At 71.3% G+C, this 110,446-nt stretch carries 111 protein-coding genes and 3 pseudogenes (2 of these 114 only partly in view); 47 read left to right on the forward strand and 67 right to left on the reverse strand.

Annotation, left to right across the window (positions count from 1 at the left end; translation table 11 throughout):
• Both ACGFJ7_RS12915 and ACGFJ7_RS12920 read right to left on the reverse strand, forming a co-directional pair.
• Positions 1-380, reverse strand: partial view of an RDD family protein gene (locus tag ACGFJ7_RS12915; RefSeq protein ID WP_360248517.1) — the 5' portion only. Its footprint begins 70 nt before the window's first position; 380 of the gene's 450 nt are visible here — the first part of the coding sequence; the start codon lies at positions 378-380; the stop codon falls past the left edge of the window.
• Positions 377-901, reverse strand: coding sequence for a hypothetical protein (locus tag ACGFJ7_RS12920; RefSeq protein ID WP_360248515.1), 525 nt, complete (start codon positions 899-901; stop codon positions 377-379). Before ACGFJ7_RS12920 ends, ACGFJ7_RS12915 begins: the two co-directional genes overlap by 4 nt.
• Before the next feature lie 122 nt (positions 902-1,023).
• Here ACGFJ7_RS12920 and ACGFJ7_RS12925 point away from each other — a divergent pair, with 122 nt between their 5' ends.
• Positions 1,024-1,518, forward strand: a complete 495-nt coding sequence (locus ACGFJ7_RS12925; RefSeq protein WP_392642269.1) for a GNAT family N-acetyltransferase — start codon at positions 1,024-1,026, stop codon at positions 1,516-1,518.
• 107 nt (positions 1,519-1,625) lie between these two features.
• Entirely contained in the window at positions 1,626-2,366 is a 741-nt protein-coding gene (locus ACGFJ7_RS12930; protein WP_392642270.1) for a peptidoglycan DD-metalloendopeptidase family protein, read from the forward strand.
• A 28-nt stretch (positions 2,367-2,394) separates the two neighbouring features.
• On the opposite strand, the gene ACGFJ7_RS12935 is transcribed toward ACGFJ7_RS12930, so the two are convergent.
• The 6 genes from ACGFJ7_RS12935 to ACGFJ7_RS12960 form a co-directional block, all read right to left on the reverse strand.
• The gene (locus ACGFJ7_RS12935; protein WP_392642271.1) at positions 2,395-4,986 is read right to left on the reverse strand and encodes a tetratricopeptide repeat protein; all 2,592 of its coding nucleotides are present in this window, start codon (positions 4,984-4,986) and stop codon (positions 2,395-2,397) included.
• A gap of 90 nt (positions 4,987-5,076) precedes the next feature.
• Positions 5,077-6,018 carry a prolyl aminopeptidase gene (gene pip / locus ACGFJ7_RS12940; RefSeq protein WP_392642272.1) on the reverse strand — a complete coding sequence of 314 codons (942 nt, stop codon included), beginning with the start codon at positions 6,016-6,018 and terminating at the stop codon, positions 5,077-5,079.
• Positions 6,019-6,027: 9 nt separating this feature from the next.
• Positions 6,028-6,303 (reverse strand): hypothetical protein, encoded by a 276-nt coding sequence (locus tag ACGFJ7_RS12945; RefSeq protein ID WP_360248505.1) that lies wholly within the window; start codon positions 6,301-6,303, stop codon positions 6,028-6,030.
• 942 nt (positions 6,304-7,245) lie between these two features.
• Positions 7,246-8,187: a phosphoglycerate dehydrogenase gene (locus ACGFJ7_RS12950; RefSeq protein WP_392642273.1), complete on the reverse strand. Its 942-nt coding sequence runs from the start codon at positions 8,185-8,187 to the stop codon at positions 7,246-7,248.
• Positions 8,188-8,250: 63 nt separating this feature from the next.
• Positions 8,251-9,159: an HAD family hydrolase gene (locus ACGFJ7_RS12955; RefSeq protein ID WP_360248501.1), complete on the reverse strand. Its 909-nt coding sequence runs from the start codon at positions 9,157-9,159 to the stop codon at positions 8,251-8,253.
• Between the two features lie 53 nt (positions 9,160-9,212).
• Complete coding sequence (locus ACGFJ7_RS12960; protein ID WP_392642274.1) at positions 9,213-11,711, reverse strand: LuxR C-terminal-related transcriptional regulator; 2,499 nt, start codon at positions 11,709-11,711, stop codon at positions 9,213-9,215.
• Positions 11,712-12,124: 413 nt separating this feature from the next.
• Here ACGFJ7_RS12960 and ACGFJ7_RS12965 point away from each other — a divergent pair, with 413 nt between their 5' ends.
• From ACGFJ7_RS12965 to ACGFJ7_RS12975, 3 genes are read left to right on the forward strand one after another with little or no spacing between them, the layout of a single operon-like run.
• Positions 12,125-12,550 carry a hypothetical protein gene (locus ACGFJ7_RS12965; RefSeq protein WP_360248497.1) on the forward strand — a complete coding sequence of 142 codons (426 nt, stop codon included), beginning with the start codon at positions 12,125-12,127 and terminating at the stop codon, positions 12,548-12,550.
• Positions 12,551-12,592: 42 nt separating this feature from the next.
• Positions 12,593-12,784, forward strand: coding sequence for a hypothetical protein (locus ACGFJ7_RS12970; RefSeq protein ID WP_360248495.1), 192 nt, complete (start codon positions 12,593-12,595; stop codon positions 12,782-12,784).
• Between the two features lie 2 nt (positions 12,785-12,786).
• A complete protein-coding gene (locus ACGFJ7_RS12975; RefSeq protein ID WP_392642275.1) occupies positions 12,787-13,656 on the forward strand; it encodes a YhjD/YihY/BrkB family envelope integrity protein in 870 nt (289 codons plus the stop codon).
• Between the two features lie 24 nt (positions 13,657-13,680).
• Here ACGFJ7_RS12975 and ACGFJ7_RS12980 read toward each other — a convergent pair whose 3' ends face one another.
• A complete protein-coding gene (locus ACGFJ7_RS12980; RefSeq protein ID WP_392642276.1) occupies positions 13,681-13,902 on the reverse strand; it encodes a hypothetical protein in 222 nt (73 codons plus the stop codon).
• Positions 13,903-13,997: 95 nt separating this feature from the next.
• On the opposite strand from ACGFJ7_RS12980, the gene lpdA reads away from it, so the two are divergent.
• On the forward strand, positions 13,998-15,380 hold the full coding sequence (gene lpdA / locus ACGFJ7_RS12985) for a dihydrolipoyl dehydrogenase (protein WP_392642277.1): 1,383 nt from the start codon (positions 13,998-14,000) through the stop codon (positions 15,378-15,380).
• A 40-nt stretch (positions 15,381-15,420) separates the two neighbouring features.
• On the opposite strand, the gene ACGFJ7_RS12990 is transcribed toward lpdA, so the two are convergent.
• The 4 genes from ACGFJ7_RS12990 to ACGFJ7_RS13005 are packed head-to-tail and all read right to left on the reverse strand — an operon-like array spanning position 15,421 to position 19,824.
• Positions 15,421-16,752, reverse strand: a complete 1,332-nt coding sequence (locus tag ACGFJ7_RS12990) for a dipeptidase (protein WP_360249983.1) — start codon at positions 16,750-16,752, stop codon at positions 15,421-15,423.
• Positions 16,752-17,189, reverse strand: a complete 438-nt coding sequence (locus tag ACGFJ7_RS12995) for a hypothetical protein (RefSeq protein WP_360248487.1) — start codon at positions 17,187-17,189, stop codon at positions 16,752-16,754. Before ACGFJ7_RS12995 ends, ACGFJ7_RS12990 begins: the two co-directional genes overlap by 1 nt.
• Complete coding sequence (locus tag ACGFJ7_RS13000; RefSeq protein WP_360248485.1) at positions 17,186-18,628, reverse strand: APC family permease; 1,443 nt, start codon at positions 18,626-18,628, stop codon at positions 17,186-17,188. Before ACGFJ7_RS13000 ends, ACGFJ7_RS12995 begins: the two co-directional genes overlap by 4 nt.
• Before the next feature lie 35 nt (positions 18,629-18,663).
• On the reverse strand, positions 18,664-19,824 hold the full coding sequence (locus ACGFJ7_RS13005; protein ID WP_360248483.1) for a threonine/serine exporter family protein: 1,161 nt from the start codon (positions 19,822-19,824) through the stop codon (positions 18,664-18,666).
• A gap of 87 nt (positions 19,825-19,911) precedes the next feature.
• On the opposite strand from ACGFJ7_RS13005, the gene ACGFJ7_RS13010 reads away from it, so the two are divergent.
• Genes ACGFJ7_RS13010 through ACGFJ7_RS13020 form a run of 3 tightly spaced genes read left to right on the forward strand, consistent with a single transcriptional unit; the run spans position 19,912 to position 23,707 of the window.
• Positions 19,912-21,399 (forward strand): MFS transporter, encoded by a 1,488-nt coding sequence (locus tag ACGFJ7_RS13010; protein WP_392642278.1) that lies wholly within the window; start codon positions 19,912-19,914, stop codon positions 21,397-21,399.
• The gene (locus tag ACGFJ7_RS13015) at positions 21,396-22,499 is read left to right on the forward strand and encodes an aminopeptidase P family protein (protein WP_360248479.1); all 1,104 of its coding nucleotides are present in this window, start codon (positions 21,396-21,398) and stop codon (positions 22,497-22,499) included. The genes ACGFJ7_RS13010 and ACGFJ7_RS13015 overlap by 4 nt, the downstream gene beginning before the upstream one ends.
• The gene (locus ACGFJ7_RS13020; protein WP_360248477.1) at positions 22,499-23,707 is read left to right on the forward strand and encodes a hypothetical protein; all 1,209 of its coding nucleotides are present in this window, start codon (positions 22,499-22,501) and stop codon (positions 23,705-23,707) included. The genes ACGFJ7_RS13015 and ACGFJ7_RS13020 overlap by 1 nt, the downstream gene beginning before the upstream one ends.
• A 96-nt stretch (positions 23,708-23,803) precedes the next feature.
• Here the strand turns inward: ACGFJ7_RS13020 and ACGFJ7_RS13025 are convergent, their stop codons facing one another.
• The 14 genes from ACGFJ7_RS13025 to ACGFJ7_RS13090 all read right to left on the reverse strand — a co-directional run bounded on the left by ACGFJ7_RS13025 (position 23,804) and on the right by ACGFJ7_RS13090 (position 33,743).
• A complete protein-coding gene (locus ACGFJ7_RS13025) occupies positions 23,804-24,262 on the reverse strand; it encodes a DUF1877 family protein (protein ID WP_360248475.1) in 459 nt (152 codons plus the stop codon).
• Positions 24,259-24,387, reverse strand: coding sequence for a hypothetical protein (locus ACGFJ7_RS13030; RefSeq protein ID WP_360248473.1), 129 nt, complete (start codon positions 24,385-24,387; stop codon positions 24,259-24,261). Before ACGFJ7_RS13030 ends, ACGFJ7_RS13025 begins: the two co-directional genes overlap by 4 nt.
• A gap of 151 nt (positions 24,388-24,538) precedes the next feature.
• Entirely contained in the window at positions 24,539-25,594 is a 1,056-nt protein-coding gene (locus tag ACGFJ7_RS13035) for a hypothetical protein (protein WP_360248471.1), read from the reverse strand.
• Positions 25,560-26,042 (reverse strand): DUF6896 domain-containing protein, encoded by a 483-nt coding sequence (locus ACGFJ7_RS13040; RefSeq protein WP_360248469.1) that lies wholly within the window; start codon positions 26,040-26,042, stop codon positions 25,560-25,562. Before ACGFJ7_RS13040 ends, ACGFJ7_RS13035 begins: the two co-directional genes overlap by 35 nt.
• Before the next feature lie 34 nt (positions 26,043-26,076).
• The gene (locus tag ACGFJ7_RS13045) at positions 26,077-27,135 is read right to left on the reverse strand and encodes a sulfite oxidase (RefSeq protein WP_360248467.1); all 1,059 of its coding nucleotides are present in this window, start codon (positions 27,133-27,135) and stop codon (positions 26,077-26,079) included.
• 19 nt (positions 27,136-27,154) lie between these two features.
• The gene (locus ACGFJ7_RS13050; RefSeq protein ID WP_360248465.1) at positions 27,155-28,009 is read right to left on the reverse strand and encodes an enoyl-CoA hydratase-related protein; all 855 of its coding nucleotides are present in this window, start codon (positions 28,007-28,009) and stop codon (positions 27,155-27,157) included.
• The gene (locus ACGFJ7_RS13055) at positions 28,006-29,304 is read right to left on the reverse strand and encodes a Dyp-type peroxidase (protein WP_392642279.1); all 1,299 of its coding nucleotides are present in this window, start codon (positions 29,302-29,304) and stop codon (positions 28,006-28,008) included. The genes ACGFJ7_RS13050 and ACGFJ7_RS13055 overlap by 4 nt, the downstream gene beginning before the upstream one ends.
• 7 nt (positions 29,305-29,311) lie before the next feature.
• Entirely contained in the window at positions 29,312-30,322 is a 1,011-nt protein-coding gene (locus tag ACGFJ7_RS13060) for a DUF4331 family protein (protein ID WP_392642280.1), read from the reverse strand.
• 17 nt (positions 30,323-30,339) lie between these two features.
• Positions 30,340-30,867, reverse strand: coding sequence for a hypothetical protein (locus tag ACGFJ7_RS13065; protein ID WP_392642281.1), 528 nt, complete (start codon positions 30,865-30,867; stop codon positions 30,340-30,342).
• On the reverse strand, positions 30,864-31,403 hold the full coding sequence (locus ACGFJ7_RS13070) for an HdeD family acid-resistance protein (protein ID WP_392642282.1): 540 nt from the start codon (positions 31,401-31,403) through the stop codon (positions 30,864-30,866). Before ACGFJ7_RS13070 ends, ACGFJ7_RS13065 begins: the two co-directional genes overlap by 4 nt.
• Before the next feature lie 8 nt (positions 31,404-31,411).
• Positions 31,412-31,864: a hypothetical protein gene (locus ACGFJ7_RS13075; protein ID WP_392642283.1), complete on the reverse strand. Its 453-nt coding sequence runs from the start codon at positions 31,862-31,864 to the stop codon at positions 31,412-31,414.
• A gap of 12 nt (positions 31,865-31,876) precedes the next feature.
• Positions 31,877-32,095, reverse strand: a complete 219-nt coding sequence (locus ACGFJ7_RS13080; RefSeq protein ID WP_097323098.1) for a hypothetical protein — start codon at positions 32,093-32,095, stop codon at positions 31,877-31,879.
• Positions 32,092-32,886, reverse strand: a complete 795-nt coding sequence (ppk2, locus tag ACGFJ7_RS13085) for a polyphosphate kinase 2 (protein ID WP_360248453.1) — start codon at positions 32,884-32,886, stop codon at positions 32,092-32,094. Before ppk2 ends, ACGFJ7_RS13080 begins: the two co-directional genes overlap by 4 nt.
• Positions 32,887-32,891: 5 nt before the next feature.
• Positions 32,892-33,743: a M48 family metallopeptidase gene (locus tag ACGFJ7_RS13090; protein ID WP_360248451.1), complete on the reverse strand. Its 852-nt coding sequence runs from the start codon at positions 33,741-33,743 to the stop codon at positions 32,892-32,894.
• Positions 33,744-33,856: 113 nt separating this feature from the next.
• Here ACGFJ7_RS13090 and ACGFJ7_RS13095 point away from each other — a divergent pair, with 113 nt between their 5' ends.
• A complete protein-coding gene (locus ACGFJ7_RS13095) occupies positions 33,857-35,137 on the forward strand; it encodes a diacylglycerol kinase family protein (protein ID WP_360248449.1) in 1,281 nt (426 codons plus the stop codon).
• On the opposite strand, the gene ACGFJ7_RS13100 is transcribed toward ACGFJ7_RS13095, so the two are convergent.
• Positions 35,109-35,675 (reverse strand): hypothetical protein, encoded by a 567-nt coding sequence (locus ACGFJ7_RS13100; RefSeq protein WP_360248447.1) that lies wholly within the window; start codon positions 35,673-35,675, stop codon positions 35,109-35,111. The genes ACGFJ7_RS13095 and ACGFJ7_RS13100 overlap by 29 nt on opposite strands.
• Before the next feature lie 86 nt (positions 35,676-35,761).
• Here ACGFJ7_RS13100 and ACGFJ7_RS13105 point away from each other — a divergent pair, with 86 nt between their 5' ends.
• Both ACGFJ7_RS13105 and ACGFJ7_RS13110 read left to right on the forward strand, forming a co-directional pair.
• Positions 35,762-36,145 carry a hypothetical protein gene (locus tag ACGFJ7_RS13105; RefSeq protein ID WP_360248445.1) on the forward strand — a complete coding sequence of 128 codons (384 nt, stop codon included), beginning with the start codon at positions 35,762-35,764 and terminating at the stop codon, positions 36,143-36,145.
• Between the two features lie 53 nt (positions 36,146-36,198).
• Positions 36,199-37,071 (forward strand): YhjD/YihY/BrkB family envelope integrity protein, encoded by an 873-nt coding sequence (locus tag ACGFJ7_RS13110; protein WP_392642423.1) that lies wholly within the window; start codon positions 36,199-36,201, stop codon positions 37,069-37,071.
• A 277-nt stretch (positions 37,072-37,348) separates the two neighbouring features.
• Here ACGFJ7_RS13110 and ACGFJ7_RS13115 read toward each other — a convergent pair whose 3' ends face one another.
• Together ACGFJ7_RS13115 and ACGFJ7_RS13120 are read right to left on the reverse strand one after the other, a co-directional pair.
• On the reverse strand, positions 37,349-38,767 hold the full coding sequence (locus ACGFJ7_RS13115) for an MFS transporter (protein ID WP_360248443.1): 1,419 nt from the start codon (positions 38,765-38,767) through the stop codon (positions 37,349-37,351).
• Between the two features lie 17 nt (positions 38,768-38,784).
• Positions 38,785-39,327, reverse strand: a complete 543-nt coding sequence (locus ACGFJ7_RS13120) for a hypothetical protein (RefSeq protein ID WP_360248441.1) — start codon at positions 39,325-39,327, stop codon at positions 38,785-38,787.
• A gap of 109 nt (positions 39,328-39,436) precedes the next feature.
• On the opposite strand from ACGFJ7_RS13120, the gene ACGFJ7_RS13125 reads away from it, so the two are divergent.
• Positions 39,437-39,919 carry a hypothetical protein gene (locus ACGFJ7_RS13125; RefSeq protein WP_360248439.1) on the forward strand — a complete coding sequence of 161 codons (483 nt, stop codon included), beginning with the start codon at positions 39,437-39,439 and terminating at the stop codon, positions 39,917-39,919.
• Here ACGFJ7_RS13125 and ACGFJ7_RS13130 read toward each other — a convergent pair.
• The 5 genes from ACGFJ7_RS13130 to ACGFJ7_RS13150 are packed head-to-tail and all read right to left on the reverse strand — an operon-like array spanning position 39,900 to position 46,676.
• A complete protein-coding gene (locus ACGFJ7_RS13130; RefSeq protein WP_360249977.1) occupies positions 39,900-40,637 on the reverse strand; it encodes a metallophosphoesterase in 738 nt (245 codons plus the stop codon). The genes ACGFJ7_RS13125 and ACGFJ7_RS13130 overlap by 20 nt on opposite strands.
• A 43-nt stretch (positions 40,638-40,680) precedes the next feature.
• Positions 40,681-41,517 (reverse strand): class II glutamine amidotransferase, encoded by an 837-nt coding sequence (locus ACGFJ7_RS13135; RefSeq protein WP_360248437.1) that lies wholly within the window; start codon positions 41,515-41,517, stop codon positions 40,681-40,683.
• Entirely contained in the window at positions 41,442-43,409 is a 1,968-nt protein-coding gene (locus ACGFJ7_RS13140) for an alkaline phosphatase family protein (RefSeq protein WP_392642284.1), read from the reverse strand. The genes ACGFJ7_RS13135 and ACGFJ7_RS13140 overlap by 76 nt, the downstream gene beginning before the upstream one ends.
• A gap of 3 nt (positions 43,410-43,412) precedes the next feature.
• On the reverse strand, positions 43,413-43,994 hold the full coding sequence (locus tag ACGFJ7_RS13145; RefSeq protein WP_392642285.1) for an HdeD family acid-resistance protein: 582 nt from the start codon (positions 43,992-43,994) through the stop codon (positions 43,413-43,415).
• 57 nt (positions 43,995-44,051) lie between these two features.
• Complete coding sequence (locus ACGFJ7_RS13150) at positions 44,052-46,676, reverse strand: LuxR C-terminal-related transcriptional regulator (protein ID WP_360248431.1); 2,625 nt, start codon at positions 46,674-46,676, stop codon at positions 44,052-44,054.
• Positions 46,677-46,846: 170 nt separating this feature from the next.
• Between ACGFJ7_RS13150 and ACGFJ7_RS13155 the strand changes: the two genes are divergently transcribed.
• Complete coding sequence (locus ACGFJ7_RS13155) at positions 46,847-47,281, forward strand: hypothetical protein (RefSeq protein WP_360248429.1); 435 nt, start codon at positions 46,847-46,849, stop codon at positions 47,279-47,281.
• A 13-nt stretch (positions 47,282-47,294) separates the two neighbouring features.
• Here the strand turns inward: ACGFJ7_RS13155 and ACGFJ7_RS13160 are convergent, their stop codons facing one another.
• The 5 genes from ACGFJ7_RS13160 to ACGFJ7_RS13180 form a co-directional block, all read right to left on the reverse strand.
• Positions 47,295-49,889, reverse strand: a complete 2,595-nt coding sequence (locus tag ACGFJ7_RS13160) for a LuxR C-terminal-related transcriptional regulator (protein ID WP_392642286.1) — start codon at positions 49,887-49,889, stop codon at positions 47,295-47,297.
• A 76-nt stretch (positions 49,890-49,965) separates the two neighbouring features.
• Positions 49,966-51,414, reverse strand: coding sequence for an alpha-amylase (locus ACGFJ7_RS13165; protein ID WP_392642287.1), 1,449 nt, complete (start codon positions 51,412-51,414; stop codon positions 49,966-49,968).
• Positions 51,411-54,092, reverse strand: a complete 2,682-nt coding sequence (locus ACGFJ7_RS13170) for a glucosidase (RefSeq protein ID WP_392642288.1) — start codon at positions 54,090-54,092, stop codon at positions 51,411-51,413. The genes ACGFJ7_RS13165 and ACGFJ7_RS13170 overlap by 4 nt, the downstream gene beginning before the upstream one ends.
• A gap of 29 nt (positions 54,093-54,121) precedes the next feature.
• Positions 54,122-55,837 (reverse strand): sulfate permease, encoded by a 1,716-nt coding sequence (locus ACGFJ7_RS13175; protein WP_360248421.1) that lies wholly within the window; start codon positions 55,835-55,837, stop codon positions 54,122-54,124.
• 64 nt (positions 55,838-55,901) lie between these two features.
• The gene (locus ACGFJ7_RS13180) at positions 55,902-56,402 is read right to left on the reverse strand and encodes a DUF1269 domain-containing protein (RefSeq protein ID WP_360248419.1); all 501 of its coding nucleotides are present in this window, start codon (positions 56,400-56,402) and stop codon (positions 55,902-55,904) included.
• Between the two features lie 177 nt (positions 56,403-56,579).
• On the opposite strand from ACGFJ7_RS13180, the gene ACGFJ7_RS13185 reads away from it, so the two are divergent.
• Genes ACGFJ7_RS13185 through ACGFJ7_RS13200 form a run of 4 tightly spaced genes read left to right on the forward strand, consistent with a single transcriptional unit; the run spans position 56,580 to position 59,695 of the window.
• On the forward strand, positions 56,580-56,777 hold the full coding sequence (locus ACGFJ7_RS13185) for a hypothetical protein (RefSeq protein WP_360248417.1): 198 nt from the start codon (positions 56,580-56,582) through the stop codon (positions 56,775-56,777).
• A complete protein-coding gene (locus ACGFJ7_RS13190) occupies positions 56,753-57,889 on the forward strand; it encodes an AI-2E family transporter (RefSeq protein WP_360248415.1) in 1,137 nt (378 codons plus the stop codon). The genes ACGFJ7_RS13185 and ACGFJ7_RS13190 overlap by 25 nt, the downstream gene beginning before the upstream one ends.
• Positions 57,886-58,380: a DUF1269 domain-containing protein gene (locus ACGFJ7_RS13195; RefSeq protein WP_360248413.1), complete on the forward strand. Its 495-nt coding sequence runs from the start codon at positions 57,886-57,888 to the stop codon at positions 58,378-58,380. Before ACGFJ7_RS13190 ends, ACGFJ7_RS13195 begins: the two co-directional genes overlap by 4 nt.
• Position 58,381: 1 nt before the next feature.
• Positions 58,382-59,695: a DUF2252 domain-containing protein gene (locus tag ACGFJ7_RS13200; RefSeq protein ID WP_392642289.1), complete on the forward strand. Its 1,314-nt coding sequence runs from the start codon at positions 58,382-58,384 to the stop codon at positions 59,693-59,695.
• On the opposite strand, the gene ACGFJ7_RS13205 is transcribed toward ACGFJ7_RS13200, so the two are convergent.
• A complete protein-coding gene (locus ACGFJ7_RS13205) occupies positions 59,668-61,083 on the reverse strand; it encodes a hypothetical protein (RefSeq protein WP_360248409.1) in 1,416 nt (471 codons plus the stop codon). The genes ACGFJ7_RS13200 and ACGFJ7_RS13205 overlap by 28 nt on opposite strands.
• A gap of 87 nt (positions 61,084-61,170) precedes the next feature.
• On the opposite strand from ACGFJ7_RS13205, the gene ACGFJ7_RS13210 reads away from it, so the two are divergent.
• The 3 genes from ACGFJ7_RS13210 to ACGFJ7_RS13220 are packed head-to-tail and all read left to right on the forward strand — an operon-like array spanning position 61,171 to position 62,363.
• Positions 61,171-61,575 (forward strand): DUF6325 family protein, encoded by a 405-nt coding sequence (locus ACGFJ7_RS13210; RefSeq protein WP_392642290.1) that lies wholly within the window; start codon positions 61,171-61,173, stop codon positions 61,573-61,575.
• A gap of 10 nt (positions 61,576-61,585) precedes the next feature.
• Positions 61,586-62,032 carry a DUF6325 family protein gene (locus ACGFJ7_RS13215; RefSeq protein WP_360248405.1) on the forward strand — a complete coding sequence of 149 codons (447 nt, stop codon included), beginning with the start codon at positions 61,586-61,588 and terminating at the stop codon, positions 62,030-62,032.
• 4 nt (positions 62,033-62,036) lie between these two features.
• Entirely contained in the window at positions 62,037-62,363 is a 327-nt protein-coding gene (locus tag ACGFJ7_RS13220) for an SHOCT domain-containing protein (protein WP_392642291.1), read from the forward strand.
• A 52-nt stretch (positions 62,364-62,415) separates the two neighbouring features.
• Here ACGFJ7_RS13220 and ACGFJ7_RS13225 read toward each other — a convergent pair whose 3' ends face one another.
• On the reverse strand, positions 62,416-62,898 hold the full coding sequence (locus ACGFJ7_RS13225; protein WP_360248401.1) for a DUF6069 family protein: 483 nt from the start codon (positions 62,896-62,898) through the stop codon (positions 62,416-62,418).
• 184 nt (positions 62,899-63,082) lie between these two features.
• Here ACGFJ7_RS13225 and ACGFJ7_RS13230 point away from each other — a divergent pair, with 184 nt between their 5' ends.
• On the forward strand, positions 63,083-63,940 hold the full coding sequence (locus ACGFJ7_RS13230) for an acetyltransferase (protein WP_392642292.1): 858 nt from the start codon (positions 63,083-63,085) through the stop codon (positions 63,938-63,940).
• Positions 63,941-63,944: 4 nt separating this feature from the next.
• Here ACGFJ7_RS13230 and ACGFJ7_RS13235 read toward each other — a convergent pair whose 3' ends face one another.
• Positions 63,945-64,400, reverse strand: a complete 456-nt coding sequence (locus ACGFJ7_RS13235; protein ID WP_392642293.1) for a hypothetical protein — start codon at positions 64,398-64,400, stop codon at positions 63,945-63,947.
• A 142-nt stretch (positions 64,401-64,542) separates the two neighbouring features.
• Between ACGFJ7_RS13235 and ACGFJ7_RS13240 the strand changes: the two genes are divergently transcribed.
• The 3 genes from ACGFJ7_RS13240 to ACGFJ7_RS13250 all read left to right on the forward strand — a co-directional run bounded on the left by ACGFJ7_RS13240 (position 64,543) and on the right by ACGFJ7_RS13250 (position 68,109).
• Positions 64,543-64,986 carry a MarR family transcriptional regulator gene (locus ACGFJ7_RS13240; RefSeq protein ID WP_360248395.1) on the forward strand — a complete coding sequence of 148 codons (444 nt, stop codon included), beginning with the start codon at positions 64,543-64,545 and terminating at the stop codon, positions 64,984-64,986.
• Positions 64,983-66,560, forward strand: a complete 1,578-nt coding sequence (locus ACGFJ7_RS13245) for a DHA2 family efflux MFS transporter permease subunit (RefSeq protein ID WP_392642294.1) — start codon at positions 64,983-64,985, stop codon at positions 66,558-66,560. The genes ACGFJ7_RS13240 and ACGFJ7_RS13245 overlap by 4 nt, the downstream gene beginning before the upstream one ends.
• Positions 66,561-66,642: 82 nt before the next feature.
• Entirely contained in the window at positions 66,643-68,109 is a 1,467-nt protein-coding gene (locus tag ACGFJ7_RS13250) for a GGDEF domain-containing protein (protein ID WP_360249974.1), read from the forward strand.
• A 136-nt stretch (positions 68,110-68,245) separates the two neighbouring features.
• On the opposite strand, the gene ACGFJ7_RS13255 is transcribed toward ACGFJ7_RS13250, so the two are convergent.
• Positions 68,246-68,608 carry a hypothetical protein gene (locus ACGFJ7_RS13255; protein ID WP_392642295.1) on the reverse strand — a complete coding sequence of 121 codons (363 nt, stop codon included), beginning with the start codon at positions 68,606-68,608 and terminating at the stop codon, positions 68,246-68,248.
• 69 nt (positions 68,609-68,677) lie between these two features.
• Between ACGFJ7_RS13255 and ACGFJ7_RS13260 the strand changes: the two are divergent.
• Together ACGFJ7_RS13260 and ACGFJ7_RS13265 are read left to right on the forward strand one after the other, a co-directional pair.
• Positions 68,678-68,976 (forward strand): annotated as a pseudogene (locus ACGFJ7_RS13260) (cupin domain-containing protein); the annotation flags it as partial.
• Between the two features lie 132 nt (positions 68,977-69,108).
• Positions 69,109-69,435: a helix-turn-helix transcriptional regulator gene (locus tag ACGFJ7_RS13265; RefSeq protein WP_392642424.1), complete on the forward strand. Its 327-nt coding sequence runs from the start codon at positions 69,109-69,111 to the stop codon at positions 69,433-69,435.
• A 111-nt stretch (positions 69,436-69,546) separates the two neighbouring features.
• On the opposite strand, the gene ACGFJ7_RS13270 is transcribed toward ACGFJ7_RS13265, so the two are convergent.
• Positions 69,547-69,798, reverse strand: coding sequence for a hypothetical protein (locus tag ACGFJ7_RS13270; protein ID WP_392642296.1), 252 nt, complete (start codon positions 69,796-69,798; stop codon positions 69,547-69,549).
• Between the two features lie 76 nt (positions 69,799-69,874).
• A complete protein-coding gene (locus ACGFJ7_RS13275) occupies positions 69,875-70,312 on the reverse strand; it encodes a MarR family winged helix-turn-helix transcriptional regulator (RefSeq protein WP_392642297.1) in 438 nt (145 codons plus the stop codon).
• Between the two features lie 93 nt (positions 70,313-70,405).
• Here ACGFJ7_RS13275 and ACGFJ7_RS13280 point away from each other — a divergent pair, with 93 nt between their 5' ends.
• Together ACGFJ7_RS13280 and ACGFJ7_RS13285 are read left to right on the forward strand one after the other, a co-directional pair.
• Entirely contained in the window at positions 70,406-71,323 is a 918-nt protein-coding gene (locus tag ACGFJ7_RS13280; RefSeq protein ID WP_360248385.1) for an alpha/beta hydrolase, read from the forward strand.
• A gap of 595 nt (positions 71,324-71,918) precedes the next feature.
• Positions 71,919-72,617: a hypothetical protein gene (locus tag ACGFJ7_RS13285; protein WP_392642298.1), complete on the forward strand. Its 699-nt coding sequence runs from the start codon at positions 71,919-71,921 to the stop codon at positions 72,615-72,617.
• 39 nt (positions 72,618-72,656) lie between these two features.
• Here ACGFJ7_RS13285 and ACGFJ7_RS13290 read toward each other — a convergent pair whose 3' ends face one another.
• The 3 genes from ACGFJ7_RS13290 to ACGFJ7_RS13300 all read right to left on the reverse strand — a co-directional run bounded on the left by ACGFJ7_RS13290 (position 72,657) and on the right by ACGFJ7_RS13300 (position 75,721).
• Entirely contained in the window at positions 72,657-73,778 is a 1,122-nt protein-coding gene (locus ACGFJ7_RS13290; RefSeq protein WP_392642299.1) for a glycosyltransferase, read from the reverse strand.
• Positions 73,779-74,282: 504 nt separating this feature from the next.
• On the reverse strand, positions 74,283-74,891 hold the full coding sequence (locus tag ACGFJ7_RS13295; protein ID WP_360249968.1) for an NAD(P)H-binding protein: 609 nt from the start codon (positions 74,889-74,891) through the stop codon (positions 74,283-74,285).
• 2 nt (positions 74,892-74,893) lie between these two features.
• Positions 74,894-75,721 carry an inositol monophosphatase family protein gene (locus tag ACGFJ7_RS13300; RefSeq protein ID WP_392642300.1) on the reverse strand — a complete coding sequence of 276 codons (828 nt, stop codon included), beginning with the start codon at positions 75,719-75,721 and terminating at the stop codon, positions 74,894-74,896.
• A 66-nt stretch (positions 75,722-75,787) separates the two neighbouring features.
• Between ACGFJ7_RS13300 and ACGFJ7_RS13305 the strand changes: the two genes are divergently transcribed.
• Genes ACGFJ7_RS13305 through ACGFJ7_RS13315 form a run of 3 tightly spaced genes read left to right on the forward strand, consistent with a single transcriptional unit; the run spans position 75,788 to position 79,618 of the window.
• Complete coding sequence (locus ACGFJ7_RS13305) at positions 75,788-76,699, forward strand: LysR family transcriptional regulator (protein WP_392642301.1); 912 nt, start codon at positions 75,788-75,790, stop codon at positions 76,697-76,699.
• A gap of 18 nt (positions 76,700-76,717) precedes the next feature.
• A complete protein-coding gene (locus ACGFJ7_RS13310) occupies positions 76,718-79,132 on the forward strand; it encodes a glycogen/starch/alpha-glucan phosphorylase (RefSeq protein ID WP_392642302.1) in 2,415 nt (804 codons plus the stop codon).
• Positions 79,133-79,165: 33 nt separating this feature from the next.
• Entirely contained in the window at positions 79,166-79,618 is a 453-nt protein-coding gene (locus ACGFJ7_RS13315; RefSeq protein ID WP_360248373.1) for a hypothetical protein, read from the forward strand.
• Here the strand turns inward: ACGFJ7_RS13315 and ACGFJ7_RS13320 are convergent.
• Complete coding sequence (locus ACGFJ7_RS13320; RefSeq protein ID WP_360248371.1) at positions 79,569-80,321, reverse strand: hypothetical protein; 753 nt, start codon at positions 80,319-80,321, stop codon at positions 79,569-79,571. The two genes, ACGFJ7_RS13315 and ACGFJ7_RS13320, sit on opposite strands and share 50 nt — an antisense overlap.
• On the reverse strand, positions 80,318-81,115 hold the full coding sequence (locus ACGFJ7_RS13325; RefSeq protein WP_392642303.1) for an SDR family oxidoreductase: 798 nt from the start codon (positions 81,113-81,115) through the stop codon (positions 80,318-80,320). Before ACGFJ7_RS13325 ends, ACGFJ7_RS13320 begins: the two co-directional genes overlap by 4 nt.
• A 72-nt stretch (positions 81,116-81,187) precedes the next feature.
• On the opposite strand from ACGFJ7_RS13325, the gene ACGFJ7_RS13330 reads away from it, so the two are divergent.
• Positions 81,188-81,988 carry a GNAT family N-acetyltransferase gene (locus tag ACGFJ7_RS13330; protein WP_360248367.1) on the forward strand — a complete coding sequence of 267 codons (801 nt, stop codon included), beginning with the start codon at positions 81,188-81,190 and terminating at the stop codon, positions 81,986-81,988.
• On the opposite strand, the gene ACGFJ7_RS13335 is transcribed toward ACGFJ7_RS13330, so the two are convergent.
• Genes ACGFJ7_RS13335 through ACGFJ7_RS13350 form a run of 4 tightly spaced genes read right to left on the reverse strand, consistent with a single transcriptional unit; the run spans position 81,963 to position 86,862 of the window.
• Positions 81,963-83,495: an AMP-binding protein gene (locus ACGFJ7_RS13335; RefSeq protein ID WP_392642304.1), complete on the reverse strand. Its 1,533-nt coding sequence runs from the start codon at positions 83,493-83,495 to the stop codon at positions 81,963-81,965. The genes ACGFJ7_RS13330 and ACGFJ7_RS13335 overlap by 26 nt on opposite strands.
• Positions 83,495-84,706, reverse strand: a complete 1,212-nt coding sequence (locus ACGFJ7_RS13340; RefSeq protein ID WP_360248363.1) for an acyl-CoA dehydrogenase family protein — start codon at positions 84,704-84,706, stop codon at positions 83,495-83,497. Before ACGFJ7_RS13340 ends, ACGFJ7_RS13335 begins: the two co-directional genes overlap by 1 nt.
• Before the next feature lie 10 nt (positions 84,707-84,716).
• Positions 84,717-85,535, reverse strand: a complete 819-nt coding sequence (locus ACGFJ7_RS13345; RefSeq protein WP_392642305.1) for a MaoC family dehydratase — start codon at positions 85,533-85,535, stop codon at positions 84,717-84,719.
• Between the two features lie 4 nt (positions 85,536-85,539).
• A complete protein-coding gene (locus tag ACGFJ7_RS13350; protein ID WP_392642306.1) occupies positions 85,540-86,862 on the reverse strand; it encodes a 3-oxoacyl-ACP reductase in 1,323 nt (440 codons plus the stop codon).
• 70 nt (positions 86,863-86,932) lie between these two features.
• Here ACGFJ7_RS13350 and ACGFJ7_RS13355 point away from each other — a divergent pair.
• Positions 86,933-88,207: pseudogene (locus ACGFJ7_RS13355) on the forward strand (acetyl-CoA C-acetyltransferase); the annotation flags it as partial.
• Positions 88,208-88,216: 9 nt separating this feature from the next.
• Here ACGFJ7_RS13355 and ACGFJ7_RS13360 read toward each other — a convergent pair.
• Entirely contained in the window at positions 88,217-90,463 is a 2,247-nt protein-coding gene (locus ACGFJ7_RS13360) for a putative bifunctional diguanylate cyclase/phosphodiesterase (RefSeq protein ID WP_392642307.1), read from the reverse strand.
• Between the two features lie 161 nt (positions 90,464-90,624).
• Here ACGFJ7_RS13360 and ACGFJ7_RS13365 point away from each other — a divergent pair, with 161 nt between their 5' ends.
• The 3 genes from ACGFJ7_RS13365 to ACGFJ7_RS13375 all read left to right on the forward strand — a co-directional run bounded on the left by ACGFJ7_RS13365 (position 90,625) and on the right by ACGFJ7_RS13375 (position 95,610).
• Positions 90,625-92,214 (forward strand): MFS transporter, encoded by a 1,590-nt coding sequence (locus tag ACGFJ7_RS13365; RefSeq protein WP_392642308.1) that lies wholly within the window; start codon positions 90,625-90,627, stop codon positions 92,212-92,214.
• A 13-nt stretch (positions 92,215-92,227) separates the two neighbouring features.
• Positions 92,228-92,878, forward strand: coding sequence for a TetR/AcrR family transcriptional regulator (locus ACGFJ7_RS13370; RefSeq protein ID WP_392642309.1), 651 nt, complete (start codon positions 92,228-92,230; stop codon positions 92,876-92,878).
• A gap of 197 nt (positions 92,879-93,075) precedes the next feature.
• Positions 93,076-95,610, forward strand: a complete 2,535-nt coding sequence (locus ACGFJ7_RS13375) for an ATP-binding protein (protein ID WP_392642310.1) — start codon at positions 93,076-93,078, stop codon at positions 95,608-95,610.
• Between the two features lie 1,809 nt (positions 95,611-97,419).
• Here ACGFJ7_RS13375 and ACGFJ7_RS13380 read toward each other — a convergent pair.
• A complete protein-coding gene (locus tag ACGFJ7_RS13380) occupies positions 97,420-97,833 on the reverse strand; it encodes a hypothetical protein (protein ID WP_360258003.1) in 414 nt (137 codons plus the stop codon).
• Positions 97,834-98,273: 440 nt separating this feature from the next.
• On the opposite strand from ACGFJ7_RS13380, the gene ACGFJ7_RS13385 reads away from it, so the two are divergent.
• Entirely contained in the window at positions 98,274-98,711 is a 438-nt protein-coding gene (locus ACGFJ7_RS13385; RefSeq protein WP_360258005.1) for a hypothetical protein, read from the forward strand.
• A 181-nt stretch (positions 98,712-98,892) separates the two neighbouring features.
• Positions 98,893-99,234, forward strand: coding sequence for an SMI1/KNR4 family protein (locus ACGFJ7_RS13390; RefSeq protein ID WP_392642311.1), 342 nt, complete (start codon positions 98,893-98,895; stop codon positions 99,232-99,234).
• Here ACGFJ7_RS13390 and ACGFJ7_RS13395 read toward each other — a convergent pair.
• From ACGFJ7_RS13395 to ACGFJ7_RS13405, 3 genes are all read right to left on the reverse strand, one after another.
• Positions 99,200-99,463, reverse strand: coding sequence for a GlsB/YeaQ/YmgE family stress response membrane protein (locus ACGFJ7_RS13395; protein WP_360258011.1), 264 nt, complete (start codon positions 99,461-99,463; stop codon positions 99,200-99,202). The genes ACGFJ7_RS13390 and ACGFJ7_RS13395 overlap by 35 nt on opposite strands.
• Before the next feature lie 89 nt (positions 99,464-99,552).
• Positions 99,553-100,923, reverse strand: coding sequence for a hypothetical protein (locus ACGFJ7_RS13400; RefSeq protein ID WP_360258013.1), 1,371 nt, complete (start codon positions 100,921-100,923; stop codon positions 99,553-99,555).
• A gap of 66 nt (positions 100,924-100,989) precedes the next feature.
• Positions 100,990-101,205 carry a CDGSH iron-sulfur domain-containing protein gene (locus ACGFJ7_RS13405; RefSeq protein ID WP_360258015.1) on the reverse strand — a complete coding sequence of 72 codons (216 nt, stop codon included), beginning with the start codon at positions 101,203-101,205 and terminating at the stop codon, positions 100,990-100,992.
• Between the two features lie 74 nt (positions 101,206-101,279).
• On the opposite strand from ACGFJ7_RS13405, the gene ACGFJ7_RS13410 reads away from it, so the two are divergent.
• The gene (locus tag ACGFJ7_RS13410; protein WP_360258017.1) at positions 101,280-102,254 is read left to right on the forward strand and encodes an iron-containing redox enzyme family protein; all 975 of its coding nucleotides are present in this window, start codon (positions 101,280-101,282) and stop codon (positions 102,252-102,254) included.
• Between the two features lie 28 nt (positions 102,255-102,282).
• Entirely contained in the window at positions 102,283-103,095 is an 813-nt protein-coding gene (locus tag ACGFJ7_RS13415; protein WP_360258020.1) for an MBL fold metallo-hydrolase, read from the forward strand.
• 12 nt (positions 103,096-103,107) lie between these two features.
• On the opposite strand, the gene ACGFJ7_RS13420 is transcribed toward ACGFJ7_RS13415, so the two are convergent.
• Positions 103,108-103,740 carry a maleylpyruvate isomerase N-terminal domain-containing protein gene (locus ACGFJ7_RS13420; RefSeq protein WP_392642312.1) on the reverse strand — a complete coding sequence of 211 codons (633 nt, stop codon included), beginning with the start codon at positions 103,738-103,740 and terminating at the stop codon, positions 103,108-103,110.
• Positions 103,741-103,796: 56 nt separating this feature from the next.
• Here ACGFJ7_RS13420 and ACGFJ7_RS13425 point away from each other — a divergent pair, with 56 nt between their 5' ends.
• The 5 genes from ACGFJ7_RS13425 to ACGFJ7_RS13445 all read left to right on the forward strand — a co-directional run bounded on the left by ACGFJ7_RS13425 (position 103,797) and on the right by ACGFJ7_RS13445 (position 107,546).
• Positions 103,797-104,771: a DUF2332 domain-containing protein gene (locus tag ACGFJ7_RS13425; RefSeq protein WP_392642313.1), complete on the forward strand. Its 975-nt coding sequence runs from the start codon at positions 103,797-103,799 to the stop codon at positions 104,769-104,771.
• A gap of 114 nt (positions 104,772-104,885) precedes the next feature.
• Positions 104,886-105,530 (forward strand): hypothetical protein, encoded by a 645-nt coding sequence (locus ACGFJ7_RS13430; protein ID WP_392642314.1) that lies wholly within the window; start codon positions 104,886-104,888, stop codon positions 105,528-105,530.
• Positions 105,531-105,659: 129 nt separating this feature from the next.
• Positions 105,660-106,766 (forward strand): ISL3 family transposase, encoded by a 1,107-nt coding sequence (locus ACGFJ7_RS13435; RefSeq protein ID WP_392642315.1) that lies wholly within the window; start codon positions 105,660-105,662, stop codon positions 106,764-106,766.
• A 23-nt stretch (positions 106,767-106,789) separates the two neighbouring features.
• On the forward strand, positions 106,790-107,176 hold the full coding sequence (locus ACGFJ7_RS13440) for a transposase (RefSeq protein ID WP_392642316.1): 387 nt from the start codon (positions 106,790-106,792) through the stop codon (positions 107,174-107,176).
• A gap of 73 nt (positions 107,177-107,249) precedes the next feature.
• Entirely contained in the window at positions 107,250-107,546 is a 297-nt protein-coding gene (locus ACGFJ7_RS13445) for a hypothetical protein (protein WP_360258036.1), read from the forward strand.
• 79 nt (positions 107,547-107,625) lie between these two features.
• Here ACGFJ7_RS13445 and ACGFJ7_RS13450 read toward each other — a convergent pair.
• From ACGFJ7_RS13450 to ACGFJ7_RS13470, 5 genes and pseudogenes are all read right to left on the reverse strand, one after another.
• A pseudogene (locus tag ACGFJ7_RS13450) lies at positions 107,626-107,793 on the reverse strand (IS5/IS1182 family transposase); the annotation flags it as partial.
• Between the two features lie 99 nt (positions 107,794-107,892).
• Positions 107,893-108,456, reverse strand: coding sequence for a hypothetical protein (locus ACGFJ7_RS13455; protein WP_392642317.1), 564 nt, complete (start codon positions 108,454-108,456; stop codon positions 107,893-107,895).
• Positions 108,457-108,467: 11 nt separating this feature from the next.
• Positions 108,468-108,848 (reverse strand): VOC family protein, encoded by a 381-nt coding sequence (locus ACGFJ7_RS13460; protein WP_360258041.1) that lies wholly within the window; start codon positions 108,846-108,848, stop codon positions 108,468-108,470.
• 47 nt (positions 108,849-108,895) lie between these two features.
• Positions 108,896-109,726 (reverse strand): MerR family transcriptional regulator, encoded by an 831-nt coding sequence (locus ACGFJ7_RS13465; protein WP_392642318.1) that lies wholly within the window; start codon positions 109,724-109,726, stop codon positions 108,896-108,898.
• A gap of 107 nt (positions 109,727-109,833) precedes the next feature.
• Positions 109,834-110,163, reverse strand: a complete 330-nt coding sequence (locus ACGFJ7_RS13470; protein ID WP_360258046.1) for a nucleoside triphosphate pyrophosphohydrolase family protein — start codon at positions 110,161-110,163, stop codon at positions 109,834-109,836.
• Positions 110,164-110,193: 30 nt separating this feature from the next.
• Here ACGFJ7_RS13470 and ACGFJ7_RS13475 point away from each other — a divergent pair, with 30 nt between their 5' ends.
• Positions 110,194-110,409 carry a hypothetical protein gene (locus tag ACGFJ7_RS13475; protein WP_360258048.1) on the forward strand — a complete coding sequence of 72 codons (216 nt, stop codon included), beginning with the start codon at positions 110,194-110,196 and terminating at the stop codon, positions 110,407-110,409.
• On the opposite strand, the gene ACGFJ7_RS13480 is transcribed toward ACGFJ7_RS13475, so the two are convergent.
• Positions 110,384-110,446, reverse strand: partial view of a hypothetical protein gene (locus tag ACGFJ7_RS13480; protein WP_360258051.1) — the final stretch only. It continues 369 nt past the right edge of the window; the window shows 63 of its 432 coding nt (coding positions 370-432); its start codon lies off the right edge, out of view — the gene reads right to left on this strand; the stop codon is at positions 110,384-110,386. The two genes, ACGFJ7_RS13475 and ACGFJ7_RS13480, sit on opposite strands and share 26 nt — an antisense overlap.

Raw genomic sequence — 110,446 nt, forward strand, 5'->3', positions numbered from 1 at the left:
ACGAGGATCCAGGCGGCCCCGATCGGAAAATATCCCAGCACCAGGCCGCGGACCAGCGCGGCCAGCCAGCCCACCGGCCGGCCGCCGGCGGTGACCACCCGCAGGCCCAGCAGCGCCATGCCCGGGGTGCGCCCGGCGAGCAGCCAGAACACCGCGCAGTAGACGCCGAAGACGGCCGGCAGCGCCAGCGCGAACGTGGTGGCCAGCAGCGTCTGCGTCTCCCGGACGAGGAACCCGGCCAGCTCACCGACCAGGGCCAGCACCGCGATGGCGGCGGTGCCGAAGCCGGTGACGATCAGGGCGTCGATGACGTAGGCGATCAGGCGGCTGACCGGCCCGGCGTAGACCTTCACCGGCCGCGCCAGGCCGGTGTCGCTCACCGCGGGTCGGCCGGGGGCACCGGGACCGGGTCGCCGCCGCGCCGCAGCACGCGGGTGGTGACCCGGTCGACCGCGGTGTCCCCGGCCGCGGCGCCGTTACGGATGCGGCCGACCAGTTCGTCGACCATGGTGTCGCGCTGGCCGCGCACGAGCGGCTGGATCCGTTCCGGTTCCTCGGCCAGCAGGGCGAGCACATCGTCCAGGATCGTCCGGACCAGCGGCCGCAGCACCCGTTCGAGCTGCGCGTCGACCACCCGGTCGGCCAGCTCGGAGGTCGCCACGGCCATGACCGCGGCGTCGAACGCCGCCTTGGCGCGCGCGGTCCGCCCGAGCAGTTCCGCCGAGGCCTGCTCCCGCTCGGTGGCGCCGCGCCCGGCGAGCCCGTTCACGTTCGCACTCAACCGGCCGGCCGCCCCGGCCCCCGCCTCACGCACCTCGACGAGGATTCGCACCGTCGCGTCCTGCGCCTGGAAGACCGCGCCCAGCGCCGCGTCACGCCACTTGCCGAGACCGTCTGCCATCGCGCTCACCTCATCCGTCGCGGGCCCTCATCGTGCCGCCCCGCTCGGCCGCCCTGCCTCATCTCGCAAGGATGAGAGCCGCTTGCTCGACCGCTGGGCGTTGCCGCCGCTAAGGTCGGCCGATGTCCGACCTGACGCGGCTGCGCCCCGATCACGCCCCCGCGGTTCTGGCCTTCGAGCTGGCGAACCGGGCCTGGTTCGCGGCGTCGATCTCCGATCGCGGCGACGACTTCTTCGACCGGTTCACCGAGCTGTACGAGGCGTCGCTGGCCGAGCAGGAGACCGGTAAGTGCGCCTTCTACGTGCTCACCGACGGCAACGGCGCGATACTGGGCCGCTTCAACCTGTACAACATCGACGCCCACAGCGCGGACCTCGGATACCGGGTCGCCCAGCCGGCCACCGGCCGGGGGGTGGCGACAGCAGCCGTCCGCGCCCTGTGCCGTCTGGCGGTGACCGAGCACGGCCTGCGTTCGCTGCGCGCGGCCACCGCCGAGAGCAACGTCGCCTCCCGAACGGTTCTGACCAAGGCCGGCTTCGTCCCCGTCGGCCCGGCCGACCCGTCCCACCTGGGCGGCCAACCCGGCACCTGGTTCCGGCGCGACCTGTCGTCGTAGGGCGTCTCAGTTCGTCTCGATTTTCCCGGCGTCGCGGGCCCGGCTCCAAAACTCGGTGGTGCGCGCCGGAAACGATCCGGCCGCGTCGAGATGAGGGACAAGTCGCCATGACGAACGAGGAATTGTCCGCTACCGCGGTCACCGACGAGCCGGACGCCGCGCGGGCGGTCGGAGCCCGGCCTCCCTTCCAGCTTCCGTTTCCCCGCGGGGAACGGTGGCTCGCCCAGACCCGAGCCGACCACAAGCCGAACCCGCACAGCCTCGACCTGTTCCGGGAGGGCGGCGGCTCCAACGGGCGCACGATCCTCGCCTCCGCGTCCGGGCAGGTGGTGAAGGCTCGGCATGAACTCCACGCCGGCTGGATGGTCCGCATCGACCACGGCGGCGGATGGCAGACCCGCTACCTGCACATGATCGAGGAGCCGGCGGTCAAGGAAGGACAGCGGGTGACGCAGGGCCAGCGCATCGGCCGGGTCGGCAGCACCGGCGACAGCGGCGCCCCCCACCTGCACTACGAGCAGATCGCCGGTGAGACCACGGTCCGGTCCGTCCTGAACGGGGAGCCCGTGCAGGTCCGGGTCGGCCACGGCCAGATCCTGACGAGTCACGCACCGGCCGGTCCGTCGGGCGACGGCACCCTGCAACTCGGCTCGCGCGGGCCCGCGGTGCGCACCCTTCAGGAATCGCTGAACAAGGTGATGAGGGCCGGCCTCGCGGTCGACGGTGAATTCGGCCCGGCGACCGAGGCCGCCGTCAAGGCCTTCCAGCGCAAACGCGGATTGGACCCGGACGGCCTGTACGGGCCGGCGACCGCGGCCGCCCTCCGCGCCGCTCTCGCCGGGCACTGACCGCCGCTCGAGGGCGCGGCCGACTCGGTCATCCGCCGGCTTCGAGTTCGCCGAGGCCGGCGCTGATCGTTTCCGTCTCCGGCCGGCCCAGGTCGGCGAAGAGAGCCCTGGCCCGCAGGTAGTGTTCCCGGGCTCGGACGGTGTCGCCCGCGGCGCGGTAGGCGTTGCCCAGGCCGGCGTGCGCGCGGGCCTGTTCACCGAGGGAGCCGATGTCGACGGCGATGGCATGGGCCGCGGTGTGATGGGTGAGAGCCTCCGCGGCTCGCCCGGCGGCGCAGACGGTCTCGGCGAGACCGTTGTGCGCGGTGGCCTGGCCGTTGCGGTGGCCGATCTCGCGGAAGATGGTCAGGCTCCGGCGGAAGAGCTCGCCGGCCTGGTCGAGCCGGCCGAGGCGGAGGTGGAGCAGTCCGAGGGCGTCGAGCACGCCGGCTTCACCGCTGCGGATGCCGAACCGGGTGACGAGGGCGAGTGCCCGGTACAGGCGGTCGGAGGCCGGCCCGTACTGACCGGACACCGTCTCCAACTCGCCGAGGACACCCAGCGCGTACGCCTCGCCGGCGCCGTGCCCGATCTGCTGGGTGAGGGCCAGTCCTCGCCGGCAGTGCTCGATGGCCTCGGCGGAGCCGTTCAGCTCGTGCAGGGCCCCGCCGAGGCGTACCAGCGCCATCGCCTCACCGGTCCGGTCACCGGCCCGCCGGTGCAGCACCAGCGCCTGCCGGAAATGCTCGACCGCGTCCGCACCGTGCCCGGCGATCCGCGTGACACTTCCGAGTCGATACATGCTCAGTGCCTGGCCGACGAGATCGCCGGTTCGCCGGTACCCGTCGAGTGCCTGCCGGAAGTCCTCGGCGGCTTGACCGGGCCGCCCGAGGCTGGCGCGGGCGATCCCCATGCCGAGCAGGGCGTCGGCCTGGCCCCTGAGGTCACGCAGGCCGCTCGCGGCCCGCAGAGCGCAGGTCTGCACGCTCAGAGCGTCGGCGAAGTAGCCGGTGTTGAGATGCCGGAACAATGCCCGCGCCAGATCGATGCCGTGCCCGGGCCAGCCGTTGCCCGCGGTGTGGGCCGTGACGGCGACGAGGGTGACCCGTTCGGTCTCCAGCCAGGCGATGGCGGCATCGTGACCGGCCACATCGGGGGCGTGTTCGGCAGCCGGCGCGGTCTGCGGCCGATACCGTGCCTCGGCCGGGTACAGCGTGTTCATGGCGGCCGTGGTGGTGGCGAGGTAGTAGCCGAAGAGGCGGGTCAGCGCGTCCCGGCGTTCCGAAGGCGGGTTCTCGTCGTGTGCCCGTACGGCCGCGAAAGCGTGCACGAGATCGTGGAAGGTGTATCGGCCCGGATGCGCCCGCTGGAGAAGGTGTTCGCTGTGCAGGTCGGCCAGCCCCGCCTCGGCGGCCCGCGGGTCGATAGCGGTCAGGGCGGCCGCGGCGTACGCGTCGAAGTCCTCCCCCGGGTGCAGGGCGAGCACGCGCAGCAGCCGCCGCCGATCGGCCGGCAGGCGCCGGTACGACAGGTCGAGGGCCAGTTCGACGCCGGCGTCGAGACGGCATTCGCGGTGACGTTCGTCGAGCCGGTCGGCGTGATCCGTCAAGGTCCATCCCGGCATGGCCCGGATGTGCCCGGCGATCAGGGTCAGGGCCAGCGGAAGGCGCCCGCAGCGCCGGGCGATCCGGTCGAGGGCGCCGGGATCCGCGCCGGCGGGCACCTCGGGGACGGCCTCGGCCAGGAACGTGGTCGCCTCGGCCGAGTTGAGCACGTCGATGGTCAGCCGGGCCGCGGGGCGCAGCCCGGCGAGGCCGCATCGGCTGGTGACCAGCGTCAGGCATCCGGGGCCGGCCGGCATCAGCGGACGGACGTGCTCGGCGGAGGCGGCGTTGTCCAGGATCACCAGGACCCGCTGACCGGCGAGGCACCTGCGGTAGGCGGCGACCCGGGCGCCGAGACCGTGCGGGATCTGATGGCCGTTCATGCCGAGCAGGCGGAGGAAACCGTCGAGCACGGCGGCCGGATCGGCGGGTGGCTGGTTCGGATCGGGGTGGAAGCCGCGCAGATTGACGAAGAGCACCCGATCGAACGGCTCCCGCTGATGGAGCACGTGTCCGGCGTGGATGGCCAAGCGGGTCTTACCCACCCCCGCCATTCCCTCGATCGCCGCCACCACGGGCTCACCGGCCCGCGCGGCGCGGCGCAGGGCGGCGCGAAGCCGGCGCAGTTCATCGGACCGGCCGGTGAACCGGGCGAGGTCGGGCGGCAGGCTGCCGTGCACGCGGACCTGGGACGCCGCCTGCGACTCCCCGTCGACCACGCGCATGGCTTGACGCCACTGCGCCACATAGCCGGGTTCGGCGTGCAGCGCCTGGACGACGGCGAGGACGAGGTCGGTGTTCAGCCGCCGCCGGCCGGGCCGGAAGCAGTGGGCGACGGTGGGCTTGTGCGTCAGCTCCCCGGCCGGCCGCCCGGCCGAGGCCCACGCCGCGTTCACGCGGTCCTTGATGACGGCGTACGACGGATTGCCGGCCCACGTTTTCAGCAGCCGCAGCCGCTCCACCAGGTCGTCGACGCTGACTGCCCGCGCGGGATCGGGCAATGCGGTGAAGGCCGGCCGTTTCTCCGACAGCACCATCCACCCACCCGCAAGATTACTTTGAGTGACTACTCACTCATTCTGAGTGGCGAGAAGGGTGAATGGTGTCCGCCAGACGACCGGCCCGCGTCAGCGATCCGCGAAGCTGTCCGTGCTGCTGATCAGGTGATGGGTGATGCCCGGCTCGAGCGACGAGTGACCGGCGTCCGGCACCATGTGCAGCGTGGCCTCGGGCCAGCGGCGGGTGAGGTCGTACGCGGTCACCGGCGGGCAGCACAGGTCGTAGCGGCCCTGAATGATGGTGGCCGGCAGGTGCCGGATGCGGTCCACGCCGTCCAGGAGCTGGTTCTCCGACTCGAAGAAACCGCCGTTGACCGCGTAGTGCGCGAGGATCCGCGCGGCCGGCAGCACAGTCGAGTCGGCGGTCAGCGACGCGATCAAGCCGGGATCCGGAGTCAGCGTCGAATTGACCGCCTCCCACCGCATCCAAGCGTCGGCACACCGCCGCGCCACCTCGGAATCCTCGCCGGCGAGCCGCCGGTAGTAGGCCATCAGAATGTCGTCGCGCTCCGCGACCGGGATCGGCGCGACGAACCGCTCCCACTCCTCCGGTTGCAGGTTGTGCAGCCCACTCTGGTAGATCCAGTCCCGCTCGCTGCGCCGCACCAGAAAGATCCCCCGCAGGATCAGCCCCGTCACCCGGGAGGGATGAGCCTGCGCGTAGGCCAGCCCGAGCGTCGACCCCCACGACCCACCGAACACGAGCCAGGCGTCAACCCCGAGCCACCCGCGCACCTTCTCCAGGTCCGCCACCAGATGCCAGGTGGTGTTCTCCCGCAACTCCCCCACCGGCGTGCTGCGCCCGGCCCCCCGCTGCTCCGGCAGAATGATCCGATACCGCCCCGGATCGAAGAACCGCCGCATCACCGGCGTGATGCCACTCCCCGGCCCACCGTGCACGAAGACCACCGGAATCCCCGCTTCCTCCACATAGACCCGATGCCCACCGCCCACGTCGAAGCGATGAGCAGCGTACGGCTCGACAGCCGGATAAAGCCCCCGCGTCTCCACCACCAGACTCTAGAACTCGCCCACCCCGGGATGCGCCCCCGGATAGAGGTAGGCGTCCTCGACCGGAGAAGCCCCCGTACCAGCCCCCGCGTTGCCGCCGCCCAGCCGGAGAGTGGCAGCGCACAGCGTCACACCACCCAGCAGGACAGCCAGCATCCCAGCGCCGACCCGCTGCACGACCGTCTCCTCGCCCAGGCCGGCAACAGTCACCGCCCCCGAGAAGACCAGCAGGGCCCCCACAAGAAAGGCGACCCCCACGACATAGCCCCCGACTACAGCAGCCACAGCCCCACGGCGCTCCATCCACCGATGCTAGGTGCCGCCCGTCCCCACGAACAAGCCGCTGATCGTCCTCGCGGTTCCACCAGGTACGCCGGCAAACCTCGTTGCCTTCCGGGTCGGCCTACTCGGCCGAGCGTAGCGGCAGCGAGGCGACACGACCTGACCGACCTGCAGTGGGCGACGCTGGAACCGTTGCTGCCTGCCGGAACGGGCCGTGATCGGCCGCGCAGGTGGGCGGCCGGACCACCAAAACCCATCTGGTCTGCGAGCAAGGCCGCAAAATGATGGCCGCTGTGGTCACCGCCGGGCAACGCGGCGACAGCCCTCATTTCATCACCGTGCCGGCCAAACTTCGGTGGCCCGCACCGGCGCCGGCCTGCGCCGTCACGGTATCGCCGCGTGCATTCCGAGCAAGAGCGACCAGGACGCCCACCGCAAAGCCAAAGGGTCGAAGGGCGGACGCCCGCCCGCCATCAACCAATGGCTCCGAGCCCTACGAAACACGGGCTGGTCGCCGCACTGCCGGGCCGAACACCGCCTTCCAGAACGGCATCACCCGTTTGCTGTCCGGCGTGTCCAAGCCCGAAGACCGGGCCGCTCGCCGAGCGCAGGCCGACGTCCGAAAGGTGGCCGACCCGCTCGGCGGGGGCGACGAACGCCGGCCCGCCCGCGAAGTCCGGCGTGGCGATCCCAGTCCAAGGCTGTCGCAGAATTCAGCCAAGAAGAGCGCAACCGGCCTGGAATGGCCGACCAGCCCCCCACCCACCTCCGCAAGGTGACCCCCGGCCGAGCCCGGCACCCCAGAGTCCAGTGACCCACCCGTACCCGCAGCTCGATACCCGGCAAGGCCGGGGGCGGAGGGTGGCCGCTCACGGCGTAAAGCGCTCCCCAGCCAGCCGAGAGCGGCCGCCCTCCGCCCCCGGCCGTCCACCGCAAGAACGACGCCTACCGTTCCACCACGTTCTTCAAGGCCCCCGAGGAGAGAAACGCCGAAAGATTGGACAGCACCAACTCAGCCGCCCCCACCGGCCGCCCACCCGCCGCATGCGGCGTGATGATCACGTTCGGCTCATCCCACAACGGCGACGACACCGGCAGCGGTTCGGTCTCGAAGACGTCCATCGCCGCCCCACCCAGACGCCCCGCCCGCAGCGCCGCCAGCAGCGCGCTCTCGTCCACCACCGACCCCCGCCCCACGCTGATCAGCCATGCTCGGGCCGGCAGCAGCGCCAGCACCGAGGCGTTCACCGCGTGCCGAGTCGAAGCCGTAGCCGGCAGGATCGAGATCAGCACATCGGTCTCCGGCAGCAGCGACGGAAACTCGTCTTGCGTCACCACCTCGAAGCCGTGCCGCTTGCCCGCGCTCCGCGCCACCCCCGTGACCGTCGCCCCCAGCGCCGTCAGGTACGGCGCCAGCGTCGCCGCGATCCCCCCGAACCCCCAGATCACCACGCGCGCGTCCCGCAACGTGCGGAACGCGGTCGGGTCGTGCACCGGCTGGTTGCCGCCCAGTTCCCCCGCCCACCGGTGCCCCACCTGCGCCCGTACCAGTAAATTCAGCCGCCGCGCCGCCGCCAGCGTCAGCCCCAGCGTGTGTTCCGCGACCGTCAGGTCGTGCAGTCCCGCCCCCGATGTGATCACGACGTCGGGCCCGAAGCCCGCCGCCAGCACCGCGTCCGGCCCCGCCGCCAGCGTCTGCACCCAGCGCACCGCGGTCAGCCGCGCCGCCGTGTCGCGCAGCTGCTCGGCCGTGTTGCCCCACACCACTATCGCCTCGGCGCCGGTCTGGTCGTCGCTGAGCGGCTTGTCGACCGCGTACTCGGAGGTTGTCACGCCCGAGGGCAGGGAGAGGTCCAGCGTGATGCTGTCCGGGATCAGGAGCTTCATGGTCCCAAACCTAACCTCGGGTGCGCGGGGATCGCCCTCCCCGCGCACCCTCGGTTTCCCCCCTCACCGTGGGCCGAAGACCTGTGACCAGTCTCCGGCCATGCTGACGGCCACCCAGTTCTCCGCCTCCGCCGCCGCGATGGCCTCCCCCGCGCCGGCCGTGTACGCGAACTCGCGCTTCGCGTCGTCGTGGACCACCACGATGCGCAGCGGGTCGCGGCGCCCCCCGCCCGCCGCCCGCAGCATCGGCAGGTCGCCGTTGGCGTTGCCCGCGGCCAGGATCGGGTGGCGCCCCACGCGGCTCCAGATGCGCACCGGCTTGGCCGGGCCGTCGTCGAAGACGTCCAGCCGGGCCGTGTGCACGATCCGGCCGTCGCGGTATTCGAGCGCCACCGAGCTGCCGATCACCCGGTCGGCCGGGATGCCGTACACGTCCGCGCTGACCGTGCGCAGGAAATCGCGTCCTCCCCCGGTCGCGATGTAGCAGCTGAAGCCGTTCGCCATCAGGTAGTCGATGAGCTCCCGCATCGGCACGTAGGCCGTGTCGACGTACGGCCGGTCGAGGGTCGGGTGTTCGCATTTGACGAGGAAGTCCCGGGCCAGTTCGGCGAATTCGTCGACAGTCGTCCCCTCGTACGCCTGCAACAATCCCGCCGCCATCTCCCGCAGATCGGCGTCGTCGCCCTGGTAGTGCTTGGTGATCGCCCCGCCCAGCCAGTCGTGGTCCCTTTCCGCCACCGCCTTGAACGGCTGCCGGCTGCGCAGCGCCGGATAGCGGCCGGCCAGCTCACCGATGCGGCGCAGCAGGAAGTCGGCCTGCACGGGCAGCGGTTTCTCGCACCACAGCGTGCCGTCGTTGTCGAAGACCGCAATGCGGTCCTCCGGTGGGATCCCGGCCACCGCCACCGCGACGAACTCGAGGATCCGCTGTCTCGACGGGGTTTCCCGCCACGAGGGGAGGACGGACGTCATGTCGTTCACCATTTCGCCTGAGCTCACGCCGGTCGTCACCCTCGCCGGATGAGCTACAACAGACCCAGGTCACGGGCCCGGCGGACCGCCTCGTTGCGCCGGGTCGCGGCCAATTTCCGGAGCACGCCGCGGACGTGGGTCTTGACCGTGTTCACCGAGACGTACATGGTGCGGGCGATCTCCTCGGTGGAGAACAGCTGCGCCAGGTAGCCCAGGACTTCGGTCTCCTTGGCGGTGAGCGGTTCGACCATGACCGGGGCCGCCGGGACCGCCGGAGGCGGCGGCGCGGTGGGAACCGGCACGCTTGCGGGGCGCGGGGTCACACCGAGCCAATCATGTCGTACGGCGAGGTCGCGGTCCTCGCGCAGGAAGCGCCGCACCGGGGCCGCCATCTCGAGCATCGGCCGCCGAAGGCGTTCACTTTCGGCCAGGGCCAGCGCCCGGTGCAGGGCGCGCCGGGCCCGGTCGCGGTGCCCGTCGGTCAGCTCGGCCGCGGCCGTGACCAGCCAGCCGTCGACCCGCACGTCCAGCGGCAGGCCGGGCCGTTCGCCGAGCGCCGCCACGATACCCCGGGCCCTGGTCGTCTCGCCCGCCGCCACCGCGGCCGTCGCCTCGGCGATGGCGTGCTGCGCGGTCGTGCCGCCGGCCGCGGGCGGCCGGCCGGGGGTGAGCAGCGCGTCGCGGGTCAGCGTGAGCATTTCGGTGAGCCACTGTGGCATGGCGCCGGCCGGCGCGGCCGCAAGGGCCTCGGCCGCCCGGGCGGTGTCGCCGCCGCCGCGGTGCACGCGGGCCCGCACCAGTGCCAGCAGGCCGGCCAGGAGGGCGTCCGGGCGCTCGTCGAGGCGGGCCGCCGCCTGTTCGGCGTGGACCCGGGCCGCGGTGAGGTCGTACTCCTCGCTGTGCACCCAGGCCAGGGCCAGGTCGGCCGCCGCGTCGCCGGGCCCGTCGTCGGGGCCGGTGCGGTCCAGGGCCCGGCGGGCGTGTTCGTTGGCCCGGCGCAGGCGGCCGCAGAGCGCTTCGGCCAGGGCGAGCCGGCCGAGCACTTCGCCGCCGTCGTTCTCGGACGGTTGCAGCACCGCGCAGGCGCCGGTCAGGTCGTGCCGCCAGAGCAGGCTCTCGGCCCGGGCCAGGCGGATCAGCGAGGCCAGGGCCGGTGGTACGGCGACTCCGGTGACCAGGGCCTCGTCGAGCATCCGCCAGGCGATCTCGGCCGAGGCGGCCAGATCGTCGGGCCGGCCGTGCCGGCGGGCCCGGGCCACGTCGACGGCGGCCAGGCTCAGCGGCAGGCGGATGTCGTGCCCGCCGGCCATCTCGCCGGCCCGCAGCAGGTGTTTGGCGCAGGCCTCGGGGTCGTCGAGGTAGTGGGCGACGGCCGCGGCGACGACAGCGGCCTCGGGCCGGTCGAGGTCGGGCGGCAGGGCGGTGAAGCGGGCGGCGCCGTGGCCGTCCAGCAGGTCGGTGATGCCGAGGCTGCGTACCACCGAGGTGGCCGCCAGCAGCCATTCCCCGGCGAGCAGGGCGTGCGGCAGCGCCTCGGCGTAGCGGTCGAAGCCGGCGTACCAGCGGGCGGCCCGGCGGTGCAGGCCGGTGACGCGGTCGACCGGTCCCTCGCTCAGGGCGGCCAGCAGCACCTCGCGGATCTGCGGGTGATGCACGTAGGTCCGCTCGCCGCCGGCGGTGGCGGTCACGAAGACGCCCTGCCGGGCAAGGCGGTCCAGCACCTGCGCGGCGTCGCGGCGGACGCTGAGCTCGACGGCCAGCCCGGCCGGCAGCCGCTCGGCCACACACGTGCGCAGCAGCAGCTCACGGGTCGCGGCGGTCTGCTCGCCGAGCAGTTCGCCGCGGATGTATTCGGCGAGTTCGTCCTTCTTGTCCCTCGACATGGGCAGAGCCCGGGCTTCGAGCCGCAGCGCGGCGGCCCAACCGTGCGTCTGTTCGGTCAGCTCGGCCACGGAGTTCGGGTCGAGCCGGGTGCCGTGCGCGGTGAGCAGCGCGTCCGCCTCGGCCGGGGTGAAGGCCAGCTCGTCGTGGCGGATCTCGGTGATCGATCCGGCCAGCCGGTAGCGGTGCAGCGGCAGCGGCGGATCGGTGCGGCCGACCAGGACGCAGCGCAGCCCGGGCCCGCAGTGTTCGACCAGGAAGTGCAGCCCGTCCAGGATGGACGCCCGGGTCAGCGCGTGCACGTTGTCGAGGATCAGCACCACCGGCTCGTCCTGGGCCGACAGGGCGACCACGAGCCGGACCAGGAAGGACCGTTCCGCGCCCTCGCGCCACTGGCTGGTCACGTGCACACCGGCTCGCTGGAGCGCGGCCAGCACGTACGACCAGAACGTCTCGGGCCGGTCGTCGTCCGGTTCCAGCGTCAGCCACGCGACCCGGCCGCCGGCGTGCCCGCTGGCCGTCCAGTCGGCGACCAGGCTGCTCTTGCCCGATCCGGCCGGTCCGGTCACGACGGTGAGACCGCGAGCCGGCCCGGCGTCGAGCCGTTCACGCAGCCGTTCGCGAACCACCCACCACGGCGGAAGACCCGGCGGCTCCAACTTGATCGTCATGATCGGCTCGCCGTCGGTCGTCGTCAGCTCGGTAGCGATCTCCCCATGCATCAATGACCCCCATATGCGATCGCCCCGCCTGTACGCATCGGTGTCACCCGGGCACATCGCGGCCTGCCCACGGGGACTCCGGTGTCTACGCAGAGTTTTGTCCCGATCATCAACAGTCACATCACCCGACCTGGGTGATTCCGTAGACGGATGACCGGAGTGGATAGTGGCCAGGTCATGAACCGGGCTCACCGCGGCCGAACAGCGGGTGCTGCCGCTCCGGCCGACCGACCTCACCCCTCAACCGGATCGCCGGCGAGCTCCGGCTCTCCCGCCTAGGGACGCGAGCTCGGCCCGCGACTGAGCCGGGCTCATTCCTCGCGGGTGAGGTCGCGAGGCGTACGGCGGCTCACCCTGAGGTCATGTCCGTACAGAATCGCCCGACCGGGGCCACCGCATGGGCGGGCTGGGTCGTGTTCGCCGCGGTGCTGCTCGCCATCGTCGGCATTCTCCAGGTCACGCTGGGGGTCCTGGCGCTGTTCCGGCACGAGTTGTTCGCCATCGACGAGTCCCGGCTGCTGGTCGCCACGAGCTGGACGGCGTGGGGCTGGACCCATCTGATCATCGGCACCGTGCAGATCGTCGTCGGTCTCGGCCTGCTCGCCGGCACGAGCTGGGGACGGATCTTCGCGATCGTGCTGGCGTTCCTGAGCTCGCTGACCAACCTGGCCTTCCTCGCCGCGTTCCCGGTGTACGCCGTCCTGATCATCTCCTTCAACATGATCACGATCTACGCCGTCACCGCGCACGGCCGAGAGGTCCGGCCCGACTACGACGCCCATCCTTAGCGGATGAGGCATTCCGGGCGTCCGCGATCGGAGGATTCAGCCATGACGAAGTCTCGGAAGAAGAGCAAGGGGAAGTCGCGCCGGCCCGCCCTGATCGCCGCGGCCGGGGTGGCCGCCGCGAGCGCGGCCGCGGTGGTGATCGGCCGCCGGAAGAAGAGCCGCGCCGAGTCGGAGCCCGCGGCCGAGGCCGGCACGGCCACGCCGCTTGCCCCGGTGAGCACCGACAGCCGCTGACGGTGACGACCCGGCCGGTGCTCAGCGCGCCGCGCTGGGCGGAAGCCCTGTGGTCGTGGGCGTCCACCCGCTGGCCCGGCCGGGTCGGCCTCGGCACCCTCGCGGTCATCGTCCGCCTCGAGATCTTCGATCGCGCCATGACGCTGGCCGCGCAGCTCTTCACCTCCATCTTCCCGCTCCTGATCATGATGGCGGTGCTGCTCGGCCGGACCTTCGACGAGAAGCTGGCCGAGGTCGTGAAGGTGCCCGACGAGGTGGCGAAGGTGCTGAACGAGGCCATCTCGGGCAGCAGCGTCAACGCGTTCGGCCTGGTCGGCGCCCTGATCGTGCTGGTCTCCACGACCAGCCTGGCCCGGGCCTTCACCCGCGCCTACGCGACGATCTGGGGCCGGCCCCGCCCGCGCAGCAACCCCCGGCACGCCTGGCGATGGCTGGTGGCGGTCCTGGTGCTGGCGTTCAGCGTGGTGGTGATCCGGTTGCTGGAGCGGGCCGCGTGGGAGGCCCCCGCCCCGTACTTCACCGTGGCTCTGGTGACCCTGATCGCGGATTTCGGCGGCGCGCTGTTCCTGCCGTGGGTGCTGACCGCCCGGCAGATCCCGGCCCGGCTGCTCGCGCCCGGCGCGCTTCTGTACGCGGCCGCCATGCTGATCCTGCGGCCGGCCGGCGCGTTCTACCTGCCGCACGCGCTGGACGTGAGCGCGGCCCGCTTCGGCACGATCGGCGTCGCCTTCACCTACATCGGCTGGCTGTACGTGCTCTCGTTCGCCTACCTTCTGACGGCCGCCGCCGGCCAGGTGATCGCCACCGACCCCGGCCGGCTGGGCCGGCGGATCCGCGGCATTCGTTCAGCCGGTCCTTCGCCGACGGCTTGACCCGGCCGCGGCCGTCAGCGGTAGCTACCGCTGACGGCCGTACTTCGCGCGCAGCTGGTCGAGCTTGTCCCGGTCGTCGACCCACTCCCGCACCAGGCCGCAAGTCAGGCAGATCAGGCGGGCGAACAGGATGAGGCGCAGGGCGTTGACCGGCACCCCGCTGGCCCCCTGCCCGGCGGCCATACTCGGCGGGATCCGGATGATGTCATCCTGTCCGCAGTTCGGGCACACACCGAAAGCGCTCACCCCGCGATCATCCGCCACGTGGTCAACACAGCGACCGGCGGGTTGATCGGCGCTGTCGGAGCGGGCGGGGCGGGCGGCGTCGATAGGCTTGGTGGGTGAGTCATTTTGATGTTCTTGTCCTCGGTGCCGGGCCCGGGGGATATGTCGCAGCCATCCGCGCGGCGCAGCTCGGCAAGACCGTGGCCGTGGTCGAGCACAAATACTGGGGTGGGGTCTGCCTGAACGTGGGCTGCATCCCGTCCAAGGCGCTGCTGCGCAACGCCGAGATCGCGCACATCATCACGCACGAGAAGAAGACGTTCGGGATCGAGGGGGACGCCACCATGTCCTTCCCGCCGACCCATCAGCGCAGCCGCAAGGTGGCCGAGGCCAGCGCCAAGGGCGTCCTCTTCCTGATGAAGAAGAACGCGATCACCGAGATCAACGGCTGGGGCACGCTGACCGGGCCGAAGTCGATCGACGTGGACGGCGAGCAGCACACGTTCGACAACCTGATCATCGCCACCGGCGCCACCGTGCGGATGCTGCCGGGCATGGCGACCAGCCAGAACGTGGTGACGTACGAGGAGCAGATCCTCGACGAGAAGCTGCCCGGCTCGATCATCATCGGTGGTTCGGGCGCGATCGGCGTCGAGTTCGCCTATGTGATGGCCAACTTCGGCGTGGACGTGACGATCGTCGAGTTCCTCGACCGGATGGTGCCCACCGAGGACGCCGACGTGTCCAAGGAACTGCTCAAGCACTACCGCAAGCTGGGCGTCAAGGTCCTGCTGAGCACCAAGGTGGAGCAGGTCGAGGACACCGGCACGGGCGTACGGGTCACGGTGAGCCCGGCCGGCGGCGGCGAGGCGAAGGTGCTCGAGGCCGACCGGATGCTGGCCGCGTTCGGTTTCGCCCCGCGCACCGAGGGCTACGGGCTGGACGCGGCCGGGGTGAAGCTGACCGACCGCGGCGCCATCGAGGTCGACGCCCGGGGCCGGACGAACGTCGAGGGCGTGTACGCCATCGGCGATGTGACCGCGAAGCTGATGCTGGCGCACACCGCCGAGGCGATGGGTGTGGTGGCGGCCGAGACGATCGCCGGCGCCGAGACCCAGGAGATCGACTTCGACATGATCCCGCGGGCCACGTTCTGCCAGCCGCAGATCGCCTCGTTCGGCTACTCCGAGGAGCAGGCCCGGGCCAAGGGGTACGACGTCAAGGTCGCCCAGTTCCCGTTCTCGGCCAACGGCAAGGCCCGCGGCATGGCCGAGACGGCCGGCTTCGTCAAGATCGTCGCCGACGCCGAGCACAACGAGCTCATCGGCGCCCACCTGATCGGCCCCGAGGTCACCGAGCTGCTGCCGGCCCTCACCCTGGCCCAGATGTGGGACCTGACAGCCGACGAGGTGGCCCGCAACGTCTTCGCCCACCCGACCCTGTCCGAGGCGGTCAAGGAGGCCATCGAGGGCATCGCCGGCCACATGATCAACCTCTGATGACGAGCCCGGCCTCCCACGTGGGAGGCCGGGCTCGCGCCTACTTCCGGTACGACTGGAGGAACAGCGCCTCGGCGTGGGCCAGGGCGGCGATCTCGGCCGGGTCGACGCTCTCGTTGGGGGCGTGGATCAGGGCCTGGGGCTCCTCCACGCCCATCAGGATGATCTCGGCGTCGGGATAGGTGTCGGCGAAGACGTTGCACAGCGGGATGGAGCCGCCCTGCCCCAGGGTGGTCATGTCGCGGCCGAAGGCCTCCTTCATGGCCGCCGACAGGGCCTGGTAGGCCGGGCCGCCGGTCCGGGCCTCGAAGGGCTGGCCGATGGCCTCCTTCTCCACGGTGACCCGCACGCCCCACGGGGCGGCGGCGTGCAGCTGGGCGATCAGGGCGTCCTGGGCCTTCACCGCGTCGGTGCCGGGCGGGACGCGCAGGTTGAGCCGGGCCCGGGCGTGCGGCTGGATCGCCGCGGCCGAGCCGACCACCGGCGGAGCGTCGATGCCGAGGACCGTGACCGCGGGGCGGGCCCAGATCATGTCCGACACCGTGCCGTCGCCGAGCAGGCCCACGCCGGGGAGCAGGCCGGAGTCGGAGCGGAACTGGTCGGTCGGGTACGGCGCGCCCGTCCAGGTCTGAGTATGGTCGAGTCCCGCGATCGTCGTGTTGCCCGATTTGTCGCGCAAAGACGATAATATCTGGATCAGTCCCGCCAGGGCATCCGGCGCCGCGCCTCCGAACATTCCGGAGTGGAGCTCGCCGGAGAGCGTGTTCACGGTGACGACTACATTGACCAGACCCCGCAACGTAACGGTAGCGGCGGGCACGCCTACGGCCGCGTTTCCGGTGTCGCAGACCAGGATCGCGTCGGCCGACAGCAACGGGGGGTGGCGAGCGACGAAGTCCTCGAGGCCGCCCGTGCCCTGCTCCTCGGAGCCTTCCACGATGAGCTTCAGGTTCACCGGAAGGTCGGGGCCCAGGGCGCGCAACGCCGTCAGGTGCATGACGATGTTGCCCTTGCAGTCGGCCGCGCCCCGGCCGTACCAGCGCCCGCCCGACTCGGTCAGCTCGAACGGCGGCGTCCGCCAGGCGTCCTCGTCGAGCGGGGGCTGCACGTCGTAGTGCGCGTACAGCAGCACCGTCGGCGCGTCCGGGACGCTTGACGCCCGTACGCCGTAAACAGCGCGGCTCCCGTCCGATGTCTCCTTCAGCGCCAGGTCGGTGAAGCCGACCTCGGCGAAGTTGTCCACCACCCACTGGGCCGCCCGCGCGCACTCCGACGCCGGATACTGCCGCGGGTCGGCGACCGAGCGGATGGACACCAGCTCGGCGAGGTCCGTACGGGCCCGGCCCATCAGTTCGTCGATCTGTGCACGCATCACGCCGCCGCCACGTCGTCGAGCTTGAGGTCGTCGATGACCTTCTGGAAGTCCTCCACGTACTGCGGGCAGTAGACCTTGATGATCATCAACTGGCCCTGTACGGCTTTGTTGTCCGCGATCACCGGCCGCTGCCCGGGCCCGGCGGCCCCGTTGGTGAGCAGGCCGTAGAGGGTGGCCCGCCGCAGCGCGTTGCCCGGGTTGTCGCAGACCGCGCCGCCGTCGTCGCCCAGGACCCGGACGATCTGATCGGTCGGGGGAACCCGCATGCCGGCGGCCGACAGCTGTGACTGGAGCTCCTGCGCCTTCTCCTGCGCCTGCCGCGACTCGTGGGCGCTGCTGAAGGCGAACAGCGCCGTGCCGAACAGCACGAGGAAGACGATGCCGAGCACGATGTACGTGACGGTGTTGCTCTTGTGCTGGACCGAGACGTTCATGCGGGGGCCTCCTCGGTCTTCCAGGACGGCTTGCGCGAGCGGTAGAACAGATACGGCACGAGCAGACCCAGCCCGAGCGCGCCGCCGGCCACGATCGCCAGGTAGGCGGCGACGTTGCCGTCACCGAACTGGGATGACGGCACGAATCCGATGAGCAGCGCCGCCAGCGAGGCGGCGAAGCCGACGCCGCACAGGCCGGTCAGCATGGGAGCCCGGTAGCCGCGCGGGTGGTCGGGGTTGTTGCGGCGCAGCCGCACCGCGGCCACGAACATCAGCAGGTACATGATCAGGTAGACCTGGGTGGTGATCACCGAGAAGATCCAGTACACGCTGGAGACGTCCGGGATCAGCGCGTAGGCCAGGGCGATGACCGTGGTGACCAGGCCCTGGGTGACCAGGATGTTCTGCTGCACGCCGTGCTTGTTGAGCTTCTGCAGGAACGGCGGAAGGTAGCCCTCCTGGCGCGAGATCAGCAGCAGGCCCCGGGACGGGCCGGCCAGCCAGGTGAGCATGCCGCCGAGCGACGCGGCCACCAGCATGACGCCCAGGATCGGGGTGAGCCACTGCGAGTCGAACGCGGCGAACACGGCGTCGAAGGCCTGCATGACACCGGCCGTGAGCGACAGCTGGTCGGCCGGAACGATCCAGCTGATGGCCAGCGCGGGCAGGATGAAGATGAGCAGCACGAGACCCATGGCCAGGAACATCGCCCGGGGGAACTCGCGGCCGGGCTTGCGCAGCGAGGACACGTGCACCGCGTTCATCTCCATGCCCGAGTAGGACAGGAAGTTGTTGACGATGAGCACGAGGCTGGACAGGCCGGCCCACGCCGGGAGCAGGTTGTCGGCGGTCATCGGGGCGGCCGACTCGTTGCCCTGTCCCAGGAACGCGATGCCCAGGATCACCAGCAGGGTGCCCGGGATCAGCGTGCCGATGACCAGACCGGCGCTGGCCAGGCCGGCCACGCCGCTGGTGCCGCGCGACGAGACCCAGACGCCGGTCCAGTAGCAGACCATGATGACGATCGCGGTCCAGACGCCGCTGGAGGCCAGATCCGGGTTGATGACGTAGGCCAGGGTGCTGGCGACGAAGCCCAGCAGGCTCGGATAGTAGAAGATGGTCATCGCGAACTGGCACCACACCGCCAGGAAGCCCATCGGCTTCGAGATGCCCTCGCTCACCCACTTGTAGACCCCGCCGTTCCAGCCGGAGGCGAGCTCCGCCGAGACCAGCGCGGTCGGCAGCAGGAACACGATGGCCGGAAGCAGATAGAGGAAGATGCTGGCCAGTCCGTAGACCGCCATGGTCGGGGCCGGCCTCAGGCTGGCCACCGAACTCGTCGTCATCAGGGCAAGTGCGACCCAGGAGATGTATCTGACCGCCTGCTGGGTTTTCGCGGCCCTGTCGCCCGTGTTGGCGGGCACATCCGTCGCGCTCATCCTCGGATCATCGGTGGCCCTGGATGCGACGCACCTCACCCTTTCCGGGTGAGTGTCGCCCCGACCAGCATCCCGACGGCGATGGCGATCAGCAGCCCGACCATGTCGGCGACGCCACCCACGCCCTGGATCGGATTGCCGCCGACCCAGCTCTCCAGCCCGCGCAGGCCATGCGATCCCGGGGTCAGGACATAGAAGGCGCCGAGATAGAGGACGTACGCCGGGGGCACGCCCGGACGCCGGCCGAGCCGCAAGGCGACGACAGTCATCACCACGGCGCCGAAGAAGGTCCCGAACGGATCGCCCAGGACCCGGGTCGCCAGCTCGGCCGCCGCGGCGGTGAGAAGGATGAGGCCGAGCGCCCACGGGAAGTCGCGCGGGGCCATCTGGAAGACGAACATCACCCCGAGCGCGAACAGCACCCAGCCGCCCCACACCTCGAACGGGCCGAGATTGCCGGGCACTGTCACGTCGAACAGCACACTCGGCGGCATCTGGAGCAGCACGGTCGCGACCAGCGCGCCGAACGCCAGCACGAGCAGGACGACGGTGCTGTAGATGAGGCGGGCGGCGCCGGCGGTCATCCGGTTCATGGCCAGTTCGAGGGCGCCAGCGCTGATCGCGTCGCCGGGGATGAAGTAGAACAGCGCTGGGACGATGAGCTGGATCGGTCCCCCGTCGAGCACCCCGTGGTCGTACAGCAGAAGAACCACGGCCGTGACCAGCACGGATGCGACGAACGGCTGGGCCAGGCGCATGCGGCCCGAGACGACGAGCCCGCCGACCAGAAGGCCGGTGAGCGCCGAGACGCCGACCTGTTGCCAGGTGGCCTGCACCGAGATGCCGAAGCCGACGCTGAACAGCACGAGCCCCACCACCTGCCAGGCCTTGTTCCAGCGGGGTGGCATGGCGGTGATCTTCTTGAATCGGGCCGCCGCCTCCACCTCCGACAAATCGGGCAGGCCGTGCAGCAGCCTCTTGAAAGCGGTGACCTGGTTCAGCGGCGGGACACCAGGTTCCCGGCTGTACGAGTAGGCCCGGCCGTCGACTGTGAGCAGCGCCGAATCGGCCAGGAATGTGACCTCGGCGGCGTAGCCGTAGCGCTTCGCGACGTCGTACACGATGCGCTCGTTGCGTTCTGTGCCCTCGAAGCTGCCGCGCAGGAGCCATTCCACGAGCGGTCCGAGGATCTCCATCGGCCGAAGCTAACCGTGCCCGGTGCGAACCGGATTCATCCGGAACGAAGGATCCCGGCGTACGGAGGCGGCAGCGACCCTGATCGCATGACGGTGACAACGAACCGGGCCGCGGGCACCGGCGTGCTCCTCGCCGCGTGCGTCTCCGCGCTGGTGGTGAACGCCAACACGTCCGCGGTCACGATTCTCCTCCCGGCGATCAGCCAGGACGTCGGCGCCTCGGTGGACCTGCTGCAATGGGCGGTGACCGGCTACATGCTGGTCGGGGCGGCGGTCATCGTCACCTCGGGCGCGCTCGGCGACGTCTTCGGCCGCCGCAGGATCTTCCTCGGCGGCCTCGTCCTGTTCGTCGCCTCCTGCGCGCTGATCGCGCTGTCGCAGAACGCCGCCGGCGTCATCGCGGGCCGGATGATCCAGGGCGCGGCCGGATCGACCATCCTCGCCTGCGGGATGAGCCTGCTGTCGGTCGCCTCGTCCGGGGCGGCCCAGATGAAGGCCATCACCATGTGGGGCGCGGCGTCCGCCATCGGGGCCGCGATCGGCCCGCTCATCGGCGGTGTCCTGGTCGGATCGACCGGATGGCAGGGCCTGTTCTGGATCGACGCCGCGATCGCCGCCGCGTGCGTCCCGCTCACCCTCGCGGCCGTACGGGAATCGCGCGACGAGCATCGCAGCAAGTCGATCGACATCCTCGGCACCCTGCTCGTGGCCGTGCTGCTGGTGCCGCTGGTGCTGGCGCTCAGCGAGAGCGGCAGCTGGGGCTGGCTGTCCGTACCGACCATCTCCTGCCTGGTCATCGCCGTCCTCGGCGGCGCCGGCTTCGTGGCCGTGGAGAAACGCGCGGCGGCGCCCCTGGTCGACCTGAAGCTGCTGCGCAACCCGGTGCTGGTCGGCTCGACCATCGCCATCCTGCTCGTCGCCGGCGTCATCAACGCGCTGATGTACCTGCTGTCCCTGTACTTCCAGGATCCGGCCGGGTTCGGCATGACCGCGCTCGAGGCCGGCCTCGCGACCCTGCCCGCGGCGGCCGCCATGATCGCCGTGACCCCGCTGATCACCCCGCTCGCGGTCAAGCTGGGCGGGCGGGTCGCGGTCGCCGGCGGCTTCCTGCTGGCCACGATCGGCGCCGGGGCGCTGATCTTCGTCACGGCCGATTGGGCATACGCGGCGTTCGTCGTTCCGTTGATCGTCCTGGCCGTCGGCCTCGGCTTCGCCAACGGCCCCGCCTCGTCCGCGTCCACCTCGTCGGTCGACGCCAGCCAGGTCGGCCAGGCCTCCGGCATCTCCAACATGGCCCGGTACGTGGGCGGATCGCTGGCCGTGGCGGCCGCCGCCACCGTCTCCGCCGCCGCCACCGCGAACCATCAGGGCGAACCGGCCGCGGACGCGCTGGCCGCCGGGCTCAGCGCCGCGTCGGTGTTCCTGGCCATCATGTCGCTGGCCGGCGTCGCCCTCGTCGTCCTGCTGCGCCGGCACCGCGCCGAACCCGTACAGGCCGTCCACCTGGCCGCGGCCGCCGCCGCCTCGAGCCACACCATCCCGACCAAGCCCCTTCCGGAAGGTGCATCGGCATGACTGCGAAAGACTTCGCCCGCCGCATGGAGCGCGCGATGGAGCAGGCGGCCTCGGCCGGCCTGACCGGGCTGCTGGTCACGCCCGGCCCCGACCTGGCCTACTTCACCGGATACAAGCCGACAGCGATCACCGAGCGGCTCACCCTGCTGATCCTCGACGGCGACCACGACCCGCACCTGATCGTGCCGACCCTGGAACGCCCCGACGCGGCCGCGGCGCCCGGCTATTCGGTGGTGGAGACGACGGACTGGGCCGACGGCACCGATCCGTACGAGCCGGTCTCGCGCCTGCTCGACCCGGCCGGCCGCTACGCCATCTCGGACAACGCCTGGGCCATGCACCTGCTCGGCCTGCAGGCGGCGCTGCCGCAGTCGCGCTACACGTCGATGACGGCGTCGCTGCCGATGCTGCGGGCGGTGAAAGGCCCGGACGAGTTGGCCCTGCTCGAGGCGGCGGGGGCGGCCGCGGACGCCGCGTACGAGCAGATCAAACAAGTACGCTTCGCCGGCCGTACGGAAACGCAGGTCGGCCGCGACCTGGCCGGTTTTCTGCGCGAGAACGGCCACTCGCAGGTCGACTTCACGGTGGTGGGGTCGGGGCCGAACGGCGCCAACCCGCACCACGAGATGGGCGACCGGGTCATCGCCGAGGGCGACATGGTGGTGCTCGACTTCGGCGGCCTGAAGGACGGCTACGGCTCGGACACGACCCGCACGGTCCACGTGGGGCCGCCGACCCCGCTCGAACGGGACGTGTTCGACATCGTCCGGGCCGCGCAGCAGGCGGCGTTCGAGGCGGTCCAGCCCGGGGTGCCGTGCCAGGAGATCGACCGGGTGGCCCGCCGGGTCATCACGGACGCGGGCTACGGCGAGAACTTCATCCACCGGGTGGGTCACGGCATCGGCCTGACCACGCACGAGCCGCCGTACATGGTGGAGGGCGAGACCCGGCCGATGGTGCCCGGCATGTGCTTCTCCATCGAACCGGGCGTCTACCTGCCGGACCGCTTCGGCGTCCGCATCGAGGACATCGTCACGGTCACCGAGAACGCGGGCCGCCGGCTGAACAACACCAGCCACGACCTGCACATCGTGGCCTGATGATGAGAGCTCTGACGCGCACCCTCCTGGGCGGGATGATCACCGCCGCCGCCCTCATGCCCCTGACGGCCTGCGGCGGCGACGGGGATGGTGGGGTCTCGCTGCCCTCCACCCGGCCGTCCGTCACCCTCGACCGCCCCCAGTCGACCGGCGAGCCCACTGGCGACTCCACCGAGGAGGCCGAGCCGACCCGGACCCGGGCCGAGGCCACTCGCACGCAGGACCCGGAACCGACCCGTACCACCGAGCCCGCCCGCACCACCGAACCACCGCGGACCACCGAACCACCGCGGACCACGGAGCCGCCGCGGACCACCAAGCCTGCGCAGACGGCCGAACCGCCGCGAACCACCGAGCCGCCGCAGACCGCCGAGCCCGAGCCGACGCGCACCACGACCGCCGCCGCCGAGCAGCCTCCGGCGGCCACCGCCAAGTCATCCTCGGCCGCCGCCGCGGTGCCGGCCTCGGACGACAGCGACTCCGGCAGCCTGCTCGCCTGGTTCCTGCTCTTCCTGGCCGTGGGCGGGGTGATCGCGGCGGTGCTGATCGCCCGTACCCGCAAGAAGGACTCCTGGGACACCGAACTGGACGGCCTGACCGCCGAAACCCGCGCCCTGCTGGACCGCGGCATCCCCCGGGTCCTGGAGACGGCCACCTTCGCCGACCGCCGCCTGGCCTGGCCGCCGGTCCGGGACGACCTGATCGCCCTGATCACCCGCTGGGAGTCGCTGTCCTCGCGCACCACCGACCCCACCCGCCAGGCCACGGCGAACCAGATCGCCGTCCTGCTCCGCGACCTGATAGCCACCATCGACGACGAGAGCGACGCCCAGGCCGCCGCGCGAGATTGGCGCCTGCTGCGCCCGCAGGTCTACACGGTCCTGGACGCCTTGAACGCGGAACTGGCCCCACCCCCGCCCCCCGACCCGAACGCAACCCCACCCACCACCCCTCAACCCGGCTATGGCCCAGGCCCCACCCCGCCCGGCTACGGCCCCGGCCCCGCTCCTGGCCCCGGTTCCGCTCCTGGCCCTGGTCCTGGTCCCGCTCCTGGTCCTGGTCCCGCTCCTGGTCCTGGCTCCGGTACTGGCGCCGGCTCCGACCCTGGTCCCGGCACACCGCCGCAACCGGGTCAAGGACGGGAACCCGGCCCCTGGGACGGCCCGCCCTCGACCGGTCGCCCCGGCCCCGAGCCGTCTCCGACCTGAGCCGGCGCCAGGCCCGGCGTTCTGAACGGCGCCCGCCGTCGCGGCAATACACGGCGGCGGCGCCGCCGAGCCTGGCCGACATCGGAGAGAGTGGCGTCAGGCGGCCCAGAAGACTGTGGCCTGCCCCTCGGCCGCGGCTGTCCGGTAGAACCCCACCAACAGGAAGTACGCCAGCGCGAGCCTGTCGCGGATGGCCCGCGCTCTTCTCTCGTCGACGTGGCCGCCGTGCGGCTCCTCGGTCTCGAGCAGTGGCCGCAGATGGACCTCCAAGGCCCCGAACGGTGTCACCGACAAGTGTTCCGCCGCCGCCTTGACCTGCTTCGCGGTCAGGGACGACCCGAAGTCATGGCGCTCGTCGGGAAAGGGCACTCCGCCGGTGATCGGGTTGAGCGGAAAGCCCGACCGGTCCATGAGGTCGGCCAGCCTTTCCCAGGCCCGATCGAGGTCCAGCATGTCGTCGAGCGCGCCGACCCGGTTCCAGGCGTTCGCCGGGTCCGCCCTGATCTCCTCCAGAAGCGCCGGCGACATCCGGCGGAACTCCCCCAGCACACTCATGTGAACTCGTCTCCGGTGAGCTCCCGCCGCGGGGACGTCAGGAAGTCCCGCAGATTCGCGGCCACCTCGGTGGCGCCATCGGCGTCCGCCACGGCCCGGTGGAAGGTCAGCAGGTCACCGGACAATCTGGCCAACTCCGCGGCGGAGGGGGCCGCTGACCTCGTGCTCCCCCGGCGGAAATCCGAACCGGGCCTCGAAGGTGCCGAGAAACGCCGCTATCGCCGTACGAGTGTCATCGCGCCACCGCTCGGCCCATGCCTCATCCATCGCCGCACCCTAGAAGGAGTAGTAGCTGTAGCCGAAGAAACTGCCCCGTTCATAGATGGCACGGAGCCGGGGCTGCCTGACCTGGGGCAGCCGGGCCAGCACGCGGAGGAAGACCCGCCCGTCCGGCCGGAGGTGATGATCGGGAAGCCGGGGCGGCGGCGCCTCCGGCGGGACCGGGACGGAGCGCCCGACCGGCTTCGGATCGCGGTGGAAGGCCAGGTACCGCCAGGCGTCCCAGGCCAGCGGCACGGGCGTCACGGGTGGGGCCACCGGCCAGTACTCGCCGGTCTGCGGATGGTCCGGGACGAGCGCGACGTCGCCGCCGGCGGCGGGCAGGCCGGGTCCGGCCAGGACGAGGGTGAGCTCCGGCTCCGAGACAGCGGGGCCGAGGAGACGGTCGAGTACGGGCTGGAAGATCCCGGCCACCCGATGATCGGGGATCCGGATCGGGTCGCCGCCCGTGGCGGCCAGCAGATGGGCCAGCGCCGAGGCGACGGCCGCCTCCCACATCGGGTTCCAGTGACCTTCCGGTTCCAGCGCGGGAACGCCGGGCCGCCGGTCGAACAGTTCTTCCCAGTCGAGCGCCGGATGCGGCCCGGGCCCCTCCTGGATGACGTGGGTCGCCGGCGGGTGCAGCCACACCGCGTGCCGCAGCCCGCAGTCGTCGATCCGGGTGGCCACCGGCGTCCGGCAGGAGACGCAGACCATGTTGGGTTCCCGGCCGTCCAGCCCGCAGCACGCGGTGTCGCCCACCAGCGCCGGATCGATGACCGCGTGGCGGGCGTCCCCCGGCGCGAGCAGCACCCGGCCGGACGGCCCGCTGGAAACCCCGAACGTCGGGGCGTACCAGCCGAGCGCCTCCGCCTCGCCGCTCCCCAGCTCCTCCCAGCGCCGCCAGGGCTCACCGAACGGCAGCGGATCCACCGCGTACGTCCCGGGTTCCAGCACCGCCTCGAGCGAACCCGGCCCGTTCCCGTATTTCTGGTGCGCGTGCACCGGAAGAGCCACCTTCGACACCGGAACCGTCAGCTCACTTCCACAGACCCGGCAGCCGAAAACCGTCACCCGAACCCCCGTCCCCGTCGACCGTCCGGCACTCTAGCAGTGCGAACCAGCGCTCGGGTACGACCTCGCGCAGCTCCCCTCGCCGGGCCAGTTCCCCGCACGCCGCGGTGAGCCGCGCGGCCCGCTGGGCTCCGCTGACGGCTTCGCCGAGGAACCAGTGAACGCGCCAGCCGTCGAACACCTCCGCCCACTCGCCGGTCACCGGGTCGCGGACCAGGTCCACGTCGACCTGCCGGCCGTCGGAAGCGGTCATGCGGCAACCGGCCCCGTGGACCCGGTACTCGAGGCCGCTGATCGTCGATCCGCTCCGCGGCAACTCGCGGGTGGCCCGGACGGCGGCGAGCAGCCCCGCCACGTCCGCGACCGGCGCCAGGTCGCGGAACAGGCGGGCCCTGATGTCGCCCAGGGCCGCCACGAAACGCCGAACGTCCGCCACCTCATCACGCACACGGCCATCATCGACGATCAGGACCGGTGGAGGGTCAGCGGACCTCGACGTAGGAGAGCTCGACCGCGTTGTTGCCGTAGCCGAGGCGGTTCCACGGTGAGACCTCGGGCTGGACGTTGCCGGCGGCGTCGCGGGCGCGGGCGCGCAGGCTGTGCCGGCCCGGGGTGGCCTCCCAGCGGAAGCTCCAGTCCTGCCACTGGTAGGGGCCGCGGGCGAGCTCCACAGTGGCCGGCAGCCATTCGCTCTCGCCGGTGAAGCTCAGGCCGACCTCGGTGATCGGGCCGGCGCCGGACCACGCCTTGCCGTGGATCATGTGCACCCCGGCCGGGAGGGTCGCGCCGGGCTGGGGGTCGGTGATCCGGGCCCGGACGCGCATGAGCGTCACCGGCTCGGCCGGGCGGTCGGGCCACTGGTAGACGTAGTGGCCGGTCTGGAACTCGCCGGCGAACGGCTCGGTGATCACGTCCAGGCGGTGCAGCCACTTCACCGAGGCCACCGCGTACCAGTGCGGCACGACCAGGCGGAACGGGGCGCCGTGGTGCGGTCTGAGGGGTTCCCCGTTCATCTCGTACGCGATCAGGATGTCGGCCGCCGGGTCGCTCGCGTGCGACAGCGCCAGCGATCGTACGAAGGTCAGCTCGGCGTCGGCCGGCTCCAGCACCGACGCCAGGTGGTACTTGCCGCGGTCGGCTCCCTCGCAGCGCAGCTCGACGCCCTCCGCGCGCGGGCCGGCCTGGGCCAGCACGTCGGCCAGGCGGGCGCCCGTCCAGACGGCCGTGGACACCGCGTATCCGCCCCACGGCTCCCCCGTCGGCAGCGGCCGCATGTCGAGCCGGCCGTTTCCGGCGCATTCCAGCGTGACCGCCCGCGTCACCGGCGGCAGGGCCCGCAGGTCGTCCACGGTCAGGGTCAGGGACCGGTCGACCGCCCCGCCCACGGTCAGGGTGCCGTCGTGGTCGGGAAGGGCGAAATTGCTGCGTACGTAGTGGAGCTCCGTCGGTGTCGTGGGACCGATCAAGCCGGAATGGGGAGCTTCGGCGTTGAACGGCGCGTCTTTGATCATGACGAGGGAGGAGGTGGAGGTGGTGGTCATCGGCGGCGCTCCTGACGGGTCAGTAGTCGGCGTCCTGGAAGTGCGGATCACGGTTGTCGTTGAACGCGCCGATGCCCTCGGCCCGGTCGGGGTGCACGGCCGAGCGCCAGTGGGCCTCCATCATGATCGCGATGGCCTGTTCGATCGGCTGGCCCTCGCCCATCCGTACCGCCCGCTTGACCGCCTGGACCGCTGTCGGCGAGTTGCTCGCGATCCGTTCGGCGATGCGCATCGCGGCCGGCATCAGGTCGCCCGGCGGGTGGACCTCGGTGACCAGGCCCAGCCGGTACGCCTCGTCGGCGGTGATCGGCTCGCCGGTCATCAGCATCTGCAGGGCCCGGCCGGGCGGCAGCAGCCGGGGCAGCAGGGCGGGTGAGCCGCCGCCGGCCGACAGGCCGATCATCGCCTCGGGCTGGCCGAAGGTGGCGTTGCCGGCGGCGATGATGAAGTCGGTGCTCTGGGCGATCTCGGAGCCGCCACCGTAGGCGATGCCGTTGACCGCCGCGAAGATCGGTTTGCGGAGTTGCCGGAGCGTGTAAAGGGTGCGGTCGAAGTCCTGGCGCTGGCGCAGCCACTGCTGCTTGGTCATGCTCCGGCGCTGACGCAGGTCGCTGCCGACCGAGAAGGCCCGGGTGCCGGCGCCGGTGAGGATCGCGACGCGGACCGGCGGCTCGACGGCGATGGTCTCCAGGACCTCGGTGAGCCGGGCGCCCATCTCGGTGCTGATCGCGTTGTCGGCGCCGGGCCGGTTCAGGGTGATGACCGCGATCGCGCCGCCGGAGACGTAGTCGAGCCGGACGGATTCGGCCGGATCGCCGTCGTCCGGTGCGGGCGGCCCGAAGTCGAGGGACTTCCAGCGGTCGGTGGTGGTCATGGCATCTCTCCAAGGTCGGCGACCCACTTCAGGGCGCTGAGGCTGGGCGCGAAGCAGTACTCGCCGCCGCGGGTGACGACGAAGGGTGGTACGTCACGCAGCCGCCGGCGGATCGGCCGGCGGGGGACGGTGAAGTCGCCGCCCCGGCCGACGAGGGGGTCGCTCTCCCGCGGCGCGCCGATGAAGATCCCGTCGTTGAGCCACTGCGTCTTGACGAACTCGAACTGGCGGTGGGGGTGGGCGCCGGCGAAGACGAAGATGATGCCCCGGTCGGCGCCGTCGTCCTCGAGCACGCCGTCGGGCAGCGGAGGCCCGTAGCTGGTGCCCCGGCGGATCATCCGGTGCAGGCGTACGTCGACCGTGCCCTCGACGTCGAGGGCGTCGCGGGGGTTGGCCCGCCGGGCGTGTGCCCCGGCCGGGCACTTGAGGCCGCGGAGGTCGTCGCCGTACCGGAAATCGTTGTTGCGCTTCGGATCGGCGCCGAGTGAGGGATCGTCGGCCTCGGGCGCGAGCGACAGCGGCGCCCCGCTGGGCCAGCGGCCGACCATCTTGGCGCCGAGCAGCGCCTCCTCCCGCCGGTCGGCCGCGCGGTCGCGCAGGTAGCGGCGGTAGGCGGCGACGCGTGTGTGCAGTTTGCGGAAGACCACGTACGTGCCGTTGCGGCCCAGCACCTCGGGGATGGGCACCGGCGCCTGCCCGCCGGTCTCGTCCGGGTAGCCGAGGATGAACTCGCCCGCCTTGATCGGGATCTCGCCCGGGTGTTCCCCCACGCCCTCGACGGCCGGTTGCCCGATGCCGTCCCGGAAGCCGAACGACGTACGCCCGGTCGGCAGTTGATAGCAGTCCTGCTGCCAGATCACCTCGACGCCGGGGAAGTCGTCGCGGACCGCGCGGGCTTTCGCCACCGCCTCGTCCAGGCTCGCCTGGTCGGGGGCCAGGGTGGCCAGCGCGATGTGCACGTCCGGGCCGCCGAGCGGCGGTTCCCAGTTCTCCGGGCCGCTTCCGCCGACGTCGCCGAGGATGCCGGCGCGGGCGGCCATGCCCTGCCGGAACTCGGGGGCGAAGCTGGCCAGCGACTCCGGCGGCACGCCGAGCGCCTCGAGCCCGTGGTAGGTGAAGGCGACGGTCAGCCACGCGTCGCCGGCGCGGGCCGGCGACAGCAGCGGGACGAGCCGCCGGACGAGCCGGCGCCCGTCGCGCGGGTCGTTCACCCGCAGCAGGAGGTACGTGCCGACGTACGGTGAGGGCCGCTCGTGGAGCGCGCCGGCCTGGATGTCGTCAAGGTCGAGGTCCATCGCGGTCCTAGAGGTGTGCGGGTGGCTTGGGCGGGTCCGGGTTCGGCTCGGCCAGGTACGGGAACGTGCTGGTGGCGGGCCGGCTCGACCGGTCGACGCTGTCGCGGATCACCGGGCCGCGGCCGCCGTTGACGAGGAAGGTGAAGAAGGTGTCCATGGCGTCGTCGTTGAGGGCACGCCCGCCGCAGGTGCGATGGGCGGTGCCGGCCAGCCGGGCCCGCTCGATCTCGAGGAAGGAGCCGCTTTCCTGGTACGGCTTGGTGACGTCGACGACGAGATGGTCGGCCAGGAAGAAGTCCGTCAGCGGGTGGCGCCCGTCCGGTCCGGCCGGCCAGTCGGTCCGGCCGTCGAGCCCGTCCCAGAAGGCCAGGTTGGCGTCGAGCCGGGCCCGGTAGGCGCCGAGGTAGCCGTCGGCCAGGTGGAACGCGTCCTCCATGTTGTAGAGGTCGCGGATCTCCAGGTCGCGATTGACCTGGTCGAACTGCTTCGGGCCGAGCAGCAGGTTCTTCACCTCGGGCCGGCCCGTGCGCTCGATGCGCACGTTCAGCCGGCCCCGGGTCAGCGTCTCGGCCACCACCCCGAGCAGGGTGTGGCCGGTGCAGTCGATCTCGAGGACGAGGCTCAGGACGTTCTTGCCGTCCAGATAGATGGCCGACGGGTCGGTGAAGGCCAGCTTCCCGGCCGCCACCGTCCGCAGGGCGGCCGGCGCGTCGAGGATGAACGGGTCCCAGCGCGGCCCGCCGAACGCCCGTACCACGGGAACCGGTCCCTGGCATTCGATCTCGCCCGAAGCGGAGAAGACAGCATCGATGACCAGTGGTACGCCGTCGGGCAGCGGCTTGAGCCGGAACCGGTAGATCAGGCCGTCCGAGTGCCGGGCGTCGAAGGGCGCGAACGGCAGGGTGTTCATCACCAGCACGAGGTGGCCCGGCGCCTCGGGGCTGGGGAAGGCGTACACGTCGGTGATGTCGGCGATCGGCTCGGCGAGCGCGCGGGGACCCGAGATGTGGTCGGACATGGGCGGGCTCCCCGGCCTCAGTCGGCGGCTTCGGCGAGCAGCGGGGCCAGGGCCGGCGCCTGAAGCGCCTCGGCCGCCGCCGGGTCGTCGAGCACCGCCTGGAAAGCGCGGTTCACCCGCTCGGCCTTGCGGATCTCCTTGACCGTGCCGCCGTAGTTGCGCGAGTAACCGCCGGCGGTCAGCTGCGCGCTGAGGATGAACTTCTTGACCGCCTCGAGGTCCGGCAGCCCGTCGTAGCCCTCCACGTGCCGGAAGATCGCGTCGAACAGCTTCAGCGGTTTGGCCGCGAAGTCGTCCATGTAGGCGTCCCACGACCCGTCGAAGCTCGTCGCGAACAGCAGCCTCGTGTCGTCGTCGAACGGCACGAACCGCGCCTCGTGGATGGTCGCGATCGGCAGGTCGTAGTCGCCGTCGCGGTAGCCGGGCGCCGCCTGAAGCTCGCGCAGCGCCTCGCGCAGGGCCGGGCCGTGACCCGGGCGCACGTGGAAGAAGTGAGTGAACTCGCTGGTCGGGCCGATACTCAGGCCGGGACGGGAGGTGGTCACGAGTAGGCGCCTTCCGGCCGGGCACGCAGGCGGGCGATGGAGACGAAGACCAGGCAGATACCGACGAAGACCAGGACCGTGGCGCCGAAGAAGAGGAAGGCCTTGAGGCCGATGCCGGGCCACACCAGCAGGGCGACGCCGGCCAGGACGGCGACCAGGCCCAGGCCGATGCGCCAGCTGCCGCCGGACTCGCCGTTGCCGACCGTGGAGAAGATCTCGGCCAGGCCGTCGAGCATCCAGCCCAGGGCGACGATCAGCAGCAGGATGCCCAGCGAGGCGACGACGTTGCGCATGCACAGGATGCCGAGCAGGGCGGTCAGCACACCGAGGATGATCCCGAGCACCCGGTTCAGGACCGGGTACCCGGGGCTCATCAGCAGCGCCACCGTGCGCACGACGCCCGCGATCAGCAGGTTGAGGCCGAACAGGACGGCCACGACCTTCAGGGTGGCCTCCGGCCAGGCGTACGCGACGACACCGACCACGATGGCGAGGACCCCGCCGGCCAGCCTCAGCCAGTTGAGCGAGCGTGACACGGCAACGCTCACTTGACCTCGCGGCCGTGCACCGCGAGCGCGTAGATGATCAGGACGTCGATCGCGATGAGGATCGCGCACCAGATCGGGTAGGCCGGCAGGAACGCCGCGTTGGCCAGGGCGCTCACGCTGGCGATGATGATGCCGACCACGCGGGCCCAGGTCTGGCCGGCGAAGATGCCGATGCCGGTGCCGACCGCGATCAGGCCGATGATCAGGTGGGTCCAGCCCCAGGCCGTGTAGTCGAGGGTGAGCACGAGCCCGCGGCTGGTCGTCAGGTAGTAGTCGTCGCGGAAGATGGCGACGATGCCCTCCATGATCTGGAAGCCGCCCATCAGCAGCAGCATCACGGCGGCGAAGATGACCACACCGACCCACGCGGTCGGTTCCGCGGTGCGGCGGCGCGGCGCGGCGTACGCCTCGTCCCCGGTGTAGTCTGACCTTGCCTGTGTCTCGGACATGTCCGTCCCCAATCAGGATTCTTGCGAAGGTGGAATGCGCCGGACTTCGATCAGGCGCAGTCCGAGGCCGTGTATGCGGGAGATCAGCCCCACCACCGCCGACTGGTCCGGCAGCGAGCCGTGCAGGATCGTCTCCGGCGGTTCCACGCTGACCGTCAGGTCGCGCAGTTCCTCCAGGAGTTCCTCGGGAATCACCCCGGAGACCCTGACCTGGTATGTCGCGTCGGTCATGACCACGTGCCTCCCTCCATCAGGGCGACCTCCTCGTCGCCCGGCACGACGATCCGCGGATCCGGCGTGAAGTCGAGGTCGGGAGCGCGGTGCTTGTAGTCGACGGCGTTGAGGATGACCTTCATGGTGTTCAGCCGTGCCTTTTGCTTGTCGTTGGAGCGCACGATGGTCCACGGCGCCATCGGTGTTCCGGTGCGCCGCAACATGTCGTACTTGCGGTTGGTGAAGTCGTCCCAGCGGTCCTGCGCCTGCAGGTCGATCTCGCTGAGCTTCCACTGCCGCAGCGGATCGGTCCGGCGGCGTTCGAACCGGCGGGCCTGCTCCTCACGCGTCACGCTGTAGTACAGCTTGACCAGGATCGTCCCGGTGCGTACGAGGTCCTTCTCGAATCCGGTGACCCCGTCGAGGAAGTCCATGTACTCCTTGGGCGTGCAGAATCCGAAGACCTGCTCGACCATCGCGCGGTTGTACCAGCTGCGGTCGAACAGGACCATCTCGCCGCCGGCCGGGAACTGGGCCACGTAGCGCTGGTAGTACCACTGGGAGCGCTGCTCCTCGGTGGGCCGGCCGAGGGCGACCACCCGGTACCGCTTCTCGTTCATGAAGCGGGTGACCCGGCGGATCGCCCCGCCCTTGCCGGCCGCGTCGCGGCCCTCGAAGAGCACGATCATCCGCAGGTTCTGGATCTCGAGGTGCTTCTGGAGTTTGAGCAGCTCGACCTGCCAGGGTTTCAGGGCGTGCTCGGCGTCCAGTTTGCGGGCCGCCTTCTCGTGCGAGTGTTCGAGATCCATGACGATCAGCCTGTTACGCGGTGGACGGACCGCACGTCATCCGTCGCGGATGACCGCAGCATCCCGAGCGAGACGAGCCGTTCCAGGCGGCGCACCGTGAACGGGTGGGACATCGGCAGCTGGGCCAGCCCGACCCAGAAGCCGTGCAGCCGCTTGCCCTGCCGGACCAGCTCGGGGATGTCCACGGTGTTCTCCGTGTACCGGCCGCCGGCCAGCAGCACCAGCCCGGTCGCGCCGTCCGGGCACAGGTGGGCGCCGTGCCGGTCGCACGAGTACTCCCGCAGCCGCGACAGTGTCGGGCCGAGGATCGGGATCCGCTCCGAGTAGGCGACGGCGAGCTGGTACCAGAGCGCGACGTGGTGCAGTTTGATGTGCCCCACCTCGTGCCCGAGGATGAACCGCAGCCCGGCCCGGTTCTCGTGGCGCAGGTTGACGAACAGCTCGTTGGCGATCACCACGTAGTCGTGGCCGGTGGCCTGAGCGGCGAAGGCGTTGAGGGTGCCGTTGCCGTTGGCCAGGTAGATGCTGGGCCGCCGGGGCAGGGCCAGCTTGGCGGCGAACTCGTCCACTATCGCGTAGAGGTCCGGGTACTGCCGCGGGCTGAGCTCGACGGCGCCGCCGCGGATCGAGGCGCGCTGCGTCTCGCGGATCACCACGAGGGCCGGTACGAGCAGCAGCAGCGCGATGAAGGCGGAACGGATCGTCGTGCCCCAGCCCGATTCACGGATCCGGTCGGGCAGGAACGGCAGCGTGATGGCCGCCTGAAGGATCGCCCAGATGATGATCACGTTGAGGACCACCATGAAGATGAACATGGGGATCTCGGCGGGGTGCCGCAGGCGTTGGGTCGTCGGCACGGCATGGTCCCTTCTGCAGGAGAGGCTGACGATGACGGTCCCCCCACGCCTTCGGCCGCACCTCATCCCGCTGGTATGAGGTGCGGGGCCCGGGCCGGGCCGAGGCTGGTGTCATGTCCGAACGCTGGCTGGCGCGGCTCGCCTTCGTCCTGATCGCGGCCGCCGGAGTGCTCGTCCTCGCCGCGGCGGGGATCCGGGGCAGCCTCGCGCTGCTGATCACCGGCATCGCCGGGGTCGCGGCCGGCCTGGCCGCCGCGTGGTGGTTCCTCACCCACCACGGGGTGCTGCGCTGGCTGGCCGGGGCCGTCGTGGTCCTGGCGCCGCTGACCGTGGCCGTGCTGTTCGCGCGCGCGAACCTGGTCTGGGTGGTGTTCCTGTTCGGGCTGCTGTGGGCGGGTGCGGTCGCCGCCGGGCGACGGGCGCTCACGACGGCCACGAGCGGTCCCGAGGAGTACGAGTCGGAGCCGCCCCGCCGACCGTACCTGATCATGAATCCACGCTCCGGCGGCGGCAAGGTCGAGCGCTTCCGTCTGGCCGACCGGGCCCGCACCCTCGGCGCCGAGGTGTACCTGCTGGACGGCGCGGCCGTGGACGTGGCCGATGTCGCCCGGCAGGCGGTCCGCGACGGCGCCGACCTGCTCGGCGTGGCCGGCGGCGACGGCACCCAGGCCCTGGTGGCCGGGATCGCCGCCGAGCACGGCCTGCCGTTCCTGGTCATCTCGGCCGGCACCCGCAACCACTTCGCGCTCGACCTCGGCCTGGACCGGGAGGACCCGGCCACCTGCCTGGACGCGCTCACCGACGGGGTCGAGGTGCGCATCGACCTCGGCGTGATCGGCGACCGGATCTTCGTCAACAACGCCTCGTTCGGGGCGTACGCCGAGATCGTGCAGAGCGCGGCCTACCGCGACGACAAGATCGGCACGGCGCTGGAGATGCTGCCGGCGGTGCTGACCGAGGACCGGCCGCTGCGGCTGACCACCGGCGACGGCACGCTCAGCGGGCCGCAGGCGGTGCTGGTCAGCAACAACCCGTACGCGAGCGGATCCGGCCGGCGGACCCGGCTCGACCAGGGCGTCCTCGGCGTGCTGGCGGTGACCGTGCGGGGCGCGCGCGACGCGGCCGCCCTGATCAGCGCCGGCGGCCGGGCCCGCTCGGTCGCGACCCGGGAGGTCACCGAGGCCGTGATCGACGCCGACGTGGCCGAACTGCCGGTCGGCGTGGACGGCGAGGCGCTCGTGCTGGCCACGCCGGTGCGGTGCACGATCCGCCCCGGCGCGCTGCGCGTCCGGGTGCCCAGGCACCGGCCGGGTGTGCCCCCGGCCCGGCCGGACCTGGACTGGGCCCGGCTCCGGCGGCTGGCCTTCAACGGCGGCGCGCCGCCCGCCGGCTGACCCGCCGGGCGGTCCGCCGCCCTTTCGGGTGGGCCATCCGGCGCGATCCGAGCACCGGAAGCGCCTCCTCGGGGCTGAGCAGGCCCACCTCGACCAGGTCGACCGGGCTGATGAAGCCGTCCGACAGCCGGAACCCGCCGGCCCGGGCGACGGCGTCGCCCAGCGGCGCGGCCCAGTGGTGTTCCAGCAGGACCAGGGCGGCCGCGCTGTCCGGCGGGATCTCCCCGATCACATCCCAGGCGTCGCCGTCGCCGTCGCCGGGGTCGCCGGCGGTGCCGGCCACCATGCCCGGCTCCCCCTCGATGTCCAGGCCGACCAGGGCGCCGACCCGGCTGCCGAGCTCGACCGCCTCGTCCAGGGTGAGGTCGTTCAGGTGCTCGACCTCGATCTCGTCGCCAGGGCCCTTGTAGACGGCGAGCGCGTCGATGACCCGTACCGTGCCGGACCGGCGAAGCCGCTCAAGCTCGTCGACGATCTCGGCGTGGAAGTCCGGGCGCCTGAAGCCGAGCACGATGAGCTGTACCGGTCCGATCGCCATGCCCCCATCGTCGAATGGCGCACCGGCGGCCACCTCATCCCGCGCGGGCGAGGAGCCCGCGGCCCCGGCGGCGGATCGTGGCAGACATGAAGCGACTGGTGATTGTGCTGCTGTTCCTCGGTGCCCTGGCCGGCTGTTCGGACAGCGCGGCCTCGGCCGCCCCGGCCGTGTGCGAGAGCGTGGACGCCGCGCAGAACACGGTGAACCACATCCGCGACACCAACGTGTCGGAGACCGGCGTGAGCCAGATGCGGACCCTGCTGGCCCAGCTGCGCGACGACCTGAACCAGGTCGTCGCGGACGCCCAGGCCCAGTTCAAGCCGCAGGCCGACGCGCTGCGCACGGCGACCGACCAGCTCGGCGCGGCGCTGCGGGGACGGCCGGCCGACCTGGGCGCGGTCCGGACGGCGGTCAACGAGGTCCGTACGGCCGGAACGAACCTGGTCGACGCGCTGAAGGGAACCTGCTGACCCCGGCCGCGCTGCTCCGCCGCCTCGACGACCTCCAGCGGCGGCACGCCGTCCTGGGCTTCCCCCACGCCGTCGTCCGCAAATACCTCGACGACGGCGGCGCGCGGGAGGCCGCGCTGATCACGTACTACGGCTTCCTCAGCCTGTTCCCGTTGCTGCTGCTCGGGGTGGCGGCGCTGACCCAGGTGCTGGCCAACCGCCCGGAGCTGCTGGCGGAGCTGATCGAGGCCATCGTCCCGCCGACGCTGGCCGACGACATCCAGAGAGAGCTTCCCTCGTCGTACGTGGCCCTGGCCGTCGGCCTCGGCACGTTGCTGTTCACCGGCGCCGGCGTGGTCTTCTCGGCCTACCGGACGCTGAACCACCTGGCCGCCGTTCCCTTCCGCGAACGCCACGGCATGCTCGCCTGGCTCCTGCGCGTCTTCGCGGCCCTGCTGGTCGTCCTGATCGGCACCGCGGCCGCCGCCGCCACGGCGACGGTCGTGCTGGCGGGAAGCGCGCTGGTCGCCGGCCTGACCCTGACCGCGGTGGCCAAGCTGCTGCTGGCCCGCCCGGCCCCGCTGCGGGCCCTGTGGCCGGCCGCGCTGCCCGGCGGCGTGGCGATCGCCCTGGTCCTGAGCCTGAGCGCGTCGGTGCTGCCCGGCATGGCCCGGCGGGCCGGCCCGGTGTACGGCGCGTTCGCCACGGTGGCGGCCGCCTTCACCCTGCTCTACCTCCTGAGCAACATCCTGGTGTACGCGGCGGAGGCCGCCGCCGTCCGTCATGCGCGCTTGTGGCCGCGAGCCCTCGACCCCGAACGCCCCACCGAGGCCGATGCCCGGGCCTTCGCCCTGCTGGCCCGCGAACAGGAGCGCGGCCCCTACGACCAGGTCGTCACCCACCGGCGAGCCCCCACTCCCGAGCCGGCACCCCCACCCACCCGCTGACACGGCCCGCACGATCATGGCAGCGCGGATCAGCGGCCCGACCAGCCACTGCCCCGGCGGCTGGCGCACCCCGCCGTCCCGCGACCACGGCGAGTGCGGCCGCGATGAGCAGGAGGAGCCGGAGCCGGCGCATGCGCTTACCGAGCCCGCGGGCTCCACACACCCGCGGCACGGCGGCGGGCGGAGCCGTCGGGCCGGATGCGGAACCGACCGCGAGCACCACCGGCATCGCGGGCGCCGGCACCGCAGCGACCAGCTCCGCCGGGCCGACGCGTTGTCATGTGGCGACGCGGCCTCGGGGTAGGGCCAGGGCCGCCGCCAGGCCGAGGACGCCGGCCGCGGCTACGGCGATCATGGCCAGGGCGTAGTTGCGGCCCGGGGTGGCGGCCAGGCCGGCGACCAGGATCGTGCCGGCTATCGCGCCGCCCAGGGACGAGCCCAGGTTGGAGACGCTGCGGGACAGGCCGGAGATCTCGCCCTGCAACTCCTCGCCGAAGGCGGACTGCACCACGTTCACCGACGGCGTCAGCATCGCGCCCAGGCCGAAGCCGCTCACGAACAGGCCGGGGACGAACGCCCAGGCGCCGTCGATGGTGCTGACCATCGGGACCAGGATCGCGATGCCCAGCACGGCGATGACGAAGCCGGCCACGATCAGCGTGCGCTGGGTGCGCCGGCGGGCGAAGCGTTCCGCACCCAGCGAGGACAGCAGCAGCCCGGCCGTCGTCGCCGTGAAGATGGCTCCGGTCTCGATCGCGTTGTATCCCCGTACCACCTGGAGGTAGGCCGAGACCACGAAGGACGTGCCCATCAGCATCAGCCACTGGAGGTTCTGGGTGATCATGCCGAGGTTGGCCGTCTTGTTCTTGAACAGGACCATCGAGAGCAGCACCGGTTTGCCGGCGCGTTCGCGGGCCCGGACCGAGACGAAGAACCAGGCCAGGACGAGGATGCCCGCGATCACCATGCCGGCGCAGAGCGCCAGGTTGTTGTCGGCGGCCAGGATGCCGCTGACCACCAGGACCAGGCCGAGCGCCGAGGTGATGGCGCCGCGGACGTCGAACGGCATGTTCGGGTCGGCCGGCAGCGGGTCGGTGACCCAGCGGCGGGACAGCACGGCGATCAGGATGACGATCGCCGCCTGGAACAGGAAGGCGACCCGCCAGCTGAAGAACGAGGTGATGAAGCCGCCGATCAGCGGGCCGGTGGCCGCGCCGATGCCGCCCATCGCGCTGATCGCGCCGAACGCCCGCGCCCGCGACGCCATGTCGGTGAACAGCAGCGTGGTCAGGATGTAGACGGGCGGGATGAGCAGGGCCGTGCCGACGCCCTCCAAGATGGAGTTGCCGAGCACGAGGACCCAGATGCCGGGCGCGGCCGCGCTCAGCAGGGCGCCCACGGCGTAGATGAGCAGGCCCACGGTCAGGCACCGCTTACGCCCGTACCGGTCGGTCAGCTTGCCTCCGGGGATCATCAGCGCGGCCATCACCAGCAGGAAGACGGTGATGGTGACCTGGACACCGGAGACCGTGGTGTTCAGGTCCTCGCTGATGTCGTTGATCATGACGTTCATGTTGGAGCCGGCGTAGCTGCAGATGAACTGCGCCAGCGCGAACGGGATGAGTGCTCGCCGCAGCGAGGCGGAAAAGCGGACGGCCATGGCCCCGAGCGTTCCGTTCCGGCGGGCGCCCGGCATCCTCCGGAGGGTATGACTCAGCGGCTCTCGCGGCTCCAGCGCGGGCCGACCTCGAGCCATTCGCGTTCCCAGTTGCGGTAGCGGTGCCGGTCGAGCAGGGCGCGGCCGATGCGGTGCAGCCCGGCCGTGGCCGCGGCGGCGCACAGGACGACGGCGGCGCCGACCATGAAGCCCTGGGAGGCGGGCTGGCGTCGCGGCGGCGGTTGCCGCGGGGTGCCCCGGTCGTCGACCCAGAGGGGGACGCGGCCGCCGGCCGTGTCGTTCGGCGTGACCGGGACGGCGCCCTCGCGCGGCGTGTTGTCCGGCGCCGTCCAGGTGGCCCGGGCGGTCAGGGTGGCGCCGGTGCGCCCGCCGACCGACGGCACCGGGTCGCCGCGCAGCACGGCCTCGACCTGGAAGATGTGCGCCTGCTCCCAGCGCTGCGCCCGCAGGTCGGTCCGGTACGCGCTCTGGCCCGCCCACCAGCCCAGCAGCGGGGCGCCGGCCAGGAAGGTCATGACCAGAGTGAAGAGCATCAGGCCCTCCAGGCGATCGGTGGCGCGGCGCAACTCGTTCGGCACGTCATCCAGCATCCCTGTGGCGGGCCGCTGATGGGTTCACCCTCGCCGGATGAGTCCTCGGAAGGGGATCGCGGCCAGGCTCGGTGGCATGGCGCGCACGTGGATACCGTTGAGCAGACGCCTGCGGGCCGAGGACGAGGAGGCCACCGCCTCCGGCATCTACGGCCTCATCGTGGGAGCGGCCGTGCTGGTCGCCGGGCACGCCGCGACCGCGCGGGCGGTCGTCGTGGCGGTGATCGTCACGCTGGTCATCTACTGGGCGGCCGAGCGGTACGCCCGGATCGTGGCCGAGCGGATCCACCAGGGCCACCGCCCGACCTGGCACACGGTGCGCCGGCAGCTGACCAGCGGCTGGGAGCTGGTGTCGGCCTCGATCCTGCCGCTGCTGGTGCTGCTGGCGGTGAAGGTCACCGGAACGTCGCTGATCGGCGCCGAGATCGCCTCGCTGGCCACCACGACGGTGCTGCTGTGCATGGCGGGCTGGCGGATCGGCGCCGGTGGCCGGCTCACGACGAACGAGCGCCTGGTGTCCACGCTGGTGGCCGGCATGTTCGGCGCGGGCCTGGTCGTGCTCAAGACATTGCTGCACTGAAGCGGGGCACGTCGACGACCCGGGCCGTGTACCAGCCGACGTCGTCGAGGTAGCGCTCGCTGACCGCGAAGGCGCCGGGTGCGATCGAGATCAGGCTCCACGAGTGCGGCACCCCGCGCGTGCGGTGGCTGGTCGCGGTGCCCGCGACGACGATCAGGCAGCCGGCCATCGGCAGCACCCGGGGCACGTGGGTGTGCCCGGCCAGCACGATGTCGGGCCGGGCGGCGCGCCGCAGCCTCGGCCAGCCCGGCAGCCATCCCTCCCCCGGCGGATGATGCAGCGCGATCAGGCGGACGTCGCCCGCCGGGGCCCGGCCGAACACGCCCGCCGCCAGCTCGGTCTGGCGGCCGGTGAGCCGGCCGTTCTTCCAGCGCCACCGCGGCATCGACTGCAGCCCGAGCGCGGTCAGCCCCGGGACCCGGCGGACCGGGTCGAGGTCGTCGGTGATCGCGCTTCGATAGGCGCCGTACGGGTCGAGCAGGCGCCGCCGGCTCAGCAGCGGCACGTCGTGGTTGCCCAGCACCACGAGCAGCGGCCGCGGCAGCCGGTCGAGCAGTTCCCGGGCCTGCCGGAACTCGTGCGGCCGGGCCCGCATGGTGCTGTCCCCGGTGACCACGGTCAGGTCGGGCCGGGCCGCCATCACGTCCGCGGCCAGCCCGGCCGCCGCCCGCCGGTCGTGCGCACCCAGGTGCAGGTCCGACACGTGCGCGACAAGCACCGTCAAGGCTGTGCCTTCTCCGCGGCGGAAAACCCATGCCCGATCATGGTATAGCCGGTTCAAAGCGGCCCATCTCATCCTCGCCCTTCTGAATGACACCCCAGCTCGACTCGGGCACCGGCTGCCAGGCGCCCTTGAGGTCGCCCAGCGGCTCCGAGACGACGAGGCGGGTCTCGTCGGACAGTCCGCGCAGCCGCTTGTCCTCAGGGTAGAGCTGGTGCAGGGCCGAGATGTCGGTGCTGTAGAACAGGGACCGGCTGTGCCCCTCGCTCGAGTAGCGGAAGCCCCAGATCCGGTCGCCGTCGGTGGTGGCCACTGTCATCTGCAGCGGATCGGGTACGCCGTGGGCCCGGGCCACCGACTCGATGAGGCCGGCCATCCGCTCGACCGCCGCGATCGGCCGGTCCCGCAGGCCGTAGGTCAGCGCCAGGTGGAACATGACCTCGGAGTCGGTCGAGCCGGCCAGCGACGAGTACAGGTCGGGGTCGATCGCCAGGACCAGGTCGCGCTTGAGGCGGGCGAAGTCGCGGATCGAGCCGTTGTGGACCCACAGCCAGTTCTCGTGCCGGAAGGGGTGGCTGTTGGTCTGCTGCACGGCCGTCCCGGTGCTGGCGCGGATGTGGGCCAGGAACAGCGGCGAGGAGGTGGCGGCGGCGATCTCGCGCAGGTTGGCGTCGCTCCAGGCCGGTCCGACCCCGCGGAACAGGGCCGGCTCGGCCGGCCCGTCGACCGGGTACCAGCCGACGCCGAACCCGTCGCCGTTCGTCGTCTCCACCCCGAGCTTGGAGTGCATGCTCTGATCGATCAGGGAGTGCTGGGGCTTGTAGAGGACCTCGTCGAGGCGGATGGGCGTTCCGGAGTAGGCGAGCCAGCGGCACATGGTGCTTCCTTTTCGTCGAGCCAGTGGCGCAGCAGCCGGTGTACGGCGTCGGCGCCGGTCAGGCCGGTGGGCGCGGGCCATTCCCGCGGGTGGATCAGCAGCGGCCGGTCCTGCCAGCCGCCGAGGCCGCCGTGGCAGCCGATCAGTTCCTCGAACGCGGCGACCTCCTGCGTGTCCGGGTCCCAGAGGCTGTTGACCAGCAGGTCACCGGTGTGGGCGAGACCGTCGTGGCGGCGCAGGTCGTCGGCGGCGTGCGGGCCGAAGCCGTCGAGCGGGTCGGCGCCCTCGATTCGGTCGCCGTCGAGCCACCGGCGGCCGCCGCGGCCGAGTACGACCGGGCCGTCGCGGCCCGAGCGCACCATGACCCAGCCGACGCCGGGGTGCGCGACCAGGCCGTCGATGAGCTTCGGATGGCGCTGTTCGATCTCCTCCAGCGTCACCCGCCCGGACAGGCGGGCCAGGTAGACGAGCGCGAGGTTGCCCGAGGCGGCGACGACGATCTCGGGGCGGCCGATGGTGGTCTCCGCCCGATCGGCGCCGGGGCGCAGCACCCGGGCCCGACCCTCCTGTTCGTCCTCCTCGAGCGCCACCACCTCGCCCGGCGTGGTGAGCTGGCCGACCAGGTCCTCGAAGCGCAGGCCGTAGCGCTGGGCGAAGGTGGCGCCCTGGCTCTGCCCGTGGTCGGAGAGCACGACGAAGCGGTACGGCCGGGGCGCCGCCGCCGCGACCTCCTCCAGCGTGGCCAGCACGGCGTCGATGCCCTCGAGGGAGGCCAGCGCCTCCGGCCGGATCGGGCCGGCGTGGTGCGCGATCTCGTCGTAGTCGACGAAGTCGCAGTAGATGGCCGGCGCCCCGCGCATGACGTGCTCGGCCAGCAGCGCCAGGTTGAGATGCCGCAGCAGGACGTTCGTCGCGCCGCGCAGCAGCACGTAGCCCCAGTCGCGGCCGATCCGCGGCTCCACGCCCCGCAATCGGCGGCGCCGGGCCTGGTAGAGCTCCTTGACGATCTCGCCGACGGTCAGCACCAGCGAGCGGGTCAGCCCGAACGGGTCCAGCAGATAGGCGCTGACGTACCGGTCGGGGCCACGCCCGGAGCGGACCGTGCTCATGGTGAGCAGGGACGTCGGCGCGCCGCCCGAGAAGACGTTGCTGATGCTCACCCCGCCGTCGCTGAGCAGGCCCTCGGCGCACCGCTGCTCGACCAGGGCCGCGTCCGCGGGCCGGTTCGTCACGACGAGGCGGCCGGGCTCCTTCTCGTACCACCGGAAAGCCGGAACCTGATCGCTGGCGCCGTGCAGCAGCCCCGCCTGGCTGGCCGGCGTCGTCGCCGGCAGCCGGGCGTGCCACTCGGTCAGCGTGTGCCCGGTCCGCAGCCAGCGGCTCAGCGTGGGCAGATTGCCGGCCTCGACCGCCCAGCGGGCCAGCGGCGCCGACAACCCGTCGATCTGGATCATGACCAGGCCCGGGGTGCCGGTGCGGACGACGTCGCGCCGGTACCGGCGGTGGGCCCGGATCAGGTGCCGGGTGACCACGCCGGGCTGGCCCGCGGTCACCAGCCACAGGCCGAGGGCCATCAGGGCCGCGCCGATCCAGGCGGCCCAGAACGCCGGCCAGAAGCCGTCGACGTGCACGCCCGGCGCCAGCAGCAGGGCCCCGTAGACGATGAGCGCCTGGCCGGCGAGCCAGCCGGTCACCACCCCGGCCCAGCCGATCCAGGTCAGCAGCCCGGCCAGGGCCGGGCGCAGCACGGCGCCGAGCAGGCCGACGATGACGGCGACCAGGAGCACGTCCCCGGCGCCGTCGGCGCTGATCCCGGGCAGCACGGCGATGGTGAACGCCGCGGCCACCCACCCGAGCGCGACGAGGGCCACCGCCCGCGCGACGGCGCCCATCGTTCAGTGCACCGTGCGGCGCAGGTAGAACGCGAGAACGACCTCGCCCAGGCCGACCACGATGCTGCTGATGCCGGTGAGCAGCACCAGGGCGGTCAGCGACAGGCCGGGCGCGAACAGCAGGATCAGACCGGCCACGATGGAGAGCAGGCCGACGCCGATCAGGCCGGCGCGGCGCACCCCGGACGTCCGGTAGGCGGCGATGACCTCGGCGATGCCGCTGAGGATCCAGGTGACCGCGAAGATCAGGGCCAGCACGGTGAGCCGGGTGACCAGGTCGCGCAGGCAGAGCAGCCCGCCGACCAGCACCACGATGCCGACGACGCCGGTGAGCACGTGTTCGCCGGCGCTCTTGCCGCGGCCGGGGATGAAGGCGCCGACGGTCCAGGCGGCGCCGGACATGAAGAGCCAGATGCCGACGAGCAGCGCCATGATGCGCAGGCTGATGTCGGGCCAGGCGAGCACGGCGACGCCGAAGCCGGTGCCGAGAAGGCCGGTGACGAGCATGGCCCACCAGGGGAACGGCTGGGACCGCACCTCGGCGAGCAGGTCGGGGGGCTGCGTCCGGATGGTTGCCTCGGTCATGTGACCAGCGTCGGCTCTCCCGGGGGCACCGGCCTCATCCCCCGCGAGTGAGCGACCTCAGAGCAGGCCGGCCTGCCGGGCCTGGACGACCGCCTCGCGGCGGCGGCCGGCGCCGAGCTTGCGGTAGATCGAGCGCATGTGCGCCTTGACCGTGTTCACCGAGATGCCCAGGCTCTCGGCGATCTCCCCGGCCGTCAGCACGGTCGGCAGATATTGCAGTACGTCGATCTCGCGCTCGCTGAGGGGGTCCGCCGAGGGCAGGCCGCCCAGCACCGGGATCTCGCCGGTGATCTCGGCCAGCACCCCGTCGGCGACCGGCCCCCGCGGCTCGCTGAGCCACTGCTGCCGGCCCGCCAGCACCAGCATCCGCTCGGGATCGAGGCGGCGGAACGGGCGCCGGATGCGGTCGGCCTCGGCGGCGGCCAGGGCGTGGCCGAGGGCGTCGGCGGCGCGGCCGCTGCGGCTGTGCGCGTCGGCCGCGAGCGCGGTGAGCACCCACGCCGCGACCACCGACACCCGGTCGGAGCCCTCCCGGGCCAGGGCGAGCAGCTGCTCGGCGGCGGTGAAGTCGCCGAGCGCCAGGTGGCCACGGGCGAGGCAGACCTGCTCGGCCGGGGCGAGCGGACCGGCCGCGTACCGCTTCACGACAGCGGCCGGCTCGCCGAGCGCGAGGTCGATCTCGGCCCGGGCGAGGTCGAACGAGCGGTCGAGCAACGGCGCGTGCTGCTCCGGCCCGGCCTCGGCGGCCGCCTTGGCCAGCACGGTCCGGGCCGCGGCGGGCTCTCCCCGGTCGATCAGCAGCCGGGCCCGGAGCACCGCGGCCAACCCGGCCATCACGGTCTCCGGATGCTCGCCGAGCGCCATGAACGCCTGGCGCAGGTCCGCCTCGGCGTCGACGTCGGCGCCCTGGTCGAGCTTGATGAAGGCCTGCGCGAGGTAGGCCGGCGCGACGGCCGGGTGGGTCAGCGCGTCGATCCGGCGCGCGGCCTCGATCGCCGCGATGGCGTGACCGGCCGCCTCGGCCGGCGAACCCTGGCGGTGGACCAGCAGGGCCAGGTGGCTCAGCGCGTTGATCTCGATGAGCGGCGTCCGGGTGACCCGGGCCGCCGACGCCGCGGCCCACAGGTAGCGGTCGGCGTGGTCGAGCCGGCCGGTCCAGAACAGAGCCGAGCCCTTGTTGTTGAGGACCATGGCCCGGTAGGGCAGCAACGACGGCACGTTGGCGTCGAGCCGGGTCAGTTCGGCCAGCAACGCCGTCGTGTCCTCGATGACGGCCGGCATGTCGCCGCGGCGCCGGGTGACCGTGCCCGACTCCAGCACCGCGGCGGCCAGCTCGACCCGCCCGCGGTAACCGGGGGCGTAGGTCTGTAGCAGGGCCCGGGCCCGGGCCAGCTGCTGCGGGACAGCGGCCAGGTCGCCGTGCGCGTAGCGCAGGATCGCCGAGCAGAGCAGCAGCTCCGGGCTGTCGGCGAGACGGCCGGACGGGATGCGGCGCAGAACCTCGAACAGCTCGGCGTGGTCGGCCGAGGCGACCAGGGTCAGTCCATGGTCGACGACCAGCCGCCCGACCAGGCCCCAGTCGCCGGCGGCGGCCGCGTGCCGCAGCGCGGTCAGGCCGTCGCCCTGACCGTTGTGCCACTGGGCGGCCAGCAGGTGCAGCCGCGGCACCTCGCCGGGCTTGCTCACGGTGACCCGGTGACGCAGCGTGGCCCGGAAGAGCGGGTGGTAGCGGAACCACCGGCCGGAGCCGATCCGCTCGACGAAGAGGTTGGCCGCCGCCAGCTCCTCGAGGATCCGCTGGCTGTGCTGCTGGCCGGTGAGCGCGTCGGCCAGGCCCGCGCAGACCCGGTCGCAGACGCTGGTGCGCAACAGGAAAAGCTGCCGGTGGGCGGGCTGGGTGGCCAGCACCTCGCGCAGCAGGTAGTCCTCGGCGGCGGCGGCCGGGCTGATGCCCTCGGGCGCCTCCATGGCCAGGCGCAGGCCGGCCGGCCAGCCCTCGGTGCGGCGCAGCAGGTCGGCCAGGCGCTCGGCGGACAGCCGCCGGCCGGACTGTGCCGACAACTCGGCCGTCTCGGCCGGCCGGAACGCCAGATCGGCCGACCTGATCTCGGTGAGCTCGCCGGCGGCGCGCTCGCGGTGCAGGGGTATTCCGAGCTCCCCCCGCGTGATCAGCACGAAGCGCAGCCGGCCGCCGGGCCGGGCCACGAGGGCGGCGAGCCCGGCCAGGGTCCGCTCGTCGGTCACCCGGTGCAGGTCGTCGAGGACGAGGACCACCGGCGCGGGCAGGGCCGCGACGGCGGCCGCGACGCGGGCCGCGTAGTCCAGGCCGTCCTCGGCCGGCGACGGACCGGCTTCCGGCAGGGGGTGCCCGGGCGGAACGCCGCCGGAGGTGCGCAGGGCCAGGACCAGATCGGACCAGAGCGCGTACGGATGGTTGTGCCGCGGCTCGCAGCTCAGCCAGGCGATCGGGCCCGACACCGCGCGGGCCGCCGCCCACGAACCGGCGAGCGCGGTCTTGCCCCAGCCCGGGCCGGCACAGACGAGCGTCACCGGTTGCCGGACACCCTGATCGAGCCGCTCGGCGAGGCGGCCACGCCAGAGCAGCCTCGGCGGCAGGCGCGGGCCGGACGGCCGGGCGCCCAGCGCGGGCACGGCACGGCCGCGCACCACGGAATCGCCCATATCGCCACCCTCCGGCAGGAGACGCCGTTCCCACGGCCCGGTACCACCGTCACCGAAGCACATCAGGCGGAGCGCCAACAAGCCCCGGTATTGGCGAGGCACGAAGAATTGACGGCGTTCATCCCGCGGGCATGAGGCGGGCGGACCAGGCGGCGGCCATAGTGGCCGTCATGTCCAGCTACGCCACGGAACGACCGCCGGGCGCCGCTACCGCGCCGCCGGCCACCGGATGGATCGGCATCATCGTCTTCGGCGGCATCATGCTGATGGTCGCCGGCGCCTTTCAGGCGATCGAGGGCCTGACCGCGCTCCTGCGCGACGAGGTCCTGCTGGTCGCGCCGGGCGCCCTGCTCATCGAGGTCAGCTACACCACCTGGGGATGGATTCACCTCCTGTTCGGCCTGCTCGCGATCGTCGCCGGCGCCGGGGTCTTCGCCGGCTGGCTGTGGGCCCGGATCGCCGGTGTCGTCGTCGCCTTCGTGGCCACGCTGGTGCACGCCATGTTCCTGCCGGCGGCGCCGGTGTGGTGCACGATCCTGATCGTGATGGACATCGTGATCATCTACGCGCTGTGCGCGCACGGCCGCGACGTCAGAGCGGGCTGATCAGGCGGATTGATCAGAGCAGATTGAGCTGGCGCGCCCGGCGCACCGCCTCGTTGCGCCGGGCCGCCGACAATTTGCGCAGGATGCTGCGGACGTGGGTCTTCACGGTGTTGACCGAGACGTACATCCGGGCCGCGATCTCCTCGGTCGGCAGCATCTCGGCCATGCCGCGCAGCACGTCCAGCTCACGGCGGCTCAGCGGCTCGACCATCGCCGGCGGGGCCGCGGCCGGCCCCTCGGCCGGTGGTTCCGCGCCGAGCCAGCGGTACTGATCGTCGGCTCGCAGCACCCGGCGCAACTGCGAGCGGACCTGGTGCATCGGCCGCCGGTGCCCGTCGGGGGCCGCGACCCGCATGGCCCGGCGCAGCGCCTCCCGCGCGGCCGGCGCGTCGTCCGCGTCGGCCGCCAGCACGGCCAGCAGCAGCCAGGCCTCGATGGCCACCGGCACCGGCACGCGCACCCCGTCGGCCACGGTCCGGGCCACCTCGTGTGCCCGCACCGCGTCGCCGCGCGCGTGCAGCAGGGCGGCGTCCACGATCGCCACCTCGGGCGGCCGCGCAGCCGGGTAGGGGCTGAGGATCACGGCGGCCTCGGTGAGGTGACCGGAGCCGATCAGCAGGCGGCAGTGTCCGAGTACCAGAGCCGAGCGCAGCCAGGCCGGTGCGGCCGGAACGGTGCCGGTGGTCAGTGTGGACAGCGCGCTGCGCTGCTCGCCCCGCGTCTGCAGGCGGCGTGCCTTGACCAGGGTGTAGGCCGCCGCCGAGAGCGGGTCGCCGCCCGGTCCGCACAGCGGCTGGGCGGCGCGCAGGTGCCGGTCGGCCGCCTCGACGTCGTAGCGTTCCAGCGCGACCCAGGCCAGGGCGACCTCGGCCCCGCCGGGCCACCGGGCGCCGGTCAGGCCGCACTGGGCGGCCAGGTCGAGGCCCTGCTGGGCGAAGGTCTCGGCCCGGCTGAGCCGGCCGCGGTGCGCCTCGAGCAGCGCGAGCTGCCGCAGGCAGTCCACCTTGAGCGATTCGCTGCCGACCGGCGTCAGCGCCACCGCCTCGGCCAGCGCCTCGACCGCCCGGTCGACCGCGCCGGCGTCGCTGTGCGCCATGCCCTCGGCCGCCCGCAGCAGCGCCGGCAGCTCGGGGTGCCGGGCCAGGCGGCCGGCCGGCGCCACCGACAGGAAGGTCTTCGCCACCGGTACCAGCTCGTCCACCCGGTCCGGGTCGGCCCCGCGCATCAGCAGGATCCGCAGCAGGAAGCAGGCCAGGGTGATCCCGTCACCGCATTCGCTGCCGTGCACGCTGAGCAGCTGACCGGCGTAGCGGAGCTGGTCGGCCGCGCCGAGGTGGTCACCGTCGCCGTACGCGATGGCGGCCCGCACGACCACCGTCTCGGCGTGGGCGAGGTGCTGGGGCAGGCCGGCGAAGAGCCGGCCCAGCCGGCCCGCACCGCCCTCGATGACCAGCCGGCCCACCGCGTAGTCCTCGATCACCATGGTGGCCGCCGTGCTCCAGTCGCCGGCGCGGACCGCGTGGTCCACGGCCTCCTCCAGCCGTCCGTGGTCGGCCAGCCAGACCGCCGCCCGCTGGTGCAGCTCGGCCACCAGGTCGGGCTCGGTCCAGGCCAGCTGGGCCTGCAGCAGCTCGGCGAACAGGCGGTGGTATCGGTAGACGTGCGAACCCTCGCCGACCGGCTGGATGAACGCGTTCTCCCGGGTGAGCTCGGCGAGCAGCTGCGAGGCGTCGAACCGGCTGGTCACGGCGGTGGCCAGGCCCGGGGTGAAGGTGTCGAGCACGCTCGTCTCGAGCAGGAAGCGGCGCACCTCGGGCGCCTGGATGCGCAGCACCTCGGCCAGGAAGTACTCGGCGATGGTCGAGTCGTCGCCGGAGATGGTGGCGACCAGGTCCTCGGCGTTCTCGCTGGACTGCAGGGCGCAGGCGCACAGCCGGATGCCGGCGGCCCAGCCCTCGGTGTGTGTCAGCAGGGCCCGCCGGTGGGCCGCGTCGAGCGGCACCCCGTGCAGGTCGAGCAGGTGGGCGGTCTCGGCGTCGGTGAAGGCCAGATCGGCCGTACGGATCTCGCGCAGCTGCCCGGCGAGCCGGTAGCGGTGCAGCGGCAGCGGCGGGTCCCAGCGGCCGGCCAGCACCACGCGCAGGTTGGCGGTGTGCTCGAGGAGGAACTCCAGGCCGTCGGCCCAGCGGTCGCCGGGCAGCTGGGAGACGCCGTCGAGGATCAGGACGACCGGGGTGGGCTGGGCGGCCACGATGCCGGCGAGCCGGGTCAGCAGGGCCCGGCCGGCGCCCATGCCGGGCGTCACCGGCACCAGCTCGGGCACCCGCACCCCGGCCCGGCGCAGGCCCTCCACCAGGTAGACCCAGAAGGCGTCGTCGCTCTCCACGGTGATCCAGGCGATCGGCCAGTCCACCGGGCGGCTGCGCACCCACGAGGCGAGCAGCTGGGTCTTGCCACCGCCGGCGACGGCGGTGACGAGGGTGACCGATCCGTGCACTCCCTCGGTCACGCGGTCGCGCAGTGCCGGCCGCTCCACCATGAACGGCGGCGCCGCCGGCACAGCGAACTTGCTGGCCAGGATCGCGTTGTCGGCGAATGTCTCGAGCACGACTCTCACCCTTGCGGGGGCTGGACCCGTGCACATCGTTCGAATCGGATAGACGTGACCGACGGTCGTGTTACGACTACGTGAAGCTGAATACGTGGTATCCCCACGGTGGCAGGCCGACGTAGAGGCCGTTACCGGCCAGGTCGTCGCCGTCACGGTCGAAGACCCGGCCGTCGGCCAGGTCGGTCAGCCGCCACGCCCGGCCGCCCAGATCCGCCCAGGGCAGGGCGATCCGGGCCTGGGAGTCATGGTCGCCGAAGTTCACCGCGACCACGTGCCGGGTGCCCTCGTCGTGCCAGGACCAGGCCAGCACGTCCTGGTGGGTGGGATTGTCCGGCCAGCCGCCCGGCTCCAGCAGCGTCCACTGCCCGCGGCGCGCGATGGCGGCCGCGCCGGCCACCTTGCGGTAGAACTCGCGCAGGCCGGTGTCGGCCGGCTCGTCCGGGAAGCGGCCGAGGAAGACCGGCAGGTGCACCCGGCGGCCCTCGAACTGCCCGTCGTGCCACAGCGTCGTGCCGGGCAGGGTCGCGATCGCCACGGCGGCGGCCCGCCCCCGCCCGCCGGGCAGGGTGGCGGCGGCCCGCGGCTCGTCGTGGTTCTCGATGAAGCGCAGCAGCCGCCGCTGGTAGTCGAGCCCGGCGGTGAGGTGTTTGCGCACCGAGCCGGCGTCCTCGTGGGCCAGCCGGTCGTAGAGCCGCTTGTCGTAGCAGAGGTCGAAGCCCTGCTGCTGCAGCGTCCACTCCATGTCCCAGTAGACCTCGGCGATCAGCGTGAGATCGGGGTGCCGCTCGCGCACCCGGCCCAGCACCGAGGGCCAGAACTCCTCGGCCGGGGCGGCGCCCACCCGGTCGCCCCAGGTGCGGGCGAAGATCTCGTTGGTGAGCAGCATCGCCATGTCGCAGCGGATGCCGTCGCACTGGTCGCCGATGCTGATCAGCGCCTCGGCCGCCGCGTCGCGCAGGCCCGGCGAGAACGCGTTGAGCTGGGCGACGTCGGGCCAGGGGGCGAAGTACGGGTCCTTGCCGTTGGCGATGACCCGGTCGCCGGCGGCGAAGAACCCGGCCGGGTCGCGGGCCAGGTCCTCCCGGGTGCCCTGGACGAACCAGTCGGGGTGCGCGGTGACCGCCGGGTGGTCCGGGGCCACGTGGTTGGGCACGTAGTCGAGGACCAGCTGGAACCCGCGCGCCCTCAGCTCGGCCCGCGCCGCGGCCAGGCCGGCCGGGCCGCCGACGCGGTCGTCGGCGCGGTACCGGCGTACGCAATAGGGAGAACCGGCCAGATCGGCGGGGCTGTAGTCCGGCAGGGCCTCGCGGAACGACCGTTGCAGCCCCTCGTCGGCGGTGGCCACGGCCAGCCCGGCCGGGCTGCGCTCCCAGACGCCCATCAGCCAGACCGCGTCCAGGCCGGACGCGGCCACCTCGTCCCAGACCTCCCCCGGCACGTCGCCGAGGGTGACCGGCCGGCCGTACCGCCGGGCGAGCCCGGTCAGCCAGGGCCAGGTGAAGATCTCGTACACGGCCTTCATGACTTCCTCTCCTCACCGCCCGGGCGCAGCACGCCCGTCATGCCGCCGGACAGCAGCTCCTGCCCGCTCAGGCCGGCGAACAGGTTGGGGAACAGCGCCACCAGCCCGGTCCAGCCGGTCTGGTGGGCGGCGCCGAGTCCCGCGCCGTTGTCGCCGTGGAAGTACTCGGCGAACAGGATCAGATCCTTCCAGTGCTCGGTCGCGAAGATCGGCTGACCCCCGAAACAGGGCCGGTGGCCGTGCTCGTCGGGCACGAAGATCCGGGTGAGCCGGCCGGAGATCTCCCGGGCCACCTCGAACAGGGTCATCCGGACCCCGGAGCCGGTCGGGCACTCCACGGTGAAGTCGTCGCCGTAGGCGACGTACAGGTTGAGCAGGGCCCTGATCATCAGCGCGTTGACCGGGAACCAGACCGGGCCGCGCCAGTTGGAGTTGCCGCCGAACATGCCGCTGTCCGACTCGGCCGGCTGGTAGGTGACCTCGAAGACCCGGTCGCCGACCGGGAACTCGAACGGGTGCTCGGCGTGGTGCCGGGAGAGCGACCGGATGCCGTACGGGCTGAGGAACTCACCCTCGTCGAGCATCTTCTCCAGGACGCGCCGCAGCCGGTTGCGCTCGAAGAGCGCGAGCAGCCGTTCGCCGTTCGGGCCGGGGGCCAGGCCGGGCTCGAGCAGCGCGCGCACCGCCGGGTGCCGCTCGGCGAACTCCAGCACCCCCTTGACCAGTTCGGGCCGGTGCTCGATGAGGCGCGGGTCGTAGACGGTGGCCGCGGCCAGCGGCAGCAACCCGACCATGGACCGCACCTGGAGCCGGCGGGCCGAGCCGTCCGGCAGGCGCAGCAGGTCGTAGAAGAAGCCGTCCTGTTCGTCCCACATGCCGTCACCGGCCGCCGCGTGATTGACCGCGACCGAGATCCAGGCGAAGTGCTCGAAGTACGTCTGCGCCTGCTCCAGGTAGACGGGGTCGGTGGTGGACAGTTCGAGGGCGATCTGGAGCATGCACTGCGCGTAGAGCGCCATCCAGGCCGTGCCGTCGGCCTGGTCGAGGTGGCCGCCGGTGGGCAGCGGCGCGCTGCGGTCGAAGACGCCGATGTTGTCCAGGCCGAGGAAGCCGCCCTGGAAGATGTTGCGGCCGTCGACGTCCTTGCGGTTGACCCACCACATGAAGTTCTTGGCCAGCTTATGGAAGGTCCGTTCCAGCCAGTCGTGGTCGGCCCGGCCGTTGCGGGCCTTGTCCACCTCGTAGATCAGGTAGGCGGCCCAGGCGTGCACGGGCGGGTTGACGTCGCCGAAGTTCCACTCGTAGGCCGGGATCTGGCCGTTGGGGTGCAGGTAGCGGCGCCCGAGGAGCAGGTCGATCTGTGCCTTGGCGAAGCCGAGGTCGATGCCGGCCAGGGCGACCGCCTGGAAGCCCAGATCCCAGGCCGCGAACCACGGGTACTCCCAGGTGTCGGGCATGGAGAACACGTCGGAGCCGGACAGGTGATACCACTCGCCGTTGCGGATGGTGGAGGCACCCAGGGTGTCCTGGCCGTGCTCGGCGAGCCAGCGCTCCACGTCGTACTCGTAGTACTGCTTGCTCCAGAGCAGGCCCGCGAACGCCTGCCGGGTGATCTTCCGCTCGGCCTCGCCGAGGTCCGGGTGCAGCGTCTCGGCGTAGAACTGGTCGGCCTCGGCCCGCCGCGCCGCGAAGACGGCGTCGAAGTCCCCACCCGGCGGCGACTCGCTGAGCCGGAACCGGACCGTCGTCTCCGCTCCCGGCGCGATCTCCAGCACGATGTCGGCGGCCGCCTTGGTGCCCACCCGTTCGGGATTGACGGCCTCCTTCTCGCCCTGCACGACATAACGATCAAAGGCGTCCTTGACGTACGGGGTCCGGTTCGTCCCGCCGAACAGGCGCTCGTTGTTCGTCTCGTTCTCGGTGAAGATCAGCGGATGGTCGCCCAGGACCGTCCACCACCGCTCCCCCAGCTCGGGATGCTCCAGCTTGACCGCGCCGTCCTCCTCGCGCAGCACCGGCCGGGGCGCGCCCTCGTCCCACGACCAGGTGTTGCGGAACCACACGGTCGGCAGCAGCCGCAGCATCGCCGGGTCGGGCCCGCGGTTGGCCACGGTGATCCGGGCCAGGATGTCCTCGGGGCCGTCCTTCGCGTACTCGATCGTCACGTCGAAATAGCGGTCCTCGGCGAAGATCCCGGTGTCCAGCAGCTCGTACTCGAAAGCCTTCCGGTCCCGTGACCCGTTGGTGGCGACCAGGTCGTTGTACGGGAACTCGCGCTGCGGGTATTTGTAGACCATCTTCAGGTACGAATGGGTGGGCGTCCCGTCGACGTGGAACCAGTACTCCTTGACGTCCTCGCCGTGGTTGCCCTCGCCGTTGGTCAGCCCGAAGTAGCGCTCCTTGAGGATCGGGTCGTTGCCGTTCCACATCGCCACGGCCAGGCAGACGCGCTGCTTGTCGTCGCTGAAGCCGCCGATGCCGTCCTCGCCCCACCGGTACGCCCGCGACCGCGCGTGGTCGTGGGTGAGGTAGGACCAGGCGTCCCCGCCGGGGCTGTAGTCCTCGCGGACCCCGCCCCACTGCCGATCACTGAGATACGGGCCCCATCGCCGCCAGGCGGTGGCGTTGATGTCGGCGTCGTGCAGGCGCCGTGCTTCGGCGCCGGAAGAGTTGGCCATGCGGTCAGCGTCGGCTTGATCACTCTGAGTCACAACACCCGAGGCGGATGACTCCAGGCCCGCCCGGTGCGCCGCTGATAGGCCGCCACCGCGTCCTCGACGGTCGGGAAGAAGTGCTCCTCCTCGATCTTCCCGGTCAGCTTGTACCGGTCCAGTTTGGCCCGCACCGGGTGCTTCATCTCGGCGAACACCAGCGCGATGCCCTCGGCGTCGAGCTCGGCGTCCAGTTCCTCGAGCATGTCGGCCGCCGTGGTGTCGACGTCGGTGAGCGGCTCGGCGGCGACGACGATCCACTGCGGGGCCGGGTCGGCGTTCGCGATGTGCCGAATCTCCTGCCGGAAGCTGCGGGCGTTGGCGAAGATCAGCGGGGCGTCGAAGCGGAACAGCACCAGGCCCGGCATCAGCTCGGCCTCCGGATGCTCCCGGACGTCGTGGAAGCCGTTGATCCCCTCGGCCCGGCCCAGCGTCGTGCGGTAGGGCCACCAGGTCCGCCGGAAGACGTTGAGCACGGAGAGCGCGACCGCGAAGGCGATGCCCGGCAGCACGCCCAGCACCGCGACGCCGAGGAACGCGGCCAGCGCGAGCGAGAACTCGATCCGCCGCTGCCGCCACAGCCGGACCATGCCGGGGATGTCGGCCAGCGAGAGCGACGCCGCGATGACGACCGCCGCCAGCATCGGCTGGGGCAGATCGCGCAGCAGGCCGGGCACGAGGACCAGCATCAGGGTGATCGCGGCGGCGCCGACCAGCCCCGTCACCTGCGTACGGGCGCCGGCCTGGAAGGCGACCGCCGTCCGCGAGCCGCTGGTGCTGACCGGGAAGCCCTGGAAGAGCCCGGCCGCGAGGTTGGCCGCGCCGATGCCGGCCATCTCCTGGTTGCCGCGCACCTCCTGGCCGCTGCGGGCGGCGAAGGCCGAGGCGGTGGAGATGGTGTCGGTGACCGAGACCAGGGTGATGCCGAGCGCGCCGGCGGCCAGCAGGCCCAGCTCCGACCAGCTGACCGAGGGGATGGTGAACGGCGGGAAGCCCTGCGGCAGCGGGCCGACCAGATCCACGCCGTGGTTCTCGAGGTCGAACACGCCGACGGCCAGGATCGCCAGCACCACCGCGACCAGGATACCGGGAACCCTGGGCAGCCAGCGGCGCAGCACGCCGATGACGATCAGGCCGCCCACACCGACCGCCAGCGCGGCCGGCACCGTCTCGCCGTCGGCGACGCCCCGGGCGAAGGCGCCGGCCTCGGCGAAGAGCCCGTCGGCGTCGACCGAGAAGCCGAACAGTTTCGGCAACTGGCCGATGAGGATGGTCAGGGCCAGGCCGTTCATATATCCGAGCTGGGTCGGGTGCGACAGCAGGTCGGCCACGAACCCGAGCTTGGCCACGGCGGCGATCGTCATGAACACGCCGACCAGCAGCGCCATCACCGACGCCAGGGCCACCGCCTTCTCCGGGTCGCCGCCCGAGGCCACCATCGGGATCACCACCGCGGCGATCATCGGGCCGAGCGACGAGTCCGGTCCCAGCACCAGGACCTTGGAGGGGCCGAAGACGGCGTACGCGACCAGGCACAGGATCGACGTGTAGAGGCCGGTGATCGCGGGCAGGCCGGCCAGCTCGGCGTACGCCATGCCCTGCGGCACCAGCAGCGTGGTCAGCACGATGCCGGCGACCAGATCGCGGGGCAGGTATCCCGGCTTGTAGGTGGCCGCCACCCGCAGCCCGGGTATCCAGTCGGAGAGCGCCATCACCAACCCCTCTCACGGCGGACGCCGCCCGCGCGAGCGGGCGGCGTCCGATCGTCGCGTCGGATCAGGCGACGGTGTCGCCCTTGCCGTGCAGCGCGTCCTGCAGCTCGGCCTCGGCCTCCTTGGACAGCGAGGACTTGATCACCGTACCGCCGTACTGGCTCAGTGCCTCGACGGCCTTGTCCGGCGTGACCGCCTCGACGACCAGGAACAACGCCGACGTGCCGGGCTGGAGCTCGTCGCGGATGCGCTCCTGGAACTCCTTGCTGATGGCGTTCTTCGTCAGCTTGCCGGTGAGCGCGCCCAGGCCGGCGCCGATGGCCATGCCCAGAATGGGGATGAAGAACAGGACACCGAACAGCAGGCCCCAGAACATGCCCCACGTCGCGCCCGCGCCGACCGGCTGATGGTTCGTGGTGACGTGGAACTTGCCTTCCTTGTCCCGGATGATCACAGCGATCGCGTCCGGCTGGATGATGAGATCCTTGGCCAGTCGGTTCGCCTCCAGCGACGCCGCCGTCGCCGTGGTCTCGTCGGGGTACCCGATGGCGACCAGAGTTGCCATGATTGACCTTCTCCTTCGTGCCGCGTGGTGTTTGCCGTCGCCGCCGTGGCGGCGGCGTCCCGCACAGTCAGCCATGGGCGGGCGGGGCCGCGACTCACCTCGCGAGGATGAAACCGGCGAGCGTTCATCCCTGTCGGAGGAAGGATCGCCACCGGCTTTCGGCGAAGGTCGGACGGTATGGAGCAGTACGAGTTCCGGGTCCGTGGCTTCCTCGGCCCCGTGCTTCGCATAGCGCTGGGCAGCCTGCGCTGCCGGGCTCTGCCGCGGCAGAGCGTCATTCAGGGCCGGTTGTCCGAGCAGGACCTGGAGCGGCTGATCGAGCGGCTCGACCGGTCCGGGGTGGAGGTGCTGTGCCTGAGCCGAGTTCCCCACTGAGCCCGCCGATGCCGCGCGGTGTCGTCGTCCTGCTCGGCACGGCCTGCCTGGTCGTCGTCGTGGCCGGCATGAAGGGCATCGCCGGCCTGATCGCGCCGGTCATGCTGGCGCTGATGCTCGCCGTCACGGTCAGCCCGCTCACCGAGTGGATGCGCCGCCGCGGCACCCCGGTGTGGCTGGCCGCGCTCGCCACGATCGTCGTCGTCAACGTGGTGCTGTTCGCCCTCGGCGGCGCCCTCTACGTGTCGGCGGCCCGGCTGCTCGACCTGATCCCGCAATACCAGGACCAGTTCGCACAACTGCGGGACGACCTGGCCGGGCAGCTGGCGGGCCTGGGGATCAGCACCGACCAGGTGCACTCGGCGCTGTCCGGCATCGACTCGGGCACCGTGCTGCACGCGGCCGAGAGCATCCTGGGCGGCCTGGCCGGCGCGCTGTCGAACACCGTCTTCCTGCTCGCCGTGCTGCTGTTCATGTGCCTGGACACCGTCGACTTCCCGCGGCGCCTGGTCTCGACCGCCGGCGAGCGCCCGGAGGTGGTCGGCGCGCTGCGGTCGTTCGCCCAGGGCACCCGGCGCTACCTGCTCGTCTCCACGGTGTTCGGGCTGATCGTGGCGGTCATCGACATCATCGGGCTGTGGGCCCTGGGCGTGCCCCTGCCGTTGCTGTGGGGTCTGCTGTCGTTCATCACCAACTACATCCCGAACATCGGCTTCGTCATCGGGCTCATCCCGCCGGCGCTGCTCGGGCTGCTCGAGGGCGGCCCGGGTCTGATGGTGGCCGTCGTCGTCATGTACTGCGCGGTCAACTTCGTGATCCAGTCGGTGATCCAGCCGAAGGTCGTCGGCGACGCCGTGGGGCTGTCGGCGACCGTCTCGTTCCTGGCCCTCATCTTCTGGGCGTGGGTGCTGGGTGGGCTCGGCGCGCTGCTGGCCATCCCGCTCACGCTGCTCGCCAAGGGCCTGCTGATCGACATCGACCCCAGCACACGCTGGGTCAACGGGCTGCTGTCGAACGCCGTACCGGCCGAATCGCCCTCTCCGGATGAGGCGCCCCCCGCGCGCGCCAACGGACGATGGCGGCGTCCCCGATCCGCTAGGAGCACCTCATGACCACCTTCACGGTGTGGAAGTTCGACGACCCGAAACGCGCGGAGAACGTGTTCGGCATCGTCAAGGAAGCGGCCGGCGATCACCTGATCCACATCGTCGACCACGCGATCGTCAGCTGGCCCGAGGGCGCCGAGAAGCCCGACATCCACCACTCCCACGACAGCGCGAAGCACGGCGTCGGATGGGGTGCCTTCTGGGGCATCGTGGTCGGCGGCCTCTTCCTCGTGCCCATCGTCGGCGGCGCGGTCGGCGCCGGCGTCGGCGCGCTGGCCAAGGCGACCGAGGGCACCGGCATCTCCAAGGACCAGCTGGAACGGATCCGGACCCAGGTCACCGAGGGCACCTCGGCGCTGTTCCTGGTCACCGACAGCGGCAACCTGGACCGGCTCGGCGAGCGGTTCCGCGGCGAGCACAGCCAGCTGATCGCCACCAATCTGACCGAGGGCGAGCGCGACATCCTGCTCGAGACCTTCTCCGGCGCCAAGGGCTGACATGACACCGGACGAACGGGCCGCGGCCGGCCGCGCCGCCCGCGCACAGGTTCCGCTCGAGGCGCACGCCGAGGTTCCCGCCCCGGCCGGCCGCGACGCCAACGCGGTGCTCGCCGAGCAGGAGGAGAACCGGCTGCCGGAGCTCCTGCCCCTGCGGCACGAGCGGATGAGCACCGACCCGTTCGCCTTCTACCGGGCCGGCGCCGCCGTGATGGCGGCCGACCTGGCCGCCGGCTCGTCCTCCGGCCTGCGGACCCAGCTCTGCGGCGACGCGCACCTGGCCAACTTCGGCATGTTCGCGTCGCCTGAGCGGCGTCTCGTCTTCGACCTCAACGACTTCGACGAGACCCACCCGGGTCCGTTCGAGTGGGACCTCAAGCGCCTGATCGCCAGCCTGGCCCTGGCCGGGCGGGCCAACGGCCTCAAACGCAAGGAACGCGCGGTCATCACGCGCGACGCCGCGCGCGGTTACCGCCAGGCGATGGCCTCGTTCGCGGCCATGGGCAACCTCGATCTGTGGTACGCCCACGCGGACGTCGAGTCGCTGCGGTCACAGCTCGACAAGACCCGCAGCAAGAAGGTAGCGGCGGCGGGGGCCAAGGCCCGGGCCCGGACGAGCCTGCAGGCGTTCCGCAAACTCACCCAGGTCGTCGACGGCCGCCGGCGCATCGTCGCCGACCCGCCGCTGCTGATGCCGGTCCGCGACATCATCCAGGGCAACGAGAACCTGGAGGACGAGATCCGCGAACTGCTCGCCGGCTACCGCGACACCCTGCCCGACGACCGCCGGCGGCTGTTCGACGGCTACACCTACGTCGACATGGCCCGCAAGGTGGTCGGCGTCGGCAGCGTCGGCACCCGGTGCTGGATCATCCTGCTCACCGGCCGCGACGACGAGGACCCGCTGCTGTTGCAGGTCAAGGAGAGCGGCCCGTCGGTGCTGGCCGAGCACGTCGAGGCCGGCGAGTGGGACAACCACGGCCGCCGGGTGGTCTCGGGCCAGCGGCTCATGCAGGCGCACAGCGACATCTTCCTGGGCTGGCAGAGCTACGGCGGGCGGGACTTCTACGTGCGCCAGCTGCGCGACTGGAAGGGCACGATGGAGTCCTCGACGTTCAAGCCGGAGGGCCTGCGGGTCTACGGCGAGATCTGCGCGTGGACGCTGGCCCGGGCCCACGCCCGCGGCGGCGACCGGATCGCGATCGCCGCCTACCTCGGCGCGGACGACACCATGGACCGCGCCCTGGTCCGGTTCGCCGAGGACTACGCGGACCGGACCGAGGGCGATCACGCCGCCTTCAAGTCCGCGTCCTGAGGGCTTTCCGGCCGCCCGTCCGCGGACCGGGCGATCAGGGTCACGGCCACCTCGTACGCGGCCAGCAGCACCACGATCACGAGCAGGCTCATCCACGACGACCAGATGAGGGCCGCGATCCCGGCCACGACCAGCCCGCCGATCCGTACGGCGTCGAGGTAGCGCGCGATGAAGCCGGGGGCGTGATCGCCGGCCACGCGCGCGCCCCGCCACGCCCACCGGGCGCCGGCGACGGTCTGCCGCCGTAGCCACCGGGGGATCCGGCCGGGGCCGGCCAGATAGGCGATCAGGGCCAGGACAGCGCCGATCCAGATGATCTGTGTGCCCCGCTCCCGCAACACCGAGAAGATGCTGTCGACGGCCGCGTTGACGCCGTCGCGGTAGACACCCTCCGGCACCTGCTCGACCGCCTGGCGGCGCACCGCCCGCACGATGACCGTGACGGTCACGGCGGCCACGACGAGCCAGATTCCCAGTTGTACGGCGGTCCGGCGCCGCCTCGGCGACACCACGAAAGCGGCCAGCACCAACACGATCGTCGAGGCGACGAACAGGGCCAGATACCGCTTCGAGGCGGCCACCGTGTCCTGCAGCGCCTTGAGCTGGCCGCCGTCGTACACGGTGAACTGCGCGAAGTTGGCCGGCAGGCGCACGCCGAGCGCGTCCTCCACCCGTACCCGAAGATTGTCGGGAATCGCCCCCGAACTCAGGTCGGGCAGGGTGATCGTCTTGCCGAACAACGTCGGCAGCTGCGCGCTGAGCTCCCGCAGCGCCTGGTTGATCAACGGCAGCAGATCGATGTCGATGTGGTCGCTCTGTGCGGTGATCACCTCGCTCTCGCCCTCCACGACGGCCATCACGCGGTCGTGGACGCGGCGGTTGACCTCGATCCAGACGGTCTGGAAGCCGTCGCTGCGCAGCACGGTGGTCACCACGGTGCGGACCTGGGTGCGCAGCTGCCCGGCGATCGGGCCGGCGGCGAACGCGGCCTGCGGGGGCAGGACGTCACGCAAGCGCTGCTCCACGTTCAGGACCGCGAAGGTCTGCGCGGTGGCGTACTCGGCGACCGCGGCCGAGATCTGCGGATCCTGCGGCAGCGGCGCGACGGTGCCGACCCAGCGGTCCGTGCTCAAAGTCGTGCGGGCCGCCCACAGGCCGACCACGCTGAGCACCAGCGCGAAGGCCGCGACCGCGGCCAGGATCGCCGCGACGACACCGCGGACCCGGCGGCCGCCGGTCCGCTTTCTGGTAGTCAATCTGCCGCGAAGATCGGCAACCTCGGCGCGCAGTCGCTCGAGCTCCACCTCACTCGCGTTTCTGGTCTGCACCTGGTGGGGCTGGTCGCCGTCGCCGGCAGCCTCGGCCGCCGTGGGCACGCTGCTCGTCATGCTCCGACCGTCGCCGATCGGCGTGGCGGGCCGATTCATCCCTGCCGGATGAATCCCGCCCCCACCGCCTGGCGCACGCTGAGACGCATGGCATTGGGGCCGCTGGAACTCATGGTCTTGTCCTTTCCCGCGGAGGACCTCAACGACGGCGTACGGGCGACTTTGGACCGGCTCGAGCGGGCTGACCAGATGTGTGTCGTCGACGCGCTGGTGGTCCGCAGCGACCAGGCCGGTGGCGGCTACGCGGTCGAGCTCATCGACCTGCCCGGCATCCGCGGCGACCCCGACGTCCTGGCCGCCCTGGCGACGGGGCTGATCACCGAGACCGACATCACCGACGTGGCGGAACTGCTCGACGACGACGCCATGGAGGTGCTCGCCGTCCTGCTGGAACACCGCTGGATCGGCGACCTGGCCGGCCGGGTCGCCGCGACGCGCGGCCAGATCGTCGCTCTCACCCACATCTCGGGCGCTCCGAGCCCGGTGTACTGAAAGGATCGACATGCCCGAAGTCGACGAGATGGGCCCCATCGACTACCTGTGCGTCGAGCTGCCACCCGGCAGCATGGACGGCAAGGCGTTCTCGCTGCTGGAAGATCTGGTCGACCGGCACATCATCCGGGTTTTGGACATCGCGCTGGTCCGCAAGAGCCCGGACGGCAAGGTGAGCGTCCTCGAAGAATCCGAGTTCGACGGGAACGGCCTCGCTTCCTTCCACGGCGCCGCCTCCGGCGTCCTGGGCGGCGAGGACCTGCGGGAAGCCGGCGAGCTGCTGGAGCCGGGCGCGGCCGCGGTGATCCTGGTCTACGAGAACACGTGGGCGGCCCCGCTGGCCCGCCAGCTGCGTCACGTGGGCGCTCAGCTGCTGGCGAGCGGGCGCATCCCGGTACAGCAATTGCTTCAGGCTTTGGACGAGACAGAGCCGCAGTACGCGGCGAAGGGAAGGTGACCGGATGCCCGGCCTGCTCCGAGGAATAGCCCGAACCGCCGTGGTGGCGGGAACCGCGTCGGCGGTCTCCGGCCGCGTGCGCCATCGCCAGGACGGCCGCTGGGCCCGCCAGGAGGCGCAGGACCAGATGGCGCAGCAGCCGCAGCAGCCGGCCTACGCTCCGCCGCCCCAGCAGGTCTACGTCGCGGCTCCGCCCGCCGCCGCCGCGCCCGCCGCCCCCGACATGTCCGCCAAGATCGACCAGCTGAAGCAGCTGGCCGATCTGAAGTCCCAGGGCATCCTCACCGACGCCGAGTTCGAGGCCCAGAAGGCCCGCATCCTCGGCCAGTAGGCACGAACGCGCCGGCCGCCCCCGATCGCCCGGGGACGGCCGGCGTTCGCTGTCAGCTGTAGGTGCGCGGATACGGGCGGGACGCCGGCGGCTGGGGAACGCGGATGACGGCCGACTTGGCGACGCCCGCGACGAGGGAGCCGACGGCGATGCCGAGGACCATGTTCAGGCCGGCGGTGTAGACGCGGGCGCCCAGGCTCGCGTCGGTGACGAACGGCGCCAGCATCGCCACCACCGTGGCCAGGCCGATCACCCAGCCGAAGAAGCGCATGGGACGTGGCGTGGTCAGCAGCAGCAGGTGGACCAGGCCCGTGGCGACCAGGGCCGCCATGCCCGCGCCGAAGGCGTACCAGCCGGTTGACGCGTCCCCCCACGTGCCTTGGCCCTTGGGCGCCAGCACGTCGATGTCGAACAGGCCGCGGCCGAACAGGATCCCGGCGATCGCGATCAGGGCCGCCACCACGGCGGTGGCCGCGCCGCCGGCCCAGAGCTTGCCGGCGTTGACGGCCGGGCGGGTTTCGTTGATACCGGTCATGCGTCGGAGCCTGGCCGACGCCGCCGCGGGGACGCTTCACCCGGCATGGATGGTTCCTGATATCGTGATTCGGCACGCCGACAAGCCGAAGGGAGGTCAGAACAATGTCCGATGTTCTGCGCCCCTTCCGCGGCCCGGCGTCTCCGCGGTTCTAGCGAGGCGCGCTCCTTTCCGGAGGCCCGGCATGACCGCTGTGACATTCCGCCCGCTCGTCGCGGGTGAGGAAGATCTGTTCGACTCCCTGCCCGATCCGTTGCCCGAGCTGCGCCAGGCGTCCTTCGCCGACGGCCTCGCCGCAGGCGGTTTCGCCTTCCCGCGCGCCTGGGTGGCGCTGCGCGGCGATGAGCTCGTCGCCCGCGCCGCGTGGGTTCTGCCGCCCGGCGCCGTCGGCCGGCCCTGGCTGGAACGGTTCGACGCCGCCAGTCCGGAGATCGGCGCCGCCCTTCTCACCGCGGCCCACGAGGCGCTCGGTGGTCCGCTGCCCTACTACGCCGCCGCTCCCGCGCATTGGCGGCAGAGGCCCGAGTCGAAAGCCGTCGTCGAGGTACGGCTGGCGGCCGCGCGCCGCGCGGGCCTGGTCGAGCACGGGGAGCGGCTCCGGCTGACCTGGGCCGGGGCGGCCCTGCCGGCCACCAGCGGAAGGTACGCCTTCCGCCCGGTCACCGGCGAGGAGGAGATCACCGCCCTGGTCGCCCGGATCGGGCGGCCCGACGTCGTCACCGGGGCCGAGACCGCGCTCGCCGTGCTGGGCGCCGACCTTGCTTCCGCTCCGCTGCCCTGGCTGCGTACCGCCGATTGGCTTGTCGCCGAGGAGGCGGGCCTTGTCGCCGCCGCCGGCGACCATTGCTATCCGCTGATCGGCTATCTGGGTCTTCTCGACGCGGGCGCCCGGGAGGAGCTGATCGCCGAGGCGGTCCGCGTGCTGGCCGAGGGCGGCGCCCGGGAGGTGGTGGCCGACGTCGACTCCTACCGGGTCGAGGTGCTGGCGGCCTTGGAGCGGACCGGCTTCCGCCAGGTCCGCTCCCGCGTGGTCCTCACCTGACAGGTCAGCTGTTGATCGTGGCCTGTCGCGCCTCGATCGCCTTGACGGTGTTGTGCAGGGCCTTGACCAGGACGCCCTTGCCGACGCTGCCGAGCAGCAGCCCGGTCACCTTGCCCTTGAGGTTCTTCCCTTCGCGCACCACCACCGCGTCCAGGGTGGTGGTGCCGTCGGGCTGCCGGGTCAGCGTGTAGGTGTGCCCCGAGTCGCCGCCCCAGATGTTGGAGTCGGTGGTCCTCATGGTGACGTGGGTGGGATCGGACCAGTCGTAGGACAGGCGTTCCCAGACTCCGCCGCCGCCCTCGGTCACATCGGCGTGGGTGGCGCCGAGCTCGTGCACCTTCAGGTCGGCGTCGGAGCTGTTGCCGAACAGCTTCTGCCGGCCCGGCCCGAAGTCAGTGAGCCCGGCGACGAACTGCTCGGGGGTGAGGGTGGTGGTCTCGTGCATTCGGATGGTCGACATGTGAACAGCTTGTCGGCCGAAGCACCCCCGCCGAGCCGGTAGGACACCCTGGTCGGTCCCGGGTGTGCCCCGGGCGCCGCCCCCGGGTGACCTGAGACTCACTCGCTTATATTGGTATGTCGTCATACCTAATACTCGGCTGGTGAACGAGATCGCCGCCGAAGTCGTGGAACTCGCGCCGGCGCTGCACCGGGCGCTGGAGCGCCGCGCCGACACCGAGATCGACTTCCCGCGGCCGCCGGATCTGCAGCTCTCGGCGCTGCGCCTGGTCCGGCGGCATCCCGGCACGACCGTGCGGGAACTCGCCGGCGAGCTCCAGCTCAAACCGAACAACGCCAGCGCCCTGGTCACCGCCATGGTCACCGGCGGTTTGCTGGTCAAGGAGAACGACCCGGACGACCGGCGGGTCGTCCGCCTGCGGCTGACCGACCAGGCGCGGCAGCGGCACGACGCCGTACGGGACCTGTTCACCGGTTACGTCGAGGCGGCCCTGACCACCCTCACCGACTCGGAGCGCCGTGATGTGGCCGCGGCGCTTCCGGTGCTTCACCGCATCGTGGAACAAATCAAGCAGGAGAGTAAGTGACCACCCTCACCAAGGCGCCCACCCCGCCCACCGTCGTCTCGAGGCGGAACAAGCCCTGGCTGTCCCTGATCGCCGTCGCGTTCGGCCTGTTCATGGTCGGCCTGGACGGAAGCATCGTGTCGATCGCCAACCCGGAGATCGGCCGCGACCTGAACGCCAGCACCGCCGGCCTGCAATGGGTCACCAACGCCTATCTGCTGGCCCTGGCCGCCTCGCTGATCCTGGGCGGCAAGCTCGGCGACCGGTTCGGCCGCCGCACCTACTACCTGGTCGGCGTGGCCGGCTTCACCGTCGCCTCGGTCGCCATCGGCCTCTCCGGCTCGATCACCGGCGTGATCGTCTTCCGGGCCGTGCAGGGCTTCTTCGGCGGCCTGCTGATGCCGAACACGCTGGGCATCCTGCGAGCCGTGTTCCCGCCGAAGAAGTTCGGCATGGCCGTCGGCATCTGGGCCATGGTCTCCTCGGTGTCGACGGCGCTCGGCCCGATCGTCGGCGGCCTGCTCGTCGAGCACGTCAACTGGGAGTCGGTCTTCTACGTCAACGCCCCGATCGGCGTCATCGCCCTGGCCGTGAGCGCTTTCGTGCTGCCGCAGAGCAAGAACTCGACCGGTCACCACAGGTTCGACATCCCCGGCATCGTGCTGCTGGCGGCGGGCCTGGTGGTGATGGTCTTCGGCGTGGTGAAGGGCGAGACGTGGGGCTGGGGTTCGGCGGCCACGCTGGGCACCATCGCCGCCGGCCTGGCGATCCTGGTGGTCTTCGGCTGGTACGAGACCCGGGTCGAGCACCCGCTGCTGCCGATGCGCCTGTTCCGCAACTCGGCCCTGACCATCGGCACGGTGCTGACCGCCGTGAACTTCTTCGTCCTGCTCGGCTCGATCTTCTACGTGATGCTCTACCTGCAGAACGTCCGCGGCTACACCCCGGTCATGGCCGGCGTGCTCACCCTGCCGCTGAGCCTGGCCTCGGTGGTGGCGTCCCCGCTGGGCGCGGCCCTCACCGACCGGTTCGGCCCGCGCCTGACGATGCCGCTCGGCATGGCCTTGCAGGCGCTGGCCTCGTTCGGCTTCCTGCTCCTGCGAACCGATTCCCCGTACGCCGTGATGTGGCCCTCGTTCATCCTCCTGGGCCTGGGAGTAGGCATGATCATGGCCGCCTCCTCGGAGGCGATCGTCGGCAACGCCCCGGTGCGGGACGCCGGCGTGGCCGGCGGCCTGCAGGCCACCGCCCTGCAGATCGGCGGCGCCCTGGGCACGTCGGTGCTGGTCTCCCTGATCAGCAGCAGGGCCGGCGCCACCCTCTACACGGCCCTGACCGGCGCCGGCGTTCCCGCCCCGCTGGCCACCGGCCTGCAGGAGGCGAAGGACGCGGTGGCCATGGGCGTAGCCCCGGTCTCCCCCGACATGACCGCCACCCTCAGGGCCGCGGTGACCGACGGCGCCGGCCAGGCCTTCATCAACGGCCTGCACGTGGCCGCCCTGACCACAGCCCTCCTCTGCCTGGCCGCCGCCGCGGTAGCCGTCATCGGCGTCCGCCGGGGCTCCACCCCCACCGAGGGCGCAGCCGCCCACTGACCCCGGGGTTCGGGTGCAACCAGGTTGCACCCGAACCACACCGGAAAGAACGCCCCGGCCGGCGCAGGCTTCAGAGGTGCCGATGGCCTTCCTGACCGCGCCGCTCCGCCGATGGGCGGGGTGGCATTTCATCCTGGCCCTCGGCGTCCCGGTGATCGCCCTCTACTACTGGTTCCTGCACCTGGGCCCGGACTGGGGCGGTGCACAGGTCGCCCTGTACACCAGCGCCAACGGAGTCCTGGCGCTGAGCTGCCTGATCACCGCCTGGCGCCGCCGCGACCTGCGCGCCATCCTGCTGCTGTTCGCCGCGTCGGCCCTCACCTCCATCTTCGGTGACGTGGTCTTCTACTTCCTCGCGCTGGTCGGCGGCGAGGTGGCGTACCCCAGCATCGCCGACCTGGGCTACCTGGCGGCCTACCCGCTGCTGGCCAGCGGCCTCCTGCTCCTCGTACGCCGCCGCACCCCGGGCCGCGACTTCACGAGCGCCCTCGACGCCGCGATCGTGGCGGTCAGCGCCGGCTACCTCGTCCTCGAGTTCACGATCCTGCCGACCATGGAGATCAGCGCGGCCAACATCGCCACCCTGGTCTCCGTCGCCTACCCGGTGGGCGACCTCATGCTCATCGTGGTCGGCGCCCGCCTGATGATCGGCGGCGCCCGCACCGCCCCGCTCCTGATGATCGGCGCCTACCTGGCCCTGGTCCTGTTCTCGGACACCCTCTACATGGTGCAGATCCTGGACGGCACCTACCGAGCCGGCAACATCCTGGACCTCTTCTGGATGAGCGCCGCCTTCATCCTGGCCGCCGGTGTGGCCCACCCCGCCGCGCCCCGGCTGCTGATCCGCAACGCGGCGGTGACGGCCGACGCCACCCCGCGCCGCCTGATCGTCCTGGCCGTGGCCGCCATCATGGCGCCGACGGTCATGATGGTGCAGTACCTGCGCGGCGCCACCTCGCACATCATCGTCGCCGGCCTCGTCTGCAACCTCCTGTTCCTGCTGGTCATGGGCCGCATGGCCGGCCTGGTCAGCGCCCAGCGGCACGCCGCCATCACGGACGCCCTGACCGGCTTGCGCAGCCGCCGCTTCTTCGAGCAGTCCCTCCGCTCCGAGTCGTCCCGCGCGGCCCGCCACGACGCCGACCTGAGCATGCTGCTGCTGGACATCGACCACTTCAAAACCGTCAACGACACCTACGGCCACGCCGGCGGCGACCGCGTCCTGGTCGAGGTGGCCGACCGCTTGCACGCCGCCGTCCGCCCCGGCGACCTGGTGGCCCGCTACGGCGGCGAGGAGTTCGCCGTCCTGCTCCCCGGCGCGGGCCCCGCCGAGGCCGCCGACATCGCCGACCGCCTGCGCCGGGCCATCGCCGCCACCCCGATAGCGGTGGCCGGCGACCGCTTCCACCAGGTGACAGTCTCGGTGGGCGTGGCCGCCACCCAGGCCCCCGAGGAAATGGTCCTGTCCGCCGACCGCGCCCTCTACGCCTCCAAGAACGCCGGCCGCGACCGCGTGACCATCGCCGGCCCCACCCCGGTCGCAGCCTGACAGAGAAGATGTCGACGAGCACTCCTGTCCACCAAAATCTTCGACCCCTCGTCACGGCGATGTGCCCCAGCCTGCTGGCCGCCAACGGCGTCGGCGCCGAGGTCGCCGGCCAGCTCCTGGTCAGCGCCGGGGAGAATCACGACCGGCCCCCTCCGAGGCCGCGTGCGCCATGCTCCGCGGCGCCGCCCCGATACCCGCGGCGACCGGCAAGCCAACGCCGCGCTCTACCGGGTTCGTGGACCTCGTGGCGGATTTCCCAGCGGATGCGTAGTCGCCGGAACCAGTGCGGCAGCGCGAAGCCCTGTTCCACGACCCAGCGCAGCTTGCCCAGCCCTGCCCCGTGTTCGGTGCCGCGCCGTGCGATGACCGGGGTGATGCCCAGTTCCCGGACCAGGGTGCGGTACTTGTCGTGGCGGTACCTGCGGTCGGCGTAAACCCTCGGCATTCGGCTGCGGGGCCGGCCGCGTGTCGGCGTACGGGTTCCGGTGCGCAGCCGCATACGCCAAATGTGCCGAGGCCTAAGCGAGTGGCGCTGGGAGACGTTGCCGGACGGGGAACCTCGTCGAGCATGATCACCGACGGGCCACTCCGCCCGCACGGCAACGCTCACCTGCTGGCGGACACCCCGCCCCAACAGTCGGCTCGAACGCGGATCCCACGGCCGGCCGCGGCCGACGGCCGCCGCGACGGCGCCGGTGGACTGCTGCTGTGCGGCGCCTACGAGATGAACGCCGATCTGGTCCATCCACTGCTCCGCGACCTGCCCCAGTGATCCACATCCGCGCCGCCGCACAGGACGACCCGCCGTTGCAGGCGACCGCGGGACTCCTCACCGCCGAACTCCGCCAGCCCGGGCCAGGCACGCAAGCACTCGTGCCCGCGCTGCTGGACACCCTGCTGGTGTACGCGCTCCGCAACGTCCTGGACCGGAACGCCGAGCAGACCACCGGCTGGTCGGCGGCGCTGCACGACCCGGGAATCGCCGCCGCCCTGCGGGCCGTGCACACTGAACCGGCACGGCCCTGGACTGTCGCCACCCTGGCCGACCGGGCGCGGATGTCTCGGGCAACCTTCGCCCACCGGTTCGCCGGACCCATCGGCCAGCCGCCAGTCGGCTACTTCACCTGGTGGCGGTTGACTACCGCAGCTCGCCTACTGCGAACCAGTGACGCCCCACTCGACGCGATCGCCGCCGGCGTCGGCTACACCTCGACATTCGCCTTCAGCAACGCTTTCAAACGCCGATTCGACATGGCGCCCGGCCAATACCGGCGTGCCGGTGCCGATCCGAGACCCGGACGAGATCACCACCCGCACCCGGATTGAAGCGACATCCGCTCATCGGCAGATCCGGGCGTTAGCCGGCTACAGCTGGTGAGCCGGTGTCGACCGTGGCGCGGCGGCGCCGTGGCGGTTCGCCCGACGTGGCGTAGCCCGTCACGTTCTCATCTCGCCCTGCCATGTCTGGAGCGTGATGATCCGTCCACCAAGAGCCAGGTGGAGACCGATCACCTCCTCGACATCGTTGCGGGTCGGCTCCACAACAACGAGCGGCCTGCCAATCACCGCGGCGAACGGCGCCTCGCCGGAAGCATCCCGCAGCGACCAACGGGTTTGCTCCCTCGCGAACCCTCCTGACCAGGATCCCGTCGAGGCGGGACGCGACTCGCTCAGGAACGACCCTTCCATGACACAAATCGTGTTCTGCCGGGGATGCCCGAAAGTGCCATAACGGAAAGTTCTCAGCCAAGTGGATGTTCATCGGTCAGCCAACCGGAATGCCGATCTTGTCGCGTTCGAGTGCGGCACGAAGCATGCGCAGCGCTTGTGTCGCAGCGTCCAGGTGTTCGGGTTCGAGAACCGCGTGGATAAGTTCGGTGATGGTCGTGAAGGTAGTGCTCGCTTCACTGACGAGGGCGCGGCCGGAGTCGGTGAGTTCCAGCAGCGAGGATCGCCGGTCCGCCGGGTTGGGGATCCGCTTGACCCATCCGCGTCCTTCGAGGCGGTCGATGCCCTTACTGATCGCCCCGACGCCGGCGGCGAAGAACTCGGCGAGGTCAGCGACCCGCGCGCCGGGGTGATCGCGCAGGTAGTGCAGCGACTCGAACTGCGATGCGGCGATTCCGTGTCGGGTGCGCATCAGGTCGTTCAAGCTGTTGTACAGCCGTGTCTCGCATCTGACCAGGTCGCTGAAAAAAGTCACACTTGCCGCCGACGGCTCGCAGTTAGATGCCGCGGCATGTAAATATCTTCCACGGCATACAGTTTAGCCGCTTGCAGGTTAGGGAGTACAGCGATGAGCAAGGCACAACGTGCGACGGTCGACGCGATGCTGCGGCAGAGCCCGCAGAGCTTCACGCCGGTGCCGGTGCAGCAGATGCGCGAGAACTTCGCCAAGCTGATGGCGCTGTTCCCGGTTCCGCCTGCGCGAACCTCGGAGACGACGCTCGGTGGTCGGCCCGCAGTCCTGGTCGAACCGGTGGGCGAGATCCGTCCGGACGCCACGATTCTGTACTTCCATGGCGGCTCGTTCTCCCTCGGCTCCCCCCAGACCGCGATGGGGCTGACCGCCGGCCTGGTCAATCGGACCGGGTTCCGGGCGCTGTCGCTGGACTACCGGCTCGCACCGGAACACCCGTTCCCCGCCGGGATCGAGGACTGTCTCGCCGCCTACCGCGCACTACTCGACGACGGCGTCAACCCGGAATCAATCGCGTTTGCCGGAGACTCGGCCGGCGGCGGCCTGACCGTGACGACCACGCTCGCCGCCAAGAAGGCCGGGCTGCCGGTGCCGGGCGCGATCGTCGCGTTCTCGCCCGGGCTGGATCACACCCGCACGGGCGCCAGCATGGATACCAAAGCCGGCATCGACCCACTCTTCACCCGCGAGGGCATGGCGTACACCGGCGAGCTCTATCTGGGCGGGCAGGACCCGAACCAGGAACTGCTCGCCCCTGCTGTCCTGGCCGACCTGACCGGCTTCCCGCCACTACTGCTGCAGGTCGGCACCAACGAACTGCTGCTCGACGACTCGGTACGGCTGGCCGAACGCGCCCGCGACGCCGAGGTCGACGTCATCCTCGACATCACCGCCGGCGTGCCGCACGTGTACCAGGCCTTCCTCGGCCAGCTCGACGAAGCCGAGCATGCGCTCGACCGCGCCGCACTGTTCCTAACCCAGCACCTGAAGGCCGCAACGGAGCGGCATCAATGACCGGAGCCGACCTCAGCAGCGTTCACCGGCTATCGAAAGCGAACTCCCCGCGTTCGCCACACTTCCGCGACCGCGACCGCGCAGCTCTTGATCGGTGCGGCTGGCGCGGCGATCTGGCAGACCCGCACCGGGGGCGCCGGCGACATCGCCATCGACATCGTCGATGCCCTGCATTTCCTGCACCCGACCCACTACGTCGTGCAGTCGGGGCACTCGATGAACGTCGGCGCCGAACACGTCGCCGTCAACCACACCTTCCCATGCGCCGACGGTGAATACATCATGCTCGAGGCCGGACCGCCGTACGCGAAACTGCTGGACGGCTACCTCAACTTCGTCGACTGCGGCAACAAACCAGCACGCGGGCCTCGATTTTGGCTATCCGGGCCTCCGTCTGATCTCCCCACCACTCGGTCATGGCCTCGGCGGCGGTGCTCCCCGGGGTCCGGTCCGCCTCGGGTGCCAGTTCATGACCGCGCAGGACGATCTGCGCCCGGCTCCGTCCGGCGACGAGGTCCAGCGCCGCGGTCAGGCGTCTTTGCCGATGTAGCACCACGGGCACACCACATCGAAGTTATTCGAGACGGTGCACGCGTTGACCGACGCCGGCCGCGCCTACAATTCCGCCGCCCGTGGGCTGGGGCTCAACTGGCGCACCGTTCGCAAGTGTGCAACCGCCTCCAGCTGGCAGGAGTGCGTGCGTCGCCCGCGTCCGCGGGTCCCGTCCCCGCTCGACCGCTACCTGGGGTACCTGCAGCAACGCTGGGATGAGGGCGAACACAGCGTGAAGGTGCTGCCCGAAGAGCTGAAGGCCAAGGGCTATCTCGGCCACTGTCCACGCGTGAAGATGGCGGTCGCACCGCCGCGCCGGGGCCTGCCGGTCGATCAGCCCCGCAACCGTCCGCCGTCACCGCGCGAAGTCGCCCGGTGGATCACCAGCAGCCCACCACGGCGGACCCTCGACACCGCCGGACGACTACAGCGGCTGCTCGCGCACTGCGCTGAACTCGACCGCGCTCACACCCCGGTCCGAGCCTTCGCGGCCATGTTCGATACCAGCGACCCCGGACCGCTACCGGGCTGGCTCAACGAACTCGAGGCGAGTCGCCTGCCCGGACTGCCCAGCTTCGCCAAGGTGATCCGCGAAGACTTGCCGGCCGTCGTTCAATCTGTCACCTCTCCCTACAGCTCCGGCGTCAATGAAGGCCGCATCACCGACGTGAAACTCCAGACGAGACTCATGGCCGGCCGGGCAAGGGTCCCACTCCTACGCCGACACCGCGCACGTGCATGAGACGATCAAGGTCATGTCCGGGGGGGTGACCCCAGGTCGTTAAGCGAGCGCCTCAATCATGCCGAGCGCCTGCGCAGGCAGTGGCAGAGCGTTGATCTCATCCTGGATCTGCTGTGCGGCGAGCCGGTATGAGTCCTCGTGCAGCAAGGTAGCTGCAGCGCGGGCTGCGTCCTGGGGCGTGAACGTCACCGGGTCAAGCTCCAGCGCCGTGCCGAGTTCGACGCAGCGCCTCGTGTTGTGCGGCTGGTCGGCGCCCATCGGGAGTAGCACGGAGGGAATGCCGTGGGCGAGCGAGCCGATGAGGGTGCCGGACCCGCCATGTGCGATCACGAGGTCTGCTTCGGCCAGGATTTCCTGCTGCGGGATGAACTGCTCGATGCGCACGTGCTCCGGCTGCGGTCCGAACGATGCGGGATCGAGCCGCCGCCCCACTGTCGTCACCACGCGGACCGGTAGGTCGCGAAGACCGGCGAGCACGCGTTCGAAGACCTCGCGGTGTGTATCGAGCGTCCCGAGCGTGAAGTAGATCAAGGGCTTGCCGGCTGTGTGCGTTCGCCGCGGGACGCGGTTGCCTGGCGCGCACCAGAAGGTACTTTGCGGCAGCGGGTGGCGCGGATCGCGCAGGCTCGGCGGTGCGGGCATGATGACCAGTTGGCCGTTGAGCCGGGTCAGCTCGGGGTCGGGTACCAGCCCGTACTCGGCACGCAACGCAGAGACCGGGTCGAGGATGACCTCCTTGCGGGCCAAGCCCCCCGCCAGCAGCACAATGACATTCACACACGGGATACCGAGTGTCTCCGCGGCGATCGCCGAGCCGAAGTCGATCTCGTCGCGCACGATGACGTCCGGCTTGTACCCAAGCGCGATCTCCCGGATCGCCTTGGCATGGCGGCGCGCACCCCGGCCGGCGAACGAGTCGCGAAGGACCTGCTCCTCGCGGGCCAGGTCGACTGGCTCCAGACGTTGCTCGGGCTCGTCGGCGGGCCGCGGCTTCGGTTCGCTGGTGCGCAACGCCGTGAAGCCCGCCGCCGTGATCTCCTCGTACCGGCCCCCGGAGCCCGCCACGGCCACAGTGTGACCAGCGGCCCGCGCCGCACGAGCAAATGGGATAAGTGGCCGGAAATGCCCACTGCCGCCGATGAAAGTGAAGAGAATGCGCACTCCGGCGAGCCTACCGCCCGCCCGCGGCGTTCCCCGAGACCGGCAAAGCCTGAACCAGACTCAAGCACCTCCAACCCTCAACAACCACCACTATTGATCCCCAGGTCGTAACGATCTCCCGCTACGAAAATCTTGCCAGAGCCAGTCTTAGCCGTACGCCGACACCCGATCGGCGAGTGCTGGCACTCAACAGTTCACGGCCCCGGCATACCGACCTGACCTCCTCGTCACGGCGATCAGCCCCAGCCTGACGGCCGCCAACGGCGTCGGCGCCGAGATCGCCGGGCAGCTATAGGTCAGCGCCGGGGAGAACCACGACCGGCTCACCTCCTCAGCCGCGCGCGCCGAGCTCTGCGGCGGCGACCGGCACGCCGACGCCGCCCTCTACCGGTCGTGCTCGGGCGCCTGCGCTGTGAGCCCCGCACCTGCGACTTCATGTAACGACGCACCAGCTCGGCACGGCTGACAATCTTGCTTGGGATCCATCGGAGCATCCCCGGACGCTCAGCCGTTGGCCGTGACGATGACGCGGCCCGGGAAGCGAGGCCGGATCGCCTCGTCGGTCATGGCGGCGGCCACCGCCGCTCGGCTCACCCGCGCCGGGAAGAAGCGGCGCGGCATGTCCTCCAGTGGGAAAGTGTGGTGCTCCGCCGTCCCGCCGGCCAGCGGGCCGACGTGGAAGAGCGTGCCCCCGGCGGCCAGGACGGCCGCGTCCGCCGCGACCTTGTCCGGGATCTCGGCCCGCATGACCAGGGCCAGCAGCCCTCGTGTGAGAGCACCAGCCGCCGCAGCCGACGGGCCGGTGCCGAGAGCGCCGAGCCAGACGATCCGCCCCACGCCGGAGGCCACCACGGCCTTGGCCCCGGCGGTCAGCACCCCGGGCAGGTCACCCTTCGGCATCCCGAGGCCGGAGACGAGCACGTCGGCTCCCTCGACGGCACGGGCAATCGACGCCGGGTCGTGCACGTCGGCCGCCACGGCGGTCAGGCCGGGCCGGGCCGGCACGCGGGCGGGGTCACGCGCCAGCGCCGTGACCTCCAGTCCTCGTGCGAGCCCTGTCTCCACCAGCAGCGACCCGACCGCCCCGGTCGCGCCGAGCACCGCGATCCGCATGCTCACCTCACCCCACCGGCCACGGCGCGGCCCGCCACACCGTCGATGCCGGGGGCGCTCAGCGCGGCGAGCGCCGCCGCGTGCAGGGACGGGGCGGCGGCCAGGTAGCCACTGCTGGTGATCTCCCAGGGACGGCCGTCCAGGTCGGTGATCACACCGCCGGCCTCACGGACGAGCAGGAGCGGGCCGATGTGCGAGCGGACGTTGTCGAACTGCCACACCGCGTCCATCCGGCCGGCGGCGAGCTGGGCCAGTTCATGGGTGACCGGGACGGACATCCGCACGTACAGCGCCTCGCTCATCATCGCCGCTATCCCGGCGCCCACCCGGGCGGCGGCCGCGGCGTCGCGTCCCGGTTTGGCCTGGCCGGTCCCGACCAGCGCGGCCGCCAGGTCCTGTTTGGCCGACACGCGCAGCGGTGCGCCGTTGAGCCGCGCGCCCTCGCCGGCCACCGCGGTGAACAGGTCGCCGGTGAGCGGGACGTACAGCACCGCCAACCGCGGCCGGCCGTCGCGGACCAGGCTGACGCCGATGTTCCAGTCGGTCATGCCGTGGACCGCGTTGACGTTGCCACCGACCGGGTCGGCCACCCACCAGTCACCGTCGGGCATCGGGCCGGTGGCGTGCTCGTCCTCCTCCCACCGGGACCCGGGCAGCGCCGCCGTCAGCACCGGGCGGAGCAGGCCGGCCACGGCGCCGTCGTTGGCTCGGACGGCCGCCACGAGCTCCTGGAGATCGGCGGGCCGGGCCGAGGCGGAGTAGCGGGTGAGCAGGCGGGCTCCGGCCTGGCGGACGGCGTCGGTGACTACGGCAAGGAGTTCGTTTGTCATGTGTCGAGCTTCGGGCCGTGGCTCAGTTAAGTCCAGTGCACTCTTGTTAGTCTACGATTTACCGCCATGCAACTAGATCTGAACCTGCTGACCGCCCTCGACGCGCTGCTCGAGGAGGGCAGCGTCACCGGCGCCGCCGGCCGGTTGCGGCTCTCCCCGCCCGCCCTCAGCCGCACGCTGGGGCGTCTCCGGCGGCACACCGGCGACGACATCCTGGTGCGCACCGGGCGGACGATGACCCCCACGCCGTACGCCCTCGCCGTCCGGGATCAGGTGCGCGACCTGGTCCAGCAGGCCCATCAGGTGCTGGCCCCGAGCCGCGAGCTCGACCTGGCCACCCTCGAGCGCACCTTCACCCTGCGCTGCCACGACACCCTCGCCACGGCCCTCGCCGCGCCCCTGCTCCAAGTCGTGGACGAGCAGGCACCCGGCGTGCGGTTGCGCTTCCTGGCCGAGACCGCGATCGACACCGACGACCTGCGGCACGGGCGCGTCGATCTAGAGGTCGGGGCCGGCCTTCCCGTGTCGCCGGAGCTGCGTTCCGAGACCTACGGGCACGACCAGCTGGTGGTGGCGATGGGGCGCTCACATCCGTACACCCCAGCAATTGATCTTCAGCGGTTCGCCGCGAAACCGCATGTGCTCGTCTCGCGCCGGGGCCGCCTGGCCGACCCGGTCGACGAGATCCTCGCCACGCATGGCCTGCGCCGGCGCGTGCTGGCCTCGGTCGGCACGGTGGCGGCGGCGGCCCAGGTGATCAGCCGCAGTGACTGCCTGTTGACCCTTCCGCTCGGCCTGAGCCGCCCGCTGATCGAGGCGTTCGGCCTGGTCACCGTGCCGCTGCCGGTGGCCGTGCCGGATGTGCCGATCGTCGGCGTGTGGCATCAGCGCTACGACACCGATCCCGGGCACCTGTGGCTGCGCACACAGGTCGGGGCCGCCCTGGCGTCGGCAATGCGACAACTGCCGGAAACCTGATTCGGGCAAGGTGCACGCATGGACCTTCGTAACGGGGTGGAAATTCGGTCGCTCGGCACCACGCCCGGCGAATTCCGGCGGGATCTGCTGAGCAATCTGTACTACCGGCGCGGCACGACCGTGGAATCGGCGAGCGCGCAGGACACGTACGAGACCTTGGCCCTGACCGTGCGGGACCGCCTGGCCGAACGCCGCGCCCGGACCGCGGCGGCGCAATACGAGAGCAATCCCCGGTGGGTCTATTACCTGAGCGCCGAATATCTGCTCGGGCCGCAACTGGAACAGAATCTGCTGTATTCGGGTACGGGCGAGGCCGCGCGCCAGGCCTTGGAGGCGTGCGGTTTCGCGCCGGACGAGATCGCCGCGCTCGATGTCGAGCCGGGCCTCGGCAACGGTGGCCTGGGGCGGCTCGCGGCCTGCCTGCTCGACTCGCTGGCCACGATGGACATTCCCGCGGTGGGTTACGGCATCCGCTACGACCTGGGCATCTTCCGCCAGGAATTCCAGGACGGGCGGCAGGTCGAGCGGCCCGACGACTGGGCGTTCCAGGGCGACCCGTGGGAGTTCCCCGCGCCGGACGACGTCCAGACGGTGGGCTTTTACGGTCATGTCGAGGAGAGGGACGGCCGCCGCGCCTGGATTCCGGGTGAGGTCGTCCTCGGCGAGCCGAGCCATTTGCTGGTGCCGGGATACGGGACGACGACGGTCAATATCGTACGGCTGTGGCGCGCTCGCGCCCACCGGGCCTCGTTCGACCTGACGCGCTTCTCGGCCGGGCAGTACGCGGAAGCCGTGCAGGACGCGGTGCGCGCCGAGAACATCAGCAAGGTCCTCTACCCGGACGACAGTACGGCGTCGGGGCGCGAGCTGCGTCTCAAGCAACAGTATTTCCTGGTCTCCTGCTCGCTGCGGGACATCGTCCGCCGCTTCCACATCCGCAACGCGGACTGGGACACGTTTCCCGACAAGACGGCGATTCAGCTCAACGACACCCACCCGGTGCTGGCCATCCCGGAGCTGATGCGGCTGCTGGTCGACGAGGAGGGCCTCGATTGGCAGTACGCCTGGTCGCTGGTCCGCCGAACGTTCAACTACACGTGTCACACGCTGCTGCCGGAAGCGCTCGAGACATGGCCGGTGGACATGCTGGGCCACCTCCTGCCCCGCCATCTGGAAATCATCTATCTGATCAATGCCGGTCTTCTCGACGAGGTTCGGTCACGCTTTCCCGACGACCTCGATCGGGTACGGCGGATGTCGCTCATTCAGGAGGAGCCGGCTCGCCTCGTCCGCATGGCCAATCTCGCCGTCACCGGCACCGCCATGACCAACGGGGTGGCCGAGTTGCACACGCAGCTGCTGTCCTCGACCGTTCTGCGGGATTTCCACGACCTGTGGCCGTCCCGCTTCGCCAATGTGACGAATGGCGTTTCTCCTCGGCGATTCGTCCGCTTGGCCAACCCGGGACTGTCCGCGCTGATTTCGTCCGGGCTCGGCGGCGACCGATGGCTCACCGACCTGTCTCTTCTGGAGGGCCTGGCGGCCCTGACGGACGACGCCTCGTTCCGCGAGCAGTGGCGTGACGTGAAACGGGCGGCCAAGGCGGCCCTCGGGCTGGGCGACCCGGACGCGCTGATGGACGTCATGATCAAGCGCTTCCACGAGTACAAGCGCCAGCAACTCAAGCTGCTTCACGTGATCACGCTGTATCACCGGATCAAGGCGGGCGGCTACGACGGCGTACCGCGAACGGTCCTGTTCGGCGGCAAGGCGGCGCCCGCCTATCAGGCGGCCAAGAACATCATCCACCTGATCAACGCGGTGGCCACCGTCGTCAACGCGGACCCGGCCACGGCGGGCCTGCTGCGCGTGGTCTTCCCGGCCAACTACAACATCACGCTGGCCGAGCACATCATTCCGGCCGCCGACCTGAGCGAGCAGATCTCCATGGCCGGAAAAGAGGCTTCCGGTACGGGCAACATGAAGCTCACCCTGAACGGCGCCCTCACCATCGGCACCCTCGACGGCGCCAACATCGAGATCCGCGACCGGGTCGGCGCCGACAACTTCTTCCTGTTCGGCCTGGACGCGCCGGCCGCGCTCGCCCTGCGCTCCGACGCCTACCAGCCCCGCGACCACTACCACAGTGACGACGAGCTGCGGGCCGCCCTCGACGCCGTCCAGGCCGGCGCCTTCGGCGGGGTGGGCCACGAGGTGGCGGCGTCCCTGCTCGACCGCGACGAATACCTGACCCTGGCCGACTACCGGTCGTACGTCGACTGCCAGACCGAGGTCGACGCCGCCTGGCGCGACCAGGAGCGCTGGACCACGATGTCGATCCTCAACACGGCCCGGGCCGGCTTCTTCTCCGCCGACCGCACGGTCGCCGACTATCTGGACCGCATCTGGCACGCGGCTCCCGTCCGCCCCTGAAAAATGTCATACCCCCCGGGAAGAATCAGGGCCATGTTCACAGTGGAGTTCGAGCGCATCGGCTATGCCCCTTTCATCCTCCGCGCGGTGTCCGGCGCGACCCGCCCGCTGCTGGTCGAGGAGGTCTACGCGGCCTGGGCCGCCTCGGTGACCTCCTCGGCCAGCCACCTCGTGCGGTGGCCGTCGCCGGGCCGCGCGTGGGCCACCTTCGAGTCCGACGTGCTGGCCCTGGTCCGCTCGGGCGAGCTGGTGACGTGCGCCGACGACGAGCCGGAAACCCACCCCCACCACCACCTGACCCGCGGCCACGAGGGCCACGCCCCGTTCCGCCACGGCCCGGCCCCGGCCGTCCGCCGCTACCTGGCCACCCCCGCCGGCTCGGCGGCCTGGCGTTCCTCGGTCACCGACCCGTTCCTGCGCAAGACCGTGCTCCGGCTCAAGCCGCGCGCGCCGCGGCCAGCGCCTGTCGGAGCTGGTCGCCGGTGAGCCGCCGGGCGTTCCAGGCGAGCGCGGCCAGCGCCGCGTGCTCGGGGTGCGGCCGGGCCTGTTCGGCGACCGGCCCCACCCCGGCCAGCGCGACCAGTTCTCCGGGGTCGTATCCGAGCAGGTGCGCGAAGGCCGTCACGTAGAGCGGGGTCACCACGACCCTCCCCGCCCCGAGCATCCAGATGGTCGAGTCGGAGACGTACGGCCCGCCGCCCACCTCGAGCAGCACGCGCGCGTTGTGCGGCTTGATGTTCCGGTTCCCCGCCAGCCGCACGAGCATCGACCCCGCCGACTCGGGAAAGCCGGGCTCCTCCGCCGGCTCGGCCCGCGGTCGCGGTGGCATCGCCCGGACCAGCTCGTCGATCTCCGCGATCCGCTCCCGGTCGAGCCGAGCCGCCGCGCGCAGGAGATGCCCCACATCCCACGGCTTGGTGGGCAGAGCCGACGCCTCTTCCGGCGGGACCGGCAGCCCCGCGACGGTGTAGAGGTCCGCCGGCGCGATGCGCACCGCCGGCGCCAGCCGTTCCAGCAGCTCCGGACTCGGCCCGGCCCCGTCGACGACGGCCCGCAGCTCGGCCTCGGCCACGCCCGCCTCCCCGGCGAGAGCGGCCACCATCTCCTCCATCACCGTCGTGGCGTCCGGCCGGCGTACGGCCAGCAGCCGCCACAGCCGTGGCCCGAAAGGTGACCGCGGCGTCGTCATGTGGACAGGTCGTGGCGGCGGTGGGTGAGGCGCTCGGCCAGTGAGGCCGGGACGGCACGGCGGAGCGCGAACACCAGCGGGGCGTTGCTGCCGACCGCGTAGCGCTGGCGGGGCCGGGGAGCCGCGATCGCCTTCAGGATGGTCTGGGCCACGCGCTCGGGTGAGGTGCCGGCCCGCTCGTTGCGGTCGAGGGCGGCGAGCATCGTCTCGAAGCGCCGGCGGTGCGGGGAATCCGGTTCGCCGTACACGGTGCGGCGTTCGCTGATGCCGGTGGCGATGGAACCCGGTTCGACGGTGGTCAGCCAGACGCCGTACGGGGAGAACTCATGTCTCGCCCCGTTGCTGAAGCCCTTGATCGCGGCTTTCGAGGCGACGTAGGACGAACGGTAGGCCAGCGGGAAGGAGGCCAGCATCGAGCCGACCATCACCACCCGCCCGTATCCGCGCGAGCGCATGCCCGGCAGGGCGAGTTGCGCCAGGCGTACCGGACCGAAGACGTTGATCTGAAAGACCCGCCGCAGGGCCTCGTCCGGCAGCTCCTCGAACGGGCCCGACTGGCTCTCGCCCGCGTTGTTCACCAGCACGTCGACGCCGCCGAGCGTCCCGGCCAAGGCCTCGATCGAGTCCGGCTCGTCGAGCTCCAGCGGCAGGTACTCGACGCCGGTGACCGGATCCGCCACCGACGACGGCTTGCGCGACGTGCCGTACACCCGGTAGCCGGCCGCCACCAGCGCCACCGCCGTCGCCCGTCCGATACCCGACGAGGCCCCCGTGACCAGAGCAGTGCGATCCATCGACGCACAATATCGAACGTCCCGCGAGGGAATGGGACATCTTCTGAACGGCGTATCGGGCACTATGTGACGATGATCGATACTGACACGCTCCTGGCGGCCTACGACGCGCAGATGCGGATGCCGCCGGGCGCCGTGCCGGCCGGCATGACGTACGAGCAGGACGGGCCGGTCCTCCGGGTCGTCGGCGGCCACATGGGACGCGTACGGACACCGCGCGACCTCGGCGTGGACGGGGCTGAGCTGGACCGGCTGATCGTCCGCCAGCGTGAGTACTTCCAGGCGCGGGGCGAGGGCGTCGAATGGAAACTGCGGGCCCACGACCTTCCGACGAGTCTCCCCGAACGCCTGTCAGCGGCCGGGTTCGTGCCCGAGGACCCGTTCGCCGTGCTGATCGGCATCGCCGGCGACGTGGCCGCCGAACCGGTCCTGCCCGACGGCGTCGCGCTGCGCCGAGTCAGCGCGGCGGACGACCTCCGCCGCATCGCCGACCAGCAGACCGCGGTGTGGGGGTTCGACTGTTCCTGGGTCGCCGAGCATCTGAACGCCCAAGTGTCGGCCGACCCCGAACAGATCACCATCCTCATCGCCGAGGCCGACGGCCGGCTCGTCTGCACCGCCTGGACGATCTACCATCCCGGCACCGAATTCGTGGCGCTGCTGGGCGGCACGACACTACCCGAGTGGCGGGGACACGGCCTGTACGGCGCCATGATCGCCGCCCGGGCCCGCGAGGCCGCCGCCCGCGGCTTCCGGCTGCTGCACGTCGACGCGTCCCCGGACAGCGCACCCATCCTGCGCCGGCGCGGATTTCACCAGATCACCACGTCGACGCTCTACAAGTGGACTAAGGACGAGGCAGCTCGCGGGTAAGAACCTTGCCGGTGGCGTTGCGGGGAAGGGCGCCGAGAAAAACCACATCCCTGGGTACGCAGAAACGAGCGCGATGCGCCCGCACATGGTCACGCACCGCGTCCTCGTCCAGGGCGGCGCCGTCCCGGGCGACCACGTAGGCGGCGAGGCGCTGCCCGTACTTCTCGTCGGGCACACCGATCACCGCGACCTCCCGTACCTGCGGAAGGTCGGCCAGCAGGTTCTCCACCTCGGACGGGAAGACGTTCTCGCCGCCCGACACGATCATGTCGTCGGCGCGGCCGTCGACGAAGACCCGGCCCGCCTCGTCCAGGTGCCCCAGATCGCCGGTGGCCAACAGCCCGTCGCGGACATCACCGGAGGAGGCGTTGGTGTAGCCCTCGAACAGCATCTCGTTCCCCACGAAGAGCCGCCCCGGCGTTCCGGCCGGCACCGGTTTCCCGTCGTCGTCGAGCACCCGAACCACCGTGCCGTGCGGCGGCCGCCCCGCCGTCGACGGCGCCGCCCGCATGTCGGCCGGGGTGGCGATCGACGCCCAGGACGCCTCGGTCGACCCGTACAGGTTGTAGAGGACGTCGCCGTACCGATCCATGAAACGCGTGGCCAGCCCACCGGGCAGCGCCGACCCGCTGACGGCCACCACACGGAGCGGTACTTCCCGCGCCGGCTGCTCCATGAACTGCTGAACCATCACGGGTACGCCGACAAGGGCGGCGCAGTTCTCCCGGACGACCGTGTCCAGCGCGTCCGCCGGCTCGAACCGCCGGCGCAGAACGATCGTCGCCCGGAGCGCGATGGCGATCTGAAGAGCGGCGAATCCCCAGGTGTGGAAGAGAGGGGCGGCGATCAGCATCCGCATTCCGGCCCGCAACGGGATCCGGTCGATGATCGAGCACAGCGGCGAGAACCCACCCGGCGTGGGCCGCCGAGCCCCTTTGGGCGTACCCGTGGTCCCCGACGTCAGCACGATGGTCCGCCCGGCCCGCACCGGCGGTCGCAGCCGAGGCCGCCGACCACTCGCCCGCCCGGCCAGCCTTTCGACGTCCGCCTCGCCCAGGAAAACGCACGCCGGTGGCGCGGCGGCCAGGAGCGGAGCGAACTCGTCGTCGTGGATCAGGCCGTTCAGCTGCTGGTCGTCGATGACGGCGGCCAACTGCGGGCCCGACAGTCCCGTGTTCATCAGCACCGGATCGGCGCCCAGCTGGGTGATCGCCATCAGGGTCTCGATCATCGAGGCTGAGTTGCGGCGCAGCAGGCCGACCCGGTCGCCCGGGCCGAACGGCAGCGCCGCCGCCAACCGGGACGAGCGGGCCAGCAGTTCCCCGTACGTCGTCGGGCCCCGGTCGTCGATCACCGCGACCCGCCCGGGGCTGCGCGCCGCCGCCTGCCTCAGTTCGCCCGCCAGGCCGAAGCCCCAGCGGCCCAGGGCCGCGAACTGCCGCACGATCCGTCCGGGGTGGCCGGGGTTCAGCAGGCCCCGCCGGGCCATCGTGCGGACGACGAACATCAGCGGATCTGCATGCCGGTGATCGCGCGGGAGATGACCAGGCGCTGGATCTCCGACGTGCCCTCGAAGATGGTGTAGATCTTCGCGTCCCGGTACATGCGTTCCACCGGGTGGTCGCGCAGGTAGCCCGCCCCGCCCAGGATCTGCACCGCCTTCTCCGTCACCGCGACCGCGACCTCGCCCGCCTTCAGCTTCGACATCGAGCCCTCGCCCGCCTCGAACGGCTTGTCGTTGCGGCCCATCCACGCCGCCCGCCACACGAGCAGCCGGGCCGCGTCGATCTCGGTCTTCATGTCGGCCAGGGCGAACGCGACCGCCTGGTTCTCCACGATCGGCCGCCCGAACTGGACCCGGTCCTTCGCGTAGTCGAGCGCGTACTCGTACGCCGCCCGCGCTATCCCGATCGCCTGCGCGCCGACCGCCGGGCGGGACAGTTCGAACGTGCGCATCGCCGCCTGCCGGGACGCTTTCTGGCCCGCTCGCGCCCGGGCGAGCCGTTCGTCCAGCGCTTCTTTGCCGCCGAGCAGGCACGACCCGGGCACCCGCACGTCGTCGAGGAACACGTCGGCCGTGTGTGACGCCCGCAGCCCCAGCTTCTTCAGTTTGCGCGACGCGGCCAGCCCGGGCGTGCCGGGCGGCACGATGAACGCCGCCTGTCCCCGCGAGCCGAGCGCCGGGTCGACCGAGGCCGTCACGACGTGCACGTCGGCGATGCCGCCATTGGTGGCGTACGCCTTCTGGCCGTTGAGAATCCACTCGTCGGTGGCCTCGGAATAAACGGCCCGGGTCCGCATGGCGCCCACGTCGGAACCGGCCGCGGGCTCGGTCGTGCAAAAGGCGCCGACGGCGGGCGCGGAGGCGTCGCCGAAACACTGCGGCACCCATTCGACGAGCTGTTCCGGCGTGCCCGACCCATAGATGGCCGCCACCGCCAGCGACGTGCCGGAAATGGCCATCCCGATGCCGCCGTCGCCCCAGAACAGTTCCTCGTTGGCGATCGGCAGGGACAGCCCGGCCATGTCGGCCCACGTGTTCACCAGGAACTCGAAGCCGTACAGCCCGATCTTCGCAGCCTCCTGGAGGACGGGCCAGGGGAATTCCTCGCGCTCGTCCCATTCGGCGGCGGCGGGCCGGATGACGCCGGCGGCGAAACCGTGCACCCATTCACGCAGGTCGTTTTGCTCTTCGTTGAGATCGAGCCAGAACTCCACGAGGGCAACCCTACTCAGGGGTAACTTGGCCCACAAGATGGGGACGCTTGCCGTACAGCTCGAATTCCCGAGAAGGCGAGGCGTGCAACGACACCGTGGACGGCAGCAGGATCGGCTGTTTGAAGGCCACGTCCACGGTGTACGCGCCCGGCAGCCGCCCCTCGAAGAACGCCAGACAGCGGGCCAGACTCCACATCCCGTGCGCGATCGGCCGCTGGAATCCGAACAGCCGCGCCCCGATCCGGGACGTGTGAATCGGATTCCGGTCCCCGCTCACCGCGGCATAGGAGCCCCCGACGGCGGCGGGCACGCGCCACACGGCCGAAGCGGCGGGGAAGGAATGCTCGGAGGACCGGGAAGAGCCGGAGAACGACGTCTTGGACAGGTACGTCGACACGGCCGACCACACCGCGGAGCCACCGGCGGAAGCGGAGACGACCACGTCCACCTGCTGCCCGCGTGGATGTGGCCGCAGGTCGGCCGCCCGAACGGAGAAATCAAGAATGTCATCGGCCGAGACGGGCCGGGACACCGTGATCCGGTTGGCGATGTGCACCAGCCCGATGGCGGAGAAGGGAAAGTCCGGCGCCGTCATCAACCGCATCGCGAGCGGAAACGCCAGCACGTGCGGATAGGTCGCCGGAACGGTGTCGGACAGCCGGAATCCGCACACCCGGTCGTAGCGGGCGAGGTGATCGCGGTCGATGGGCACGCCCCGCCGGACGAGTTCCAGGTCGGGCAACGAGGTGCGCCGCCCGCGCGGAAGCAACCCCAGGGCCGCCCGCAGGGTGTTGCCGGCCGGGTCGGATGTCAGCTCCTCGACGGCCATGGCGTCACGCCCCCAGCAGGCTCTGCCCGCAGACCCGCACCACGTTGCCGGTGACGGTCCCGGAGCCGGGCGAGGCGAACCACGCGATCGTCTCGGCCACGTCGACCGGCAAGCCGCCCTGGGACATGCTGTTCATCCGGCGGCCGGCCTCGCGCAGCGTCAGCGGCATCTTCGCGGTCATCGCCGTCTCGATGAAGCCGGGCGCCACCGCGTTGATCGTGATGCCCTTCTCCAGCAGCACCGGGGCCGTCGACTGGACCAGCCCGATCACGCCCGCCTTGCTGGTCGCGTAGTTCGTCTGCCCGCGGTTGCCGGCGATCCCGGCGATCGAGGACACTCCGACGATCTTTGCTCCGGTACGGAGGAGGCCGCGTTCCAGAAGCACCTCGTTGATCCGCTCGGGCGCGACCAGGTTGACCGACAGGACGCTCCCCCAGCCACCGGCGTCCATCTTGGCGATCGTGCGGTCGCGGGTGATGCCCGCGTTGTGGACGATGATGTCCAGCGGGCCGCTCAGGTAGGACGCCAGCCGCTCCCCCGCCCCGGCCGCGGTGAGATCCAACTGCAGAGCCCGTCCGCGTACGTCGTTGGCCACCCCGGCCAGAGCGTCGCCGGCCGCCGGCACGTCCAGGGCGATCACCTCGGCGCCGTCGCGCGCGAGGACCCGGGCGATCGCCGCCCCGATGCCCCGCGCCGCGCCCGTGACCAGCGCCGTCTTGCCGGCCAGGGGCCGTTCCCAGTCGGCCGGGGCCGGCGGCGTTCCGGCGCCGATCGTGATGACCTGGCCGGAGACGTACGCCGAACGGCCGCTCAGCAGGAAGCGGATCGTCGACTCGACGGCGGTCTCGCCGCCCGGCGACACGTACACGAGCTGGCTGGTGATGCCCCGGCCGAACTCCTTGCCGATGCTGCGGGTCAGCCCCTCGAGGGCGCGCTGGGCCGTCGCCTCGCGCGCGGAGCCGGTCTCGGCGGGCGGGGTGCCGAGCACGATCACCCGGCCCGAGCGGGCCAGCGAACGCGCGTTCGGATGGAAGAAGTCGTACAGCTCGCTCAGGGCCGCCGTGCTGGTGATGCCGGTGGCGTCGAACACCAGCGCACCGAGCGGACCGGCCGCGGCGTCGAGCACCTCGGTCCCCGTACCGGAAAGGACCTTGCGAATCTCCTCGCCGAGCCGCCCGCCCGGAGCACCGCCGAGCAGCACCGGTCCCGCCGCGATCGGGTCGCCCGCCCGGTATCGGCGCAGCCGCGGCGGATCGGGCAGCCCGAGGCGCTTGACGAGGGTCCGGCCCGGACCGGAGTTCGCGAAACTCGCGTACCTGTCACCCATGGGCCGCAGCCTACTCGGCGCCCACGTTGGTAGCCTACTGATCGGTAGCTAGGCGACATCCAAGGAGGCAACCGTGCCACGCAAGGTCGCGGTGCTGGGCGGCAACCGGATCCCGTTCGCCCGGTCGAACGGCAAGTACGCCCGGGCGTCGAACCAGGACATGCTCACCGCCGCCCTCGACGGCCTGGTGGCCCGGTACGGGCTGGCCGGGCAACGGCTGGGCGAGGTGGTCGCGGGCGCGGTGCTCAAGCACTCCCGCGACTTCAACCTGACCCGCGAGGTGGTGCTGGGTTCGCGCCTCGATCCCACCACCCCGGCGTACGACGTGCAGCAGGCCTGCGGCACTGGGCTCGAGACGGCGATCCTGGTCGGCAACAAGATCGCGCTGGGCCAGATCGACGCGGGTGTGGCCGGCGGTGTCGACACCACCTCGGACGCGCCGCTGCAGCTCAACGACGACCTGCGCCGTACGCTGCTCGAGCTGAACCGGGCCCGCTCGCTCGGCGACCGGCTGAAGGTGCTGGCCAAGCTCAACCCCCTGCTGGCCTTCAAGCCGGACGTGCCCCGCAACGCCGAGCCCCGCACCGGCCTGTCCATGGGCGAGCACGCCGCCATCACCGCCGTCCGCTGGCACGTCGACCGCCAGGCCCAGGACGAGCTGGCCCTCGCCTCCCACCAGCGGCTGGCCGCGGCGTACGACAAGGGGTTCTTCGACGACCTGGTCACGCCCTATCTGGGGCTGACCCGCGACCAGAACCTGCGCGCCGACACCAGCCTGGACAAGCTGGCCAGGCTCAAGCCGGTCTTCGGCGGCGAGAACGGCACGATGACCGCCGGCAACTCCTCCCCGCTGACCGACGGCGCCTCCACGGTCCTGCTCGGCTCCGAGGAGTGGGCGGCCGAGCACCACCTGCCGGTCCAGGCGTACCTGGTCGACTCCGAGACCGCCGCCGTCGATTACGTGCACGGCGACGAGGGCCTGCTGATGGCCCCGGCCTACGCGGTGCCCCGCCTGCTGGCCCGCAACGGCCTGACCTTGCAGGACTTCGACTACTACGAGATCCACGAGGCCTTCGCCTCGCAGGTCCTGGCCACCCTGGCCGCGTGGGAGTCGCCCGAGTTCGCCGAACAGCGCCTGGGCCTGGACGCCCCGCTCGGCGCGATCGACCGGGCCAAGCTCAACGTCAACGGCTCCTCGCTGGCCGCCGGCCACCCCTTCGCGGCCACCGGCGGCCGCATCGTGGCGACCCTGGCCAAGCTGCTGGCCCAGAAGGGCTCGGGCCGGGGCCTGATCTCCATCTGCGCCGCCGGCGGCCAGGGCGTCGTCGCGATCCTGGAGCGCTGACCGCGCCGCCTAGCTCGCCAGCTGGCGCGGGCGGGCCGTCTCGGGGAACGGGAGCATCAGCTCGAACTCCGAGGCGGGCAGCGGGCGGCCGAACAGGTAGCCCTGACAGGACGGGCAGTCGGCGGCCTGGAGGGCCTTCCAGTCCTCCGGGTCCTCGACGCCCTCGGCCACGACCGTCATGTTCAGCGAGCGGGCCAGCCACAGCACGGCCGAGATGATCGACGACTTGCGCGAGTCGGCGGCCAGGCCGGCCACGAACGAGCGGTCGAGCTTGACCACGTCCGCCGGGACCGATTGGAGCCAGGTCAGCGAGCTGTAGCCGGTGCCGAAGTCGTCCAGCGCCACCCGCACGCCGAGCCGCTTGATCGACTCCAGCTTCTCGCGGACGTCGACCGCGGAACCGAGCAGGGCCGTCTCGGTGATCTCGAGGACCACGCGGGACGGGTCCAGGCCCGGGTTCTCGGCCAGCACCGCGGCCACCATCGGCACGAAGTCGGGCTCGGCGAGCTGGCGCGGGCTGACGTTCACCGAGATGTACGGCAGCTGGTTCGTCCACGCCATCAGGTGCCGTACGGCCAGGCGCAGCACGTGCTCGCCGAGCGCCACGATCAGGCCGGTCTCCTCGGCGGCCGGGATGAAGTGTCCCGGGCCGAGCAGGTTGCCCTCAGGCGTGAACATGCGGACCAGCGCCTCGGCGCCGACGATGCGGCCGGTGGCCGTGTTGACGATCGGCTGGAACCAGACCGGCAGCGCCGCCTCGCGGTCGCCGGCCAGGGCGGCCCGCAACCGGGCCTCGGCCGCGATCCGCTCCTTGACCGCCACCCGCAGCTCGTCGCTGAAGACCTGCAGACGGTTGCCGCCGGCGCGCTTGGCCGCGTACATCGCGGTGTCCGCGGCCAGCACGGTGTCCTCGGCCTGCTCGGGTGAGCGGCCGAGGGCCATGCCGACGCTGATCGCGATCTGCATGTGCCCGCTGCTGAGCGGGAGCGGCTCGGTGAACGCGGCCAGGATCTCGCGGCCCACCTGGCGCCCGGCGTCGACCGAACCGGCCAGCGCCACCACGAACTCGTCGCCGCCGAGGCGGGCCACCAGCGAACCGGCGGGCACGGTGGCGGCCAGGCGGGCGGCCAGCGCGCGCAGCAGCTCGTCGCCGGCCACGTGGCCGAGGCCGTCGTTTATCGACTTGAAGCGGTCGACGTCGAGGTAGAGCACGCAGACCGGCTCGCCGCCCGGGGCCAGCAGCTCGGCCAGGTCGCTCTCGAAGCCGGGCCGGGAGAGCAGGCCGGTGAGCGCGTCGTGGCGTACCTGGTGCCGCAGCTCCTCCTCGTGCATGCGGCTGTCGGTGACGTCGAGGCAGTGCACGAAGACCATCTCGAGGTTGCCGTGGGCGTCGCGCACGCCGGTGCTGTGCACCTCGACCCAGATGATCGAGCCGTCGTCGTCCCGCCGGTACTGGCGGGTCAGCACGGCGTCGTCGGGCGCGGCGACCAGCTCGGCCAGGGCACTGCCCTTGACGTCGAGCGGCGAGATCGGCAGGTCGGCGACGCGGAAGCCGGCCGGCAGCTCATCGGGCAGGCGCAGCCAGGACCGGTAGGCGGTGTTGGTGCGCAGCAGCACACCCTCGGGCGAGATCATCGCCATCGGGACCGGCGTCTCGTCGAAGGCGGCGCTCAGCTGGGCCTGGCTCTTGTCGAGGCTGGCCTTGGCCCGCGCCTCCTCGGTCTCGGTCAGGCGCCACGCCACCACCTGGAAGGCGGCCGCGAACAGCACGGCCACGCCGTGCAGCACGGCCCAGAACAGCGGGTGCTCCTGGGCCGAGTGGTGACCGTACGTCGCCTCGGCGTCGAAGACGCCGAACAGCGCGTGGTGGGCCGTGGTGGCCACCAGGACCATGCCGAACGGCGCCCAGTCGCGGTACAGGGCCAGCGCCGCGACGGAGATGAAGAACGTGAAGTGGGCCTCGGTCTGCCCGTGGCACATCACGACGAAGTCCGCGCAGGCGACGGTGAAGCCGAGCGACACGAACGACGAGGACAGGCGCCGGCCGTCGAAGAACCGGCCGGCCACCACGCATGCCAGAGTCAGGAACAGCAGGGCGAGGGTGAGCGGGTCGCCCAGCTCGTCGCGCCACGCGCCGAAGACGGTGAGGCCGCCCACGCACCCGGCGAGGATCAGCGTCAGCAGCCGGTGGCGGCGCATCCAGTCCTCGTCGCGCAGTCCCCCGCCGGCCGGTAGCCAGGTCCTGATGTTGAGCATGCTTCGACGATCGGCCTCGCATGGTGCGGGTCTCAGCCCGCGACGGTTGCGGGACGGGAGCAATCGTGACCGGCCCCACATTCCGATACGGATACGTCTCGTTTCGCTTAGGCTCCACGAATACGGAACAGTCTCGTATCGAAACGTGGGGGAAACACCAGATGGATCAGACCGTGACGGCACCGGCCGGGCATCCCCGCCGCTGGGCCATCCTCGGCGTCCTGGTCATCAGCCTGCTGGTGGTCGTGCTGGACAACACCGTTCTCAACGTCGCCCTGCGGACGATCGCCGACCCGGTGCACGGGCTCGGCGCGACGCAGAGCGAGCTGGAATGGTCGATCAACTCGTACACGCTGGTCTTCGCCGGCCTGCTGTTCACCGCCGGCATCCTGGCCGACCGGCTGGGCCGCCGGATCACCCTGGTCACCGGCCTCGCGATCTTCGCGATCGCCTCGCTGGTGTCCAGCTACGCCGACTCGGCGAACCAGCTCATCGCCGCCCGCGCCCTGATGGGCCTGGGCGCCGCGGCCGTCATGCCGGCCACCCTGTCGATCATCGCGAACGTCTTCGAGCCGCGTGAGCGCGGCCGCGCCATCGGCGTCTGGGCGGGCGCGGTCGGCCTCGGCGTGGCGATCGGCCCGATCGTCGGCGGCCTGCTGCTCGAACACTTCTGGTGGGGCTCGGTCTTCCTGATCAACGTGCCGATCGCCGCCGCCGGCGTCGTCCTCGTGCTGGTCCTGGTGCCCGAGTCGCGCGACCCGAAGCCCAACCGCATCGACATCGTCGGCGTCATCCTGTCGGTCATCGGCCTCACCCTCCTCACCTACGGCGTGATCGAGGGCGGCGACGCCGGCTTCGGCGACCCCAAGTCGTGGGGCACCCTGGTGGCGGCGGCCGTCGTGCTGGCCGGCTTCATCCTCTGGGAGCTGCGCGTCGAGTTCCCGTCGCTGGACGTCCGGCTGTTCGCCAACCGGCAGTTCTCGGCCTCGACCGGCGTCATCGGCCTGATCTTCTTCGCGGCCATGGGCGCGATGTTCTTCGGCGCGTTCTACCTGCAGCTCGTGCGCGGCTACGGCCCGCTCGCGTCCGGCGCGCTGTTCGTCCCGTTCGCGGTCGCCCAGATGGTCTTCGCCCCGCGCAGCGCCGCCATGGTCAAGCGGTTCGGCCCCAAGGTGGTCAGCACCGTGGGCCTGATCCTGGTCGCGATCGGCCTGGCCGCCTGGCTGTTCGTCGGTGAGACCACGCCGATCTGGATCGTCGGCGCCGCGTTCTTCATCATGGGCGTCGGCATGGCCAACGTGATGCCGCCCGCCACCGAGTCGATCATGGCGGCGCTCCCCCGGGAGAAGGCCGGCGTGGGCTCGGCCGTCAGCAACACGATCCGCCAGCTCGGCGGCGCGCTCGGCGTGGCCGCACTCGGCGCCGTGCTCTCCTCGGTCTACCGCGACCAGCTCGGCTCGGCCACCGACGGCCTGCCGGCGGCCGCGGCCGACGCCGCCCGGGAGTCGATCTCCGGGGCGTACGGGGTGGCGGCCCAGGCCGGCCCGGCCGCGCCGGAGTTGCTGTCGCACGCCAACGAGGCGTTCGTCACGGCCATGCACTGGGCCTCGGCCGGTTCGATGGTGTTCGCCGTGCTCGGCGCCCTGGTCGCGCTCATCTGGATCCCCGGCAAGCGCCCGGCCGGCGCGCCCGCCCCGACCAGCGCCGAGGGGCTGGCCGAGGAGCAGGGCGTCGAACTGGTCGAAGCCTGACACGTCGGTAACAATGATGGACATGACCACGGCCGAGGCCACATCCGAGACCGCCCAGGAGCGTAAGGCTCCTGGGCGGCCCCGCAACGCCCAAGCGGACGAGGCCATCCTCGACGCCGTCCTCGACCTGCTCGCCGAGGGTTCCAGCGCCGCCGCCGTCTCGATCGAGGCGGTGGCGGCCCGGGCCGGCGTGGGCAAGGCGACGATCTACCGTCGCTGGGCCAACAAGGACGCGCTGATCATGGACGCCATCCGCGGCATGAAAGGCCCGTTGCCGACCCCGGCCGGCGCGTCGGTGCGCGACGACCTGATCATGCTGATCAAGGCCAACCGCAGCGGCCGGGCCAAGCGCTACAGCAAGGTCACCGCCTGCCTGCTGCCCGAGTTCCTGCGCGACGACAACCTGTTCGACATGTGGCAGGCGGTCATGGAGCCCCGGCGCGACGTGACCCGTGGGGTGCTGCGCCGCGGTGTCGACAGCGGCGAGCTGCGGGCCGACCTCGACCTCGAGCTGGCCGTGCTGATGCTGACCGCGCCGTCGATGATGCACGGCATGCTCCGCTGGGCACCCAAGGTGCCCGAGGAGGGCTTCGCCGAGTCCCTGGTCGACGAATTTCTCCGCGGAGCCGCCGCGTCTCAGCCCCCTGCCGAAGGGCCGTCTTAGGGCGCGGCCGGTCCGTGCCGCTCCCCAGCCACGATGGGAACGACCCCCCGTTACCGATCCGGCCGCGCCTGTTCACTCTGCGGCAGAATCCGCCCGCGCGGGCGGAATCCGAACGAATCCGAATGTCCGCCGGCCGACAACCGGGCTGGCGCCGAGCGACTACCGTCGGTGGTTCGCTCACCCCCCGGAGCCGCGCCTTGCCTGCCGACCGGTTCGCCACGCTGCCCGACCCGGGGCAGGCCACGACGCTGGACGAGTTCGCCGCCGCGTTGCGGCTGCTCAAGGCCTGGGCGGGCAATCCGTCGTACGAGACGATCACCGGCCGGGTCAACGCCGGCCGGCCCGCCGCGCGGACGGTCGGCAAGACCACGGTGGTCGACTGCTTCCGCCCGGGCCGGCGCCGCCTCGACGACGAACTGGTCGTGGCCGTGGTCGAGGCCCTGCACGGCGACGCCGGGTATGTGACCCAGTGGCGGCACGCGCTGCGCGTGATCAGCGGTGAGTCCCGGGCCGCGGCCCAGGTCCGGGTGCAGGACACGCTCCCCGACGACCTGCCCGGCTTCACCGGGCGCGCGGCCGAGGCCGACCGGCTGGCCGCCGCCGTCCGGGACGGCTCAGCGGTGATGATCTCGGGCATGGCCGGGGTCGGCAAGACCCGCCTGGCCGTGCACGCCGCCCACCGGCTGGGCGCCTTCGACCACGTGCTCTTCGTCAACCTGCGCGGCTTCCACCCGGACCAGGCGCAGCCACCGGCCGACCCGTCGGCGGTGCTCGACGCCTTCCTGCGCCTGCTCGGCGTGCCCGGCCAGCAGCTGCCGCACGATCTCGGTGCGCGCGCCGCCGCGTACCGGAAAAAGGTCTGGGGAACCCGGACCCTGGTGGTCCTGGACGACGCGGCCTCCGAGGAGCAGGTGCGGCCGCTGCTGCCCGAGGCCGAGGGCTGTGTCGCGCTGGTGACGAGCCGCCGCAGCTTCCCCGGCCTGGCCACCGTCGACGTCGGCGTGTTCACCCCCGGCGAGGCGCTGGCCTTCCTGGCCCGCGACGTCCCCGGCGTGCCGGCCGGCACCGACCCGCGGGCGGCCGACCGCATCGCCGCCCGCTGCGGCCACCTGCCGCTCGCCCTGGCCCTGGTCGCCGGCCACATGCGGGCCAAGCCCGGCTGGACGCTGACCGACCACGCCGACTGGCTCGACGAACGCCACCGTGCCGGCCGCCTCGACTCGGGCGTGCAGTTCGCGCTCGACGTCTCGTACCGCAACCTGCCGGCGGACACCCGCGACCTGCTCCGCCTGGTCGCGCAGCACCCGGGCCAGGATTTCGACGTCTCGGCGGCGGCCGCGCTGGCCGGCTGTTCCGTCCCCGACGCCGCCGCCCGCCTGGGCGAGCTCGCCGCGCACCACCTGGTCCAGCAGTCCACCGGCGGCCGTTTCACACTGCACGATCTGATTCGGTCGTACGCCGTGGGCCGCGCCGCCGACGAGGACCGCCGGGCGGACCGCCGCGCCGCCCTGACCCGCCTGTTCGACCTGTACCTGGCCGCGGCGGCCGCCACCATGAACCGTCTCGACCCGGTCGAGGCCCACCGCCGACCGGCGATCGACGCCCCCGCGACCCCGCTGCCGGAGGTCACCGACCCGCTGCGCTGGCTGGCGGCCGAACGCGCCAACCTCATCGCGGTCACCGCCTACACGGCCACGGAGGGCTGGCCGTCGCACACGACCCGGCTGGCGGCGGTGCTGTTCCGCTACCTGATGGGCGGCTACCACGCCGAGGCCCTGGTCGTGCACGGCCACGCCCGCGACGCGGCCCGCACGTCCGGCGACGCCCACGGCCACGCCCGCGCCCTGGCCCACCTGGCCGTGGCCGAGGTGCAGCTGGGCCGGCACGAGGAAGCCGCCGCCCACCTGGAACAGTCGCTGCAGCTGTTCCGCCACGCCGGCGACGGCGTGGACCAGGCCCGCACCCTGAACAACCTGGGCGTCGCCGAGACCCGCCTGGGCCGCTACGAACGCGCGGCGGGCCGCCACCGCGAGGCCCTGTCCCTGTACGAGCAGGCCGGCGATCGCACAGGCCAGGCCCGGGCCTTGGTGAACGTGGCCAACCTGGAGTCCCGCACGGGCGACCCCGCAGTGGCCGCGGGCCAGTATTCAGCGGCCCTGGCCCTGTACAAGGCGACCGGCGACGAGCTGGGCGCCTGCGGCGCCCTGTCCAACCTGGGCGAGGTGGAGACCCTCCTCAACCGCCACGACGACGCGGTGGCCCACGTGGGCGAGGCCTTGTCGATCGCCCGCCGCCTGGGCAACCGCAGCCTGGAGGCCTGGGCCCTGGACAGCCTGGGCACAGCCCACAGATCCCGGGGCGACGTGGAGAAGGCCACCGCAAGCCACCGGGCGGCCCTGCAGATCTTCACCGAGACGTCCGACGTGGACGGCCAGGCCTGGGCCCGCAACGGCCTGGGCGAGGACGCCCACCAGGCAGGCGACCACCCCGAGGCCATAGCGGCCCACACCAGGGCCCACGAGGCCGCGGTAACCGCCGCCGACCGCCAGCAGCAGGCCCGTGCCCTGACCGGCTTGGCCGACTGCCTATGGGCAACAGACAACCGCGACGAGGCCCGCAAGCACTACTACGAGGCCCGAGCTTTGTGGATCGTGCTCCGCTCCCCCGAGGCCAACCGCATCACAGCCCGCCTAGACACCGAAACCAACCTTTCCGGCCGCCAAACTCATTGAGCCCGAACCGCTGGGCCCCACCCCCTACGGCTCAGCCCTCTCGCGCAGGGCCACGCCGCCGCCACCCTTACCTCTGCCCCGCGCCAACCGCGCCGCTGCCCGCCAGCTCACCTACCGGCTCACTCTCCGCGCCAAGCCCGCACGCTCAGTTCCCCTCAACGGCCGCGACCTCCTGCTCAAACGCGACCCACCTGGCGCGGCCACGATCTAGGCGCGCAGCAGGGCCTTGTCACGGCCGACTCCACCCGGCTTGCGGCGAGAAGCACGTCGACTTTGAAGTTCTCTTACCTCCACCACCAGACCGTGACGCTGCCGAGAATCGGCTCCGCAATTCCGAGTCTCTTCACTCTCCGTGACAATCGATCACCCACGAGGGAGCATCTGCAGAATTCGCCGCTCCCAAACCGAAGCGAATGACCTCAGGGCTGCCACAAATGCCGCCAGCGCACGCCTTGTTGGAATGAGTGCATCCGTTGCAACATCGGCCGGTTCTGAATTCCGCGACCGCCTCTTATGGACCGGAACCCTCGGCAGGACCGGGGCTCAACACCGCTCGGCGAATCGGGCCCACGCTGCGGCCTTCGCTGAGCGGCGGCCTCGGCCCCAACCATGGCCTCAGGACGCACTGCCCCATCAGCGTGGATGGCGGGCTCGGGCCGTACTGAAGCGTCGGATCCAACCGTGAACTCGGGCCGCATTGCCGCCTCGGCTTCAACCGCCGGCTCGGACCGCGCCGCCGCCTCAGCCTCAGCCATCGGCCCGGACTGGGCTGCTGCCTCAGCCTTAACCATCGACCCGGACCGAGCCGCCACCTCAATCATCGACCCGGACCGAGCCGCTACCTCAGCCTCAACCATCGACCCGGACCGAGCCGCTACCTCAGCCTCAACCGTCGGTTCCGGCTGAGATGCCGCCGCGGCCTGGGCCACCATCGCGGTTCGTGTCCTCGCCTCAACCGCATTCTGCGCACGACCAGCGAAGGCGGGCTGCGATGTCTCCTGTGGGTGATCAGCGGCTCCCGCCGGGGCAATGGGCCGCCGCTCGCAGGTGAGCTCGTCGTCCCAGAGAAGCGGCGGCATCCGCTCGACCGGATCGTGCAGGCCCAGCTCGCCGCACAGTCGTGAACAGCCATGTAATTGACATAGCTTCAACGCATGACGGCGTTTCAGACCCCACCGTCGCCGCGCGTCGTGATCGCGCCGGAATTCCAGCATGTCAGGCGAATGACTCGGCACGCCGGACCAATCACGCATCGCCGCTATCTCAGACCTAGAAAAGAACTCCAGCTGCGCCATAAACCATTATCCCGCACCGCGGAGATCCAATACAAAGAAAGGATCATGCCAATTAGAAGCCGGGGAGGAGAGCTTTAGGTCGACGGGCTGAGGCTCACATGCCACCGGCCAGAGTACGTCTCGCTTCGCAGCGTCGTCACGGAGCGTAGGCGAATCATCGGCTGGCCGTAGATGTGAGGGAAGCCGTATCGGAAGGCAGAGCCTCCAGTCAGGAGAGGCAGACGCGCGGGTTGGTGTGCGAGGGCCAGCGAGCGGTCGGTCCAACGAAAGCGCGGGCCAACGAACGGTCAGGCGGGCCAACGAACAGGCAGGCGGGCACGCGAACGGGCAGATCGGCGGGCTAACGGACAGACCGGCGAGCGGACGAGAGATAGGGGTAAGAGGGCGAGAGGCAATGGCGAGAGGCAACGGCGAGAGGCAACGGCGAGAGGCAACGGCGAGGCAACGGCGAGAGGCAAGGGCGAGAGGGCGAGACAGCGAGACGGCGGGAAGAGCGGGCCAGCGGCGCGTGGATCTATCGGGCCGGGCGCGGAGCGGGTGACGTTATCGCGGTGGCGAAGAGGACTATCCACAAGGGAACGAAGGTCATCAGCCATGTCCAGAACAGGCGGAGGCTCACCAAGGCGGTGATCTCTGTGGCGCGCTTGTCGGTCAAGGGCTCCGACAAGGGGGCTACCGCGGCGTCTATTACTGGGGCGAGCATGATGCAGAAGAGGAGTGCGCCGACGGCGGCTACCGGGGTTGCCTCGCGTAGGGCGTCTCGCCAGGCCAACGCGCGGGGCAGTCGGTAGAAGCAGGCGAGCAGAATGGACAGGACTATGCCGGAAGTGGCGTCGAAAGGCTCGTAGCGGCCCTCGGCCGAGCTGATGGCGATGATGCCGGCGACGGCTACGCCGGTTAGCGCGGCCAGATCGGTTGCTCGGCTCATGGGCACCAAGGTACCGGGGCGGCCAAGGCGGGCAAGGTATCGACGCTGCCGGGGCGGCCGGAGTCACTGAGATGTTGCCGGGCCGGGCAAGGTATCGACGCTACCGGCTCCACCGGGGCCACTGAGGCATTGACGTGGCCGGGGGTCCGAAGGGCGCTGACATATCGACGTGTTGGGTTGGGTGGGGTCGGTAAGGTATCGACGTGGATCTAGGTTGGCGGGGGCTGCGGATCTGGGTTGTCGCGGGCACTTCGGGGGACGTGGACTGGCGCGGCGCTGTGGCGGCGCTTGCGGCGGCGTCTGAGGTTCCCGTGGGGCTGGTCAGCTTGGGTAGCGCTGTCGGGGAAGGCGATCCGGCGCGGGGGCATGTGGCCGGTGTCGTTGAGCTGACTGACGTTTCGCGGCTTGGTTTGGAGCAGGCGCGCGAGTTGGTGGCGGCCGTGCGGCGGGCCTATGGGCTGGTTCTCGTTGTGGCGCCGGAAGGGTTGCTCGTTCCGCTCGGGGCTGATGGGTGGACGCTGGCCGACCTCGCCGAGGCGGTTCGGGCGCCGGCCGTCGTGGTCACCGGGGCGGGCGCCGACGCGGTCAACCACACGACGCTCATGCTGGGGGCGCTGGCGGGGCACGGGATCTCGGCGGCCGTGGTGACCTCAGGCGACGTCGACGACGACGCTTTGCCGGTACGGCCGGCCGGGCGCCTCGGTGCCGACGTGTGGCTCGACGACATGCTGGTGGCGCGCGACGTCGTCGTGGCGGAGCCGGCCGTGCTGGACAGGAAGCCGGGGGTCAGCGGGCGGCGGATCGCGATGGCCCTCGCCGCGGTCTTCCTGGTCATGATTCTGCTGGTGTGCGGGGTCGCCTGGTTCGGGCGGAGATGACCAGAGCCACCTCCGTGCCGATGCTCGTGGGAGCAGGGAGCAGGGAGCAGGGAGCAGGGAGCGGCCCACGGCCCCGGTCACCCCGGCGTGGCCGGACAAGGGCAGCACCGCGCGGGTCGACCGGGCCTGGCAGCGCATCGAGGGCTGGCTGGCCGCGCACGCCCCGGTCAGCGCGTGAGCCGTGGGCCGCCCGGCGACCGCCGATCGGATCGACGCGGCCCAACGGCGGATGTCGGTGGCCTTCCCGGCCGACCTGGTCGCCTCCCTGCGGCGGCACGACGGGCTGTCAGCGGCGTCGGGGTGCGACCTGCCGCCTTTCTACGCGCCGTCCGCGCTCGACGATATCCTGCTCGACTGGCAGGTGAACTGCCGCGTCGCCGGCGGGTGGGACCGGGCGTTCGTGCCGTTCGCGAAGGCCGTCGACGGCGGCTGCCGGCCGTACGAGGTCTCCGCTGGGAGATCATCCGACATTCGCAGCAAAGTCCCAGCTACCGGTAGCTTCGCGAGCCCGACACCAGGCTGACGCCGGCCGCGGCCAGGATCACCTGGACCACCAGCTCGATCCAGTCGACGCCCGGTGTCTCCGCCACGCCCATGGCGGCGGCGATGAACGTGCCGAGAACGGCGGCCACGATGCCGATCAATATGGTGAGCCAGAGGGGAATGTTCTGCCGTCCCGGCACCACCAGCCGCCCGAGGGCGCCGATGATGAGACCCACGATGACGGCGCTGATCAGACCCGAGAAGTGCACGGCGCTTTTTCCTCCACTAAAAGGCGTGCGCCCAATGTGCCGCGCCGGCCTGAGAGAAACTTGTGCGCCGCCGGAAAGACGCCGTGGCGTCAGCTCACGAGCAGCCCGAGGGGCGTGCCCGCTTTCTGGAGCCGGGAGACCGCGTACGGCAAGGGAATCGGTGGTGAAGCCGGACCCGCCTCGCCCGCCGAGGCCAGCACCCGGCTCGCGTGACCGGGCGCCAGCGGCAGCATCGGGTAACGGCTGACCGTCAGCTGGTCGAGCCGGCCCCGCTCACGGCCGAAGGCGGTCAGCGACCGCCAGTGCGCGAGGGTGGCCACCTGGTCGCTGTCGTGGCCCGGAGCGTCCGGCAGGGCCGTCACCTCGTCGAAGGCTCGGCTGCCGGCCAGCCACCATTCGGCCGCCTCGACCGCGGGCCGGGCCGCCGACTCGCACCAGTACGGCACCAGGCCGTTCGCCCGCGCCTGCCACGGATCGAACAGCCCGCCGCAGTCGACCGCGCAGCGTTCGGCCGGCGCGGTGCGGGAGAGGTTCCGGATCAGGTCGGCCACGCAGGCGCTCAACGTCTCGGGCTGGGCGTAGAGGACGCGGTGCGAGGGCCGGCCGGTCTCGACCGCGAGACGGTTGAGGTCCATGCCGAAGGCGGGCTCGCCGGAGCGTTCGGCGTAGCGCGGTGGCGCCTCCGACGGCGCCGGCCACCGGTCCACGCCCAGATCGTCGAGGACCACCCGGAACGCCGGGTTGCCGATCGCGTAGTCCTCCGGTTTCCAGCCGCCGACCGGGCTGCCGAGCTGGAAGCTGTGCCGGGACGTCAGCGACCGCACCGGCCAGGTGCGCAGGTCGCGCAGCAGCAGCGAGGCGCCGTCGTCGGCGACGCGTTCGCGCAGGAAGGTCTCGTATGCCTCCGGCATGCTGTGCCAGCGCACGTACAGCCGCACCGTCGATCCGCAGGGCGGTCCCCCGCGCAGCGGGTCGTGCACCTGCCGCACGCTGACGCCGGGGTTGCGGGCGAGGATCCGTTCGGCCAGCGCGGCGCCCCACTCGAGCGCGCCCGGCCAGTTCCCGGCGTCGCCGCCGGGCCAGGTCAGGGTGGTGGTGAAGCTGGTAGGGAGCCAGGCCGCGCCGAGCGTCACCGCGAGGTGGGCGGCGGCGCCGTGCGGCGATCCGAGCAGGACGGCCGGATACGTGGCGTTCCGATAGTGTCCGGTCACCCAGGCGGCGACGGCCTCGGCGTCGATCGCGGCCGCCGCGTTGTGCGGCACCGCCTCGTCGTGGGCTTCGCGGGCCAGTTCGGCCCGGCGCTGGTCGGGCGGGAGCTGGCCGAGGCGCCCCAGCACCGGAATCCGGCCGGCCGACGCCCCGTACTCCCGGGCCACCGCACCCAGCAACGAGCGTCCCAGACTGTCCTCGCATACGACCCGATCAACCGGCAGGCCGGACAGCGCCCCAAACGGGATCACCCACATCAGCTCCCTCATTCGCCGCAGCGGCCTACCCCGTTCAACGGCGGCGAAACGTGGGACTTTTCAGCGCGGCGCGGGTGTCTCCCGGTCGGTACCGGCGCGAAAGCGGACGGCCTTGTGCGTACCGTCGCAGAACGGTTTGACGGCCGATCGCCCGCAGCGGCACAGGGCGATGGTGCCGCGGCCGGGGTCGATCGGCTCGCCGTCGGGGGTCAGCAGTTCGAAGTCGCCCCGCACGATCAGCGGGCCGTCCTGGTAGGGCACGATCTTTGTCGACATGGCGGGCAGGTGCCCGCTGAGCAGCGGATCAAACTGATCGTTTATGCGATCCGGTACGGGGAAGCCTTGCGGCCATGAAGCTCCCCACGGCTCGCGGCTCCGTCTCGGCCGCACTGATCGACGTGCTGGGCGGCCGGGGTGGTTCCCTGCCCGCCGCGCCGGTCTTCGACGACGACGAGGACCTGCACCTGAGCCTGTTCATCTGCTACGAGCTGGCCTACCGGGGCTGGGACGGCGTCGACGACCTGTGGGAGTGGGACCCGGACATGCTGCGGGTACGGGCGGCCGCCGAACGTGCCTTCGAGGCGACGCTGGTGGAACTGGTGGGCCCGCCCCCGCGGGTCGACCCGGCCACGGTTCCGGCCCAGCTGGTGAAGATCGTCGAGGAGGATGACGGGCCGTCGCTCTCCGGTTACCTGCGCGGCCGGGCCACCCTGGAGCAGTTCCGCGAGTTCGTCGCGCACCGCTCGGTCTATCAGCTGCGGGAGGCCGATCCGCACACGTTCGTCATCCCCCGGCTGGGCGGGAAGGCCAAGGCGGCGCTGATCGAGATCCAGGCCGACGAGTACGGCGGTGGTGAGCTGCCGAAGATGCATCAGGAGCTGTTCAAGCAGACGATGGGCTGGCTCGGCCTGGACACGACCTACGGGACGTACGTGGACTCGGCCGGGGCGGCGACGCTGGCCGTGAACAACGTGATGTCGCTGTTCGGCCTGCGCCGCCGGTGGCGCGGCGCGATGGTGGGGCATCTGGCGGCGTACGAGATGACCTCGACCCTGCCCAACCGGGCGTACGGCAACGGGTTGCGCCGTCTCGGCGGGGACGCGGCGTCGACCGCGTACTACGACGAGCACGTGGAGGCGGACGCGGTGCACGAGCAGATCGCCGCGTACGACCTGTGCGGCTCCTTCGCCGCCGCCGAGCCCGAGCTCGCGGGGGACGTCCTGTTCGGAGCGCGCTGCGCGCTGAAGATCGACGAGCTGTGGGCCCGCGGCGTCCTGTCGGCCTGGGACGCCGGCGAGTCATCCCTTCGTCACTGCGTGGTGTAGAACGGTAAGAACTGGGAAGGCCCCTCGGATGCAGTCCAGCGTCACTTTTGTCGGAAACGCCACCACCATCCTGCGGTTGGGCAGTTTCACCCTGCTCACCGACCCCGCGTTCGGCGCGGCCGGGAGCCGCGTCTACCTGGGCTACGGCGCCTGGTCGAAGAGACTGCGCGACCCGGCCCTGGACGTCCTCGACATGCGCGAGGTCGACGCCATGCTCCTGTCGCACCTGCACGGCGACCACTTCGACCGGGCCGCGCGGCAGCGGATCGAGCCGACCCTGCCCATCATCACCACGCCGCAGGCCCAGCGCCGCCTGCGCCGCCGCCGCTACCTCGCGGTCAGCGGCCTGCCGACCTGGGAGTGCCACGAGTGGACCCGCGACCGGCAGCGCCTGCGGGTCACAGCGGTGCCCGGCCGGCACGGACCGGGTGTCGCCGACCACCTGCTCCCGGACGTGATGGGCTCGGTGGTCGAGCTCGAGGTGGACGGGCGGTGCGCCCTGCGCCTCTACATCACCGGCGACACGCTGTACGACACCGCGCTGGCCGCGATCCCGCGCCGGATGGGCGAGATCGACGCCATGCTGATCCACCTCGGCGGCACGAAGCTGGCCGGCATGCTGCTGACCATGGACGGCGAGCAGGGTGTCGAGCTGACCCACCTGATCCGTCCCGGCCTGACCCTGCCGATCCACTACGACGACTACAAGGTGATGAAGTCCCCGCTGAGCGACTTCATGACCAGAGCCGAGGACCAGGGTCTTTCCGGTGTACGCCCGATCGAGCGCGGCGCCACGATGACCCTTCCGCTGCGCCGCGAGGTGATCGGCGAAGTCGCCTGATCGTCCGCTTCGTCAAAGCGCGGCGATCGTTCGCGGTGCTCGCTCGGCGCGGCTGAGCGCGCGCAGGACCGCGGTGGGGCCGTGCCGTACGGCCGCCAACCGGCACAGGACGCCGATGGTGGAGTCGAGGGCGGCCGCGGGCACGGCGGGTGGATCGACGTCGACGCTGACGGCCAGGTCGTCGCCGTGCACGGTGAGCTCGAGCAGCCGGGTGGTGAGATAGTCGGCCAGCGTCAGCGACCACGGGCCGAACGGCAGCTGGACGGCGCGACCGGGCTCTTCGGACGGCAGCCGGCGGCGCAGTCTTTCCAGGGCCTCACCGGCGGCGGCGGTCACGGCGGCGTGGCCCATGGCGGCGGCGTCCTCGGAGACCCGGCGGATGTAGGTGTTCACCTCGCTGTCGAGGTCGCCGTCGGTCCAGGTGGAGCGGGCGAAGTGCTCGGCCAGCGTGACCCGCTCGCCGGTGACCGGGGCGTCGAGCACGGGCGGCACCTGAACGAGTTGGCCGGCCAGGTGGGCGGCGAGCGGGCCGACGCGCAGGCGGGCCAGCGCGCTCGGGGCGTCCCAGCGCTCGGCCACCGCCGGGTGGCCCAGGAAGTCATGGGTGGCTGTGGCCGTCTCCAGATAGATCTCTATCACTGTCACCAGTTCAGTGTGGGTCGCGGCGGACATGAACGCGAACGTCTGCGATCATGCGGATCATGACGGCGGCCCATTGGTACGAGGATTTCGCGGAGCGTCAGGCGCGGGGCGTCTCGCTTACGTACGAGCGCCTGGCGAGGTCCGTCGCGGGCAACGCCGGCCTACTAGCGCTGCTCGACACCGTGCCGCCGCCCAAGCGCCAGCCGAACCTGCTGTTCGGGGTCGTGCGGCTGCTCGGCGGGCCGGTGCACTCCCCCACCGCGTTCGCGGATTTCGTCCGGTCCCATTGGCCGGCGGTGCAGCGCGAACTACTGACCCGGGCGACGCAGACGAACGAGGCCAACCGCTGCGCGCTGCTGCTGCCGGTGCTGGCCGCCCTGCCGCAGCCCCTGGCGCTGCTCGAGGTGGGGTGCTCGGCCGGTCTCAACCTCTATCCGGACCGTTACTCGTACGCCTACGGCGACCACCGCGTCGGCACGACCGGCCCGCTGCTGTCGTGCGCGGCCACCGGCGTACCGCTGCCCTCGTCCCTGCCGACGGTCGTCTGGCGCGCCGGCCTCGACCTCAACCCGCTCGACGTCACCGACCCGTCCGACCTGGCCTGGCTGGACGCCCTGATCTGGCCCGAACACGACCACCGCCGGGCCCGGCTCCGCGAGGCGGCGGCCATCGCCGCCGCCGACCCACCCGACCTGATCCGCGGCGACCTGGTCGACCACCTGACGGGCCTGGCCCTGTCGGCCCCACGCGACGCCACCCTGGTCGTCTTCCACACGTCGGTGCTGTACCAGGTACCCGACGAGCGGCGCCGCCAGTTCACGGCGCTGGCCGGCTCGCTGCCCGGCCACTGGATCGCCGTGGAGGACCCGGAGGTCCTCGTATACCCGGGCCTCGCGGCGGCGGACCCGAGCCACAAGAACGTGCTCGCCCTCGACGGAAAGCCCCTGGCCTGGACCGCCGGCCACGGCGAGGGAATGACCTGGTTCGGCCCGCCCCCGCTCCACGAGGAGCCTGCTCAGACCGCCCGTCAGTAGGGGTTGTCGCGTTGAGACGGTCGACGCTCGCCCGGCTGGTGCGCCCGCGGGAGAAACACATCGACCGGACCGCGATCGGTTTCGACCCGGATCTTCGGCTTCCGCTCGGCGACGGTGACCACGGACTACTTGGTAGGAGACGCCGGACATGCCGTGTTCGTCGATCAGTCGATCGAAGATTCGTTTCGCGGTGTGTCGGGGGGCAACGGCTTGCGTTGGAGGAGCCATGCCGACGTCCAAGCAGCGCCGACCGAGGGCCGTCCCACCATGCCGACCCACGAGTCCCAGCGGATCGCCGCATACGTGTCGATTAAGGAGGCTTGGTTGGTCCGGTTGTTCGGCCGCGGCATCAAGCGGAGATCAGCGCAGTCGTGGTGGGGATTGCCCGTGCCCGCTGACCTGCGCGTCGTCTCCAGCGACGAACTGACAGAACTGATCAGCACCGCTGAGAAACGAGGGTTCAGCCGCACCGCCAAGGATCTTCACCCGCGAGGCGGAGAGACCTTCGCCGTGCTGCCGTACCTCTACGAGGGCTCCCCAGAGGCTTCATGGATGTGCTTGGTCATCCAGGTCAACGACTGGAACCCACCGCCCGGTACTCGGCCCGAAGTTACCTTCGGCCGTCTCGACATCGCCCGGACCGACTTCGACTCCCTACGCCGCGCCAGACGCTGGGAGCGAGACCAGCTACTCCACTGGACAGCGTGGCTCGCCTCCAAGCGCAGGCCAGTCCCTGCGGACGGCGCTGAAACTGACTGACCCGCGGCGCTCAAAGTCGGTTCTGTCGCACGAAACGTGATCGAAGTCTGCTGATGAATCGTTGGGTCACTGTGCGATGCTTCGGTCCAGCTGGTCCTGTCTCATCTTGATGCCCTCGATGTCGAGAAAGTGGAGCGGTCGGAGGCCGGCTTGCAGCTGTGGGCCAGCGTTCGCGACCGAACGGCGGTTTGTCCGACCTGCGGCACTGCGACAGCTCGGGTGCACGGGCGCTACCTGCGCCAGTTGACCGACACTCCGGTCGCCGGTCAGCCGACCCGGATTCTTTTGCGGGTGCGCCGCTTCATCTGCGCAAACACCGCTTGTGCGGTCCGGACGTTCGTCGAGCAGGTCAATGGGTTGACCCGGCGGCGGGTGCGCAGCACCGATGGCCTGCTGCGGATGTTGACCGCGATCGCGCTGGCGCTGGCAGGCCGGGCCGGAACACGTCTGGCAGCCGTGCTGGGCGTGCTTACCAGTCGCAGCAGCCTGCTCCGGCTGGTACGAGCTCTGCCGGACCCGCCGCAGCGGCTGGTGGCGGTGCTGGGTGTCGACGACTTCGCGATCAAACGTGGCCACCACTACGGCACCGTGCTGATCGACTGCGAGACAGGGCAGGTCATAGACCTGCTCGTCGGCCGTGATGCCGCGCCGCTGGCCAGCTGGCTCGCTGCGCATCCGACACCGCAGGTGATCTGCCGGGACCGAGCCAGCGCCTACGCCGAAGCCGCCCGCACCAGCGCACCTGACGCGGTGCAGGTCGCCGACCGGTTCCATCTGTGGGCGAACCTGGCCACCGCCGTGGAACGCTGCGTCGCCCGACACAAAGCCTGCCTGCACGAACCCGCCGCCAATACACCGGCCGAGCAACAGCCGCCATCGCTCACTGAAACGCCAGAGCCATCCGGGGCGATGGCACAACGCCGCCGCGAGCACCACAAGCTGGTCCACGATCTGATCGCCCAGGGCGCCGGGCTTCGGCAAATCGCCCGTCACCTGGGCTGGGGCAGGCACACTGTGCAGCGCTACGCCCGCGCTACCACTTGGCACGAAATGGTCGTCGGGCAGAAACCGCGCCCCAGCCGACTCGACCATTCAAGCCCCACGTTCTCCGCCGTATCAGCGAGGGATGCCTCAACGCGATCACCCTGCACCGCGAGGTCACCGCCCAGGGCTTCACCGGCAGCTACGGCATCGTGCGGGCGTTCGTGGAACAGCACCGCACCACACCCGACCTGACCTCGGTGACCAAGCCGCCGTCGGTGCGGCAGGTCACCGGCTGGATCTGCCGACACCCCGACAACCTCACCAGCCGCGACACCGGTCAGCTCCGGGCCATCCTCGATCGCTGTCCCGAACTGGCCACCTCCGCTGAGCTGGTGCGCTCATTTGCCGCCATGCTCACCGGTCTGCACGGCGACCGCCTCAACGACTGGATCACCGCCGCCCGTCAGACCGGGCTACCGGGCATGACCGGCTTCGCGACCGGCCTGACCAGCGACCTCGCCGCCGTCACCGCTGGCCTAACCTTGCCGCACAGCTCCGGCCCTGTCGAAGGCAACGTGAACCGCATCAAAATGATCAAACGACAGATGTACGGCCGCGCCGGCTTCGACCTGCTCCGCGAACGAGTCCTGCTCGCCGCCTGACGGGGCTGACCACGACGGGCGTGCTGGCCTTACGGGAGAATCAGCCACAGGGACACAGTCCACAATGACTCCCGTGACTACCGTAGCCGGATGGATCTTCGAGCAGAACGTTGTCCGCTTCCTTGAGCATCTGAGCCAATATGTCGGCTACCAGTACGACGCGGCAGACGAAGATGCCCTTGTCGGAGCCCTCGACGGGACCGACGACGAGTCCGACACCGCGTGGTTCCAATACCCCCTTCAGGGGGCGCCACCAGTCGTGGTCTCCCTCGCCCAAGCTGTTGGCGGCAGCGTCGTCAGCGTCCGCATCGACGGAGCCATCGACACCGTCCTGGAAGCACGGATCAACACCATGCTCGACCTGTTGTAAACCGCCCATCGACGGGTGCCGTCCACACTTCGTGCGACAGAACCTCAAAGTCACTTACGAACTCACTCGTGGCGCATTCCATGCAGCGTTCGATGACGTAGCGATGCCGGTCCAGGCGTTTGGACGAATCAATGCCGGTGCGAGCGATCCGCGGGACAGTGTTGCGCTCACGCAGCCGCTCGCGGCATCCGGGATAGGCGTAGCCCTTGTCGCCGTGCAGCTTCGCCGGCCGTTTTCGTGGGCGGCCGCGAGCGAGCGATCCCACCGGTCACCTCGACCAAGCCGGCCGGCTGCGGTCGTACCACCAGTAATCAAGTAGCCGCAGAGAACACGCGCTGGCTTCCCGCTATCGCAGCCGCAAGTGCGTATTCCAAGCCACCAGTTGCTGGCTTGGGTGCTTCATGGCCCACTCTCTGGCCGCCGAGCCGATTCGGGTGGACCGAGCAGGACTGCCGTCCGACAGAACAAGATGTGCCGCAGTCACGGCATGGAGCGCTCTCCATGCCACCTCGACCATCTCGGCGAACCCGGTCTGGACGGCATGCGGCTCCCGGTCGGGAAACCAGAGGTAAGCGAGCCGGTCGGCACGGATGAAGGCATTGGGCGTTTCGGGGTCCACACGCGGCCCCGCCCACGAACCTCCGGCCATATTAGTCGGCAAGTACTGAAGTCCTGGGCCAGTCGGCGTTCCCCCTTCCGTAAGCCGGAGGAACGCCTGAATGTCCCCGGTGAGCGCTTCGCCGAGAGAACTATGCACAACCACCGGTCCTTCCGACTTGTGAAAGCCGGTCGTCCAGCAGCCGATCCCACCGCTGATGTACGGGCTCAGCACGTCGTCGAATGCGCGCACGTCGGCAGCAAGCATGAAGGTGGAGGTCTGCCGCGATTGTCGACCACGCTCATAGGCCATGTACTCAGCCACTATGGGGTCGCGGCGCCGGCGCCGAGGTCGAACTCGTTGCCTTCCGGGTCTCGCATGGTGACCCAGTGCCAGCCGAAGGCCTCGTGTTCGTCGATCCGGGTGGCGCCGAGTGTGAGCAGCCGGTCGACCTCGTCCTGCCAGTTCGGCACGTGACGAGCGGCCAGATCGAAGTGCAGGCGGTTCTTGCCGCGTTTCGGCTCCGGGACCTTGATGAACATCAAAGCTGGCGCGCTGCCGGTGGTCGAGGCGCCGTGACCGATGGTGGCGAAGTCCGCGCTGGCGTCGGGGTCGACCGGACGGCCAAGGGCCTGGGCCCAGAATTCGGCCAGCTTCTGCGCGTCAGTGCAGTCGACGACGATCTGTGCGATCGACAAAGGCATGAGGGGTCCTTGAAGGAGGTTGAGGTTTGGCGTACGAAGGGGGAAGGTCAGGACGACTCGGTGGTCACGGGCCAGCACACTTCGGTCCGCAGCTGGCTGGGGTCGTCGGTGTCGGCGGATGTCACCAGGTAGAGCTCGCGGACCGGGCCGGCGGCGCCGATGCCGCGTTCCAGCACCTGGCGGCCCAGAGCGGCATACGTACGATCCAGGTCGCGGCACGGCCCGGCGTGTACAGCGACCGCCAAGCGTTGAGCGGGAAGCACACCACACCGCACCCCGCCGTCCGAGGACAAGCCGCGCTCGTCGGCCGCGAGCACGGTGACCGGCAGGAACGCCGTCACCCGGCCGCCGGCTTGGAACCACTCGAAGGCGTACAAAGCCCCACAGGGCCCACTCGGCGTGAGACCCCACCGGCCCGCCACGGCGTACAGCAACGGATAGGCCATGGCGCACCACGGGGTGATGCTGTCCTGATCGACGTCACCGTCGATCAGCAGACACTGCTGCTCGTCGGCTTGCCGGAAGGTCAGCTCACCGGCCGAACCGCCGGTCAGCAGCGACCGCAACGACCCGACGGCCGCCGCGGTCGCCGTCAGCTCCTGCCGCAGGACATCGAGATGGGCGGCGATCATCGAGTCCCGGGCTGTCGGGTCGGCCGCCGACACCACCCGTCGTACATCGGCCACCGGCATCCGGACCTCGCGCAGCCGGCGCACCAACTGAGCCGGCTCAACCTGCTCCGCCGTGTAGTAGCGGTAGCCCGTCGACGGATCAACCCACGACGGCTCCAGCACTCCGACGTCGTGATAATGGCGCAACGCCTTGATCGTCAAATGGGTCAGCCGGGAGAACTCCCCGACCGTCAATAGCTCTGCCACTGGGCCAGCTTGCACCCTCCTGCAAGAGGAGAGTCAACCGGCGGTGGTGAGGTGTCCTCGCCAGGCTTGAGGAGCTGCCGCGCGGCACACGCCCCAAGGGTTCCTGACTAGCGGTCGTCGCCGCTGCCGCCGAGGACGCCGCGCCGCTGCCGGTCGGCCAGCTTGGCGACGTTCGAGGCGGCGACGTCCTCGAGGTCCAGGCCGAAGTGGTCCGCGAGGACGGCGAGGTACCAGAGCGCGTCCCCGAGCTCCTTCTTGAGGTCCTCCCGGTCCCACCGGCCGAAGTCGCTGCCCTTGTCCCGCACGATCTTCTTCGCCTTCTCGGCGATCTCCCCGGTCTCCCCCGCCAGCCCGAGAAGCAGGTGAAAGACCTCGTTGTGCTTGTCCCGCGGGGCGGCGGTGCGCAGGGCCGCCTTCTGGTAGTCGTTCAGATTCACGAACCCAGTTATAGCCAAGGTCGAGCGTGCATGGGGCACACCGGATCCACGGCGATCGTCTCCGGCTACGTCGCGGACTACAGCGCCGACGGCGCCTCGACGATGATCGCGGAGGCGTACGCGGGCGAGACGAAGACCGACGGCGACAACCGGAGCGTGGCCCCCGGGGCCGGCACCGAGGAGTTCAGCCTGACCATCGGCGACCCGTCGTGCCGTCCCGTCAGCGGCCGTAGCGCATATCGATGAAGCCTGTTTCCCCGCAGCTCCGGCATGGTGCGAAGTA

It is taken from the genome of Actinoplanes sp. NPDC048988, from assembly GCF_043197815.1.
Taxonomy (GTDB): domain Bacteria; phylum Actinomycetota; class Actinomycetes; order Mycobacteriales; family Micromonosporaceae; genus Actinoplanes.

What these genes read in the sequence shown, in the direction of transcription:
- ACGFJ7_RS12920 (WP_360248515.1), bottom strand. Translation starts at nt 901, where the DNA reads ATGGCAGACGGTCTCGGCAAGTGGCGTGACGCGGCGCTGGGCGCGGTC.
- ACGFJ7_RS12925 (WP_392642269.1), top strand. Translation starts at nt 1,024, where the DNA reads ATGTCCGACCTGACGCGGCTGCGCCCCGATCACGCCCCCGCGGTTCTG.
- ACGFJ7_RS12930 (WP_392642270.1), top strand. Translation starts at nt 1,626, where the DNA reads ATGACGAACGAGGAATTGTCCGCTACCGCGGTCACCGACGAGCCGGAC.
- ACGFJ7_RS12935 (WP_392642271.1), bottom strand. Translation starts at nt 4,986, where the DNA reads ATGGTGCTGTCGGAGAAACGGCCGGCCTTCACCGCATTGCCCGATCCC.
- ACGFJ7_RS12950 (WP_392642273.1), bottom strand. Translation starts at nt 8,187, where the DNA reads ATGAAGCTCCTGATCCCGGACAGCATCACGCTGGACCTCTCCCTGCCC.
- ACGFJ7_RS12955 (WP_360248501.1), bottom strand. Translation starts at nt 9,159, where the DNA reads ATGACGTCCGTCCTCCCCTCGTGGCGGGAAACCCCGTCGAGACAGCGG.
- ACGFJ7_RS12960 (WP_392642274.1), bottom strand. Translation starts at nt 11,711, where the DNA reads ATGACGATCAAGTTGGAGCCGCCGGGTCTTCCGCCGTGGTGGGTGGTT.
- ACGFJ7_RS12965 (WP_360248497.1), top strand. Translation starts at nt 12,125, where the DNA reads ATGTCCGTACAGAATCGCCCGACCGGGGCCACCGCATGGGCGGGCTGG.
- ACGFJ7_RS12970 (WP_360248495.1), top strand. Translation starts at nt 12,593, where the DNA reads ATGACGAAGTCTCGGAAGAAGAGCAAGGGGAAGTCGCGCCGGCCCGCC.
- ACGFJ7_RS12990 (WP_360249983.1), bottom strand. Translation starts at nt 16,752, where the DNA reads ATGCGTGCACAGATCGACGAACTGATGGGCCGGGCCCGTACGGACCTC.
- ACGFJ7_RS12995 (WP_360248487.1), bottom strand. Translation starts at nt 17,189, where the DNA reads ATGAACGTCTCGGTCCAGCACAAGAGCAACACCGTCACGTACATCGTG.
- ACGFJ7_RS13000 (WP_360248485.1), bottom strand. Translation starts at nt 18,628, where the DNA reads ATGAGCGCGACGGATGTGCCCGCCAACACGGGCGACAGGGCCGCGAAA.
- ACGFJ7_RS13005 (WP_360248483.1), bottom strand. Translation starts at nt 19,824, where the DNA reads ATGGAGATCCTCGGACCGCTCGTGGAATGGCTCCTGCGCGGCAGCTTC.
- ACGFJ7_RS13010 (WP_392642278.1), top strand. Translation starts at nt 19,912, where the DNA reads ATGACGGTGACAACGAACCGGGCCGCGGGCACCGGCGTGCTCCTCGCC.
- ACGFJ7_RS13015 (WP_360248479.1), top strand. Translation starts at nt 21,396, where the DNA reads ATGACTGCGAAAGACTTCGCCCGCCGCATGGAGCGCGCGATGGAGCAG.
- ACGFJ7_RS13020 (WP_360248477.1), top strand. Translation starts at nt 22,499, where the DNA reads ATGATGAGAGCTCTGACGCGCACCCTCCTGGGCGGGATGATCACCGCC.
- ACGFJ7_RS13025 (WP_360248475.1), bottom strand. Translation starts at nt 24,262, where the DNA reads ATGAGTGTGCTGGGGGAGTTCCGCCGGATGTCGCCGGCGCTTCTGGAG.
- ACGFJ7_RS13045 (WP_360248467.1), bottom strand. Translation starts at nt 27,135, where the DNA reads ATGACCACCACCTCCACCTCCTCCCTCGTCATGATCAAAGACGCGCCG.
- ACGFJ7_RS13050 (WP_360248465.1), bottom strand. Translation starts at nt 28,009, where the DNA reads ATGACCACCACCGACCGCTGGAAGTCCCTCGACTTCGGGCCGCCCGCA.
- ACGFJ7_RS13055 (WP_392642279.1), bottom strand. Translation starts at nt 29,304, where the DNA reads ATGGACCTCGACCTTGACGACATCCAGGCCGGCGCGCTCCACGAGCGG.
- ACGFJ7_RS13060 (WP_392642280.1), bottom strand. Translation starts at nt 30,322, where the DNA reads ATGTCCGACCACATCTCGGGTCCCCGCGCGCTCGCCGAGCCGATCGCC.
- ACGFJ7_RS13075 (WP_392642283.1), bottom strand. Translation starts at nt 31,864, where the DNA reads ATGTCCGAGACACAGGCAAGGTCAGACTACACCGGGGACGAGGCGTAC.
- ACGFJ7_RS13080 (WP_097323098.1), bottom strand. Translation starts at nt 32,095, where the DNA reads ATGACCGACGCGACATACCAGGTCAGGGTCTCCGGGGTGATTCCCGAG.
- ppk2 (WP_360248453.1), bottom strand. Translation starts at nt 32,886, where the DNA reads ATGGATCTCGAACACTCGCACGAGAAGGCGGCCCGCAAACTGGACGCC.
- ACGFJ7_RS13095 (WP_360248449.1), top strand. Translation starts at nt 33,857, where the DNA reads ATGTCCGAACGCTGGCTGGCGCGGCTCGCCTTCGTCCTGATCGCGGCC.
- ACGFJ7_RS13100 (WP_360248447.1), bottom strand. Translation starts at nt 35,675, where the DNA reads ATGGCGATCGGACCGGTACAGCTCATCGTGCTCGGCTTCAGGCGCCCG.
- ACGFJ7_RS13105 (WP_360248445.1), top strand. Translation starts at nt 35,762, where the DNA reads ATGAAGCGACTGGTGATTGTGCTGCTGTTCCTCGGTGCCCTGGCCGGC.
- ACGFJ7_RS13115 (WP_360248443.1), bottom strand. Translation starts at nt 38,767, where the DNA reads ATGCCGGGCGCCCGCCGGAACGGAACGCTCGGGGCCATGGCCGTCCGC.
- ACGFJ7_RS13135 (WP_360248437.1), bottom strand. Translation starts at nt 41,517, where the DNA reads ATGTGCCGCTGGCTCGCCTACTCCGGAACGCCCATCCGCCTCGACGAG.
- ACGFJ7_RS13140 (WP_392642284.1), bottom strand. Translation starts at nt 43,409, where the DNA reads ATGGGCGCCGTCGCGCGGGCGGTGGCCCTCGTCGCGCTCGGGTGGGTG.
- ACGFJ7_RS13145 (WP_392642285.1), bottom strand. Translation starts at nt 43,994, where the DNA reads ATGACCGAGGCAACCATCCGGACGCAGCCCCCCGACCTGCTCGCCGAG.
- ACGFJ7_RS13150 (WP_360248431.1), bottom strand. Translation starts at nt 46,676, where the DNA reads ATGGGCGATTCCGTGGTGCGCGGCCGTGCCGTGCCCGCGCTGGGCGCC.
- ACGFJ7_RS13155 (WP_360248429.1), top strand. Translation starts at nt 46,847, where the DNA reads ATGTCCAGCTACGCCACGGAACGACCGCCGGGCGCCGCTACCGCGCCG.
- ACGFJ7_RS13165 (WP_392642287.1), bottom strand. Translation starts at nt 51,414, where the DNA reads ATGAAGGCCGTGTACGAGATCTTCACCTGGCCCTGGCTGACCGGGCTC.
- ACGFJ7_RS13170 (WP_392642288.1), bottom strand. Translation starts at nt 54,092, where the DNA reads ATGGCCAACTCTTCCGGCGCCGAAGCACGGCGCCTGCACGACGCCGAC.
- ACGFJ7_RS13175 (WP_360248421.1), bottom strand. Translation starts at nt 55,837, where the DNA reads ATGGCGCTCTCCGACTGGATACCCGGGCTGCGGGTGGCGGCCACCTAC.
- ACGFJ7_RS13180 (WP_360248419.1), bottom strand. Translation starts at nt 56,402, where the DNA reads ATGGCAACTCTGGTCGCCATCGGGTACCCCGACGAGACCACGGCGACG.
- ACGFJ7_RS13185 (WP_360248417.1), top strand. Translation starts at nt 56,580, where the DNA reads ATGGAGCAGTACGAGTTCCGGGTCCGTGGCTTCCTCGGCCCCGTGCTT.
- ACGFJ7_RS13195 (WP_360248413.1), top strand. Translation starts at nt 57,886, where the DNA reads ATGACCACCTTCACGGTGTGGAAGTTCGACGACCCGAAACGCGCGGAG.
- ACGFJ7_RS13200 (WP_392642289.1), top strand. Translation starts at nt 58,382, where the DNA reads ATGACACCGGACGAACGGGCCGCGGCCGGCCGCGCCGCCCGCGCACAG.
- ACGFJ7_RS13205 (WP_360248409.1), bottom strand. Translation starts at nt 61,083, where the DNA reads ATGACGAGCAGCGTGCCCACGGCGGCCGAGGCTGCCGGCGACGGCGAC.
- ACGFJ7_RS13210 (WP_392642290.1), top strand. Translation starts at nt 61,171, where the DNA reads ATGGCATTGGGGCCGCTGGAACTCATGGTCTTGTCCTTTCCCGCGGAG.
- ACGFJ7_RS13215 (WP_360248405.1), top strand. Translation starts at nt 61,586, where the DNA reads ATGCCCGAAGTCGACGAGATGGGCCCCATCGACTACCTGTGCGTCGAG.
- ACGFJ7_RS13220 (WP_392642291.1), top strand. Translation starts at nt 62,037, where the DNA reads ATGCCCGGCCTGCTCCGAGGAATAGCCCGAACCGCCGTGGTGGCGGGA.
- ACGFJ7_RS13225 (WP_360248401.1), bottom strand. Translation starts at nt 62,898, where the DNA reads ATGACCGGTATCAACGAAACCCGCCCGGCCGTCAACGCCGGCAAGCTC.
- ACGFJ7_RS13230 (WP_392642292.1), top strand. Translation starts at nt 63,083, where the DNA reads ATGACCGCTGTGACATTCCGCCCGCTCGTCGCGGGTGAGGAAGATCTG.
- ACGFJ7_RS13235 (WP_392642293.1), bottom strand. Translation starts at nt 64,400, where the DNA reads ATGTCGACCATCCGAATGCACGAGACCACCACCCTCACCCCCGAGCAG.
- ACGFJ7_RS13250 (WP_360249974.1), top strand. Translation starts at nt 66,643, where the DNA reads ATGGCCTTCCTGACCGCGCCGCTCCGCCGATGGGCGGGGTGGCATTTC.
- ACGFJ7_RS13255 (WP_392642295.1), bottom strand. Translation starts at nt 68,608, where the DNA reads ATGCGGCTGCGCACCGGAACCCGTACGCCGACACGCGGCCGGCCCCGC.
- ACGFJ7_RS13270 (WP_392642296.1), bottom strand. Translation starts at nt 69,798, where the DNA reads ATGGAAGGGTCGTTCCTGAGCGAGTCGCGTCCCGCCTCGACGGGATCC.
- ACGFJ7_RS13280 (WP_360248385.1), top strand. Translation starts at nt 70,406, where the DNA reads ATGAGCAAGGCACAACGTGCGACGGTCGACGCGATGCTGCGGCAGAGC.
- ACGFJ7_RS13295 (WP_360249968.1), bottom strand. Translation starts at nt 74,891, where the DNA reads ATGCGGATCGCGGTGCTCGGCGCGACCGGGGCGGTCGGGTCGCTGCTG.
- ACGFJ7_RS13300 (WP_392642300.1), bottom strand. Translation starts at nt 75,721, where the DNA reads ATGACAAACGAACTCCTTGCCGTAGTCACCGACGCCGTCCGCCAGGCC.
- ACGFJ7_RS13305 (WP_392642301.1), top strand. Translation starts at nt 75,788, where the DNA reads ATGCAACTAGATCTGAACCTGCTGACCGCCCTCGACGCGCTGCTCGAG.
- ACGFJ7_RS13310 (WP_392642302.1), top strand. Translation starts at nt 76,718, where the DNA reads ATGGACCTTCGTAACGGGGTGGAAATTCGGTCGCTCGGCACCACGCCC.
- ACGFJ7_RS13315 (WP_360248373.1), top strand. Translation starts at nt 79,166, where the DNA reads ATGTTCACAGTGGAGTTCGAGCGCATCGGCTATGCCCCTTTCATCCTC.
- ACGFJ7_RS13320 (WP_360248371.1), bottom strand. Translation starts at nt 80,321, where the DNA reads ATGACGACGCCGCGGTCACCTTTCGGGCCACGGCTGTGGCGGCTGCTG.
- ACGFJ7_RS13325 (WP_392642303.1), bottom strand. Translation starts at nt 81,115, where the DNA reads ATGGATCGCACTGCTCTGGTCACGGGGGCCTCGTCGGGTATCGGACGG.
- ACGFJ7_RS13330 (WP_360248367.1), top strand. Translation starts at nt 81,188, where the DNA reads ATGATCGATACTGACACGCTCCTGGCGGCCTACGACGCGCAGATGCGG.
- ACGFJ7_RS13335 (WP_392642304.1), bottom strand. Translation starts at nt 83,495, where the DNA reads ATGTTCGTCGTCCGCACGATGGCCCGGCGGGGCCTGCTGAACCCCGGC.
- ACGFJ7_RS13345 (WP_392642305.1), bottom strand. Translation starts at nt 85,535, where the DNA reads ATGGCCGTCGAGGAGCTGACATCCGACCCGGCCGGCAACACCCTGCGG.
- ACGFJ7_RS13350 (WP_392642306.1), bottom strand. Translation starts at nt 86,862, where the DNA reads ATGGGTGACAGGTACGCGAGTTTCGCGAACTCCGGTCCGGGCCGGACC.
- ACGFJ7_RS13360 (WP_392642307.1), bottom strand. Translation starts at nt 90,463, where the DNA reads ATGCTCAACATCAGGACCTGGCTACCGGCCGGCGGGGGACTGCGCGAC.
- ACGFJ7_RS13365 (WP_392642308.1), top strand. Translation starts at nt 90,625, where the DNA reads ATGGATCAGACCGTGACGGCACCGGCCGGGCATCCCCGCCGCTGGGCC.
- ACGFJ7_RS13370 (WP_392642309.1), top strand. Translation starts at nt 92,228, where the DNA reads ATGATGGACATGACCACGGCCGAGGCCACATCCGAGACCGCCCAGGAG.
- ACGFJ7_RS13380 (WP_360258003.1), bottom strand. Translation starts at nt 97,833, where the DNA reads ATGAGCCGAGCAACCGATCTGGCCGCGCTAACCGGCGTAGCCGTCGCC.
- ACGFJ7_RS13405 (WP_360258015.1), bottom strand. Translation starts at nt 101,205, where the DNA reads ATGTCGACAAAGATCGTGCCCTACCAGGACGGCCCGCTGATCGTGCGG.
- ACGFJ7_RS13410 (WP_360258017.1), top strand. Translation starts at nt 101,280, where the DNA reads ATGAAGCTCCCCACGGCTCGCGGCTCCGTCTCGGCCGCACTGATCGAC.
- ACGFJ7_RS13415 (WP_360258020.1), top strand. Translation starts at nt 102,283, where the DNA reads ATGCAGTCCAGCGTCACTTTTGTCGGAAACGCCACCACCATCCTGCGG.
- ACGFJ7_RS13425 (WP_392642313.1), top strand. Translation starts at nt 103,797, where the DNA reads ATGACGGCGGCCCATTGGTACGAGGATTTCGCGGAGCGTCAGGCGCGG.
- ACGFJ7_RS13455 (WP_392642317.1), bottom strand. Translation starts at nt 108,456, where the DNA reads ATGGCCTATGAGCGTGGTCGACAATCGCGGCAGACCTCCACCTTCATG.
- ACGFJ7_RS13460 (WP_360258041.1), bottom strand. Translation starts at nt 108,848, where the DNA reads ATGCCTTTGTCGATCGCACAGATCGTCGTCGACTGCACTGACGCGCAG.
- ACGFJ7_RS13475 (WP_360258048.1), top strand. Translation starts at nt 110,194, where the DNA reads ATGGGGCACACCGGATCCACGGCGATCGTCTCCGGCTACGTCGCGGAC.